Genomic DNA, 115,343 nt, shown 5'->3' with positions numbered 1-115,343 from the left:
TTTCCCAGCCGCCATGGACGATACCGCTGATCCGTATATCGTTGGCCGGATCTATCCCCTGCATAAACCCTTTTTCGCGTTCGATAGATGCTGAACTACCGGATAGGCCGGCCACAAGGCCTACCTGTCCTTTGCCCTGCAACAGCGCCTGAACATACTGGCCGGCGAGTTTGCCGATGGCAAGGTTGTCGGCGCCGACATAGGCGTTGTACTGGCCCGAAGAAGTCTTGCGGTCGGTCACGATAACCGGTATATTTCGCTGGAATACGGAATCGACAATAGGCGTTAAGGGTTCCGCCTCATTGGGTGAAACGATGAGAAGATCGATGTCCTCTTTGACCAGCTCCCGAATCTGATCGATCTGTACCGCATTATTGCCTTGGGCATCCCGATAGCGGAATTCAATATCGGGATTAAAGGACAGTTCCCGCTTCATCTCTTCGAGCATCGTCTGACGCCAGGCATCATTTCCAATGCACTGTGAAAAGGCTATGACCCGCTTGCGCTTTTGGCTGTCTGTCTGACAGCCCCACAATAGCAGTAAAATCAGTAAGCCATAGATGCCGTATTTTCCCATGATCGTTTCCCCTTGAGTAACCGAATATACATTATTTCGTTTTTTTTCGATAATCGGCTTTCACTTAGTGTTGTGTTTACACTAAATGCCGTAAGTCAAAATAGGTATCATTTTCTACATAATTTGTTCAAAAAATGATAGATGTTATTGTAGTGTTGTTGGTAATTAGTTGAATTTTAGGCATTTGTGTTATTTTAAAAAATGTTACATAAATAGATGTTTTTGCGCCGTCCGAATTTAAGTCAGCGTGAAGGTCATGTTAAATTTGGATTAATCAATTATAGGGAAAACATGAACAAAAACACCGTTTTAGCCTGGTCATTTGTGGTGGCGCTGGGCGGATTCTTATTTGGCTTTGATACAGCTGTCATTTCGGGTGCTGAAAAAGCAGTGCAGGCGCATTGGCATCTGAGCGAGTTTCAGCATGGACTCACCATGGCTATAGCTTTGATCGGTACCGTCGCAGGTGCAGCGCTCGGTGCCTGGCCTTCGGATCAGCTTGGCCGCAAAAACACACTATTTGTCGTGGCCGCACTTTATTTTATTTCCGCGCTGGGAAGCGCACTTGCCAACGACTGGACCATATTCATTCTATTCCGCTTTTTGGGCGGTATCGGTGTCGGTGTGTCATCGGTGACGGCGCCGATTTATATTTCCGAAATCTCCCCCGCGGGTTCGCGCGGAAAACTAGTCGGACTCTTTCAGTTCAACGTGGTATTGGGGATTTTGATCGCTTACTTATCCAACTATTTTATTGGTCAGACGGGAGAGGAATCCTGGCGCTGGATGCTGGGCGTGCAATGCTTTCCTTCCTTGTTGTTCTTTGTGTTGATTTTTTGCATCCCTGAGAGCCCACGATGGCTGCTATTGCATAAAAATAAGCTGTCCGAAGCAACGGCGATTATGCAGAAGATCAATTCGGAGGGCTATGAGGCCGAAATTGCCAAAATCCGCACCTCAGCCGAAAAGGTGAATGGCGAGGGCAAATTATTCGTCCGGCAAAATGCCAGACCAATCTTATTGGCCTTTTGTTTTGCTTTGTTCAATCAGCTTTCTGGGATCAATGCAATCATTTACTATGCACCCCGTGTGTTTGAGATGGCTGGACTGGGAGCACAGGGCTCCTTGCTTTCTACCGTCGGCATTGGCCTGATCAATTTTATTTTCACGCTAGTGGCCATCAATTTTATCGACAAGGTAGGTCGCAGAAAACTCATGCTGATCGGCTCAGTGGGACTGATCGCTTCGTTGGCCTTGGTGTCACAGGCGTTCTATACGGGACAGACAACAGGATTTGCGATTACCATATATCTGATGAGCTTTATCGCCTTTTTCGCTTTCTCTCAGGGAGCCGTGATCTGGGTGTTTATTTCCGAAATTTTTCCCAATGACGTACGTGCCAAAGGGCAGACCTTCGGTAGCCTGACGCACTGGGTAATGGCGGCCATTATTACGTTCTGCTTTCCGGCACTGACAGAACTGCTGGGCGGAGGGGGCACCTTTCTCGTTTTTGCGGTATTTATGCTGCTGCAGCTTATCTATGTGCTGCGGTTTATGCCGGAAACCAAGGGGCGCTCGCTGGAGGATATGGGGCAGACCATCAACTTGCATTAGTAAAATAAGCATGCCCAATTGTGGCATAAACAAAAAATGATGACAATGAAAGATCTTAATAAATCAATTCAGGGTATTTGTTTCGGGGAGGTACTTTGGGATAACCTTCCCACAGGTAAAAAACTGGGTGGAGCACCGCTCAACGTAGCTTATCATCTCAACAAGCTTGGGGTACGTACCCAGATGCTAACGCGCATCGGTCAGGATGAAAATGGTGTGGAGCTGCTGGCGCTCTGCCGGCAACTGGGAATACCGACAGCTTTTTTTCAGCAAGATGTGCATTTACCGACTTCAACAGTGGAGGTGTCGCTGGATGCTGATCGCAACGTGCAGTATGATATCGTTTATCCGGTGGCCTGGGATCATATTGTTGCAGGTGAAGCGGAGCTGGCGGCAGTGGCTGAGGCCGACTTTCTGGTGTATGGCAGCCTGGCCTGCCGGGACGAGGTCAGCTTTGGTAGCCTCCAGGTACTGTTGAAAAAAGCTGCTTTCCGCGTGATGGATGTCAACCTGCGTGCACCCTATTTCGGTCCGGAGCGGTTGCATCAACTGCTGCTTGAGGCTGATCTGGTGAAAATGAATGCCGAAGAACTGCATATTATTTCAGAATGGAACGGTGCTATGGGCGACTATACGGACCAGCAACGGGTCGATCTGTTGCTTGAGCGTTTTTCGATCCAGGAAGCCATCGTCACCTACGGCGCTTCCGGAGCAGTATACCATCACAAGGCGGCAAATATCAGTTACCATTTTCCGGCGTTGAAAGTGCAGGTCGAGGATACCATCGGAAGTGGGGATTCATTTTTGGCCGCTTTTCTCAGCAAGCGCTTTCAGATGGCTGCCGGGATTACGCTGGAGGAGGTGCTCGAGTTTGCGGCGACGCTAAGCGGCTTTGTTACCCAGAGCAGCGGAGCCTGTCCAGCTTATAGTGAAGCCGACATTCACCGCTTTCAGTGGCTCAACCCAATTTTCGGGGAAAACGAACCCAGCAGGCGCCATTGACCGGCGGAAAACACAAATAATCAAGAAATAGCTAATCTAAATTAATAACCCATTTATAAAAACCAATTATGTTTACAAGACAGCAATTGATGTTGCTCCCGTCTGTGGCACTCTTTTCGGCTGTTGCTTTTGCGCAGCAGACCGAAATTCGGGGCCGGATTGTGGACAGTGAAACAGCAGCTCCCATTGCGGGCGCCTCGGTGATCGTCAAAGGAACCAGCCAGGCAACAAAAACGAATGAGAAGGGCGAATTTATGCTTCAAGCAACGGGTAATGGGGGCACGCTCGAAATCAGCTACATAGGCTATGCCCCGCAAACCATGCTCCTCGGCGACAGAAAATTTTTCGACATCCGTCTGCAGAGCAGTGAAAAAGGGCTTGACGAAGTCGTCGTCACCGGCTACCAGACTGAACGTAAAAAGGATCTGACTGGTGCTGTAAGTGTCGTCAACGTAACTGAGATGATGAAGGCACCGGAAAACAACCCCATGAAGGCATTACAGGGGCGTGTGGCTGGGATGACGGTCACATCGGATGGCAGTCCGAGCGGTGCCGCTACGGTACGCATGCGTGGCATCAGCTCGATCAACAGCAATCAGGATCCGCTGTATATCATCGATGGCGTGCCAACGCAGGGCGGTATGCATGAACTGAACTCCAACGACATCGAGAGCATTCAGGTCCTCAAAGATGCTTCCTCGGCGAGCATTTATGGATCGCGTGCAGCCAACGGCGTGATCGTCATTACCACCAAGAAAGGTAAATCTGGCCCCCCAAAGCTCAACGTGGATGCTTATGTAACCAGCACCCACTTTAACAAGCGCATGCAGGTGCTCAATGCACAGGAGTATGGCCGTGCCCTATGGCAGGCGACAATCAACAGCGGCGGCAATCCCAACAGCAATAACATCGGTTATCAGTTTGCCTGGCAAAATGATGCCAACGGTGTGCCACAGCTGACCTCGGTAGTAGTGCCCGAATACATTGATCGTGAGCAGACGATGTATGCCGCAGACACCGACTGGTTTGACGAGGTTTCCAAACCGGGATTATTGCAGTCGTACAATGCAACATTGAGTTCGGCGACAGACAAGTCGAGTTCGTATTTCTCTTTGGGCTATTTACACAATAATGGCACCTTGCGCTACACCAACTTTCAGCGTATTTCGGCCCGCATAAATGCTGACTACAAGCTGTTTGATGGAAAGCTGGTGGTAGGCGAAAACTTTACCGTGAACAACACGGGTGAGGTACAGGTACCCGGCGACGTACTCGATCTATCCTTAAAAGCATTACCGATCATACCTGTCCATACCGTGGATGGATTAGGCTGGGGTGGTCCCGCCCTAGGTATGAATGATCGCCACAACCCCGTGCGTCTGCTACATGATAATCGGAACAATAAGTACAATTACTGGCGTTTGTTTGGAAATGTGTATGCCGACTTGCAGCTGGTAAAGGATCTGCATCTGCGCACAAGCTATGGCCTTGATTATAGCAATCTCTATAAACGTCACCTGGAAGTCTCTTACCGCTCGGGCTTTATGAACAGCAATCGTAGCGGTGTCAATATGGAGCAGGCTCATGGCATGAAGTGGACATGGTCTAATACAGCGACATATCGGAAAGAACTGGATAGGAATACCATTGATGTGCTTGCCGGCATTGAAATGAACCGCCAGAATGACATCAATTTCAACGCCTATACCGCGGGAGATGGCGCTTTTGTCATCGAAACTCCAGAGTACATGTGGCCGGGAGTGAGCACGGGGACGGCAGCGGTGGGAGGAGGGTCCACCGGTTTTTCGTTGCTTTCGTACTTTGGTAAAGCCAACTATTCATTTGACGACCGGTATCTGGCTTCTTTTACCATACGGCATGATGGATCTTCTCGTTTTGGAAAAAATAACCGCTTTGCAACATTTCCCGCTGTCACTGCGGGCTGGCGGGTTTCGTCTGAACGCTTCATGTCGGCCACTAAGGCGTATGTGACCGATCTGAAGCTACGTGTAGGCTGGGGACAAACCGGTAATCAGGGTATTGGTAATCTGGCCACGTATGCGCTCTTTGTCCCTGAATATGGTATCGCCGATCCGACATGGAATATTGTCGACGGAACGGCGTATGACCTCATCGGAGCTGGTACGGGGACGCTACCTTCGGGCTACCGAAAAATCCAGACCGAAAATAACAACCTGAAATGGGAAACCACCACACAGACCAATATTGGACTGGACTTCACACTGTTTGGCCAACACCTCTATGGATCAGTAGACTGGTATGTCAAAGCTACAAAGGATATGCTGATCAATCCTGCTTACATCGCTGTTGTGGGCGAGGGCGGTTACCGCTGGGCGAATGGTGCGTCCATGGAAAACAAGGGACTAGATATTACAACAGGCTACCGCAGTAAAACGACCGGCGGCCTGGACTATGATGTGACCGCTGTTTTTTCCACATACAAAAATAAGGTGACCCATTTGCCGGAGGCAGTGGAAAATTCGTATGGTGGCCGTCAGGGGGATAATATTATTGGCCGGCCGCTTGGTTCGTTTTATGGGTATGTAACGGATGGCATCTTTCAAAATCAGCAGGAAGTGGATGCCCATGTCAACCAGACGGGAAAGGGAGTCGGCAGACTGCGCTACGTGAATATATACGATGCGGACAACCAAATTAACGACATGGACCGGACCTGGATCGGTAATCCGCATCCCGATTTTACCTATAGCCTGAATATAGCCTTGAAATATAAGGACTTCGATCTGTCGGCTTACTTTCAGGGCGTACAGGGTATTGACGTTGAAAACTGGCTGAAAAAACAGACCGATTTTTGGAGCGTGGACGATGTCAACTCCAATAAGGGTGTGCGCCTGCTCCATGCCTGGACACCACAGAACCCAAGTGCTACTATTCCTGCCCTACAAACGACGAACAACAATGATGAAGGAAGGCTATCCAATTATTTTATTGAAAATGGCTCTTATATGAAGTTACGCAACCTGTCGCTGGGCTACACGTTCCCGACAGCTACGGTATCGCGACTACGGATGAATCGTCTACGTATATATGTGACGGCACAGAATCTGTTGACCGTTAAATCGAAGAATTTTACTGGTGTGGATCCTGAAAATGTAGGCTGGGGCTATCCAATTCCGACAACCTGGACCGCAGGCGTAAACATCGGTTTATAGTGGAGATAAGGAACATTAAAACATACCCGCTTGAAAGCGATGGATTTCATATCGGCATACAGGACGATTTTTATTTCCATGGCCTGCTCATCAAGGGATAAAAAAAATAATTAGATGAAAAAAATAACCAATAAAATTGCAATTACCGTGATGCTTGCCGGCCTACTGTCCGGATGCACCAAGTTTCTGGATCAGACACCAAATGCTGTACTGAGCTCCGACCAAGTCAAAGAGCCTGAAAGATTGCTGACCGCTACCTACGCGGCTCTGGGCAACGACCACTATGATGTCCCCTTCAGCCTATGGCCATATGGCACCGTGCGTTCTGATGATGCCTATAAAGGAGGTTCGGGACCACAGGACATACAGGCTTTTCACTTTCTGGAAGTCTCCAATAATATCACAACGAATCTTGCAGAGGTAGATAAGCTGTGGTTTCAGCTGTATGTGGCGATATCTCGGGCCAACACCACGATCAGGACGATTCAGCAAATGGACAATTTTAACGGAAAGGAGGAAAAGCTGGCAGAGGCAAAGTTCCTGCGGGGACATTTTTACTTCATGCTCAAAATTTTGTTTAAATATGTGCCTTACGTCGACGAAAATGTTCCGATAGATGCTTACGAAACGGTCTCTAACAGAGCGCTAAGCAATGATGCGTTATGGCAGAAAATCGTGGATGACTTTCAGTACGCTGTCGATCATCTCCCAGCAGTGCAGCCGGAAGCCGGGCGTGCCAATAAAATTGCTGCTGCAGCATATCTTGCGAAAACCTATTTATATAAGGCCTATCGTCAGGACAATGAAGAACGGCATACGGTCACGGACGTTGACGCTGGCGACCTCGAAAAAGTAGTGCAGCATACGGCTGTGGTGCTCTCTTCCAGCTATGGGCTCGAAGCGGATTTTGCATTCAACTTCTTGCCCGGAAAATATGAAAACGGCAAAGAGGCTCTTTTTTCCATTCAGTTTTCGAAGGACGACGGAACAAAATTTGGTCGTGTAAACTTTTCGGACTTGCTATCCGTACCTATGGGCTTAGGCTGCTGCGACTTCAACAAGCCGAGTCAGAGTCTAGTCAATGCATTCCGTACGACCGGAAAGGGACTTCCGCTCGATAATTATAACACCTTGGCTACGTTCAGTACCTCCGAAAAATATGATCCAAGGCTCTTCCATACGGTAGCCATCCCAGGTTTACCCTATAAACACAATAGCAAACGCACCTATGAACAAAGCTGGAACCGTAATCCAGCGGAATACTCAGTATATGCCTCGCTCAAAGAGAATGTGGACCCCGACTGTGATTGTTTTGTACCCATGCCGCCGTTCTTTGCCAATACGAAAAACCGTATTGTCCTGCGCCTAGCGGATGTCCTGCTGATGCGAGCTGAAGCGCTGATAGAACTGCACCGTCCTGCCGAAGCATTGCCCTTGATCAATCAGGTGCGTATCCGTGCCAAAAATAGTATAACCATGACGGGATATGCGGCAGATCGGATGCTGATAGATACCTATAAAAATGGGGAAAATATCGTCTGGAACGAAGAGAACGCACGCCAGGCAGTTCGTTGGGAACGCCGTCTGGAACTGGCTATGGAAAACGGCCGATTTTTCGATCTGGTGCGTTGGGGAATTGCTAGTCAGACGATGAATACGTACTACGGCACGGAGAAATCACGGCGCTCTTATTACGCTAACGCGCATTTTACTGCCGACAGGAATGAGTATCTGCCGATTCCGGAAGCTCAGATCCGGCTGAGTAAATATCTGTATAAGCAAAATCCAGGATATTGATCAGCGGAATAGTCATTATCGCAATGGGATAACAGGGATGCCCCATTGGGTGTCTCAGCCATAAATGCGGTAAAATCAAAAAAGAAAAAAAAATGAAATCGCTATTTTGCTGACAGGAATGCAGCTTTATAGTAATAAACCGAATGAATGATGAATAAACTGAAAAATTTTGCGGCCGTCCTGCTGATGACAGGTATCGCTGGAGCAGTATCAGCGCAGACCGTACTAAAGAAGACTGATGATCCCGAAGAGAAATACCGGCCACTTTATCATTTTACACCCAAGCAAGGCTGGATGAATGACCCCAATGGCATGGTGTATCTCAATGGAAATTATCATCTCTTCTTCCAGCATAACCCCGAAAAGCCTGTCTGGGGCCCTATGCACTGGGGCCATGCCATCAGCAAAGATCTAATCCATTGGGAGGAACAAAAAATAGCGCTTTATCCGGATAGTCTGGGCACCATCTTCTCGGGAAGCGCTGTCATCGATAAACACAATACTGCCGGCTTCGGAAAGAATGCAATGGTGGCGATATTTACGCACCATAATCATCAGGAAGAAGATCGAAAAACGGGCTTGCATCAAAACCAAAGTCTGGCCTATAGCTTGGATCAAGGCCGTACCTGGACCAAATACAAAGGCAATCCGGTGCTTCCGAATCCCGGTATCTGGGATTTTCGGGACCCCAAAGTCATGTGGTTTGAGGCTTCAAAAAGCTGGATCATGACCTTGGCAACCAAAGACTGCATTACGTTCTACTCCTCCAAAAATCTGAAGGAGTGGAAAAAAGAGAGCGAGTTTGGGAAACATGTGGGAGCGCATGGGGGTGTATGGGAATGCCCGGATTTGATCCCGATGCACTATCAGGGGCAAAGCAAATGGGTTTTGCTGGTAAGCATCAACCCGGGGGGACCTAATGGTGGATCGGTAACGCAGTATTTTGTCGGAGACTTTGATGGTCATCAATTTGTGCCTTCAGACAACGAGATGAAGTGGCTGGACTGGGGGCCTGATAATTATGCGGGTGTGACCTGGAGCAATCTCGGAAGCCGCCATCTGATGATCGGCTGGATGAGCAACTGGCAGTATGCTAATGTGGTGCCAACAACGCGCTGGCGTTCAGCATCGACCATACCGCGTAGCTTAACATTGGAAAAGGTGGGAAAGACCTATTATGTCAGCAGTGCCGCTGCAGCAGAGGTCGCTGCAGCATTTGGTCCCATAAAAACGTATAAAGTGGAAGAAGCCAAGGAGCTGGCGGTGCCGCAGCAGCTTCCCGAGGCATTTCGCCTGGACCTCAATAAGCTCAAAAGGCAAAGCGTTGAGCTTGTTTTATCAAACAGTCTTGGAGATAAACTTGTCGTGGGCTACTCCAAAGAAAAAAATGAATATTATATCGACCGTACACAATCTGGACTGACCGATTTTAGTAGCGAATTCCCTAAGCGTAGTGTAGCCAGCCGTATATCGGACAGTGATACGCTGTCGTTGAGTTTATATGTTGATGTCAGCTCTGTTGAACTTTTTGGGGACGGGGGACTGACCACCATGACCAGTCTATTCTTCCCACGGCAGCCGATGAGCAACCTTCGCTTGGTGGGACAGCACATGCTGGAATTGCAGGAGCTGTGTATTTCACCTTTTAAGGGGAAATGAAGAATTGCAAGGAATAACGCTTGGACTGTACCTTTTCTGAAATATCGAAAAGCACAGTAGGGCTGGGCCTGCTGGAAATTAAGGATAATGCAACTGTGAGCTTGCTGATTCATCGTAGCGATCTGCTTTCTTGGGAAATGCAGATCGCTATTTTTTGTAATGGTTTTAGGGTATCAGCTTCTGCTGGTAATCCAGGAGTATTGGCATCAACGTAGGAAAGGTCCAGGCAAAGTGGTGCTTGCTGTAGATAATGGGACGGTAGGCCGACAGATAATTTTCATACGATTGGCCGGGATAGATATTTCGCATGGCTTCGAGTAAGTTAGGTGGCCAAAAGCCAGTGGCGGTCCCCGGATTGGCTACATCCGGATTGTTGTACCAAGGCCATTCGGATGGATGTTGACTGTAATAGAATAAATAGCTGATGGCCTGTCGAATCGAAGTTCCTTGCCCTGCGTTGATGAACAAGTTCTCTCCTGTGGCTTGATAAATACACCACATCGAGGCTGTCAGTGGGGCCAGGGAAAAATAGGTATACCAGAGGCCTTTTGCCTGACGTTTGACTTCCTCGATCAGGTGGCCATCGGAGGCAATTTTCTCCGGTAGATCATGTTTGATCAGTTTGATGAGGTACGAGAGTTCGTCTTTGTTATCCAAAAAAGAAGCGGAAAGCAGATTGGCATATCGCGCCCAATCTGCGGTATTGTTGTGATTTGCACGTAAGCTGTGTGCGGCTTTCTGGTACACTTCGGTCGTCCAATGTTCAAACTGTATCCGGTCGTTTTCTTGCCACAACCGGTCGTGCTTGAGCAATTCTGCAGCAATCATAAGCCCCGGCCCAGCATAAGAAAGGACCAATGGTCCATCGAGCTGAGCATAGCTTTTGTTGGTGCCCGCCCAGGAATTTAGGAAATAAATCGCCTTTAAAGCGTATTTTTTGTTGCCACTTAGTGTGTAGGCTAATGCTGTCGTATAGGCGGAAAAAGCATCTGATTGCAGGTTTTTGGCCATGGCGCGGTGGGCTTCCTTATCATCGTAAAAGCCCGGGACATTAAATTCCGGTACCGCATGCTGTGGGCTTGCCATCAGCGAATCGGCGAGCCTTATCAGCTGCTGATAAGCACTGTATACGGGCTCAGACTTCTGGCTGATTGCCTTCCTTACAAAGCTGATCTGTGCTTCTGGATGCATGAGTGAAGACTGTGCAGCACTCTTATGGTAAACAGGTAACAGCGCTAGTGCACATAAGGTATTTTTAATTAATGAGGTTAATAATGTTTGTGCTGTCCGAATGCAGCCCATACCGATTTTTATCAATGACATGTTGTATTGGAATAGTTGATTTGTAAAACAATGATAGCAATGGGGGGGGATTTGCCACTGCAAAATAATAAAACTTTCCTGCTTTTACAAACCCCAATGGTGTCGAAAATTGACGGAATCTTGCCTTCGCCGAAGAAATTGGAAGGGCACACGCTCATTGCTCAATGGAAAATGATAACCCAAAAATAAAGAGATGCTATCCCCAAAAAAAGCTAGTCTATCTTTTTTTGGAAAAATTCGATTTGAATTATTGCTATGAAGTCACTAACTTCATGGCAGAATAATCAATTATGGACTCATATCAAAACCTGCCTGAGAAAGAACTCTTGCGTCTGCTCCATTGTGGGGACATGCAGGCCTTTGATCTATTGTACCACCGATATAGTCCAACCATATATGCGAACATCCTCAAATTTATGCGAGATGAGACGGTAGCCGAAGACCTGCTTCAAGATGTCTTTGTCCGCATCTGGGAGAATAGACTGAGGATAGATCCCGAACAGTCTTTTGCGGCTTTCTTATTTACGTGTTCACGCAATATTACCTTTAATTTTAAAAGACGGCTCAAGCTGGAAATGGAGTCTGCCGTTCGTCTGGCACAAGCGGCACCTGAAGGGGAAAATACCATTGATCGCGTTTTGGAATCAAAGGAGGCCCAGGCATGGGTCGAACAGCTGCTGGATAAGCTGCCACAGCAGCGGCAAAAAATATTCCGGCTCTCTAAACTCGAAGGAAAAAGTTATCAGGAGATTGCTGAGGAGCTGGGCATTTCGGTCGCGACGGTAAGGGACCATATTGTCAAAGCCAACAAATTCATGCGTAGTGCCGCTTTCCAGGACAGCAGTTTTTCGGCGCTTCTACTTGCCCTGCTATTTCTTTCAGGCAAATAAAAAAAAATTTTGTCGGAGCAGACCTTAAATGAATCCTGCGTGTATTTACTTAAAACTTACACGCGGTGGATACCAATAAATCTAAAATAAACCAATTACTGCAAAAGTATAAAGAGGGGAGCTGCTCGGCTGAAGAAATTGCCTGGCTGCAGAAAGCATTGACCGAAGAGGGCAATGAAGCGGTGGACCGGGCCCTCGCCGAAAGTCTGTTGCAGCCCGATACGAAGGTAATCGTAGGGGAATGGCGTCCCGAAAAAACATTGGAAAATATTAAAACGAAGCTTGTTGACCAAGAAAGCCAACGTGACATAAAGCTACCCTTAAGATGGCCTTACTGGGCGGCGGCTATCACACTTTTCCTAATGCTCTTTTCGTTGTTGATCTGGAGACAGCAACAAGATGGTCATTCACTGCAAGCTACGGGCAACAATCTACAGGGGCCGCCGGCCAGTGAGGTGCAGCCGGGGGGGAACCGGGCAACTCTACGTCTCGCAGATGGTAGTCTGATACAGCTCAATGAGCAGCAGACGGGAATTATCATAGGGGATGAGATCCGGTATGCAGATGGTCAACGGTTAGCTGATGGACGGATGGGGCAGCAGGCAGCCGGTGATCTCAGCAAGGTCATGCTGGAGTTGCGGACACCCATGGGTGGCATGTATCAGATCACGTTGCCCGACGGGACTAAGGTATGGCTCAACGCAGCTTCTTCCCTAAAATATCCCGTTAGGTTTGCGCAGCAGGAACGCAGGGTACTGCTGGAAGGAGAGGCGTTTTTTGAAGTGACCAAAGATGCAGCCCGCCCATTTAAGGTACTCAGCCGAGGACAAGAAATTCAGGTACTGGGTACCGCCTTTAATGTCAATGCCTATCCCACAAATAAACTGATCAAAACCACATTAGTCAGCGGAAAGGTAAAATTATTTAATGAGGGACAGTCGACCCAGGCGGTATACTTACAGCCGGGGCAGCAGTCGAGCAATGGTGGCCAGGGTACAATTCGCATCGCGCAGATTGATCCTGCTCCTTTTATTGCCTGGAAAGAGGGCTTGTTTTATTTTGAAGAGACACCGATGACGGAGGCGCTTCAGCAGATCGGGCATTGGTACAATGTGGAGGTCAAATACGGTGACGGACTACCGCAGTCCCACTTTTATGGCCGGATAAACCGGGACAAACCGCTGCAGGATGTGCTGGACGTATTAACTGAAGCCGGGTTGCATTTTGAAATCAAAAAGACAGGTGATAAGCGTGTATTGCTGGTCACAGCCCAGCCTTAATTAGAACGATCTATGAATTATAAATCCTAAATAACCATGAAAACAAAACCAGTGATGACACCGACTTAAGCGAAGCCAGGATACATGTTGGACAAAAAAGACAGTGCTGGGGGGCACTGTCTCGGATGGATGCATGTATTTACCTTGTTGCCTGAAGGCAAAATTTTGATAACCATTTATAAATAACATACAAACCATACAAACATATGATTTTTTATTCATTTGTTAGGCTACATCCGTGGAGTTTAACGTTACGTAGTATACTGATTATGAAATTGATCATACTCATTTCCTTGCTGACTATTATGCAGGCCTTTGCAGAGGGAAATGCGCAGACCATAAACCTTACCGCAAAGCATGTCACGCTAAACCAGGTGATGCGCAGTATCCAAAAACAGAGCGGGCTAAACTTTTTTTTGAATGGCAAGGCATTGGCCCAGGCCAGGTTATCGGTAAACATTCAGCATGCCAGGCTGGAGGATGCCATGAACGCCATTGCGGCACCGCTCAACCTGGATTGGGTAAAAAAAGATGAAGTCATTATCCTCAAACCTAAACGCAGAAGCAACATGGTGCCAGCGACAGATGTAATCCAGCGCATGGTACGGGGGCGTGTCGTCAACAGCAAGGGTGAAGCGCTCACAGGAACCACAATTAGCGTGAAAGGAACCACTGTCTCTACAAATACGGATCAGGAGGGCCGCTTTTCTTTACAGTTGCCTCCCGGCAGCCAGGTGCTGGTCTTCTCCAATGTGGGCTACCAACGGCAAGAAAAGACCGTGAACGGTAACGACGAGCTGCAGGTGGTATTGCAAGAGGAAGTCAGTGGTCTGGATGAAGTGGTCGTCGTGGGCTACGGCAGCCAAAAGCGCGCTAATGTGATAGGCGCTGTATCCACTGTCAGCGGTAGCTCGCTGGAGAACCGCTCCACATCCACGTTGTCCTCATCGCTTTCGGGTCTGGCCGCAGGCGTAAACGTGCAGACCTCAACCGGAAAACCTGGCGCTGACGGCGCAAATATCCTGATCCGTGGTAGGGGTACGTTGAATAATACCTCTCCACTGGTGGTGATCGACGGTATAGTCGGGTCCATGGATGCCGTCAACCCCAATGATGTGGAATCGATATCGATCTTAAAAGACGCCGCAACGGCAGCAATCTACGGTTCGTTGGGCTCCAATGGCGTTATCCTCATCACAACAAAAAAGGGTGCAAAAGGAAAGAATAATGTGTCCTATACGGGTATGGTATCCATGCTGCGTCCCAATAATGTGCCGGAATTCGTTACCGACTATGCCCGTCATATGCGTCTGGTGAATGAAGGTTTTGTCAATCTGGGCCAGGCTCCGGTGTATACGGATGCGACGATCGGCCAGTGGGAGGAAGCAAAGAAAAACCCGGCTGCTCTCACCGAGTTTGGCATCCCTAACGAAGTCGCTTATCCCAATACGGACTGGGGAGATGTACTTTTTGGTCAGCGTAAGCTGCTGCAAAATCACAACCTTTCGCTCAACGGAGGAACGGAAAATACGCAGTATCTGTTTTCGGTGGGATACTTCAACAATCCGGGCACCATGCCAAAAACCGGGGCTGATAAGATCCGCATGCGGGTCAATCTGCAATCCAAGGTCGCTAAATTCCTGACCGTGGGTACCCAAACTTTCGGTGACATGCAGAATTTAAGTGTGGCCGATGTAGGCACGGCTTATGCTTACCTTACCCAGACAGTACCCGGGGTGTATCCGTATTATAACGGGGTGTATGGCTTTCCGGCTGCCGCTGAGGAGTCTGCAACGGCCAATAACGCCCTGGCTTCTCTCAATGGAGTAGCTGGAAAAAATCAGGTGAACCGCTTCAATACAACCATCTTTGCCAAGCTCAGCCTGATGAAAGGCCTCGAGTTTGAGTCAAAGGTCAATTACAATCACAGTTATACCGAAACCAATTCACATCAGGTGCCGTATGAGAAATGGAATTTTGCGACCAACAAGCTAAGTACGGCAGCGCTATCTCCTGGGCAGATCACCACTCAGTATGGGTTGACTAAAAGCTACAACGTCATTGTCGATAATGTACTGCGTTACAACGGTAGCTTTGATCAACACGACGTAGGCGGGATCCTAGGCTATAATGAGCAATATTTCAATCAATATACGACCGGAGCTGCTAAGCTTGGTCTTGTACATCCGGATCTCACCACTTTTAACTCGGCGACGTCGATGAGTTCGATCACTGGAGATGAGGCCGATTATGGATTACGTTCGTTTTTCGGCAGGCTCAACTATGCCTATGCCAACAAGTATCTGGCCGAAGCAGTACTGCGTTATGATGGTTCGTCCCGCTTTGGATCCGCCAAACGCTGGGGGTTCTTCCCGGCATTCTCGGCCGGATGGCGGATTTCGGAAGAACCCTTTATGGCTCCGCTGAAATCATTTTTGGATGATCTCCGCATCCGGGCATCCTGGGGAAAAACCGGAAATAATGCGTCTGGCGATTATGACCACCTGCCTTCATACGGCACCGTTAATTATTCCTTTAATAATCAGGCCGTACGCGGGCTGGCACAAACCAAGCTGGGCAACGACATGTTGCATTGGGAAACGACGGCAACCACAAACCTGGGGTTCACCGCATCGGCTCTGCAGGGTAAACTGAATGTCGAATTTGATATTTACCGTGCTTTGACAGACGGGATTCTTTATGTGCCGAATATTCCCGCCATTGTGGGTACGGCCAATGCCGCGACGATGAACATAGCCGAAGTTAGCAAGCGTGGACTGGAGCTGACTATCGGCTACCAAGGCCGGGTAAATGACTTTAAGTATAGTGTATCCGGTAATTTTGCCTACAACAGCAACCGGGTAGAGAAATACAAAGGCGCACTGTCGGAAGGCTATGTGACTGATGCGGGTGGTAACCGGGTTTATCAATCCAATATCGGTATGGTATCTGCAGGAGGTAACCAGCGCATTCTTGAAGGTCACGAAATCAACGAGTTTTATCTATACAATGTATACAAAGGGTCGGGAAATCACTTTCTCGCAGATGGTACTGTCAATAAAGAGGGCGGCCCCCGTGATGGCATGATCCGCACCGAAGCGGATATGGAATGGCTGAAAGCCATGGTGGCCGCGGGATATTCCTTCCAGCCTGCTGACGGGATAGACCCCACAAAAATCTGGTACGGAGACCTGATCTATTCGGATCTGAACGGAGATGGCATCTACGGAAATGTCTATGACCAGAAGTTTATGGGCAAACGGGCGGTACCAGCATTCAATTATGGTCTGAGCGTCAATTTGGGGTACAAAAATTTTGATGCGTCCATGATCTGGTCGGCTTCATCGGGAGTATCGTATTACTGGAATGAACTGTATCTCAATTCTTCCATCGTCGCCCAGGGCAAGTCGGTGCCGGCGCTGGTGGCAGATGACCATTATTATTACAATGCGGCCAATCCCGCCGATCCTAACAACCGGATAAATGGTTATTATCCTCGCCTCAAAGGCGTGACGGATGCGCAAAATGGCCGTACGAGCGATTTCTATTTGTACAATGCAGCCTTCGTGAAGCTGCGCAATCTACAGATCGGATACACACTTCCCGAAAGCTTGGCTAGCCGTTTTTCAATTGCCAAACTACGCCTATATGTAGCTGGTGAAAACCTGTTGACCTGGACCAAGTTTCCGGGACTTGATCCCGAGATCGGGCCAACGGCTAACTATCCGACCATGCGTCAGTATTCACTGGGATTGAACCTCACTTTTTAACTCTAACGAACATGAAAAAGATTATAACCATTGCATTGATCATCAGCTTATTCGGATGTAAAAGAGATCTGCTCGATACCTCACCTTATTCGTCGGTATCTACAGCGACAATGTGGACGACGGACAACCTGACGGATCTGGGCGTTGCCGGGATTTACAATTCCTTCAGACTGCTGATGGGGCATAGCGGCTTGATATCTCCTTATGAGCTTTACCAGTTTGACCGGTTTTCCTATACAGGACAGGGACGTTTTGATGAACCCCTGCTTACGGGAACCATCACCGCGGGGGATCCGATGTTCCTCAAGGTATGGCAAATCCAATATGAAGGTATCCAACGCGCCAACGATGCTCTGAAAAATATACCGTTAAAATCACCTTCCGCACCTGAGAAAAAAGCCCGTTATATCGCTGAAGCAAAGTTTTTACGTGCATATTTCTATTTTAGGCTCAATCAGCTGTACAAAGGGGTGCCCATCTATCTCGAGCCATTTACGGCAGTAGAAGCGGTCAAAGGACGCAGCTCCGAGGCCGAAGTATGGGATCAGATCCTGAAAGATCTTGCGGACTGTATTGCCGAACCTAATCTTCCGGATCGCTATCCTGCAGGTAACGGTAGCTATGGTCACGCGACCAAAGCTGCAGCTTATGCCTTACGGGGCAAGGTATATCTGTATCGCAAGGAATGGGCGAAAGCCGCCGCAGACTTTCAGAAAGTGAAAGAAGCAGGGCATACTTTATTTGCAGATTACAAAGCACTGTTTAAAGAAGCCAATGAACAGTGTCCGGAGATGATTTTCTCTATTCAGCACCGCAGTGAGTCGGGATATGGCAACAATATGCAGCTGTTCTGCGGTTGGCCGTCCGTCTATTCCCGTGGTTGGAACTATTACATGCCTTCACCTCATCTGGTCGATCTATATGAGAATAAAGACGGTTCTAGGTTTGAGTGGGATAAGGTCATTCCCGGGTACTCCGGCTTGAGTGAAAATGAGCGGGAGGTATTTTTCCTGCGCAACAACCTGACGGAAGCCGAAAAGGCTGCGGCAGCAGCCCGAGGAGCAAAAATGGGCCTATACCTGCCACAGGGCAATGAAGAACGCATCAAAAAAGCGTATGAGAACCGCGACCCGCGCCTGCAGGCGAATATCGTGACACCCTATTCGACATTTAGGGGTGCCTACAATTTTACCAACGTCGAAAGCCTTCAATATATGCGCTGGCCATTCCGTGGGCAGGCACAGGTCGACGGTGATATTCAAAGCGATACTCAGATTAACTTTTTCTACTTCTACCGCAAGTTTGTCGCTGAAGGTGTCAACGAGATTGTAGACCGCAATTATGGCCCCATCGATTTTCCAATCTTCCGCTATGCGGATGTGCTGCTGATGTGGGCCGAAGCGTTGAATGAAGATGGAAAGCTTAACGAGGCTATCGCCAAGGTGAACGAGGTGCGCCAACGTGCGGGTGTGGCCCTCCTCAATTCAAATGCGGCAACCGCTGTGGGCGGAAAGGATGATCTACGGCTCCGCATCCAGAATGAACGTCGTGTGGAATTCCCTAACGAAGGAATCAACTATTTTGATGAGCTGCGCTGGGGCACCTGGAAAGAAAAGGTGTTTCAGCCGGGCAACGGCCGTAAACAGATTTGGGGAACCAATGCCAGCAATTATAACTATAAAGGCGATTTTCTGAATACCTGGCCTATTCCGACCTCCGAAATTCAGATGAACGTCAATCTGACACAAAATCCCGGATGGATTGATTAACTTTAGGATACTGACCGAGCTAGAGCACCGCCACCGAAGGGAGCATGCTCTGGCTCTTCCCTGATAAACCGAAAACAATATGAGACGAATACCTTTGCTGTTACTGCTTTTGTTCACTGCCTCGTTTGGCGTTGCGACCACGCGTCCAGATTCGAGCGAAATGGTGAAAAAGGCCTTTCATTTAGCTGAGCAACAATATAATCTGCTTTACGACAATCATAAGGATCTAAGCCGCTATCCACGGTCGGCCGACCCCAATGGGAAGACATCTTTCACGGCGATCAGTGACTGGACCGGAGGTTTTTGGCCGGGATGCCTGTGGTATGTTTTTGAATACACTGGGGACGACAAATGGCGGGATGCTGCATTGAAATGGACCAATTCATTGCGTGACAATCAATTCAATACCAACCACCATGATATTGGTTTTGTGATGAACTGTAGCTATGGCAATGCCTACCGGCTCACCGGAGATACCACATTCAAAGCTATCCTGATTCAGAGTGCCAAGTCCCTGCTGACACGGTTCAACCCGAAAGTGGGCGCCATCAAATCCTGGAATAGCTTCGCATCCTGGGACGGTAAACATACCTATACCTTTCCGGTGATCATCGATAATATGATGAACCTGGAGCTACTATTTCTTGCGTCCAAGCTGTCGGGAGATCCAGTGTACCGCGATGTGGCGGTACGACATGCCGAAACAACCTTAAAAAATCAGTACCGACCCGATTTTAGTTCCTATCATGTAGTCAACTACGACCCGGAAACAGGCAAGGTGCTAAGCCGCGAAACGGCGCAGGGCTTCGCGGATAACTCTGCATGGGCGCGCGGACAGGCCTGGGGTCTATACGGCTTTACCGTCATGTACCGGGAAACTAGAGATCCCCGTTACCTGGAGGCTGCGCTAAAGATGGCGGACTTCTATCGCCGACATCCGCGCTTGCCTGCCGATAACGTGCCGCTCTGGGATTTTGATGTCGATCAGCCGGGTTATCAGCCCAATTGGGATTATCGAAAGAGCGATTTCAGCGCAGTTCCCCGGGATGCCTCTGCGGCTGCTGTGATCGCCTCTGCCTTGCTTGAGCTTGTTGATTATGTACAGCCAGACCTGCAGAACACCTACCTGGATCTCGCTGGGGTAATCTTAGCGTCGCTAGGTTCTGACCGTTATTCCAGCAAAGTAGGCGATAATGGCTATTTCATACTAAAACATAGTGTAGGCAGCATCCCCCACAAAGGCGAAATCGACGTTCCGTTGGTGTACGCGGATTATTATTACCTCGAAGCGTTGCTCCGTTGGAATAAGCGTGTAAATGAATCCGAACAGCGGCTGATGCAGCAATGGAAACAAATGAATGCCAGAAAAGCGATGGCATTGGCAGACTTCAGACAACAAAAGTTTGGCATGTTTATCCATTGGGGGCTTTACGCCATTCCGGCAGGCATGTGGAACGGGCAAAAGATCGAGGAACTTGGAAGCCCTAGTGTTGCTGAGTGGATCCAATTGGTGGCAAAGATTCCGCGGGCTACTTATGCTCACCTTGCTGATCAATTTAATCCGCAGGACTTCGACGCGGATGAGATTGTCAAAATGGCCAAGAATGCGGGGATGAAGTACCTGGTGGTGACCAGTAAACATCACGACGGTTTCGCCATGTACGATTCAAAAGTGAGTACTTTCAATGTCGTGCAAGCTACACCCTTCAAAAGGGATGTTATTCAGGAGCTTTATGAGGCCTGTCTCCGTCATGGGCTGGATTTCGGTATCTATTATTCCCATAATATAGACTGGCGGGATGGTAGCGACGCGCAGTATGCTGTGACCAAAGCACACAACGATCTATTAGACAAAAAAACGGACGGCTTTGGTGCAAACCGCTGGGACCCCAGTCCAAATTCGTTTGCAGCCTATATCAATGACAAAGCGATCCCGCAAGTGCGCGAAATTATGCAGCGTTTTAAAAAGCTGAAATATATCTGGTTTGATATGCCAGGATTGATGACTGCCGAGCAAAGCTTTCGCTTTTACAAAACCGTGTACGAACTGAATCCGGATGTCATTGTTTCCGAACGCATCGGTAATGGTATGGGCGATTATGCCATACCCGGTGACAATCGGATTCCGACAGGCGACGAAAACTTCGGTAAACCTTGGGAGGCGATCGGGACATTCAATCACTCGTGGGGATATAAATCGTATGACCATGATTGGAAGTCGATCGACGAATTGCGTTACTGGTTACTAGAAATCTGCAGCAAAGGAGGCAATTATATGCTCAACATCGGTCCCGATGCAAAAGGACAGGTCGCAGAGCAGGTCAAGAAAAATCTTGGTATATTAGGGGAATGGCTGACGACCAGCGGCGAAGCAATTTATGGTAGTGTACCGTGGACGATACAGCACGAGGGGCCAACCTCCATACAGATTACGGATACCGAACAGCGTGAAAGGGAAGGGTTTACCGCAGACTTCACACCATCTGATTTTTGGTTTACGCAAAAACAAGGCTTTGTGTATGTGCTGGCAATGCGGTCATCTGCTGACGGCAGGGTCACCGTACGCAGCTTAAGCAGCAATAGGGCCCAAGTTGAGACAGTTGAGATCTTGGGAGCTGGTCATGTGAAGTTTAATCAGGACGAGAACGGCCTGCATCTGCGTCTGCCACAGAAACTGCGTAACAGTGCTTTGGGATACTCGTTAAAAATTAAGCTCGCCAAAGCTGCAGCCAGTCCGATGATAAAATGACCAAGCTGATGATATACCGAATAAAAGCAATTTTTTGCGCGTTGCTCTGCTACCTGGGTGTAAGCAGTACGGCTGTCAGAGCACAAGCCGAACCGGACCTTCCCATATGGAACGCTGCTGGCCCGGTGCTCTTCCTGGGCAATAGCATTACCTATGCTGGCCAATATGTCGCCATGTTAGAGAGTCTGATGCTGGTTACCCATCCGACAAGCAAGCCCATGTTTATCAATCTGGGACTGCCCAGTGAAACGTTGTCGGGATTGAGTGAACCGAACCACGCTGATGGAAAATTTCCGCGTCCCTGTCTCTTCGACCGGTTGGATAATGTGCTGAGCAAAATCAGTCCCGAGGTTGTGTTTGTCTGTTATGGGATGAATGACGGGATTTACCTACCATTTGACGAAGCGCGTTTTGAAGCGTATAAAGACGGAATTCTCCGCCTACAGCAGCGTCTGCTGCAAACTGGCGCAAAGCGTATCATCTGGATGACCCCACCGGTACATGACGATCCGCAGTTGCGTCTCGGAGGCTATAATCTTGTGCTGGACCGCTATGCATCCTGGCTGCTGGCCCATGCCAGCCAAGAGGGTTGGGAGGTCATCGATTTGCACTTTCCAATGAAAGATTATCTGGAGCAACAAATAAAGACCGATAGCACGTTTAGGCTGGCTACAGATGGTGTTCACCCCGGCACACAGGGGCATTGGCTGATGGCCAAGGCAATTGTTGCACATCTGCTGCCCGACATGCCCTTAGCTTCCACTTGGGAGGATCAGTGCAGGCGTTTTCCCCAACTGGAAAGGCAATATTCTTTGGTGCTAAAACGTGAGACCATCATGAAAGATGCCTGGCTGACCAGCACAGGCCACAAACGGCCGGGCATGGTCAAGGGAAAGCCGCTCTGGGAAGCGCGTAGGCTATATGACCAGCTTCAAAAGGAGATTGCGGGACATTGATGCCTGATTAAACTGAACTTTTATGTATAAACCAAACAATAATGAAAATTAACTTTTTAAGATGGAAATGTGCTGCCGTACTGGGAATGCTGCTGTGCGTGACCGAGGGTGCATTTTCCCAGACTGCAACTGAGCCGTATGAAGGTGTGCCGGGCTGGAAGGAAAGCCGGGAAAAACGTATGGCATGGTTTAAAGAGGCTCGTTTTGGGCTGTTTATCCACTGGGGGCTCTACAGCGCGGCTGGCGGCAGCTTCGAAGGTAAAAAATATCCACAACATTATGCGGAATGGATACAGACTTGGGGTAAAATACCCAGCAAACAATATGCTGCGGTGCTGAGACCCAAATTTACATTGCGTTCTTTCGAACCAAAAGCCTGGGCCCGCCTGGCCAAAAAAGCTGGCATGAAATATATGGTACTGACATCCCGGCATCATGAAGGTTTCAGCCTGTTCAATAGTCAGCAACCATATGCGCTAAAAAACGAGGTCACCGGCACGGCTAACCTTTCGCCAGCAGGCAGAGACCTGTATCGGGAGATTATGCAGGCTTTTCGTCAGGAGGGATTGAAAGTAGGCGCCTATTACTCCCTGTTGGACTGGCAGCACCCAGATTCTTATGAAGCTTTCCAGCTCAATCCGAATATGGATAATCATCAGCCCGACCATAATCGTTATAAGGACTATCTTTATGGACAGATCAAAGAGCTGGCACAAAATTACGGTACCTTGGATATCCTGTGGCCTGACTTTAGCAGCAAAAAATACCATGGAGAGTCCTGGGGCACAAAACGCATCTTGACTGACCTGATCAAGTGGCAGCCCGACATCATTATAAACAATCGCTTTTGGGAAGGGCTGGAAAACAAAAATGGAGATATCGGAACACCGGAAAAATACATTCCACCAACTGGTCTGCCAGGTATGTACTGGGAAGTCAGCCATACCATGAATGAAAGTTATGGCTATAGTGCCCATGATCAAAATTGGAAAAGCTTTCCTAAAATCATGCAGTTATTTGTCGAAACGGTCAGCAAGGGGGGCAACTTCCTATTAAATGTAGGCCCGGATGGAGATGGAGCGATTCCTGAGCCTGCAGTCCGGATACTGGAGCGCATCGGCGAGTGGATGCAAGTCAATAAGGAGGCTATCTATGGTACGAGCGCAAGTCCTTTTCAGTCACTGGATTGGGGGTATTGTACCCAGAAGCAGGGCAGACTGTACTTACATGTCTTCGACCGTCCTGCCAGCGGAAAAATCGAACTGCCGATCAAAAATAAGGTAACTGCCGCCTATGTATTGGCTCAGCCCAAAAACAAACTGAAGGTTACGCTTAATGGCGGGAGGCCGACCTTGCCTGTGGAAGCTTTTGATACTGAAAAGGGGCCTCAGGTGATTGTGGTCGAAATCCAGGGAAAACCACTTGTGGAAGAAAGCCTAACGCAGACCCAGGCCGACGGTCGCATCATCATGAATGCCAATAATGCTAAACTACAGGCGGGAAAGGGACTTAAAATTATCGGCGCGCATACGCATGATCCCAACCGGCCAAATGCTATCGGACAATGGAAAAATCCAGATGACCGAGTTTACTGGGATATCAAGATCCAGAAGCCGGGACAATACCGCGTTCTGATCAGCTACTTGCCTGATACCAGAAAACAAGGTAAGGTGACACTACAGCTACTCGGACAGCAGCTTCCTTTTGCTTTTGCCACTGAGGGTAATGGTTTTAAAGAAGTGGAACTGGGCAGGGTGGAGGTGTCTCAGCAGGTGATCGGTGAGCCCAGTACACGGGTGACACTTATCGCTAGTGCAATAGAGGGAGAATCTCTACCGGAGATTGCCACAATCTCCTTGGTACCTGTAAAAGACTAATTTATGGAAAAATGTAACAAACTAAAATATTGATCATCTGATGAAAAGAAGAGAATTTATCGCGAAAGGACTTGTCTCCTCGCTGGCTTTTACCATAGTCCCCAGGGCAGTTTTGGGGGGCAATGGGTTTCTGGCTCCCAGTGACCGTATTAACCTGGGCTTTATCGGTGTGGGTAAGCAATCCTATACCCTAATGAATGGGTTAAATAAGTGTAAGGAAATCAATACCCTGGCAGCTTGTGATGTCGACCGCAAAAAACTACAGGCATTTATCGGCAGCACCACAAAGAAGCTCGGTGAACTGGGAAAAGCGCAGGCACAGGTGGCTTCATACCATCATTATCGTGAACTTCTGCAGCGTAAGGATATCGATGCCGTAGTCATCGCGACGCCGGATCATTGGCACGCGCAGATTGCTGTGGATGCGGCCAAAGCTGGAAAAGATATCTATTGTGAAAAGCCACTCGCGCTGACCATTGCCGAGGGTAGGGCCATGGTCGACGCGACACGCAAATACAACCGCGTCTTCCAGACCGGAAGTATGCAACGTTCTTCGTATAACTTCAGGCAGGCGGCCGAACTAGTCTGCAATGGTTATATCGGAACAATCAAAGAAGTCAATGTTTCGGTGGGTGAGCCTGTCAAGCAATGTGATTTGCCATCGATGCCGGCCCCAGATTACTTAGATTGGGACATGTGGGTGGGACCATCGCCCTACCGGGGGTATAATCCAATCTTAAGCCCGCCAATTGAGGATGATAAATGGGCCTGGTGGCGTGGATACCGCGATTTCGGGGGCGGGTATATCACCGACTGGGGAGCGCATATGTTTGATATTGTCCAATGGGCGCTGGACATGGACAATTCGGGTCCCGTGCAGTTTATCCCACCCAAACAAGCGAATGCCAATAGTGGCCTTTCATTTATCTACGCCAACGGCGTGAAAGTCAATCACGTGGAATGGGGCGTGCACAACGCTATACAGTTTATCGGTGAGAAAGGTAAGATAGAAGTCAGCCGGGAGTTCATTCGTTCAAATCCCGAAACTCTGGCTAATCTGAAATTTGCCCCGTCGGACCGACGCTTATACTATAGTGACAATCATTATCAGGACTTTGTAGATGCCATCAAAAAACGGAGCAAGCCCATATGCGATGTGGAAATCGGTCACCGTACCAGCAGTGTCTGCAATGCCATCAATATAGCATATGAACTGCAGAAAGATTTGAAATGGAATCCGAAACTGGAGGAGTTCGACAATGAGTATGCCAACCTACTGCGTAGCCGGCCCTACCGCGGCGAGTGGGATTTCCGTCAATTCTAAAAAGTCGTCCAAATTCGGCGTCAGAAATAGGAAAACGTATGGTTTTCCTGTTTCTGATACGCCTTTATTCGAAGAAGTATTCCACGGGACTTTCCCAGCTAAGACCTAATGAGTTTACGTTTATTCCTGAAGGAGATCTTTTTGCCGTCGGCGTGCTGAATGACAAGTGCTGTGTTTGAGCGGATTGTGTATTCCTTCCAGCTATCAGTAGCGAGCCGACAAAAAGAAAATTTGTTATTCTGGAGAGATAATTGCTTTATTTGTATAAAACAATTATTACAAAACCAAGCTGAGGAAACCACAGTTATGTCTCAATTAACAATTGTCGATCTGGCCAAAAAATTGGGCTTGTCAAAATCAACCGTTTCCCGTGCATTTCGGGACAATGTGGATATCAATCCCGCTACAAAAGCGCGTATACTGGCTATGGCCGAAGAAATAGGTTTTTCTCCCAATGTATATGCTAGTAGCCTTAAAGCCAACAAAAGTCTGACAATCGCTATTATTATCCCCGAATTCGGGAACAAGTTTTTCTCGCAGGCTATTAAAGGAATCGAGGCCGTAGCTCGGTCGAAAGGTTATCATACCCTGATCTATGTCACCGACCACCAGGTGCAGAATGAAGCGTCTATTGTTCGGTCACTGGTCAATGGTCGTGTGGATGGAGTCATTATCTCAGCATCAGGCGAAGGCAAAGATCACTCACATATTCAGTTGCTGGAAGAACGCGGCATCCCTGTCATGTTTTTTGACCGGACCTATGAGGATTGGAAAGGAGGATATGTAACAGGTAACGATGCGGACTCGGCCTATATGGCGACAAAACATCTGATAGAGAACGATTGTAAACGGATAGCCTATCTCGCGATCAACCCTGCCATATCTATTGGTAAAGTGCGAAAAGATGGTTATGAAAGGGCATTGCTGGAGGCAGGACTACCGATTGATGTACGACTTGTATTGGATACCGTAAACGATGCCGAGCAGAATATGAAAGATATCGCAAAGCTCATTGAAAAGGAAAGACCAGATGCCATATTTGCGTCTGTCGAGCGATTAGCAATCTCCAGCATACGGGTCGCCAAAAACCGTGGGATCCGGATTCCCGAGCAGCTGAAAATAATCTGTTTCTCCTGTTTGGACATTGCCGACTTGATCGACCCCGCACTTAGTGTAGTCAAGCAGCCTGCTTACGAAATGGGAGAATTGGTGACAAAGCTTCTGTTGGAGAAGATGGATGATCCCCAAAATGAAAGATTTGCTAATTCGGTTTACCTTGATTCCCAGCTTATTTTTCAGAAATCTAGCCTCAAATAAGTGAAAAAATATTTGCTTTTTGTGTAAGCGTTCACTAGTTTTGACTAATGTTCGGGAACATTCCCGGATATAGTTAAATAATCAATTTGTATAATATTGGAAGGGCTAGAGAGTAAAATCGCGAAAAGCGATTTCTTTTTTCCTTGATTTCGGGAACGTTCCCATTATCAAAGCCAATTAAAACTAATTATCGATGGAGAAACATCTCGTTCGCTTACTGGGGTTCTTGGTGATCTCAGTTCTTCTCGCTTCCTGTGCCAACAAAAAGGACATTGTGGAAACCGAACAGCCTGCTGTGGTGGAGCAAGGGGCAGCGGGACTGATCAGTATGTCATCGCCATTTGTTTTTTGGGATCAGGAGGTCACATTGAGGTTTGATCTGTCGAAAGGAAATGCTGCCCTGAAGGGTAGTTCGTCCGATTTATATCTCCATGCGGGGCTGATTCCTGAGACAGGAGGAAGTTGGCAGAAGGTAGTGACAGATTGGAACAAAAATGACAATACCTATAAGCTCAGCTTTGTTTCCCCAGGACTATATACATTCACTTTTACCCCTTCCAAATTTTTTCAGGTAAGCGATGCTGCTTCGTTTGGCCAAATTGCTCTTTTGGTCCGAAATGGGGATGGATCCCTCGTCCAGCGCAACCGGGATGGTTCAGATCTATTTGTGCCGCTAGTGAATGGCAAGGAAGGAATCCGTTTTGTTTCTCCTATTACACAGCCCACTGATCCGATCCTAGCGGAACAGCAGTACATTGTCGGCGAGGCTGTTAAGCTAAAAGTGCAAGGCACCCATGTGGGCAAGATTAGCCTGTGGGATAATGGTGTCAAATTAGCGGAAAGCAATAGTGCACTGTCTGTTGAAAAGACGTTTGTTTTAGAGACTGATGGCTTACATCAAATGGAAGCCAAGTTGGAGATCAATGGTAAAAGCGTCGGTACCACCATGCAACTATTTGCTCAGAAAAAACCGGCTATCGCTGCTCTCCCTGTCGGAATAAACCGCAACGGAGTCACGATCGACCGAACAGAAGAACAGGTCAGTTTTGTGCTAACGGCACCACTTAAAAAGAGTGTTTATCTGCTGGGCGATTTTAATCAATATAAGGCCTCGCCAGCCTATGCCATGAGTCAGACGCCAGATGGCAAATCCTGGTGGATAACATTGTCTAGCCTAGATTTTTCCAAAAATTATACTTATCAGTTTCTGGTGGACGGGCAGCTGCTTGTGGCAGACCCATACGCGGGGCTCATCCTTGATCCGCAATATGATCCGGATATGGGATTCAAACCAGTAAATCTTCCGACTTATCCACAAGGCGCGCGTGGTATAGTGGCGGTACTTGATCTAACCTCTGCATCTTATCCATGGAAAGTAAATGTCTTTAATAAACCGAATCCGGGAGACTTGGTGATCTATGAGTTGCTGGTACGCGATTTTGTGAAGGGTCATCAGTATACTACACTTAGGGATTCGATCTCTTACTTGAAAAGGCTGGGTGTCAATGCGGTAGAACTGATGCCTATCCAGGAGTCAGAAGGGAATTCTACCTGGGGATACAATCCGTCTTTTCATCGTGCTCTGGATAAATATTATGGTTCGAAAAATGAACTGAAGGCTTACATCGATGCTTGCCATGAAAATGGTATTGCTGTCATTCTGGACGTGGTCTTCAACCATGCCTTTGGACAGTCGCCGATGGTACAGCTTTATTTTGAAAATGGCCAAGTGGCGGCCAATAGTCCCTGGTTTAATACGATCGCGAGACATCCATTTAATGTGGGCTACGATTTTAATCATGAAAGCCTTTTTACTCAAGCTTTTGTAAAGGATATGCTGGCTTATTGGTTACAAGAATATAGGGTGGACGGCTTTCGTTTTGATCTGTCTAAAGGTTTTACCCAGAAAAACTCCGGAATCGCAGAAAGTGATCTAAGCACCTGGAACGCGTATGATGCTTCCCGTATAGCGATATTGAAGCAATATCAGCAACATATCCATGCTATCGATCCTACCAGTTATGTGATTTTGGAGCATCTTGGCGGTGACCAGGAGGAAAAGGAGCTGGCTCAATCAGGCATGTTGCTCTGGAATAATATGAATACTGTTTTTAACGAAGCGGCGATGGGTTGGCACGCCAATAATGGGTCGGATCTGGGACGTCTGTTTGCTTCAGGTCATGGTATGACAAGTCCTGCTTTTGTCTCGTATATGGAGAGTCATGATGAACAGCGCCTGTTGTTCAAATGTTTGAATTATGGCAATGCGGCAGGAGTATATTCGATTAAAAATCTCGGTACTGGGCTGGAAAGGATGGCGCTATCCGCCCTGTTTTTACTGGCATCGCCCGGTCCTAAGATGATCTGGCAGTTTGGCGAGTATGGATATGATGTATCGATCGACGAAAACGGGCGAACGGGCGAGAAACCCATACGTTGGGATTACCTTCAGCAGGAAAAACGGCAGGCGCTGTTCGGCGTCTACGCTGATCTGATTCACTTTAAAACCAACAACCGTATTTTTCGGAATGGAAGCGTAGCAGAAGCGTCTGTTAAAGACGCGATGAAATATTACCTCGTGGAGGGCGACGGGCAGCAGGTTGCGGTATTAGGGAATTTTGGAGTCGAAGATCTTGATTTTATATTACCCAATGCGTTGCGGGCGATATGGAAAGACAATTTTACAGGGAATACATTGGACTGGTCGCAACAGACCAGAGTCCGATTTGGGGCAGGAGAATACCTGTTACTAAGCAAAACAAAACTAAATAAATAAACAGTTATTTTATGAACAAACAGATGTTACGTCCATTTTGGGCCTTGAACATGTTACTCGGGGTGAGTGCCACGGCATTTGCGCAGCAGGCTACGCTTCAGGGAAAGGTAATGGACCAGAAAGGAAGTTCCTTAGTGGGCGCCACATTGCGCTTTGAGGACATTCAAAAGTCACTGTCTACCAATGCAAACGGGGATTTTAGCTTGGATAGACTGAAGCCGGGTAAATTGCGATTGAAAGTAAGCATGGTGGGCTATGCCCCCTTGGATACCCTGATTGAGGTTCAGGATGGGCGTAACCCTTTGAACTTGTACCTCAAGTCCGATGCGAGCCAGTTGGAAGAAGTGGTCGTGATCGGATATGGTACGCAAAAGAAAGGTGAATTAACCGGTTCTATCAGCACCGTTACCTCAAAAGACTTTCAGAAAGGACAGATTTCTTCGCCCGAACAGCTGATCGTCGGTAAAGTTCCTGGAGTGCAGATTACCACCAGTGGTGGACAGCCGGGCGCGGGGAGTACGATCCGCATCCGCACAGGAGCATCGTTAAATGCAAGCAATGATCCATTGATTGTGGTGGACGGTGTTCCATTGGCAGGCGGATCGGTATCTGGTGTGGCCAACCCGTTGAGTCTGATCAACCCGAATGACATCGAAACGTTTACCATCCTCAAAGATGCCAATGCAACCGCTATCTATGGGTCACGGGCATCAAACGGGGTTATTTTGATCACGACAAAAAAAGGAAGCCGATCTGGAACTCAAATCAACTTTTCGACACAAAACTCGCTGGCTACGATAGCGAACAAAGTGGATCTGCTTAGTGCCGATCAGATTCGGGATTATGTCAATGCACACGGTAGCGATGCCATGAAGAAGCTGTTGGGTACGGCAAATACCGATTGGCAGGATGTCATTTATGCAAATGCATTTACCACTGATAATAACATTAATATTGCCTCAAAGGCCGGAAATATGCCTTACCGTGTGTCGGCTGGCTATATGAATCAGGATGGTGTATTAAAAAATGACAAGCTACAACGCACAACTGCCGCATTGGCCCTCACACCGAAGTTTTTAGATAATCATCTGTCCTTGGATGTGAATGTACGTGGCACCTGGTCAAAGTCGAAATTTGCCACACAAGATGCTATTGGTTCAGCAATTCAATTTGATCCGACCCAGCCGGTGTATGTGGATGACAAGAATAGTTTTGGAGGTTATTTTGAATGGGTACAAGGTGGAAAACCCAACCCCAATGCGCCCCGAAATCCGTTGGCGCTGCTCGAGCTTCGCAAGGATAAGGGAGATGTGTTCCGGAGTATAGGAAATGCCAAATTGGATTATAGTTTTCATTTTCTGCCTGAGCTACATGCTAACTTGAATGTGGGGTACGATCTGGCGCGTTCAAAAGGAAATACATTTACGCCCGCTATTGCTGCCCGTAACTACAATGAAGGTGGTGAGCGTACCGAATATAAAACAGACATCAACAACCGGATGCTCGAGTTTTACTTGAAATATGATAAGGAGCTGCCTTCAATCAAAAGTACGATCGATGCGACATTGGGTTATGGCTATTATAAAAATAGTACCAAATCTTACAATTTTGCGCGTACCAATGAAGCAGGCGATGTGCTTACCTCAGTCAACCTCCCTTTTGACAAACCAGAAAACCTGTTGATTTCGTACTATGGACGCTTGATCTACACTTATGATAATCGGTATGTGCTATCTGGAACTTTACGTACAGACGGTTCCTCTCGTTTTAGCGCCGACAACCGTTGGGGATATTTCCCTTCGGTGGGTTTCACCTGGCGTGCAAAGAATGAAGGCTTTCTGAAAGATCATTCGGCTGTGTCGGATTTAAAATTACGGTTGAGTTACGGAAAAACAGGACAACAGGATGGGATAGCAAACTATTCCTACCTGCCCAATTATACCATAGGTGGCGACCAGTCGATGTACCGCTTTGGAAATGAATACTATTACCTGTATTCGCCGGTCGTATATGACAGCGATATACGTTGGGAAAGTACCTCCACTTACAATGCGGGCATTGATTTTGGTTTTTATAACAATGTGCTATACGGTAGTATTGATTATTATTCAAAAAAGACAAAAGATCTGTTAAGCACGATTCCAATCGCGGTAGGATCAAACTTTAGCAACTTCCTACTAACAAATGTGGGCAACATGGAAAATCAGGGGCTCGAGGTTAACTTGCATGTGGTACCCGTGAAGTCCGAAAACTCCACGCTCGACCTGGGCATCAATTTTACCTACAACCGGAGTAAAGTGACGAATCTGACCTTGTCAGATGACCCGAATTTCATGATCGAAACAGGGGGCATCCGCGGCGGTACAGGCAATAATATTCAAGCTCATATGGTGGGATATACCCCTTACAGCTTTAGGGCATTCCAGCAGGTGTACGATGAGCAAGGCAAACCGGTTGAGGGTGTTTATGTCGATCGCAATGCCGATGGCGTCATTAGTGACAGCGACCGGTATATGTACAAATCGCCATTGCCCAAATATCTGTTAGGTTTTACAGCAGCCTACTCCTACAAAAAATGGTCCGCAGCAACGACATTAAGGGCGAATCTGGACAATTATGTGTATGACAACGTATCCTCAAACTTTGGCAGTAGTTTCAATGTGATCGATCAGGCATCCTTGGTCATCAATAATGCGCCAGTGGACTTCCTGAATAGCAATTTTGGGGAAAAACAACTGCAAAGCGACTATTACATCAAAAACGCTTCGTTTTTGAAGATGGACAACATCAACCTTTCTTATCAGTTCGGCCAGTTTATCCGCAACAGTAAAGCCAATCTATCCATTTCGGCAACCGTGCAAAATGTTTTTACAGTATCCAAATACAAAGGGGTTGATCCCGAAATTTCCAACGGAATTGACGACCGTTTTTATCCGCGGCCAAGGACCTACGTGTTGGGAATCAATGTGAATTTTTAAGGATTAGATAAGGACATAAAATGTGAATTTTTAAGTGAAACACAATGAAAAAATTAAATAAATATCTATCAGCTTGCTTATTGGCCCTGGCGCTGTCCAGTTGCCATAAGGACCTGGATCTCAAGCCTACCAATGATGTGACTGCTGATGTAGCGTATAAGGATTTCAAAGGGTATACGATGGCTTTTGCCCGTTTGTATGGTACGATGGCGATGCCCAGCACGTCTGGACCCAATAATTCTGACCTCGGGGGGCTGGATCCCGGAACGTCCGATTTTCTACGTCTTTATTGGAACGCACAGGAGCTGACGACCGATGAAGCTGCATGCGCCTGGCTGAATGACCCAGGAATCAGCGGTCTAGATTACCTGAATTTTGATGATAGCAATCCAATGTTGCGGGGTTTGTACACCCGTTGCATCTATAGCGCGACGCTGGTCAATGAATTTTTGCGCGAGAGTACTGAGGCAAAACTAAATGAACGTGGTATCGCAGATGCGGATCGGGCCGAAATCGCTTACTACCGAGCCGAAGCCCGATTTTTGCGTGCTTTTAATTATTGGGTATTGCTCGATCTGTACGGAAATCCACCTTTTGTAACTGAAGAAACGCCAGTTGGCAAAGTGCCTCCTCCCCAGATCAAGAGACCTGATCTGTTTGCCTACGTGGAAAAGGAACTCCTCGAAGTCGCTGAGCAACTCAAAGGTACAAGACAAAATGTGTATGGTCGTATCGATCAGGCCGCGGCCTGGGGTTTGTTGGCCAGGCTTTACCTCAATGCCGAAGTGTACCTGGGGGCTGGCAATAAAAAATATACCGAAGCGATTACCTATGCCGAAAAAGTGCTGAATTCGGGGTATAGTCTTGGGGCTAGCTATGGCGAATTATTTCGTGCGGACAACGATGTCAACAATCCCGAGTTTATCTTTTATTTACCTTACGATGGTACCAAAACACAGAGCAAAGGCGGTACAACGTATTTAATTAATGCAGCCATTGATGCAACCATGAATCCAACGTCGTTTGGTGTGCCAGGAGGCGGCTGGGCTGGCAACAGAACACGCGACAATATCGCTACGATCTTTGGCGATTATTCCGGGGCGACCGATAAGCGGGCTATGTTCCATCTCAACGCCAGCGTCAAGATCGAGGACATGGCGGTATATAAGCAGGGACTGGCAGTCACCAAATTCCGCAATGTAAATAAAGATGGTACGACTGCTCCTCCAGCAGCTGAAGGTTTTGTGGCATCGGTAGATTTTCCTTTGATCCGCCTGGCAGAGATGCACTTGATTTATGCCGAAGCTACCCTGCGTGGTGGTTCGGGCGGAACAGTGGCCAAAGCCATTGACTATATTAATAAACTGCGAGTAAGAGCTTATGGAAATACCAGTGGCAAGCTGTCGAGCCTTTCCTTGGATGACATTCTTAATGAACGGGTGAAAGAACTGTATTGGGAAGGATTCAGACGGACGGATCTGATCCGCTATGGCAAATTCACAGGCGATAGCTACCTCTGGCCGTTTAAAGGCGGCGTATTGGCGGGACAAGCAGTACCGAGCTACAGGAACTTATTTCCGATCCCCGCAGCGGATATCATCGCGAATTCGAACTTGGTTCAAAACCCTGGTTATAACTAAGCGGAAAGTAAATCAGCCATTAAAGACATAATGGATAATAAAAGGAAGTAGATAAGTATTTTACACATGAAAATAATACATTATATCGGAATAGCTCTCCTCCTGTTGGTAGCATTCCAGAGTTGTAAAAAAGATGAAACCCAGGCTAGATTAGGTACTGGAGATGATGTGAAGGCGGCTAGTTTGACCTTAGACAAAAATAGTGTCACGCTGTCTAAACAGCATGCTGATGATACAGTGCTACGGCTGAAGTTTGTACAGCCTGACTTTGGCTTTCAGGCTGCGGTAAACAATGTACTGCAGTTTGGACTGAAGGGAGATGGCTTTAAGTCAGTGAAAGAAGTAGTCATTCCGAATGGCCATAACGAGATGGCTTTTACAGGCTTCGAACTAAACAGCTATTTGCTTGCGTTGGGTGTACCTACTGGAGAGATGTCTGACTTCGATATCCGGATAAAATCGAGCATTAACAATAAAATAGCTGCCGTATTCTCTCCGCTAGCGGCCCTTAAGGCTACTCCATATGCGTCGACAAGCTATTTGTATGCCATCGGTGCTTATGAAGATTGGGTTGAGGCGAACGCAGAATCGCTGATTTCTCCAACGAGTAATGGGATCTACACAGGGATAATCTACTTTCCGGAAGGCAAATTGGCGTTTAAGGTTACGCCAGAACGGAACTGGAACAATTCGTATGGAGAAACAGAACCAGGGAAGATCGTTTATAATGGCGGTCAGGACATCAAGGCTCCGCGTGCAGGCAATCTAGAAGTTATCGTAAATACGACAGCCAACACGATCTCCTATAAAGATCATAGCTGGGGTATTATCGGCAGTGCTACACCGAAAGGCTGGGACGCGGATACGGACATGAAATATGATAACGCGAACCAGGTCTGGAAGTTAACCGTTGCTTTGGCAACAGGAGAAATAAAATTCCGTAAGAATCACGACTGGGGGACCAACTTCGGCGGCACCAATGGAGCATTGGTGGCCGGTGGTGACAATATTGCCGTCTCCACGGCAGGTACTTACGATATTGTCTTTGACCTCAACACCAATACATACACACTGACAAAAAAATAATCATGCTTATGCTAAAGAAAAATAGAATCCTTGCGACGATACTTATAGGACTGACAACGTTGGGATGGAGCCCCTTGATGGGGCAATCCATCCAGCGTGTTGAACCGCTCAACTGGTGGGTGGGTATGCAGAATCCTGAACTGCAGCTTGTCGTTTACGGGCCGCAGATCGGAAAAAGCGAGGTGAAGGTCGATGATGCGGCGATCGAACTGGTCCGGGTAAACCGGACCGGAAATCCCAATTACTTATTTTTGGATCTTCAGGTAAAGCCTAACGCAAAGCCGGGCTGGACAACCTTCACCTTCAGTCAGGGAAAGAAGCAATGGTCCTACCGCTACGAACTAAAATCACGGAATCACGAGGTCAAAGCTCAGGGAGTGACCAGCAAGGATCTCATCTATCTGATCATGCCTGACCGCTTCGCAAATGGAAATACAGCTAATGATCAAGTTAAGGGCATGCTCGACATGAGCCTCAACCGGGACTCGATGTATCTGCGCCATGGGGGAGACCTCGAAGGAGTGATTGGCAAACTGGACTACCTAAATGACTTAGGCGTAACCTCAGTCTGGCTGACACCTGTACTGACCAATGATATGCCGCTGGCTTCCTATCACGGTTATGCAAATACAGAGACCTATCACATTGATCCACGTTTCGGAACCAACGATACTTATGTACAGCTGGGGCAACAGCTGCATAAGCGAAAGATGAAGCTGATCTTTGATGTCGTCCCCAACCACGTTGGAAGCTATCATTGGACGGTAAGGGATAAGCCAATGGCTGACTGGCTGAATGAATGGCCAAGCTACACGCAGACCTCTTATAAAGATCAAACTGTCTTTGATCCCTATGCTTCGGCCGAAGATAAAAAGAAAATGGTTAAAGGCTGGTTTGTACCCACCATGCCTGATATGAATCAACAAAATCCTTATGTGCAGAATTATTTGACGCAAAGTCACATCTGGTGGATTGAGACCGCCGGTATAGATGGATTCCGGATCGATACCTATCCCTATAATGATCTCGATTTTATGGCCAAATGGACCGAACGTATCCAACAGGAATACCCAAGCTTCACCTTTTTTGGAGAAACTTGGGTGCATGGTGTAGCTAATCAGGCTTATTTTCTGGGCGGTAAACGAGTGGGCCAGGATATCGACTCGAAGTTGATGGGCGTGACGGATTTTCAGCTCAACTACGCCATCGGTGATGCCCTCAATCAGAAGACTGAATGGACGGCTGGCGCCAACAAACTTTATTCGACGCTAGCGTCGGATTATCAATATCCGCATCCGGACCGGAACGTACTCTTTTTGGATAACCACGATAAGGACCGCTTTTTTTCTGTAATCGGTGAAAATGTTCAGAAATACAAATCAGCCTTGGCCTGGTTACTAACTACGCGTGGTATTCCACAATTGTATTATGGTGCTGAGATCCTCATGAAAAATTTCTCCAATCCGGATGGTCTGCTGCGGGAAGATTTTCAGGGCGGTTTCCCCGGTGACAAGACGGATAAGTTTAATGCTGCTGGAAGAACAGCCGCCGAACAGGATGTGTGGAACTATGTCCGTACACTTGCCAATTACCGCAAAGCCCATCCAGTACTGCACACCGGAAAGACTATGCAATATGTACCTGAAGATGGTGTATATGTTTATTTCCGTTACGACGAGCAGCAGACTGTTATGGTCGTGATGAACTGCAACGATCAGGAAAAGGAAATCAAACTGGACCGTTTTGCTGAAAGGAACGGCGGTGCAACTGCATATATTGACATTGTCAGTCAAGCGGCCGTGCCCACGGCCAACCATAGCCTGAAGCTGGCAGCTTACGAGACGAAAGTACTGGATATTAAATTTTAACAACAACGAGCATCTAAAGTTCATTTTTGAAATGATTAATTATACGAACGTAAAAGCCGTGATATTTGATTTGGACGGTGTGCTGGTGGATACGGCAGTCTACCATTATCAAGCTTGGCGCAGGTTGGCGGATAGCTTGGGTTACTCTTTTTCTGTTGAAGATAATGAGCAACTGAAAGGCGTCAGCCGGGTGGGATCGCTCGAACTGATCCTTAAATGGGCAGGGCTAGAAAAATCCGAACAGGAAAAAGAACAGTTGCTAGCTCAAAAAAATCAATGGTATTTGAGTCTGATCGAGCAGCTACATCCCGGACATTTGCTACCGGGAAGCTTGGATTTATTGCAAAGGTTGAAGACAAAGGGCATGCGGATCGCGCTCGGATCGGCGAGCAAGAACGCATTGGGTATCCTTCAGAAGACGGAGATCTTGAATTATTTTGACGCATTGATCGATGGCAACGTGGTACAGGCCTCCAAGCCTGATCCTGAGGTGTTTCTGAAAGGTGCTGAAGCTCTGGGAATAGAGCCGGCCCATTGCCTGGTACTGGAAGATGCTCAGGCAGGTATTGATGCGGCAAAAGCGGCCCGTATGCAGGTTGTGGGTATTGGTAGCGTCGAAAATTTAAAAAGAGCGGATGATGTAGTGGGCGACTTGACAGCCCTTGTAGATAAATTTTAATGATAGCAGCAATAAGGAATGAAAACATATATTAAGCACGATCCATGGCAAATTATTGAAGATCAGTTTAGACCTGAGCACAATGAATTTTCAGAGAGCATCTTCGCGATTGGAAATGGGCGGATGGGGCAAAGAGCCAATTTTGAGGAATATTTCAGTGGGAAGACATTACAAGGATCTTATCTAGCGGGGATCTATTACCCCGACAAAACGCGGGTAGGCTGGTGGAAAAACGGTTATCCTGAATATTTTGCCAAAGTAATCAATTCTTTTAACTGGATAGGCCTGGATATCCGGATCAATGGTCAGCGTCTGGATCTGGCTCAGCTCAGCCTAAGCTCCTTCGAGCGTCGCCTGGACATGCAACGGGGGATTCTGTATCGGAGTTTTGTCGCTTCTATGCCTGACGGTAGCCAAGTGAAGGTGGAAGCCAGTCGTATGTATCATCTTTTCGCATCCGAAACGGCTTCACTACAGTACCGGTTGCAGGCGCTTACGGCAGATCTGCATGTGGAGGTCAGCTCTTTTTTAGACGCTGAGGTGATAAACAGAGATAGCAACTACGAAGAGAAATTTTGGGAACCTATCGCCCAAGGACAGCATGGAGCCAATCTCTTTGTATCTTCACGTACCAAAAAAACGGCATTTGAAGTCTGTGCTGAGCTGGAAACACGCGTTACCGTTGACGAAAAAGCCGTAGCGGTCAATACCGTTACCTCTGATACAGGGTACATGGCTGCGAACTATGTGACGGCATTAGGCAGTTTGCAGACACTCTGTATAGAAAAGAGGGTGGCCATTGTCACCTCGGAAAATCATCCCAAAGAGCATTTAAGGGAGGCTGCTTCGGCGCATTTAATTGCCTTGCAAAGCGACGTCTTTGAGCGACTGCAGGAGAAACAAACTGCTGCCTGGGCGACGATCTGGGCTGAAAGTGATATCGAGATCTTTGGTGATGTTGCTGCGCAACAGGCCATCCGTTATAATATCTTCCAGCTCAACCAAACGTACACCGGCGAAGACGCCCGATTAAATATCGGACCAAAAGGCTTTACCGGTGAGAAGTATGGTGGTGTGACCTATTGGGATACTGAAGCTTATTGCATCCCATTTTATCTGGCAACACAATCGCCACATATAGCCCGTAACTTGCTACTGTATCGGTATCAACAACTGGGCAAGGCCATAGAAAACGCGGAAAAACTAGGATTCAGTGGGGGTGCTGCGCTCTTTCCAATGGTGACCATAAACGGGGAGGAGTGCCATAATGAGTGGGAAATTACTTTCGAAGAAATCCATCGCAATGGGGCTATTGCGTTTGCCATCTACAATTATGTACGCTATACAGACGATCAGGAGTATATTTGGACGCATGGCCTAGATGTACTGGTCGCCATTAGCAGATTCTGGGCGCAACGTGTGAATTGGAGCGCCGAAAAACAGCGATATGTCATGCTGGGAGTCACGGGGCCAAATGAGTATGAAAATAATGTCAACAACAACTGGTATACCAACCGGATCGCATCCTGGTGTCTGGAATATACATTGAACTGCTTGCAACAATGCGAAAGCAAGGCGCCGGGGACTTATACAGCTTTGTTGGATAAACTCAAAATCGCTGTTGAAGAACGTGAAAACTGGAAGCATATTATCGATAATATCTACTATCCTTATGATGATAGGAGAAAAATATATTTGCAGCAGGATGGCTTTCTCGACAAAGAATTGATTCCAGTACAGCAACTGGACCCGGCACAGCGCCCCATCAATCAAAAGTGGAGTTGGGATAGGATCCTGCGCTCCTGTTATATCAAGCAAGCCGATGTACTGCAGGGTTTTTATTTCCTGGAGGATCAGTTTGACCAGGATACGCTGGCTCGTCATTTTGAATTTTATGAGCCTTTGACGGTACATGAAAGTTCGTTGTCGCCCTGTGTGCATGCGATATTGGCCGCCAAGCTTGGCAAAGCCGCCAAAGCGTACGAATTCTATTTGCGGACCTCACGGCTGGATCTCGATGATTATAATAACGATACGGAGGATGGTCTGCACATTACATCGATGGCAGGCACGTGGATGACGATAGTGGAGGGATTTGCAGGCATGCGCGTCAGCAATGGGCAGCTATATTTAAATCCGATGTTGCCGCCGGAGTGGAAAGGGTATAAGTTCCGCATCTTGTTTCGGGGAGCAACCTTGCTGATTACCGTGTCTGCTGATGCCTATACGATCGAAAATATCAGCGATAGCCCGGCAAATATCCGTACGGTATCGGATTCGTTTGTACTGGCTGCACATAGCCGAAGGGAGATTGCTCAAGTTCGGTAAAATACATGTCCACAACAGGTAAGGCTCTGCCTTGCCATGCTGTGGATGGTGGCTAAATGGGAATTAAATTGTATTTTGTGTTAAATTTTGATAACCTATCATGGGAAATAAACCCGAATTAAGTATACGCCAGGTCATGAATATGAGCTTTGGGTTTTTAGGCATACAAATGGGCTTTGCTTTGCAGAACGGCAATGCTTCCCGTATCCTGCAAACTTTTGGGGCTGATGTGGAACATTTGTCGTTATTCTGGCTGGCGGCACCGATCACAGGCATGATCGTTCAGCCCGTTATCGGCCATTATAGCGACCAGACTTGGACCCGTTTGGGACGTCGGCGACCTTATATTTTGATTGGTGCGCTCCTGACCACGTTGACCTTGTTCTTGATGCCTAATGCGGCATTGTTTACCGCATTGATAGCCCCCCTATGGATTGGAGCTGGCCTATTGATGTTTATGGATGCATCAATCAATGTGACCATGGAGCCATTTCGGGCGCTTATCGGCGATAATCTGTCCAGTAAGCAGCGTAGTCTTGGCTTTTCTGTCCAGACCTTCCTCATTGGCGTGGGCGCTGTCGTCGGCTCACTGCTGCCTTATATCTTTACTAAATACCTGGGCTTTGGAGGCACTGCTCCGGCCGGCCATGTGCCAGAAAATGTGATTTACTCATTTTATGCTGGCGGATTGGTGCTGCTGTGTACAGTGTTATGGTCAGTTATAAAAACAAGGGAATATAGTCCGCAGGAACTTCGGTCTTTTGACGAAAGCGCTGTGCAGACGGAAGAAAGTACAGCAGTCTTTGGGTTAGGGACTATCATGCGTGATATCAAAGCCATGCCAGTTGTCATGAAAAAGCTGGGTTGGGTACAGTTTTTCTCTTGGTTTGCTTTATTCATGATGTGGGTATATACGACGCCAGCGATCGCCGAATCGGTTTTTTATCTCCATGAGGGGAACAGACAGGACCTTTATATGGAAGCAGCAAACTGGGTAGGCGTACTTTTTGGGATCTACAATGGTGTTTCGGCAGTCTATGCGCTCTTTATCCCCAGGATTGCCAAGCGCTACGGCCGTGGCGCAACCCATGCCTTTGGTCTCGTGGTCGGCGGCCTCTCCTTAATTTCGCTGTTTCTGATCAAAGATGCTAATCTGCTCATACTGCCTATGATCGGCATTGGTATTGCCTGGGGAAGTATTTTGGCCATGCCTTATGCAATTTTGAGCGATCATCTGCCTGCTACCAAGATGGGGGTATATATGGGGCTCTTCAACTTTTTCATTACGCTGCCGCAGATTGTCTGTGGTTTTTTTGGCGGAATGATCATCAAATTAGTTTTTCAGGGCCAATCTATCTACGGGCTGCTGTTGGCGGGCGTATTTATGTTTCTGGCCGCCTTCTTTGTTCCGAAAAATAAACAGTGAGGCTAGATAGCTAAATTGAAAAAGAACCAAATTTCATGGATATTTGGTTCTTTTTCGGTATAATCTGCCACCTTATACCCAAAAGTTTCGATACAGGGTTTCTCAACTTTTTGTCAGATCAGCTATTTTCGGCCATATAAACACTAGGTGGCATACCATAATGTTTATGGAAATCTCTCGAAAAGTTGGACTGTACACTATATCCGACCATGGTGGAGATCTGCGTGATATTATATTCTCTCTGAACAAGCAGCTCAGCCGCTTTTTTTAACCTGGATATGTTGATTAGTTCATTGGGCGTGAGATCTGATAAGCCCTTGATCTTGCGGTATAAGGTTGGGCGGCTCATATTCATCAGCCGTGCCAGTTCATCGACATTGAGATCAATGTCAGAAATATGTTCATAAATAACGTTGTTGAGCTGGCTGATAAAGTCTTTGTCAGGCGCTGAGACATTGATGTCGGTCAGATTAGTGGCCGAAGAGTTGGTGAAATATTGTTTGATGATCTTTCGGTTGTTCAGGATATTACGGATCTGTACCGTCAGAAATTCTAAGGAAAAAGGTTTCTCGATATAGGCGTCGGCACCTATTTTCAGGCCCTGAATTTTGGCGTCCAGTGCATTTTTTGCGGTGAGAAATATCACGGGGATATGGCTATAAAGAATATCGTTTTTAATGCGTTTGCATAACGCGATACCATCCATAATTGGCATCATGATATCTGTCAGTACCAGCTGCACATTGTCACGATCCAGGATTTCCAATGCCTCGATGCCATTGCTGGCTCGCAATACCGTGTAATCGGTCTTTAGCTCCTTATTGAGATAGGCCAAAATTTCTTTATTGTCTTCAACAATGAGAACAATGGGTTTTTCAGTATTGCCATCTTCTGTTGGGTATAGTTTACGGTCTTCCTGTACTGTCGTTTCTTCGAGTAGGGGTTTGATATCGAGTGATTGCTCCTGTAGGATGGGGATCGAAAGCAGAAAAATATTGCGGTTTTCTTCGGTGAAGACCAAGGATAAAGAACCCTGATGCAGTTCGACGAGTGAACGGGAGAGGGGCAGGCCGATGCCGGTACCAGTGTCTTTATTGGATTCATTCAGACGGTAAAAAGGTTCGAAGATTTTTTCCCGTTTGTCAAAGGGAATGATGTCGCCGTCATTGCGGAACTCAATATTGAACATGATATCATCGCTGTTGAAAGGCAGCAGCTTGATATGGACCTGTTGGGCAGCATATTTGATCGCATTGTGGACCAAGTTGGTAAATATCTTGCGTAAGGCTTCTTCGTCGACCTGTGCGGTTAGCGTGATCCGTGGTAGGGAAAGATCGTATTGCAGCATCTTTTCTTTTGCCAGGCCATTAAGGTCATTGAATACGTCCAGTAGTAAGCTGTTGATGTCGGTTTTTGTAAAGATAAGGCTCATATTGTTTGTTTCTGCTTTTCTAAAATCCAGGAGCTGATTGGTCAGCCTGATCAGCCGGGTTGTGTTTTTGTCGATAAGGGCCAGATCATTCAGCATGTCCCCGTCTTGGAACTCACTTGTGCGAATCAGTTTTTCCAGCGGCATCTTGATCAAGGTCAATGGTGTACGGATCTCATGCGCCAGGTTGGTGAAAAACTCAAGTTTGAGGTTATATACTTCCTGTTCTTTTTTGCGCTCGTAATTATCCATTTTTTGTGCATTGTTTGCTTTGATCAATAGGAAATAGTACCGTAGGATCAGAGCAACAATGGTACTTAGTGTTAAAAAATATAAGATATAAGCCCAGGTCGATGACCACCAAGGGGGCGATACAATGATCCGCAGTTCCTTTCCGGCCGGATTCCAGATACCGTTGTTATTGGCTCCGTTAAACTTGAAGGTATACGTGCCTGGTGGCAGTTTATTGTAGTATATCTTTTGGCTGCCCTTGATATCAGTCCAACCCTTGTCATACCCTTCCATGATGTAGCGGTATGTATTGCTTTCGGGAGAAACGAAGCTGAGTGCAGCAATATTAAAACTGATGTTGGAATTGTCGTAGCTCAGCTTAATCTCTTTGGTCAGGGAGAGCGACTGGGGTAGTGGTCCGGCCTTATCTACGGCGATTTCGCTGTTGTTGATCTGAATACTACTGATAAATATGGGCGGCACAAAGCTATTTTTAATAGATTTCTTGGGGTTGAAGCTGACCATGCCTTTAATGGTTCCGAAATAGAGCGTTCCATCCTCGTCTTTAAAAGCTGAATTATAATTGAACTGATCTGCCGGAAGACCGTCTCTCGAGGTATAGATCACCCGTTTGGCTCTCCCTTCGTCTAGCCGTACCAGCCCCCGGCCGGTGGTGATCCAAATACTACGGTTATCATCTTCAAGCACTTTGAAAACCTGATTGGAAGGTAGACCAGATTCGGTGAGGTAGTTGGTAAAGGTACCATCACGACGGTATTTGGAAAGCCCGCTTTCTGTACTTAGCCAGATATTATTTTTACTGTCTTCAAATAAGCCGTTGACATAATTGTTGACCAGACTATGGCGTTTGCCCGGTGTAGAATAAAGTCTGTTTATAGCTCCGGTATGCCGATGGTAGCGGTATACGCCATCCCCATAAGTGTTTACCCAAAGGATACCGTCGCTATCTTCATAGATGCCCTGGATCCAGGCTGCGATGGGCATTAGATCAAAGCTATCCGTATGGATATTGTAGGCATAGAGGGCACGGTCCGTTCCCAATAGCATAGTATTATCTTTGGTTTTATAAATACAGACCACAAAATTGCTCTGTAAACCGCCTTGGCCGATCTGGTCATAATGTCGTTTGAGCTTTCCAGTTTTGACATCCAGCACATCGAGACCATGTGTGGTGGACCCGACCCACAGCTCGTTTTTATAGGTAGCCAGACCGTGGATGTTATTGTGTGTTATGCTGCCCGGCTTGCCATCAGCAGTAAATCGGCTGATTTGACCGGAAGCTGGATCAAGTTTATTTAACCCCCCATCTTCGGTGCCGATCCAGAAGTAGCCGTACGAATCCTTGTAGATTTCATGTACGATATTTCCTGAAAGCGCATTGCGGCCAAAGCCAGATAGATATTTTTTGAAGTTATCAAACTGCCTGCTATATTGGTTGAGACCGCCGAAGAATGTTCCGGCCCAAATATTGTCTTCCCGGTCTCTGTAGAAATCCAGTACTACGTTGTCCGATAGTGCAAATGGGTTGAAAAAGTCTTTTTTGATCCGCTGTACTTTACGAGTAGCGATTGCATAGCTATATATTCCGGATTCTGTGCCAAACCAAAAGAGCCCAGGCGACTGCTCTATAATGCAGTTTACCTGAATGACTTGCTGCGGAAAGCTGCCTGCAAATATATTCTGGAGCGAAGCCTTTTTCCTATCGTACAGGTAAGCCGCATTGGTTGTACCGACGAGCAGCAGAGAATCATTTATTGGATATATAGTTTTGATTGCTGACAATTGCTTTTCCGGATCTGCAAGCTGGACCTGTGTAAAGCCCCGCTGCTTGCTATATTGTCTAAGTACATTTTTGTCATCTACTGTCCACAGACCGTTTTCACCGGTACAGGAAATCGTCGTGATCTTGCTTTTGTCTTGATTAGCCGGCTGTAGGTCGGAGGTGAAGGGGTTGTAGCAATAAAGCTTTCCATTCGACAAAATCCAGATATAACCTGCAAATTCTTTAATGCTATTTACTTCACCAGCTGGTATCTTGTCAAAAAAAAGGAAATGTTCTCTTACTGGATCGTAACGGTACGTCCCCCGTGTGGTCCCGATCCACATCATACCCCGCTGGTCGGTCAGCAAACTCAATATCGAGGAGCTTCCGATACTCAGCGAATCCGCTACATTATGTCTGAAAATCTTGAACCTGTTGCCGTCAAAGCGGTTTAGCCCGTTCCGGCTTCCCAGCCAGAGAAAGCCCTGTACATCCTGAGTGATACACGTGACGGTATTGTTTGACAGTCCTTCGGTGGTCTGATAGCTTTTAAAATAGAGGGACTGTGCCTGCAGATTGGACCAGGCAAGCAGTAGGTATAGGATAGGTATAATGGTTATTCGTATCAAAGTGTATAATCTTCACCTAAAAATAGGCAATAAAAAAGAAAAAAAAGAGATTTGCTGATACGCTCTGATATAAAATTGAGACGCTGTGATTGGTATGAACGGATGGATTTGGCGATTTTTATAGGTAAGAAATAACCAAAATTAAACTTATGTCCTGCCCTAATTTAACGACAGCAAAAGGCTGTATTCGCATTTTTCAACGAGTTGCTTATATACTATCCGCGCTAAGAGTGGAGTCGCTGCCAGCATGGCTTTCGAAGAGGCCTCAGTATAGGTGCTTTTTGCAGAGGACTGAGCATCATATGGTTGCTGTTTTTGGATCACACTGATATTTAGCTATCGTTTTGACACAGTAAAATCACATCGTGTTGAGCAGTGGATTTGCTCAGACATATTAATCAATTAAACCAATAATTTAAAAGCGTATGAAAAACAAACTACTTGCGCAATGTGTAATGATGCCAGCCATGCTGCTGGTCACTTTTATTGCCGCAGCTCAGACGCGGGTATTGAAAGGTAAGGTTGTGGATGAGACCCAGAGCCCATTGACGGGGGCCACGGTCAAAGTCAAGGGAACGAGTACGGCCACCACAACGGATGCCGGAGGTACATTTTCGTTGAACATTCCGAATGAGGCCAAATTCCTTGAGGTATCCTACATTGGCTATGCGCTCAAAGAGGTTCCCATCGTCGGAAACGACATGTCTATTGCGCTCGAACCGAGTACAGATCAAGGGTTGGAAGAAGTGGTGGTCATCGGTTATGGGACCGCACGAAAGAAAGATCTAACGGGGTCCATGGTGACGATCGGCGCAAAAAACTTCAACAAAGGGATTATGACGAGTCCCGACCAGTTGATCCAAGGAAAAACACCAGGGGTCATGGTAATCAACAATACAGGACAACCTGGCGGATCGACAACTGTTCGTATCCGTGGAAATTCGTCCATTCGGGCAAGTAATAACCCGTTGTTTGTGCTCGACGGGGTGCCGATGTCGGGCAATTCTCCTCTACCTGAGGGTAGGGGCGGTTTCTCCTCCGACAGAGGTAATCCGTTAACTTATTTGAACCCTGGAGATATTGCGAGCATGGACATCCTCAAAGATGCATCGGCTACGGCGATCTATGGATCTCGTGGAGCAAATGGTGTGGTGATTATTACGACTAAAAAAGGAAAGGTGGGATCACCAGAAGTATCTGTTGGTGCCTCTGCTGGTGTATCTACGATGCGTGAATATCCTGACGTATTGAATGCTTCCCGATTTAGAGAAGCGTTGAAATACTACACACCAAACGAGGTTGATGACGCAGATTTTGGTGGTAATGAAGATGCTTTCAAGGCGATTACTAGAAAAGCGATCACACAAAATTATTATGCTGATGTAGCGGGCGGGACAGAACATGGTAAGTACCGTTTATCGGGCGGATATCTTAACCAAAATGGTATTATTCGGGGCTCACAGCTCAAAAAATATACGGCCAACTTCAGCGGTAACTTTCGCTTTTTGGAAAACAAGCGGTTAGGACTTGATTTCGGACTTTTCCTGACGCAAATGGATAATAAGTATGCGCCAATCAACGCAATGGTCGGTTCGGAAGGAAACGTTATATCACAGGCGCTGCAATGGAATCCGACACGCCCGTTACGGGATGCACAAGGTAACCTAACCTTTGTCAGCACAACTACCCGGAATCCGCTGACAAGCATAGATGCATTTAAAGACTTAGCAACGACCAACACCTTGGTTGTCAATCTTGCGCCATACTATAAAATTACCGATGATCTGGAGTATCGTTTTATCTATAGTGCGATGCGGCAAACCGGTAACCGCCAAGGAATGTATAGAGCTGGTCTTATTGATCCCTCAAAAAACAACGATGAGGAAGCCTTTATTTCCAATAATGGCGAGACAAATCTGCAGATGACCCACATGCTTTCTTACAACAAGCAGATTAATGATGATTGGAGCGTAAACGCTGTCGCTGGTTACGAATATCTGGATTACAATTTTAACAACAATATTTCCTTTGGCAAGGGATTCAGTTATATGGGACTAGATTATTTCGATTATATCCAATATTCTCCGGTTGCGACCCGGGAAATAGCTTCCTATCGGAGCCCGACCAACCAGCTGCAGTCGCTTTTCTTACGGGGTGGATTTAACTATCTCAACCGTTATCTAGTCACAGCGACGATAAGACGGGATGGTTCGACCAAATTCGGATCGAATAATAAGTATGCAATGTTTCCATCTCTTGCGGTTGCATGGAATGTTGCTGAAGAAGATTTCTTGAAATCGAACGGTATATTTGACCAGCTTAAAGTTAGATTGGGATGGGGTAAAACAGGTAATCAGGAGTTTCCATCTGGGGCATCGCTGAATAGATTGGTATTTGGTAATCAAAGCATCAGTCAGGCGAACTATGGTAACCCGGACCTGAAATGGGAGACGTCCACGACATTGAACGCGGGGATTGATTTTGGCATCTGGGGCAACCGCCTATATGGTTCTATTGATTATTTCAATAAGAAAACCACGGATGCCCTTTTTGAGCAAACACTCGCACAGCCAGCACCTGCAGGAAGAATTTGGGTGAATCTAGACGGCGAAATTGTCAATAAAGGAGTTGAAATAGCATTGACAGGTACAATCATCAAAAACGATAACTGGACCTGGGATCTGACCGGTAATGCCACCTTCCTGAAAAATAGTGTCAGTGGTTTAGTTGGCTATTACGAAACAGGGGCGCTACGGGGCCAGGGATTTTCTGGAGTACTTGGGCAGCGCATGGTGAACGGGCAGCCCTTGAATGTGTGGTATTTGGCAGATTATCAGGGTATTGATCCTCAAACAGGAATGAGCATGTATCGCGGACTGGATGGAAGTATAAGCAGCAAGAACGACCCGGCTGTCAACAAGTTCTATATGAACAGCCCAAATCCTAAAACTTTGTTGGGTATTTCGACAAATGTGAATTATAAAAAATTCTCCTTGGCTGCCAACATGAACGGTGCACTCGGGCATTACCTATTTAACAATACTGCTGCCACGGGGCTTGGGTTGACCAATTTATCGTCAAGGAATATCGGATCAGCGTTTTTTGATACCTCCGTTAAAGAGTCTACATCTAATTCTGCAGCGCCTTCTTCACGTTTCTTAGAGAAGGGAGACTATTTGAAACTGGCCAATTTGACACTAAGTTATCGTGTCGGTGATTTAGGTAAGACATTCAAGAATCTAAATGTGTCACTGACAGGACAGAACTTATTTATTATTACGAAGTACACTGGATTTGATCCGGAAGTTAACACAGATGGGTCGACCAATGGTATTCCTTCGTTGGGTATCGAGTATCTACCATACCCACCCGCGAGAAATATTCTATTGGGGGTTAACTTCTCACTTTAATAATCGTAATGTCATTGGATAACAAAATTATGAGACAGATGAAATTAAGAACGTTATTATATATCGGAATGATTGGTTCAGTTGCCACAAGTATTTTATCTTGTACCAAACTGAAGGAAGAATTTAAAGGTGAATTGGAAGAGGGTACTTCTAATGTTGAACCTGGGGGGCTGCTGACAACAGCCTATATTTCATTAAATACGCCCTATCAACAGGAGCAGCGCTGGGTTATGCAGGAAATATCGACGGACGCGGCGATGGCACCTACGCGCGGAGGGGACTGGGACGACAATGGCATGCACAGGGCCATCCATCTGCATACCTGGAATGCAGATAACGCCTACATGAACAATACTTTTGTCAGCCTGGGAACTGCTATATATAATGCCAGCAACGTGCTGCGCTATAAGCCCAACGCCCAACAAGCAGCGGAGGCTAAATTTATTCGTGCTTTGGCGATGTTTGATCTTCTTGACCTCTATGGAGTTGTTCCGATTCGAGAAGGTGAAGCCTTGGAGGATTTTAGGATTTCGCCCGAGGTATTACAACCTCAAGCGGCTATTGACTATATGGTCAAAGATCTCAATGAGATCTTGGCTAGCCTACCTGCAAGCGGTGCTGCATATGTCGCTAATAGAAATGCGGCGAGAACCTTGCTGATGAAAATTTACCTCAATAAGGGTGCATTTATAAATAGACAGTCGCCCAGTTTTGCAGCAGAAGATATGAATAAAGTAATCGCTCTGGCAAAGGAAATCACTGCTACAGGACAATATACTGTGTCGGCAAAAGGTAAATATTTTGATAACTTTGCCCCAGACAATGATGTGAAATCGACCGAGAACATTTTCACATTGTTCAATAAGAATGGTGAGAGAGGGGGTAATGTGGACCGTACCTGGAATACTATTGCTCATTATAACATGAATCCCGGCGGTTGGAACGGCTGGTGCACTTTATCGGATTATTACGACAAGTTCAGCGCTTCAGATGAGCGTAGAGGCATATATTACGAATATGCTGCTGATACGACCTCAAACAGGAAAAAAGCATTTAAGCGTCAGAATGTAGGATTTTTTGCCGGTCAACAATATAACTGGAGCACAAATAAACCCTTGATGGCGCGTAACCCCTCTAGTGCACCATTGTCTTTTACACGCGAAGTGACGATCCGCACCTCGGGTGCGACCTTGGAAACCGCAGGTATTCGCCCAATGAAATACGCATTTGATTACGCTGTCTCGGGCCAACGCAACAACGATTGGGTGGTTTTCCGTTACTCCGATGTATTGCTTATGCAGGCGGAAGCGATATTGCGTGGCGGTACGGGTACGGCGGTAGATGCTTTGGCTTTGGTGAATAGTATCCGGGTCAATCGTAATGTCTCAGCACTCGCAGCACTGACATTGGACAATTTACTGGATGAACGTGCACGGGAACTGTACTGGGAGGGCTGGCGTAGGCAGGATTTGATTCGCTTCGGCAAGTTTTTGCTGGCCTGGCAGGAAAAAGCTGCCGATCCGGATCCGCGAACACTCGTATATCCAATCCCTAGCCAACAAATAGCAGTTAATCCTAACCTGAAACAAAATCCGGGATATTAATAATCCGTGGAAAACAGCCTGTCTCCATAACAGCAAAGGCAGGCTCATCAAGGCATTTAAACTACACAGATATAGTTGTAGTTTAAATGCCTTTTTTTGTGAGCGAGCTCGTAAAGCAAGACTACATCGAAAGCTTGAAATAGCATGGAAAAATGGCTATGCATTTATCTTTTGAAAACGATAAGAAAAACGGTAACTTGATTTAAATATATTACTGATGAAATAATGAAGGCAATAATTTTCAGACAGGTCTTTTTGATGCTTTTGCTAGCGGTTTTTTCTCAATGTCATGGTGGTAGCGGTAGGTCTATGCGCAGCGGAACAGTCCATAAGCAAACGGATACGATAGAAAGAACTCAGACGGTTACGGGAAGGTTCAAATCGGACTATCGAGTTGTGCAGCTCAGTGCAGCCATGACAAGATTGCTATTTGTGCTCAACAAAGGGGATATTTACGTTCCTGAAAATGGATTCTTTCTTCATCTGAGCGAAACCGACGCTAAACGTCTCGGCACGGAAGATATTGTGTTAATTCCGCTTTTTGCAGACCGCGGAAATTTATTTTATAACTACGACCGAGACTTTACGTTTGAAATCGTTGCCGTGCCGGGTGTCAAAGACTGTTATTATACGAGAAATATCGCATTTTTCAATGCTCATAACAACGACAAAATCGAGACGGAAAATCGGCGTTACCCATCCAGTCTTTTTGAACGGTCTAGTCTGAAGGATACGGTAGAATGGACTGATTTTAGTGACTACCGTGATCTGACGGACATGCCGCGCTGGATCGACAATCTCAACAATCAGAGACGGGTGACTGTGCACGCTGTGGGCTGTGCCGAAACGCCAGATGGAGGCTATTCTATACATGATTATCGGTCAATGACAATAGCCGAACTTGCAAAAGAGCGCTTAAAGTATCTCAGCAATTCAATGGAACTGCTGTCGGTGCCCGCCGAAGACGCCACACGGGCACAATGGAAGACATGGCTGGACAGTGTCATTCATCTACACCCGAAACAACAATTACAGAGGGCGAAGGCGAAGATATGGTCCAAAACCTTTGCGGAACAGACAGCGGCCTTATTTGCACTGGATGAAACAAATCACAGACTGATCAGATTACATCCCCAACCGGAGTATCGTAATTTTAAAGATCAGCAGCTTCTTGTCATAGATCCGGCCGATAGCAGTTTGCTGACAGCAACGATTGCATCTGCACAGCAGCCCAATGCAAGGGCCTTTAAGGATTTCATGGTAAAAGCAGGGGATTTGTTTACGATTAACGGCCAATTTCAGTGGGGCCGTTATACGCCACAAATCGCTAAGGACGGGAGCCATTTTTACAAAGAGCTGGACGTAAAAAATCTCTTAGTGACAGCAAAAGATCTGATTATGGATCATTCTTATATGATGGATGAGTACGGCTATATTCTCTATCATAAGGACAAAACCGTCCATTATGAATTGTTGTGTTTCAAAAGCAACACAGGGGAACTAGTCGTGCAAAAAAGTCTGAATAAATTGTTGGCCGAAGCGGGGATGACCACTGAAAAAATAGAATATCTACCTTTTGCATCGATGACTCGAACTTCCGGAAGCTTTCCCATTCTTCTTAAGCTAAACGGAACCATTTATCACCTGACCGTGAACGATAAACTGGCGGTGGACCAAACAGCAAAGATCAGCGACCAGCTACCTTGGCATCCAGGGTATTTGCAGTCGTTAGATCAGGCCTTTTATTATGATAAAATCGATAATGAATTAGTGTTCTTTTCGTGTAACCACCAAAGTTCCATACCGCCGATAAAACTTTCGGATCAGGTTTATGATCGGTACATTCTTGTTCCGGACGGCGACGATTTTCGCTTTTTCTACGAATATGGTGATGCTTTCACCCATGGAATAAAAACAATTTTGATAGATGGCATGAATTTTAAGCAGATCGGAGACCCTGTATTGCTGCATGCCTATGTCCAGTTGGAAAATGAATCGAGCGAAAACACACCCCGTAATTTGGTGGCGTCTAAAATCGGCAAGCACTGGCTTATCAGTTTTATGCTTGAACAGGAGCTGTTTGTTGTGCAAAAAGCTTTAAATGAGCGGCAATAAAAACAAAAGACCACTTAATTACGACAAATTAAGTGGTCTTTGTAATTCCGTCGGGATGGCCGGATTTGAACCGACGACCTCCAGCACCCCATGCTGGCGCGATACCGGGCTACGCTACATCCCGAGTTATTCCTCCAATACCAGATAGGATAGATCCTGCGTATCGAGATGTTTGGAATAATTTTGGTAGCGCTAAAATAGTAATTATTGACAAAAAATAAAATCATTTTTTCCAAATATGGAGTGCAGCGCCATGCATGAGGGGACATGGCGCTGCAAATTAGCTAATTACGGTAGCCATTAAAATTTGTACCCCACCATGATTCCTACTGTTTTGTTCTTCGCGTCAAGCGTCTTGTCGATACTGGTAAATCCGTGGCTGTAGTATGCGTCGATGGTAAAGCGGCTGACATCTACCCCGATACCGGCCCTGCCATCAAATGAAAATTTCTTGTATTCGGTATTCGCACTGGATTTTACCGTTTTGATATCGTAGTTCACTTGCGGGCCGATCATACCGCGTAGGATAAAATCGTCCTTCTGCAGTACTGTGTATCCAACTTGTAGCGGAAGATTGATCTGGTAGAACTTAGGAGTCTTTAGAGTGCCTTCAAACGTGTATTCTTTTCGGAACAAACTCGCACCAATGCCCGGCTGAAAGAATAGACGGTCACCAATTCGAGCAAATCCGGCTATCGATACCCCTACCTTCCCGTTATTGTCCCTTACTGTTTTATTGCCGAAAGAAGTCATGTGGTAATTGCTCCCTACCTGAATGCCGTAAGTGATTTCTTGCGCCTGTGCAATACCTGCTGTCCCCAATAGTGTCAGTGCCACTAAAGTCGCATTTAATGTGTTTTTCATTGTCAATTGTGTTTTTTTGTTTTTTTAATGAGTAATGTCTTTTAGGTTATGACAATAGAAAATCAATATACCCTCAGAAAAAAAACATTTTCTATTTTCAGAACGACTACCTTTAATCCCGGGAGTACTTATGCACGTAAGAATTTGTATTTTCCAGGTAACCGCTATGGTCTGACAGTCTGTCGGTTGACTGAGATGTTAATGCAATCAAGCTGAATGCAGCAAAAAAAAATAAAAAATAAATAAGGGTAACTGTTGCTAAGGTTGTCTTACTCCTAAAGAAGATTGTGTAATCATATGGTAGATTTGGCAAATGTCGGATAATAAAGAGAAAAATTTCGAGCAGCTTTTTCGGGCGCATTACAAAGAATTGCACCGGTATGCTTTCAGGTACCTGGGGGATAGTGAGAGTGCAGAGGAGGTCGTCCAGCAGGTGTTTTTGAGACTTTGGGAAAAGGACTGGGAGCACCAGGTTCATACCTCACTAAAGTCCTATTTGTATCGTGCTATTTATAACGAAAGTATGAATGTGTTAAAAAAAGAACAGCGTAAGCTTAAATATCAGTCTTATGAAATCCATCGGCAGGAACTGGAGCCGGCTGTGGACGAAAGCACCAAAGATCTTGATAAAAAGCTACAGCTGGCACTGGCGGGACTCCCAGAAAAGAGCCGGACGGTTTTCGAGCTCAGCCGATTCCAGGAAATGAAATACAAGGACATCGCCGCTACTTTGGATCTTTCGATAAAAACAGTGGAAGGACATATGAGCAGGGCACTGCGTCATCTGCGTACCGAACTTATGGACTATCTGACATTGATTATTTTTTACCTCATCTATAAGCTATGAATAAGGAACTACTAGAAAGATATATCATTGGGCAGACCAATGAAACAGAGAACAGGTTCATCCAAAGCTGGCTGGAGGAGGATGCAGACAACAGGGCAGAGTACCTGAAAGTAAAAAACGTATTGCTATCTTATCTATATGCCATGAATAAGGAGTTATTGGAAAGATATCTCGTAGGTGAAACAAACGAAGCGGAACGCGCTATCGTACAGGAATGGTTAGAAAAGGACGCTAATAATAGAGAGGCATACTTACAAATGAAAAAGTTATGGGATAGCTTACCCAAACCCTTGGAGGTACCAGAAGTGGATGTGGATAAAGCATGGATGGATTTTAAGGTCGCTAGGGATAAGCGGGCAGCGGAGCGCGCTGGAGTGTCCGAAGGAAAGATCAAGGTAATGAAGTGGAACTGGTGGGCTGCGGCGAGTATTCTGTTGCTCTCTGTTCTGGGATTTTATGTGTTTGACCGTTCACACCGGGAGCAAATGCTGCTGGTCAGCCAGGCGACTGTGCGGCAGGATTCATTACCTGACGGCTCTGCTGTCACACTCAATCGAAATACGGAAATGACCTACTCGAGCTCGTGGACCAATAAAAACAGAAATGTAGAGCTGAAAAAAGGGGAAGTATTTTTTCAGGTGCGCAAGGACAAAAATCACCCTTTTGTGATTGCAACAGGCGCAACGAAGATTACCGTTTTGGGAACGAGTTTTAATGTACGTCGTCTAGCCCACGCCACCGAAGTGATCGTAGCGACAGGTCTGGTCAAAGTGGCCTATGCAGATAAGGAAGTTCTGCTGCGGCCCGAGCAGATGATCACGGTCAACGATACCGATACGATGCGCGTAGAAAAGAAAGCTGTACCGGATAAATTCTACAAATACTATGTGGATAGGGAGTTTGTCTTTCAAAATACACCCTTACAGAAGGCTGTTGAACTGCTAAGCCGTGCATATGACTACCAGATCATTATTGACCGACCGTCGGATAAAGAGCTTCTTCTGACAGCTACTTTTGAACAGAACAGCCTGACGGAGATACTTAAAGTGATACGGGAATCATTAGGACTAAAAGTCATTGTTAAAGATAAGGAAATTCACCTGACACGATAATCTAAAGTGATACCATGTTTTCGAAACGAAATTGTACAAACTGCATTATGATATTATTTGCTAATAGCGGAATCCGATTTTATATGATATTTTTACTGCTGAGCACCTCTTTAGGGGTGCTGGGACAGCAGAAACTCGCAGCAACAGTCAACATGCCCGCTTATCCAAAAACGACGGTAGGCGAAGTGTTTAAAGTCCTAAAGGAGCAACAGGATGTGCTGTTCTCCTTTAACGGAAATATCTTGCAGCTGGATAGCATCCTTTATCCTCAAGCTTACCGAGGTACATTGTATGGTTATCTCGATGGATTATTGGGCAAAGAATATAGCTTTAAGGAATTGGGTAGACATATTATCGTGCAGTATACGCCTCAGCGAATGTCGGTGGATGTTGAAGTGCACACCCCTGCAAAAAACAGGGCGGTCATTACCGGATACGTCAAGAATATACGCACCAATAATCCAGTTGCCAATGCCAGTATCTTTGACCGTAGTGCATTACTGTCGACCTTGAGTGACGACAATGGCTATTTCGAGCTCGATGTCAAGAAAAAAAGCAGCCTGATCGCTGTTAACGTCAGCAAGGAGACGTTCCGGGATACCAGCGTCATGGTGATTTTCCCTATTGAAGCGAGAGTAGGTCATAAGAAGAAGCGGGAATATGGCTATTTTGAAGGTTATGAGGAAGATCATGGCCTTTATCGCTCTTTCTTTGGCAGGGTTTTTCTATCGCCAGCCCAGCGGATACAAAGCATGAACCTGGGTGGGTTGTTCCTGTACAGTCCTTACCAGATCTCCATGACACCGGGGCTGAGTTCCCACGGTTTTATACGTTCACAGATTGTCAACAAGTTTTCCTTAAACATCATTGGCGGTGCTACGGCGGGAGTCAGCGGAGTCGAGTTGGGCGGGGTATTCAATATCAACCAGTATGATATGCGCGGGGTGCAGGTAGGGGGTGTGTTCAATGCTGTAGGCGGAAATGTCGGCGGTGCGCAGCTAGCGGGCATTGCCAATCGGGTTTTTGCCAGCGTGAACGGTGTACAAGTTGCAGGCGTAATCAACAAAGCTGATACAGTGCGTGGCGTACAGCTTGCGGGAATCGCAAATACGGCCAAAGAAGCTAAAGGAACCGTACAAATAGCTGGGTTATTAAATAACAGCGCAGCCGATGTCGGCATTCAGGTTGCCGGTATAATGAACAAGGCCAAACGAGTCAAAGGTGTTCAGTTAGGGGGGATAATCAATATCGCAGACAGCAGCGACTATCCAATCGGCTTGCTAAACCTGATCAAAAATGGCGAGCGGAACCTGTCCTTGGCAATAGATGAAGAAAGTTATCTGGGCCTGCAGTTCCGTTCGGGCGGTCGGGTCCTGTACAGCATCCTGTCGGTCCAAGCAGCGCTTGCAGATGATGGCCAATCGAAATATGCTTTTGAAGCGGGTTTGGGCGCAGTGCTGCTGCGCAGGAAGAAGTTTTCGGTACGCGGCGAAATAGTCTCACGCAACCATCTGACCGATAAATTTAAAATGCTGGATAATCACCGGTCTTCATTTCGGATTATTCCCACTTATCAGCTGAGCAACAGCCTGTCTTTATTTCTAGCACCGAGTTTTAACTATGCCGAAAAAGACGAAGATGCTCCATCTGCTGGGGGCACACAATGGAAAGCTTGGCGGCGGGACCGCACGAGAAACACCTTTTATGGGGGTGGAATGGCTGGTCTTATGTTAAAATTATAAATTTAAAAACTATTTCTCGGCGACAGCTGTTATACTTATAGCTTTTAAACATTTAACATTTATATAAGCGCTCTTTGTCCCTTCGGCAAAGGGCGCTTATCGTTTCTGAATGGTTTTCACATAAAGCCGTTCGACTTTTTCCCGAGCCCAAGGTGTCTTGCGCAGGAAAGTCAAGGAGGACTTCACGCTGGGATTTTCATTGAAGCACCGGATGTTTATCCGGCGTCCCAATTCATCCCAGCCGTAATAATCGACAAGATATTCGATGATGGTATCTAGCCGTTTTCCATGTAAAGGATTATTGACTTGTTCTTGCATAAGGCAAAGATAGGAAATTTGCAAAATCATCAAGTTTTAAATGGAGCTGCTCGTCCCAAATATTCCCCGCTGCATCTAATTTTCCTTTAACTCCCTGGATTAGGAGATTACCTCGCGGATCAAGCTTGGCACCGAGTCCTTCCATAATGCGCTGTAGCTCCAGATGTGCAGTCTCGCCCTGCGCTGATGCAGTGATGATGCTTACAGCTTTGTCGGCGAACACGGTCGTAGCGGCACACCATTCGAGCAGGTTTTTCAGTCCGCTGGGCACACTGAAAATATATTCCGGACTGCTGATTAAAATTAGGTCAGCGTCTTGAATGACCTGGCGTAAAGCAATAATTTCTATCGGCGGTCGCAGCCGGCTTTCCTCTGGATCAAATGGAGGCAGCTCTTTGAGGCGGTCAAACAATGTGAGTTGAACTTGGGGGTGCAGCTGCTGCTGCAAGTGGTGGACAACCTGATGATTGGAGGAGTTTGCGCTTGCACTGCCTATGATCGCAAAAATAGTTTTCATCAATATCTAATTAGCTTGTATCTATGTGCTGGATCCGTGAATGTCACTTATCAAAAGGACTTTCAGTACAGTCTATTCTTATTGATCATGACCACGGTGATTCCATCGTAACTTTTTCTGTTATTACAGAAAGAGCTAAATTACAATTCTGAATTTAAATGGCCTTATTGTTTTTGGAGATAAAAACTTTTTCCTTTTACGGATTAAGTTTATACTTTTGGAATCAAGGATGTATATTCACTAAAATACGGATTATAGGCTTTATGATGAGAAATAAATTGGGGTATCGCTTGTTGTGGGAACGGATTCGTACAGGAGATGAGGCGGCCTTTTTTGATCTGTATGCTGCCCTATATCAAGAACTTGTGAATTTCGGAATCCGGACCTGTGGAGATACGGATCTGGCGAGCGAAGCGACGGACCAGGTGTTTGTAAAGATCTGGGAAAAGAGAGCGCAGCTCGAGCGGGTCGACAATGTGCAGTCCTACCTCATTACCTTTCTTAAACGCCGTATGTTGAGGCTTCTGGAGAAACAGCATAAAATCAATACTGCCCTTCAGAATGTCAAGGCTGAAGATGAATGGATTGAGATGCCTTATGAGGAGTTTGTCATCAAAGTGCAGACCAATGAAATCATTCAGATACGCCTGAAGGAGGCCCTGGAAAAGTTGACGTTTCGTCAAAAACAGTTGGTCAATCTTAAATTTTTTGAAGGTTTTTCTTACGAAAAGATCGCCGAACTGACCCAAATGTCCGTTAAGACCGCCTACAATACCTTATATGACGCCCTCAAAATCCTGCGGGAAGAGCTAAAAGACCTATAATCGATTCGGATCGAAATTCGACCTCAGGCGGCTTCTGCCGAATCCATGGTCTCAGCATCATTTTTTTATCTACTGTAAAATAAGATTTGCTGTATTTCAGTGTTTTATAAAATATTTTGTTTTTTTCTTAGGAAAAGGAAAGCATTTTGGGCACTATAAGATAAATACTGCAAAGCATGAGCCAAAGAGATTATAAACAGTTAGAAGATTTTTTGATTGACGATACTTTCCAGAAGTATTGTTCGGGAGAAGACAAAAACTGTGTCCTGTATTGGCAGCAATATAGCTTAAACCATCCTGAGCAGGCAGAGATGATCCAAAAAGCCAAGCGCTTATACCAGATATTGGTCGGAAACCGTAGGTCTGTACATGAACAACTTGAGAGACTGAAAACCGATCTGCGAGCCAAGCCGGCCGCTCCTTTACACATTTTGGGGATGAATTGGCGCAAATGGGCAGCAGTAGCGGCAGTAATTACCGCGCTGACAGTTGGTGGCATTTGGTATTATTCACAGCCTACGATAAACACTACTGTACAGCCTATGACTTCAGTAGGACGAACTTATCAAACCAAAAAAGGAGAAAAGAAGAACTTTGAGCTGGCTGATGGCAGCACGGTCACCTTAAACTCAGCCAGCAGGCTGGAGTTGTCGGCCGATTTTAATCAGACAGAGCGCGTAGTGAGATTGGTAGGCGAAGGGTACTTTCAGGTGACGAAAGACAGGAAAAAACCGTTCGTGGTGCAAGCTTCGGATTTCGATATCAAAGTATTGGGTACTTCGTTCAATGTGAAAAGTTATCCTGACGAACCTACAGCAGAAGCTCTCTTGGTGGAAGGTGCTATTGAAATGACAAGTAAAGGCTCGCGGGAGAATTCAGTTATCATCAAGCCGAACCAAAAGATTACCGTTTTTAAACATCGGGATGCAGTCATAGCTGCGGACAAAGTAACAAAGTCAGCCGGAGATAAATTGCCGATTAAAGAGATTGCCATCGAGAATATTCCGGTAGTGCAATCAAATAGAGTTGAAATACCAGATATCGCATGGAAGGAAAACAGGCTCGAAATCGTGGACCAGGATTTCGAATCTTTGCGCCGAACACTCGAACGCTGGTACGATGTCGAAATACAGCTCCAAGGAGAGGGCTTGAAGCATTATCGTTTTACAGCAACCTTTAACAAGGAAAGTATCACACAGGTACTTGCCGCATTACAAAAAGTTGAACCATTTAACTATGAAATATATGGGAGAAAAATAACTATTTCAGAAAAGTAAAAAGGATGGTGGACCAACACCATCCTTCATTGAAAAAATGATTAACCAAAAGCAGCAACATTTGGGCTGTGCTGCTCAATTTTAATTTTAACCAACACTAAAATATGATTAAAAATTGCTTATTGCAAATGCGCAATGGATATATTGTGCGTTTTAGATTCATTATCCGGATGAAACTAGCCTTAATTATGACTACATGTGCTGTTATGAATGTTTCAGCAAATGTATTTTCTCAACAAAAGGTCTCTTTAGATGTCCAAAAAGCAAAATTGAGTAGGGTACTGAAGATGATCGAAGACCAGAGTGATTATTACTTTGTCTATAACTCGACCAATGAGAATTTAAATAAAGAAGTATCGGTCAATGTGACCAACGGGAAGGTGCTGGATGTGCTGGCCAGACTTTTCAAGAAAAGTGGATTGGTTTATTCGGTATCGAAAGAAGGTCTCGTGGTGATCAGCCAACAGCAGCAGGTTGCTGTCACCGGACAAGTGACGGACGACAAAGGCAACCCTCTGGCAGGCGCAAGCATCCGGGTGAAGGGTACCGCAGTAGGTAGGGCGACAGATATCAACGGGCGGTTTAATATTGACGCATCTACGGGAAGTACCCTTATTGTTTCTTTTGCAGGCTATACTTCACAAGAGGTTGCCGTTGCCAAAGACAACGATATCAAAATAGTACTGCTGGAAGACAACCGTATGCTCAACGAGGTCGTGGTGACAGCACTCGGGCAGAAGAAAGAAAAGCGGTCTCTGGGTTATTCGGTAACACAGGTGGCGGGCGAGTCCTTGACGACGGCGCGTGAAAATAACGTGATGAATTCACTGGTTGGAAAAGTTGCGGGCCTGGATGTCAGTTCAACCTCAGGCGGTGCCGGTGCAGCTTCGAATGTTACTATACGGGGTATTTCAAGTTTAAATCAAACCAATCAGCCATTATACGTTATAAATGGTATTCCTATGGAAAGCAAACCGGTAGGTATCGGAAATGCTAATCCTAAAGGAAACTCAGGAAGCCAATGGGATAATGCACCTGACTTAGGCGATGCAATAGGAAATATCAATCCGGATGATATCGAAAGTATTTCGGTACTCAAAGGAGCTGCAGCTTCTGCTCTTTATGGATCCAGGGCGAAGGCAGGTGTCATATTGATTACAACGAAGTCTGGAAAGGGTAATTCTATCGATTTTAACAGCAACCTGGTAGCGGAGCAGATCATCGACAATACCAACTGGCAAACAGTATATGGGCAAGGTGCCAACGGTGAGAAACCAAATTCGCAAGCCGGCGCTGCACAAGTCGGTGGTTCCAGCTGGGGAGCAAAACTGGATGGTACGCCGGTCATACAGTTTGACGGCGTGGAAAGACCGTATTCGCTCCAAAAAAGCAATTTAAAAAGGTTTTATAGAACGGGTTCGACCTGGACCAATACACTTGCACTTAATAAATCTTTTGAAGGAGGCTCAATTCGCTTGTCGGCGACAGATGTAAATAATAGATCTGTGGTGCCCAATTCTGGACTGAACAGACAATCTTTCAATCTTGTTGGACTGTTTGAGCCCCTTAAAGGCCTTACCGTTGACGCACGTTATAACATGATTTTAGAACAGGTTAAAAACAGACCAATGGTTTCGGATGGTGCTGGAAATGCGAATTATAATGTCATGTTCCTACCAACAAGCATTAATGTTCGGGATTTGAAGCCCTGGAAAGATGCAGACGGAAACGAGATTCTGTACAATGCTGGGAACGTATATGCAACGAACCCCTGGTTTGCTGCAAATGAGTTTATAAATAACACTGACCGTGACCGTTCTATCGGATCCGTAACGGCGAAATATACATTGGACAATGGCTTGTTTTTCCAAGGACGAGTGGGACGGGATAGTTATTCTGATCATTATAAGAATGTGGTGCCTTCTGGAACAGGATATTATCCAAACGGGAAGATCGCCGAACAGGAAACGAAATTTGCTGACGTCAATGCCGATATCCTGATTGGAAAGTCCTTTGTATTGGGGGATTATACACTGACTCCGAATCTTGGTGCCAGTTATCGCAACACTAAAATCAAGCAGACAACCAATCTAGGTACCGATTATGCAATTTTTGGTGTATATAACATCTTAAATGCGAAGAATAAATCCGTTAGCTATCTCGAAAGTGAGTCTGAAACACAGTCTGCTTACGGCACAATGGAATTAGCATTCAAAGATGTGGCTTATTTAACCGGTAGCTTACGGTCAGACTGGTTTTCTACGTTGGCTACACCGGGATTTGACAACAAGTTAAACTCGGTTTATCCAGCCGTGTCCGGCTCTTTTATCTTTTCGGAGTATCTTAAGCCCTCATGGTTGAGCTATGGAAAACTGAGAGCAGGTTTTGCCCAGGTAGGACAGGCGACAGATCCTTATCAAACGCTTTTGACTTATAATTTTAGGAGTGAAACCCTTAATGGACAACCATTAGGATCGATCTCCAATAACAACATACCCAATTCCTCATTAAAAGCGTCAACAGCTACCGAGCTGGAGATCGGTACGGAACTTCGCCTTTTCAATGATCGCCTAAATCTAGATTTTACCTGGTATAACAAAAAGTCAAGAGATGAAATCTCGTATATAACCACACCATCGTCAAGTGGCTATACAGGCGCGGTGCTGAATGCAGGTAAGATGCAAAATAAAGGCTTCGAAGCGCTTATTTCAGCAACAATACTTAAGTCGGAAAACTTCAAATGGGTGTCTTCACTAAACGGTTCGTACAACGACAATAAAGTACTTTCTTTGGCCGAGGGTATGGACGAACAGACAGTAGCGACCTCCCGTTCTGGTGTGGGTTATCTGATGAACAAGGTAGGAATGCCTGCTTTTCAGATTATGGCATTCGACTATAAATATGACAGTAATGGTGAAATCGTCAAATTATCGGACGGTTCGCCAGATCGAGGTGAGTTAAAAGCTTATGGATCGGCCATGAATAAATGGTTTGCGGGATGGAACAATGAATTTAATTATAAACGTTTCAATTTTTCATTCCTAATCGATGGAAAGTGGGGAGGAAAGCTATTCTCTGGAACAGATTATTATGGATATATAGCAGGCTTGCATCAAGAGACGGTAGCCGATAGGGAAACTTTAGGAAGGACAGCAGCAACCTACTACACGAACAAAGCGAATAATGTGTCGAAAATATTTGTAAATAATGCTGACTTCGTAAAATTGAGACAGGTGGTTATGGGCTATACTTTCCCCTCAAATTTATTTAATAACCGAATTAAAGCGATTACAGTAAGTGCAGTTGCGCGTAATCTCTGGATTATTATGAAAAAAACAAATAATATTGATCCAGAATCAAGTTACAATGCAACCTTCCCCGGTCTTGAACTTGGGGGTGTACCAGCTGTACGTACTTATGGACTGAACTTGAGTGTTAAATTCTAATTGCAAAAAAATCATGAAAAGATATATTAAACCTTTATTTGTTGCGTTCATCGTCGCATCTGCCGTTGGACAAAGCAGCTGTACAAAAGATTTTGAAAAAATAAATACTGATCCAATTTCTTACAGCAAAGACAATTGGGATCCAAATTATACTTTTAGCTCTGCCCAACTATTTTATACCGGAAGTTTTGACTTTGCTTACGATACCTGGAGAGGAAATCTTATTTACTCGGCCACAATGATGCAAGGTTTGTCAACTGTAGTGAGTTATTGGGCGGGAGACAAATATATGTTGAATGAAGCTTATACTGCTGCCTATTGGGGTAATGGGACGGTAGGCGCGTATATTGAACAGGTAAGAAATATTGTTGATGTTGTTGAATTCACGAAAGATAAACCAAAGTATGCGAACTTACACCATGTGGCCCGGATATGGAAAGCGTTGATATTCGCTCGTTTGACTGATTTGTATGGGGATGTTCCTTACTCCGAAGCGGGTGTTGGATTTTATAGTAAGATTTATAAGCCGAAGTATGACAAACAACAGGATATTTATAATGATCTGTTAAAGGAAATAGAATCGGCAACAACTTCCTTAAAGGACGATGGCGATAAGGTTAGCGGAGATATTATCTATAAAGGGGATATTGCGAAATGGCGTAAGTTCGGTTACTCATTGTTGCTAAGGACTGCCATGCGTCTGGTAAAGGTGGACGCACAAAAAGCCAAGGAATATGCACAGAAAGCAGTGGGAAAAACGATGGTAAGTAACGCCGACAATGCCTTTATTTTACATGATGTTTCGGGCTCAAGGGTTACCCAGAATAGAAATAGTCAAGTTCTTTTAGGCGATGGAGGGCAAGAAAACTATTATGTAAAATGGTCTAAAACGTTTATAGATTATTTGAAGGCAACAAATGATCCGCGTTTGGCACGAATAGCCGTGACACAGCTTTATCTGTCCGAAAAAAGTAAAGATCAAAATGCTGGATATATTAGCGATCCTAAAAAACAAAAGGGTATGCCCAATGGAAAAGACCTGAGTGCAAACCCTCAATATAATATTTCGAGTGACCCCAGCTTTACCTCATTTGCAGACTACTCATCACCCAATCCAAATATGATTAAACGGACGGGGGCCACCTTTATCTTGACTTTCGGCGAGTCCGAGCTCCTTTTGGCAGAGGCTGCACAACGATGGGGTATTGGTGGTAGTGCCGCCGACCACTACAAAAAAGGTGTAAAAGCTGGCATGACATTTTTAGACCAGTACGACGGTTCACTTGCCATTAGTGAAGCAGAAGCGGATTCCTATCTTAAAAATCATCCATTTGTTGAAGCCGAAGCATTGAAACAAATCAATACGCAATACTGGGCACATACCATTACGATGCTGGACTTTTATGAGACGTGGAGCAATTGGCGACGGACTGGTATTCCCGAATTGGTGCCCGTAAATTATCCCGGTAATGCGACTTCGGGTACTATCCCCCGCCGTTTTCCCTATCCATCCACGGAAGCTGCAATCAATGGCGAAAATTACAGAGCTGCTTCTGCGGCGGTGATAGGAGGTGACAAGCTATCTGGCCGTGTCTGGTGGGACAAAGAATAATTGAAAGCTTTTTTTTGCGGCCAAACTTTTGTAGTTTGGCCACTATAAACCACGAAATAGATTATGAATCTAAAAACTCAAATTTTACTAATTGCAGCGCTGCCTTTTATTGCTTTTTCCTGTGATCCAGTAGACAAAAAGATGAATGAAAGCGAATTGCCCAAGAAGCTCACACTGAACGGTACCTATAAGCTGATCGAAAGTATGACCATCAAAGGAAAAGATACCGTAACAGCTTTTACAGATAGCAGCAAGACCGAAATGTTCAAAATGTTCAACGATGACCATTTCTCCTTTTTCAACCATGACAAAGAAAAAGGGAAGGGCAAAGAGCCTCACTTTTTGGCAGGTGGTGGGACTTATTCATTCGACGGTAAAAAGTACCAGGAACGTCTGCAGTATTGCAGCCTGCGCGATTGGGAAAATAATGCATTTGATTTCGAACTCGAGTTTAAAGGAGACACACTGATTCAAAAAGGTGAAGAGAATTTGCCAGAATTGGGCGTTAAACACTTGATCATCGAAACCTATCTAAAAATAAAGTGATTATTATCGCCAAGGAAACTATAAAACCGCTGCACAATATTTTGTTTATGCAAGCACCCGGGAGTTATTCTGGGTGTTTTTTTTTAACAGAAATGCTTGTTAAGCAGTGACGCGGGTAGCCTATTTATTATATAAAAAAAATTAAAATTAAATTGCAACATTTTCAGCAGCTGTCCGACTATTGAATAGAACATAGGAAATAACAGTATTAATTAGCAAAACGTGCAGGATCAACTTAGCGATAAAGATTTATTAGCGATGTGCCAATCGGGCAATGAGTTGGGCTTTGCACAGCTTTATCATCGTTATGCGAAGAAGATTTTTAATTCGATCTATCGGGTTTTGTCTAATCAGGAAGAGAGCGAAGATGTATTGCAGGAGACTTTTGTAGAGTTTTTCTCAAGGCCAGACAAATGGGAGGCCGTGCTGAGTGTCGAAGCTTGGCTGCGCCGGATGGGCGTCAATAAAGCGATTTCTTTATTGCGCAAGAATAAGCAGTATTTTTCACCGATAGAAGATCTGGAGATCCGGGACGAAGGCGAAGATGAATTGCTGGAAAAAGAATGGCGGGAATGTCAGCTGACGGATCTCGAAGCCGTGATCGATCAATTGACAGGCGTGCCAAAAATGGTGGTCAACCTGTATCTTTTTGAAGATATGAGTCACGATGAGGTTGCCGACACCTTGGGAATGACAGCGGTGGCTGTGCGTAGCCAATATCATCGTGCGAAAAAGAAAATTTATGAACAACTGAAGGAGAGGTATAATTATGCGGGATAATTTGAAGGATTTTGTGAATGCCAATCGGGATGCGTTTGACCGCAGGGAACCATCTGCGGATCTATGGAATAAGATCAGACCACAGGTCGTACCCGAGGTACAGAAAAAGAAAATTAGACCTCTGTGGCGATGGGCAAGCATTGCGGCAGCTAGCATATTGATAGGAGCTGTGGCTTTCTTGATCTTTAGCCAACAAAAAGCGGATACAGCGCAGGTAGCTGATCTGAGCACAGTTCAGATCAAGCAGAAGGAGGGCGTGACGAAGCCTTTGCGGCAGCAGGTGGATGAAGTGACGGAGAAAAGAGAGCCGCGCTGGTCGATGCAGACCATGACAAGCAGAACGGAAGTACAGCTTGCGGCTAAGAGAAAAAGACAGCAGGCAGATAAGGAGCAGGTGCTGGACCTACATAAGGATGACTATGTGCAAATGCTTCAGGATTCCAGTTCGGCGAGTACACGTCTTGGAGCAGTACTCGCACTTCAGAAACAGGAGCACTTGAATGAAGATGCTGTACATGAGCTGGAGAAAACGGCAGTGTCCGATGCCAGTAGTAATGTCCGTATGGCTGCCATAGAAACCCTGTTAGGTAGCATAGCACCAGAAGAGAGGCAACAAAAGGTGCAGGACTTTTTCGTAGCACAAAACGATCCGACAATGCAGGTCGAATTGATGCAGATGATTGCAGAGGCAGATCCGGAAATAAAATCAAGTACCAAGGAGAAGTTAAATGCCATTGTGGAGGATCCTTTGGCTCTGAAATTCGTGAAGGAACAAGCATATGCTGTACTGCTCAGTCAGTAGCAGGAAGTAAAATAGGATGCTAACATGAAATGCCAGAGTTTTGGGGCCGCAAAGAATATGAAGGATGGGAATCTTACTGTAGTAAATAGGAAAGAATAATAATTATAGCAATGAAAAAGATAAGAATAATGATTATGGGAATGGCACTGCTTTTTGCGAACGCATTGCAGGCCCAAGTGAGTGAGCAAATGGAAGAAGCGGTTCCGCCAAAACCGCCCAAAGCGCCGAGGGGAATAAGAGGTTCTTTTGACCGCGACGCAAAAAAGGTCTGGAAAGAGATCAAGGTTCCCGGTTTAGGAAATAAATTATTGTTGAAATTCGATAACGTCGCGATTGAAGGCTATAATGGTAAAGATGTATTGATCACGGCGAAGGTGGAAGAGCGGGAAGCAAATGAGCGGGCCAAAGGTTTGCGTGTGGTTAATGGTTCGGGTCTGGCTGACAATTCAGGATTGGGTATGAATATCCAGAACAACGGTGGTGTTACCGAAATTAGCATGGTTGGTATGCCCTTGGAGGATTCGGTACATGTCCGCGTTCCTTTCGATCTGCCCGTGAGTGTAAAAGGAGGCCGTGGTGGATTTTTTAATGGTGGTGGAATTGAAATAAAGGACATCCGCGCTGAAGTGGAGGTCTCCAGTACCATGGGCGATGTCAAAGTCATCAATATTACGGGGCCACTCAGTGTAAAAGTAGCGCAAGGTGATGTGGTCGCCCAATTTGTCCAGCCTGTGAAAGGACCGATTTCGCTTATCTCGGCCATGGGGGCAGTGGATGTGGCTTTCCCTAAAAAATTCAGTGCTAATGTCGACGTGAAAACGTCTATGGGAAATATCTATGCAGCAGATGAATTTCAATTTGAGAAGCCTGCTGAAGAGCCTAAGGACAGCTTCCGGATATCGAATACTGTAAAAGGCAAAATGAACGGTGGCGGACAGGACGTGATTTTAAAGACATCCATGGGGGATATTTACATCCGAACCCAAAAGTAGTACTTTTGAAAATAAGCCCGCTGAGGGCTTATTTTTTTGGTTCCATACGAGCCAGGTATTGGTCATTTTCATCTTCGTACAAGATTTGAACGACCCAGCCCAGTTCATGGGAAATATTGATCAGCGTGTCCTGATCTAAATACAGCCATTTAAAAGGATTGCCTTTTTTGCCTTTATATTCATATTGGTATTGAATTTCTCCAAAATAATGATGGGGCTTTTTAATATTAAAGTCCCTATAGAGATAACTGATATCTGAGGAATCGAAAATAAGCTGCCCGCGGTCGGTCAATAGGGTCTGACTATGCTGAAGGAGCTTTTTGAACCCCGCAATATCGCCGGCGATACCAATGCCGTTCATCAGAAATAGAAGAGTATCATATTTTTGGCCACTGAATTCATAGAAGTCCGCGCAAATAATATTTTGGACGCCTCGCTGCTGCATGATATGACAGGCTGGTTGGCTCAATTCCAGAGCGTCAACACGAAAGCCTTTCTCCTGGAGATAAAGACTATGACTGCCTACGCCGGCACCGACATCCAGCACCTGGCCATCACATAGCGATAGCCCGATGAATTCGAGCTCCGGGAAATCCACTGCATCTCTAAAGAATACCTCGACAGGCATTTCGTCTTGATCCCCGTAGCTCGTATGAAGGACGAGGGGAAATTTTTCTTCCTGATGTACGAAATAGTCATCCAGTGCCTCACCATATACGTCTCTATACATTGTCATCGTCGATCATTAAAACTTTTTTTGCGATATAAATGGAGTCTTCATCTCCGGTGTGCTTCATCGGTTCATCCGATAATTTAATCACCGGTGTCCAGAGCTCATCTTCTGGAAGTGCATCCGTCATTTTGATGACAATGTTCATGGGCTTAAGACCAACGTCATTTGTGAAATTGGTTCCGACTCCAAAAGAGTGTAATATCTTCCCTTCGCAATAATTCGCGATCCGCTCAACTTTGTCATAATCTAGCCCGTCAGAAAATATAATTGTTTTGGATAACGGATCAATACCATTCTTTCTGTAATGAGCAACGACTTTGTCTGTAAATTCCAAAGGGTCGCCACTGTCATGACGTACTCCGTCGAATAGCTTGGCTAGTTTTTTATCAAATTGCTGGAAAAAGACTTCGGTGGTATAGGTATCCGACAGTGCTATTCCAAGGTCACCCCTGTACACATCGGACCAGTGCTCCAATCCCAGCAAGTTGGCCATTTTGTAGCCGTACTTTGCGGCATGAAACATAAACCATTCGTGGGCATGTGTGCCGATCGGTTTAGTTTCATACTTCATGGCGAGGTGAACGTTACTTGTACCGATAAAGGTCTTCTCTCCATACTGCTTTAAGGTGCGCACGACAAGGTCGTGAACCTCATAAGAATGCCGTCTGCGGGTACCAAAATCGGCAATGGTAATACGCAGCTTTTTATATTTCTCAATTTTCTCTTTTGCCGTGGCCATCACATCCTCATCGCGCGCCCGCACGAGCCCCTGGGATTCGTAAAAAAGCTCGCAGATCAGTGACATCAGCGGCACTTCCCATAAGATCGTTCGGTACCAGTAACCTTCAATGACGACTTCTAGATCGGGGCCGTCCTGCGTAATTTTGACCTCTTCTGGATCGTAACGATAGCCTTGTAAAAAGTCGAAATAAGTAGGATCAATATAGGGACAGTTGCGTGCAAAAAAAGCTTTTTCTGCTTTGGTAAGTCGCAGATCAGCCATTTCATGAACGGCTTCCCGTAAAAGGATGTCAAATCCCTCCGGAAATTTATGGTGACCTCGGTTGATGAAGTGATAGCGGGCTTTTGCCTTGGGAAATAGTTTGACCACCGCATGCTGCATCGTGAATTTATAAAAATCGTTGTCCAATATAGAGGTTATTGATGCCATCTTATTCCGTATGATTTTGTTTGAAGGGGTAAATTTACTAATTAACATGAAAAAGTACGGATTGTTCAGTACAAATACAACTTTCGTGTTGATGTGGCTGCAATTCGTTGGTTGGCCTGCGGACGACTAACGGCGATGTTGGGGAATACATTTCTTGTGATTTGAAAAAGATAGATTGGTGATGGGTCTTAAAAAAAGCGGGTACAGTAGATGTACTGTCCCGCCTTTGTTCTGTTTAGTTAAGTTATTCTCAACGTGTTCTGCCGCCAGAAGATCTTTCCGAACCGCCACCCCGGCCTGAACTTTCGGACGACCGGCTTCTTGAAGAGGATGCCCCCTGTTGGCTCGATCTTTCCACGGATGGGGCAGAAGATCTGCTTCTAGTATTCTCGTAGCCTCTATGCTGAACTCTAGTCTGAGCAGGTTGACTCGGCTGCGAAGCTGGTTGGCTCGAACGGGTTCTGCTAACGCCCTCGTAGCCTCGGTTTTGCATCGGCTGATTTACGGGCTGACTGGAGCGCGTCCTGCTGCCATTGTCATAGCCACGGTTCCGTGTCATCTGATCAGGTTGTGAGGCTGGCTGGCCCGAACGGGTTCTGCTGCTGACAACCCCGCTGTTGTCAGCAGTGCCGTCCTGTCTGTTTCTACTGGTAGAAGTAGGGTTGCTATTTGACGTACGCGTTCTAAAATCGTAATTCGTGTTATTGGGCTGTCTGCTCACATTGTTTCTGTCCACGGAACTGTTGTCTCTGGTTCTGCTGTTGCTAGTCGAACCGCGGCTTGCACCATTATTGTTACTTTCGCTACGTGATCTTATCGAAGCATTACCATTGTTATCAATATATAGTTCGCGATTTCCCGATCTCGAATTGATATTGTCCCGATTGGAGATGACGCGATTGTTACGGTCAGCGATGGAACTGTTGTTGCTGCGTGTTCGTGTAGAAACGTCAACCACCTTGGCCGGACGCGCCGACGAACGTGTGTTGCGGTCTACAGTTGGCCGGTACATGGCAATTTCGCCAGTTCTCGTGCGACTAGCACTCGTGCGAGCCGAGCCCGGTCTATTCGCATTTGTAATCCTGCTAACGGCGATGCTCCGTCCTGTTGAGCGCTCAATATCTGACCTTCTTGGACCACCCACATAATAATTGTTGTTAATGATGGTGGTATTGTTGATGACTGTCGTTCTATTATATATGCTGTTGTAATTGCGTCTGTTTACATAATAGCGATCCATATTCCGGTTCATGAAATGATTGACGGAGACGAAGGTCCAGAAATTCATTGGGATATTGACCGAAACATTGATGCTCATGCCCGGGCCAAGAGGAGCCCAGCCATAGTAATCACTGCTTTGACGCCAATTGACCCACGCTGGTCCCCATTCGTAGTCGGGAACCCAACCCCAACCATAGCGGTCGTTGTAATTCCAGCGGCCATAGTGAAAAGGAGCCCAGCCCCAATCGTAGTTGGATACCCAGGTATTGCCGTAGTCTGTCATGGTCCAGTAACCATTGGTGGCATAGGGCTGAAAATCAGGACCAGCGTCCGGAATCCAGACATAGCCATAGTTTGGATCGTTGATCCATTGTCCATAAGGCGAAAGTTCGTCGTAGAACATTTGGAAAGAGACACCCGAATTGTAGTTGTTATATCCTACATAGCTACCTCTCTGGGCCATTGAAGTTGCGCAGCTTGAAAAAGATGCGACACCGATCAACCCCAATACCCAATATTTAATGTTGCCTAAATTTTTCATCTCTGTAATTTTTTTAATGCGACAAAACTCTATGCTATTGTCTTTGTTATTATGACAGCATAACGTATAGAATGGTTTAATCGGTACACTATAATTCTGATTTTTATGATATAAAAGTCAATTTCATGATCTTTTTACATAAACGACAATTTTAGATACATATTTTTTATTTACCTTTACCGCTCGAATTGTTACGTGTTTGTTCAGCATAAGACGTGTTTATGACACATTAATTTGAAATAGACATCATTTTAAATGGCTAAAAAACTTCAGACTTTTTTTCTAGAATTCGCAAACATTCATCGTTTCTTGTTGCGGTTTTGGCGCGAATTGGTCACTCCACCATATGAATTCAAAGAGATTATCCGTCAGTGCTATGAAATAGGCTATAAATCACTGCCTTTGATTAGTCTGACCGGCTTTATTGTGGGATTTGTATTCACAAAACAATCGCGTCCTTCACTAGAGGAGTTTGGGGCGACTTCAATGTTGCCATCTTTGATTTCCATTGCCATTGTACGGGCACTTGCACCCTTGGTGACGGCGTTGATCGCCTCTGGTAAAGTGGGGTCTCAGATCGGTGCCGAACTCAGTTCAATGAATGTCACGGAGCAGATCGACGCGATGGAAGTCTCCGGGACTAACCCTTATAAATTTTTGATTGTTAGTAGAATTTTAGCTACAACGATTGGAATTCCGGTACTCTGTTTTTATGTAGCAGGGATCGGTCTATTAGGTGGTTATTTGAGTATGATGAGCAAGGACGATCTCAGTTTTTTGAGTTTTTTTACACAAGTCTTTGAAACCATTGCATTTAAGGATTTGGGAGCCATGGTGCTTCGTGCTGTAATCTTCGGTTTTACGATAGGGGCGGTAAGCTGCTATTGCGGTTATTTTTCGTCAAAAGGGACAGAAGGCGTAGGAAAGGCTGCCAATGCGGCGGTAGTAGCCTCAATGTTCTTTGTATTTATCGAGGAAATAATTATTGTACAGGTTTTATCGTTCTTTGGATAAAGGTATATGGAAAAGGCTAAATTGGATATAGATCGTTCTCAATCGGTTATAGAGATCCGCAATGTCAGCAAGTCATTCGGCGATAATCATGTGCTTAGAGGGGTAAACCTCGATTTATATAAAGAAGAGAACCTTGTCGTGCTTGGAAGATCCGGAACGGGTAAGTCGGTTCTGATCAAGCTGATTGCCGGCCTACTGCGACCTGACGAAGGAACCATCAATGTGCTAGGTGATTCAGTGACCAGCTTGAATGACCGTCAGCTGCGTGAATTGCGGCTCAAAATTGGCTTTTCCTTTCAGAACAGTGCCTTGTATGATAGTATGACGGTTCGTGAAAACCTGGAATTTCCGTTGGTGCGCAATAAGCGCAAGCTGACAAGATCGGAGATCAACTATGCTGTAGAGGAAGTGCTGGATGGTGTAGGACTGTCGCAGACCATTAATCAGATGCCTTCTGAATTATCCGGAGGACAGCGTAAACGGATTGGTATTGCACGCACATTGATCCTTAGACCTGAAATTATGATGTATGACGAGCCTACTGCTGGTCTGGATCCCATTACTTGTCTGGACATCAATGGGCTGATCAATGAAGTTCAGGAACGTTACAAGACCGCTTCCATTATCATCACCCATGATCTGGCCTGCGCAAAGGAAGTGGGCGATCGTATCGTGATGTTGCTGGATGGTAAATTTGAAAGACAGGGATCTTTTGAGGAGATTTTTGATACAGATGACGAACGCGTAAAAGCGTTTTATAATTATAATTTTATTCTATAATATACATGAGTAAGGCAGAAAATAAAAGAGCAATCATTGTTGGTATTTTTGTTTTTTTAGGCGTATTGATTCTTTTGGCCGGAATCTTTATTTTGGGCAGCCAGCAAAAGAAATTCACAAAAAATATCGAGATTACCACTTCCTTTCCTGATGTTGCAGGTTTGAAAGTCGGCAGTAACGTCTGGTTTTCGGGGGTTAAAGTGGGAATCATTAAAAATATCCATTTCAAAAGTGTGCAAGACGTGGAAGTGGTGCTGACCATTGAAGAGAAGTCTGCTGAGTATATCCGTAAAGACGCCGTGACCAAATTGGGATCTGACGGTCTGATCGGTAATAAAATTGTGGTTATCTCCGGTGGATCGCAAAATGCGCCTACTGTGGAGACCGGTGATTTTCTGCGCTCGGCCAAAACTGCTGATATGGAAGCGATGATGGAAACATTGCAGGTGAATAATGAGAACCTGGCCAAAATAACGACAGATTTTGTGGAAATCTCGCGTGGTCTGGCGGATGGTAAGGGTATGGTGGGGGCAATGCTGACAGATACCTCCATGGTCAATACCCTGCGTGCCACACTATTGTCTATCAGCGCTGCGATGAATAACGCAAATAAGGCTTCGGCAAATCTGGTGACATTGACCAATTCGTTGAACAGTAACAAAGGCTTAATTCATGATTTGACTACAGATACAGCCATTTTTTCTAATTTGCGTCAGTCGGCTGCGCAGCTGCAAGGTGTCGCGCAGACAGCCAACGCGCTGATCAATAATTTGAATAACGCATCGAGCCGTCTAAATGACAAAGATAATGCCGTTGGTGTTCTATTGAATGATCCGGCGTCCGCCGATCAGATCAAATCGGCAATCAATAATTTAAATTCAAGTACAGCAAGATTGGATGAAAATATGGAAGCCCTACAACATAATTTCCTGCTGCGCGGCTTTTTCAAAAAGAAATTGAAAGAAGAAGCTAAAAAAGCAGAGCAGCTGAAGGCAGACAGTGCGCAGTAAAGCCTGCGATATATATAGGTAAGAGGCTTTACGCTTGCGTAGAGCCTTTTTTATGCAGGAAGGCTTATGCTTTTGTTATTGAAGAACAATACAGGTGTTGGGAGCTTATTTCTAGGAGTCGACCGCACCGCCAAATAATTACATATGAATAAACCGGACATTACAGACAAGGATGTAATCTACGAAGATAATCACCTGATTGCCATCAATAAAAGAGCGGGGGATATTGTACAGGTGGATGAAACGGGCGATCTTTCATTGGAAGATATGGTAAGGGCCTATCTAAAGAATAAATATGATAAACCCAACGATGCCTATGTGGGCGTGATCCATCGTTTGGACAGGCCGGTCAGCGGCATGATCTTATTTGCCAAAACGAGCAAGGCTTTGGAAAGAATGAATAAGTTTTTTCAGGACCGGTCCGTGAAAAAGACTTATTTTGCGATCGTGCGGCAGCGTCCCCGCAAGACGGAGGGGAAATTGATCAACTGGCTGATCCGGAATCGACAGACCCGTGTGACGAAAGCTTTTCCACGTGAGGTAAAAGGCGGTACCTACGCCGAACTCGATTATATGCTTGTTGGTGAGCTCAATGGATTCTACTTACTCCGTATCGAGCCGCTGACAGGACGTACGCACCAGATCCGCGCGCAGTTGGCTGCCATGGGCTGCCCAATTGTTGGGGACAATAAGTATGGGTATCCCCGCGGCAGTTCACTGGGAAGCATCTGTCTTCATTCGCGTTCGCTTGTGTTTACACATCCCATCAAAAAAGAAAAGACGGAACTGGTTGCATCGCTGCCCAAGGATGGTTTTTGGGATAAATTTGAATCCCTGCTGCGCTAATCGTTAAATTTTCAGTAACTTTGTCCTATGAAATGGTTTAAATATCTAGTCATCATAGTGGCCCTAAGCTGCTCTACAGCATCTGTTTCGCAGGCCCAATGCGCTATGTGTACCTTGAATGCCGAAAACTCTACAAAAGAGGGGAATATGCAAGGAAAAGGCTTGAATGATGGTATCCTGTTTCTTCTGGCCATACCTTATCTAGCAGCAGCAGGTCTGGGTTTTCTGTGGTACAAAAAGTACCGCAAGCGAAACGTGCCTGCAAAGAAATTTTTTAACGAGATACAATAGACGAAATGCCGACATCTAAATTCCATGCGATGATCCATTCCAAATGTCCCAAATGCCATGTCGGGAACGTATTTGAAGGAAAGGTTTACAGTTTGCGTAAACAGCATATGAATGAGGTTTGCCCACATTGCGGCGTTAAATATGAAGTCGAGCCGGGATATTTTTATGCAGCCATGTATGTCAGTTATGCGTTGTCCGTGGCCGAAATTGTTTCGGTGTCTGTGGCTATAGCGGTGCTGAGCCGAAGCGAATCACCATGGGTGTATCTTGCAGGCTTGGCGGTGACGATCTTGCTCTTTGCACCTTTCAATTTCCGGTATGCCCGTCTGATTCTGCTTCATTTTCTGACACCTAAAATAAGCTACGACCCGCGATTCGAACTGGCTTTGGAAATTCAGGAAAACGATCGGCAACCCGAAAATGAAAGCAGGAAATAAAGCTGTGTTACATGATATAGAAAATAAAGAGCGTCTGAACGCTCTTTATTTTTTTAAATACTTCATGGTGCTGTCAAAAAGGAAGACCTTGTCCTGGTACGTTTCTGCAACAAGCTCCTGTAAGGGAAGCAGGTGAACCTGTTGAAAATCCGCGATATGTTCTTCTGACGGGAGTACCACTTGTATGCAATAAGTCATTCCTTCATGGGGTGACTGCAACATCTGCAGAAAATGAACCTCGAATTTTTGGGATTGTACAACGTTATCCAGAATCCAGGTGACAATTTCCTGATGGATTGTTTCTTCTGCTATGACTGAGACATTATATAAAAACATATGCAAAAATAAGGTTTTCTATTGTAAAAAAGATTCTAGACGTAAATAGCAGGTTCTCATGTCGCGGAAATGCGCCTGTAACTGAACCGAATACTCAGCGGGCGGAAAAATGGCTAACAGAAAAATGAATAGGTACGCAAAACAGGCTTATGGGCCAGTGCATCAAGTACGCCGCTTAATAAAACGTTTTTATATGATAGCTAATTTAACTAAGTTTGAATGTTATTTGAATTTACGATATCTGTAAAAATAAGGTTGCATTCACTGCAATTTGGTATTTAATTACAATATTTGAGTTAATTGATAAGGACGTATTCGGGATTATGAGGTTGCAATTTTGGACTGTTTTGTTTTTTTGTGTAGTTATGCTAGGATGTCGCCAACATCAAGTCGACCCTATACCGATCAACCATTTTTTTTCTACACCCGAAAAATCGAATTTTAAGATTTCTCCCGATGGTCGTTATATCGCTTATATCGGTATTGATAACCATTGTAAAAATATTTATCTCATTGACTTGCAACATCAAGATAGTTCGAAACAGTTGACCTATCAGAATGATATTAATGTTAAGTCATTTGTGTGGAATAGTAGTTCAAAGATTTCTTTTTTGACCGAGCAATCTTCGCAGGACAGCTTGCGACTGTATGCCGTAGACATCAAAACAGATAAAATCTGGCCGCTGATCAAACCGGTGCGTGCGCGTTTTAGATGGGTACACGCTACAGTCTCCGCGGATGAGAGTTTTATTGCAGGGATCAATGACCGGGATTCTTCGCTGTTTGACCTTTATCGTATTTATCTGGACGGACGGCCGCGTGAACTCGTGCTTCAAAATCCGGGCAATATGAGCTCATGGATCGTATCATCTGACGGGAAGGTGCGGTTGGCAATTGCAAATGATTCTGTACAACAATCTGTCCTTTACCGGGCGTCTGAAAAGGTCCCGTTTAAAGAGATTATTCGCTGTGACGTGGAGAGTAGTTTTACCCCTTTGGGGTACAAAGATAGTGCGCAGTCTGTTATTTACGCCTTGTCCAACATCAACCGTGACAAGCTCGCTTTGGTCAGTTACGATCTGTCACATGAAAGGGAATTGGGCGAGCTATTCAGCCATAAAGAGGTTGATATGAGTCCGGGAGGATATTTTTCCGAGCAGAACCGATTGTTGTTCGTTAACTACACCACCTCAAGACAAGGCCGGCATTTTTTTGATAAAGCAACGAAAAGGAAATACGACCAATTGGCGAAGCAAATCGAAGGCTTTGAATTTCAGGTATTGAATACAGATGTTTCAGGAGACAGAATCATTATCAAAACTTATACCGACGTCAACCCAGGGGGGATTTATTTCTATGATTTCCGGACTAAAAAACTGACGAAGCTGGCCGATAATAATCCCGATCTGAAGGATAAGGAGTTGTCTCCGAATGAATTTGTGACGTATAAAGCGCGGGACGGGCAACAGATAACCGGTTATTTGACCTATCCAGTACATTCAAAGCGAAAAAACTTACCGATGGTCGTGCTGCCTCATGATGGGCCCAATGGCCGTGAGGTTTGGGGGTTTGACAATGAAGCACAGTTTTTGGCCAATAGAGGATATCTGGTTTTCCAGATGAATTATAGGGGCTCGACGGGTTTCGGCAAGAAGTTCTGGACGGCGGGTTTTAAGGAATGGGGCGGTAAAATCCAGGATGATATTACCGACGGAGTGAAGTGGCTAGTCAAAGAAGGGATTGCTGACCGCAACCGGATTGCTATTGTAGGAAAAGGATTTGGCGGATATTCCGCCTTGCATGCCGCCTGCTTCAATTCGGATCTATATAAGTGTGCAGCGTCCTATTCTGGCTACACTAACCTATTCACTTATTTTAGAGATATTCCGCCTTATTTCAAGTCCTATGTACAGAAAATGTATCAGATTGTAGGTAACCCTATTCGTGAGGCCGAATTGTTTAAAAATATTTCTCCGGTATTCCATTCTGATAAGGTAAAAATTCCTGTATTGTTGGCGCAAGGAGGAAAAGACCGTTTCAGTTCGGTGACCGATGCTAACCAATTTGTTCAGAAGTTAAAAAACAACACTGTTCCCGTGCAGTATTTTTTAAAGGAAGATGAGGATAGAACCTTTAAAAAAGATGAGAATGTCTTCGGCTATTATAACGAGCTGGAGCGATTTTTGGCAAAATATCTCGTAGATTAGGGGCAAACTATGAAAGCAGCGAAATACAGCTACCGAAAAAATTATGGTCTACTATTGGTGTTTTTAATCGCGATCAGTGGTTTGTACATTTTTGCGCTCTTTCTGGCCAGAAATTATACGGAGTCTCATATCAAAAATGAATTTACAAACAAGAAATCAGAAATTTTTGATCAGACATTGGTGCCTTTTAACGATTTTTTCCAGAATAGAATCCCTGAAGTTTCGTTTTATCAGGGCTTTCTGGATTCCGTACAAGCGGGCAAGTATGCATACAGCATTTTGAGTTCCTATCCGTTTGTACGTGAAATTGGTTTTTTTGATCTTCAGCTAAACAACGATCATAATCTGAACTATGGTTTTATCGTTAATAATTTGCGGATACAGCCCAAAACCATTACTTTTTTTTCCATTTCTAGGTCGGGATTGTATAAAAATACGATCCGTGACCGTGCTCAGATGGGCCTGCATTCTGAAGATATCAACAATATAGGGGTCAAACTAGCCACTTATATTGATAAATTACAGCCTAATGCAAAGCTGTCGGATAAAGATATATTAAAGGTCTTTTATACGATCCGGCCCGGGCAGATTACATATATGAATATTCCGAGAGTCAATGACTTGATTGTATACAAATCCATTATGGAGGGTAATTTGGATCACACCGTAGGCTATGAACAAGATATGTTTAATTTTCAGATTGATCCAATGTATCTTGAAGTCAAAAATAGCTATCCCAATCTTTACGAGAAGATTGAAATTGTACCTTTAGTGGGGGCACCAATAACACCAGAAAATGATGAGATCTCCACAGAAATGCCTTTGCCGGGAGCTCTTGCTGATTATAAACTGCTTTTCAGATCGAGTAAAAACTTTATTTCCGATGAGATTAACCGTAGTTTTTGGCCTGTACTGGGCGGTATATCGCTGATTTATATTATTTTGATTGCGATTCTATATTTAATTTATAGAAATTTAGAAATTAACGGAAGACTTTTTAAATTGCAGTATGATTTCATCAACAACCTGACGCATGAGTTTAAAACACCTGTGAGCGTTATTAAAATTGCTGGAAACAATATTAAAAGTGCGCAGGTGCTTTCAGAAGATGAAAGGAGGATGTACGGGAATATATTGGATCAGGAGGCTGACCGGCTCAACAATTTGATGAACAAATTATTGTCCTTTAGCCAGATCGAAAATAAAACAATAAAATTAAATAAGGAAGAGGTCGATCTGAAGGAATTTACGGAAAATATTGTTGCTTCTTCTCGAATAAAATATCCTGATTTTAAAATTAGCACAAAAATTGATGTACGAACATCTATGCTTGCGGATCCAGTATTGTTGAGCAGTGTATTTCAGAATATGATAGACAATGCCTACAAATATTCGAAAGCAGGGCATAAAATCCTGGATATTGCCATACAACAAAACAAGAAGAATTTTGTTATCCTATTTAAGGACGAAGGCATTGGAATAGAGAAGGCAGAGTTTAACAATATCTTCAAAAAGTTTTATAGAATAAAGAGTCAATATAATCAGCAAGGAAGTATTGGTTTAGGTCTGGCATTCTGTAAAGAGATTACCGAATTTATCGGTGGTGATATTACAGTAAAAAGTCAACTGGGTCAGGGGACCACCTTTACATTGGTATTTCCGGTTTAAAAATAAATTTAAATATGAACAAAGACATCACTGTTGCTGTTATTGAAGATGATGAGAACTTGCGTTTCTTGGTAAAACATCGATTGGAATCTGAGGGCTATCAAGTCATTCAAAGCGGAAATGGGAATGAAGCAGAAAGTTTGATTCTGGAAAAAAGACCCGACGTGGTTTTATTGGACTGGATGCTTCCGGGAAAAGAAGGTAACGAGATCTGTGAAGATGTACGCAAAGCAGGATTTGAGAACATCATTATTATGATGACGGCAAAATCCCAAGATGTGGACAAAATTGAAGCGTATAGTTTTGGCGTGACGGACTATATCAGCAAGCCATTCAATATGGATGTATTGATCGCTATGATAGATAACAAGGTGAAATTTTTCTTGCCTAAAAATAGTCCCGAGATCTATAAGTTTGGACAGACGGAGCATCATCCGAATATTCACTCTCTGATCCGTGATGGTAAGAAGGTGGAACTGACAATTTTGGAAAACAGGATTCTGTTACATTTTCTACAGAACCTTGGGCGGGAGATCACACGGGAGGAACTGATGGAAGTGGTGTGGGGCTACAGTTCAAATGTAAATACACGCACGCTTGACATGCACGTTGTGCGTCTGCGTAAAAAGATAGAAACCAATCCGGACAAACCGCATTATCTGCAGACAGTACGGGGCTTGGGTTACAAATTTGTCGATGATGAGGAGTCCTGATAGGACCGATTACTGTCAATAGACAAATTTTATACGGATGAATTTGTTTTGTTGAAAACAATTATTATCTTCGTATAGATTGAAAGCAAGACCATGTTACCCGACGAGGGTAATATGGTCTTGTTTCTTTTTTAAAATGTAGAAAATAAGAAAAAGATAAAATTATGGCAGAAGTAACTTATTTTACGGAAGAAGGATTGCGTAAGCTTAAAGAAGAATTAGCTTATCTGAAGACGGAAGGAAGAGCTAAAATTGCCAATGCGATTGCAGAGGCGAGGGACAAAGGCGATTTATCGGAGAATGCGGAGTATGATGCCGCGAAAGAGGCACAGGGACTACATGAGGCTAAAATAGCCAATTTGGAAAATACCTTGGCTACAGCGCGTTTGATTGACGAATCGAAGCTCGATACGTCCAAAGTCTTGGCGCTTTCTATTGTCAAGATCAAAAATAAAAAGAACGGTGCTGTGATGACCTATCAATTGGTAGCGGAGTCTGAGGCAGATCTTAAGTCTGGTAAGATTTCGGTTAAGTCTCCTATTGCACAGGGGTTGTTGGGTAAATCAAAAGGCGATACCGCCGTCATTGAGGTGCCTGCAGGTAAAATTGAATTTGAGATTGTAGAGATTTCAAGATAACATTTGTCGGTTATGTGCGGTATGCCATAACCGCACATCCACAAATTAACTTTATATTAAGAAGGTCGGATTCTAGCAATCGCGACCTTTTTTGTTTATATTTGTTAAAACAATGAACGCTGAAAGGGCTGATGATTTAGAAAAAGGCAATGTTCCTGTATCTTGTCAGCTTTAGTGGATCGTATATAAATTAAGATTTATTCCAATATTGAATAATATGTCGACAATTTTTTCAAAAATCGTTGCTGGAGAGATTCCAGCTTATAAAGTGGCAGAAAGTAATGATTTTCTGGCTTTTCTGGACATTAGTCCCGTGGCCAAAGGGCATGTACTGGTGATTCCAAAAAAGGAGACGGATTACATTTTTGATATCGATGATGATGAATACATGGCACTTTGGGTGTTTGCGAAAATTGTTGCACAAGGGATAAAAAAAGTAATTCCATGTGTTAAAGTTGGTGTTGCTGTCGTCGGATTGGAGGTTGCGCATGCGCATATCCATCTGGTTCCGATCAATAAGATCAGCGATCTAAATTTTGCAGGGCCAAAGCTAACGTTGAGCAATGAGGAACTCAGTCAGATCGCCGAGACGATTAGGGAGTCCATTATCAGCATAACTACTCAAAATCAATAAGGACGAAAGATTATATTACACTTGATTTACTTTCGTTGTTTAGAAGAATACTATATTTGTACTTTGTTGTTTTAAATTATACAGGCGAGAAAGTAGATTTTGATTCTAAAAAAAGAGAAACAACATTGATTTTTACTAAAAGTTATGCATGAACTTTTGTTGTCATTTCAACAATTAATGAATCCCGAAGAGCTATTGAGTTCGGGGGGATTTTATTTAGTTATCTTAATCGTATTTGCCGAAACGGGTCTGTTTTTTGGTTTTTTTCTCCCAGGTGACTACCTCTTATTCCTAGCCGGATTATTCTGTGCCCTTCACAAGATAGATGTTAGTATTTATACACTTTGTATCGGCCTATTGGGAGCGGGTATACTGGGTAATTTTACGGGGTACTGGTTTGGATACCGGGCCGGCCCCATGTTGTTTAAGCGTAAGGATAGTCTCATCTTCAAGCGCAAATATGTAGTGATGGCCGAGGAATTTTATCATAAATATGGCGGCACGGCATTAATTATAGGTAGATTTGTTCCAATAGTTCGTACTTTTGCACCTATCTTTGCAGGTGTTGTAAAATTAGATTTCAAGAAATTCGTTTTATATAACATCAGTGGAGCTTTGATCTGGGTCTTGGTATTGACCCTTTCAGGATATTTTTTAGGGATTGAATTCCCTTGGATTATTCATTATGTAGAGTATGTAATCGTGGGGATGATCGTCATTGCATTCATGCCTATTGCTATTACCCTGCTTAAAAAGCGGATAAAAGACAAAAAAAACAAACAAAATATACAGTAAATAAAAAATGAGTAAACAAAACCCTTGGCACATGGTTTCTCCAGGTGAGAATGTGCCAAATGCCGTAAATGCTATCATTGAGATTACAAACGGATCCAAAGGAAAGTACGAATTAGACAAAGAAACAGGTTTGTTGCTTCTGGACAGAGTGATGAGTTCATCTGTCGTATATCCAGCCAATTATGGTTTTATTCCACAGACATATTGCGATGACAAGGATCCTCTGGATATCTTGGTGATCTGTTCGGTAGATATTTTGCCGTTGACTTTAGTCGAAGCTCAGGTTATTGGCGTTATGAACATGGTTGACGGTGGTGAGCAAGATGACAAGATCATTGCGGTCGCTAAAAATGATCCTGTATTCAATTATATCAAAGACATCGATCAATTGCCGCCGCATACGATGAAAGAAATTGTACAATTCTTTGAAAGCTACAAGGCTTTAGAGAAAAAACATGTTGTGGTAGAAGGGGTGAAGGGAAGAGACGAAGCACAGAGAATCTTAGTTGAGGCTATCGAATTGTACAAAAAAGAATTTGTTAACAAATAACCCCAAGCATGGCGCTCGATATTTTTTGGACATTGTTTTTGGTATTGGCCAACGGTTTTTTTGTTGCTGCCGAATTTGCTATTGTCAAAGTCCGGGTCTCCCAAATTGAAGTTCAGGCAAAAACAGGTAGCAAAGTAGCTACAATAGCCAAAAGTATAACAGAGCATTTGGATGGTTATTTGGCCGCTACACAATTGGGTATTACACTTTCTTCACTTGCCTTGGGGTGGGTCGGAGAGGCTGTAATGACCCAAATTGTGCAAGGGGCATTAGGTTTTTTTGGGGTTGAGCTGACAGGAGCAATAGCAAAAAATGCAGGTCATATATTAGCCTTTACGATCATTACCGTGTTGCATATCGTATTTGGTGAATTGGCCCCTAAGTCGATTGCGATTCAGAAGCCAGTTGCAACCACAATGAAAATTGCAGTACCTTTGCAATTTTTCTATTTTATTTTTAGACCCTTCATCTGGATATTGAATGGCTTTGCTAATTTCTTGCTGAAAATCTTGGGTTTTGAAGTAACGAAAGGCGAATCAGCACACTCTTCCGAAGAGCTGCAATATCTGCTGGACAAGGGAAAAGAGTCTGGTGCGCTGGATATTTCTGAGCACGAACTGATCAAAAATGTGTTTGATTTTAATGAGCGTATCGTCAAGAATATCATGGTACCACGAACTAAAATTGTCGCTGTTGAAGTCACTGCAGATGCTTCGGAACTGATCGAAACGATGACAGAAGAGGGATATTCCCGTATTCCAATTTATGAAGATAACATCGACCAGATCGTCGGGATTGTCCATACCAAAGATATTTTGCCCTTGCTGGCCAAAGGTAAAGAGGTGGTTATGAAAAATATCATGCGTAAGCCATACTTTATTCCGGAAACCAAAAAGATCAATGATCTGATGGCAGAATTTCAGCAACGGCGTCTGCAGCTGGCGATTGTACTGGATGAATTTGGTGGTACAGCGGGGATGGCTACATTGGAAGATATAGTCGAAGAGTTGGTAGGCGAGATTCAGGACGAATACGATGAAGAAACACCGGTAGTAGAGCGTATATCCGAAACGGAATATATGGTAGATGCAGGAGCGAGCATTCACGACGTCAATGAGTTTTTACCGATTGAGTTGCCTGAAAGTCAGGATTATGACACCATGGCTGGACTGGTAAGTGAAATTTTTGATAAGATTCCCGAAGTCGGCGAGCGGAAGGAAGAATATGGTTATATCTTTACCATCATCCGTAAAGCCCAGCAAAATATCGAGTTTGTTAAATTAGAATTGGTCGAATCGGCTGATGAGGATTTGGAAGAATAAGAGCATAAGTATCAGGTCATGCAACTATTTTTTACTCCCGATATCGATCCCTCACTCAAAAACTTTGTCCTCAGTGAAGAGGAAAGTAAGCATGCCATTCGTGTCCTGCGCATGAATAGCGGTGACCGCCTGCATCTTATTGACGGCCGAGGTGGATTATATGAAGCGGAAGTCATAGATCCACATCCCAAACGTACTGTATTGTCCATCTTAAAAGTTGAGGAGGACTTTCAGCAGCCGAGGTATCATTTACATCTCGCGGTTGGTCCCACAAAGAATATAGACCGTATAGAGTGGTTTTTAGAGAAAGCTACAGAAGTGGGCATCCAGGAAATTACGCCTATCATCTGTGAACATTCGGAACGTAAAGAGGTTAAGCTGGATAGGCTGAACAAAGTGATTGTAGCTGCTATGAAGCAATCCTTAAAGGCCTATTTGCCTAAACTGAATCCTGCTATATCTTTTAGACAATTTTTGAGTAGACTTCCTGTAGAAGACGTACAGAAGGCCATCGCTCATTGTGTGGAATCCGATAAGAAGTATTTAGATCAGATTTTTCAACCTGGGCAGCATTATATTGTACTGATTGGCCCAGAAGGAGATTTCTCTGCTGAAGAAATTGAGCTTGCCCTACAAGCTGGGTTTCAACCCATTTCTCTCGGTGAAGCACGTCTGCGTACCGAAACAGCAGCATTAGCCGCTTGCCTGGAGATCTCGCTGCTGAATAGATAGGCTATTCATCCTGCCTTTTGCCTACTTAACGACCTCTGCGTCAATAATCTGTATTTCCGAATTTCCTTTTAATGGATCTTTTGTAAAGATCATTTTTCCCTTAAGCTTTATCGGGTCTTCCGAAAATTTAATTGCGCCGCCCTTTAGGGTGACCTCAACCATCGGGGGGATACCGTTGGACCCACAAAACTGACACTGCATGACAGGTAATACAGACATCATAAAGTTTTTGTGATTGCGCCCACTGTGCAGCGGTACCATATAACCCGGTAGCTCAACGACTTTATTTTCGAGTGCTTTGAGCTCTTTGGGATAATAGGGTGTATAAACTTTCTTTGCACCGTTATAGCTGACTTTATAAGCCATTTTATCGATGGCGTCCCATGTTTTGTTCATCATGGGCGTATGGTCCGGCACATCTGGATTGCTCCCGATCTGTGCATGAGTATTAACTATACAAAATACAATAAATGCGAATGTTGTAATCAATTTTTTCATTTTCTTTTTTCCTCTATCACCTTTTATACACTATTTATTTGACAATGTTCCGGATATACTTGTTCTGTACGCTTTGATCGCCGGAATCAACGCTGCCAGTATGCCAATGATGCACGCAACAAGCAAAAATACCAATTCTTTTGGATGAAGCCTAAAAGCTTCAATAAAGTCGGCACTCTGGCTTGTCTGGTTGCTGATGTAATACAGGGCAAGATGAGCGAGTATTAAGCCTACTAGTCCACCGACAATAGTGATTACGAGTCCTTCCAGCAATACGATGGTGAATAGTTTTGCTTTAGAAGCGCCAAGTGTGCGCATGATTGCCAGGTCATACTTGCGTTGTTTCAAAGCGTTGTAGAGATTGATAAATACGCTCAGCCCTGCGATCAGCATGATGACATAGGCGAGGATTGCCAAAGAATCTATGCCTACGCCTAGCAGCGAAAATAAGCGGGTGCTTTCCATGGCAGGAGAAGCAGCCTGCATGTCTGTTTGCTGATCGATCATTTTGGGCAATATACCTATTGCTGCAGGGGATTGATACTTGACCAATATGGCGGTAATTTCGAGACCATTTTGGGTAATCATATCCGCCCCGATCGATTTAACAAAGGTGCCTTCATCTTCATCTTCATGATCGTGATCATGGTCATGATGGGCATGGTTGTGATCGTCATGACCTTGGGTGGCAGGTGAAGTGGTCGTTTCCGGTAAGTCTTCGCCATGGTGATGCAGATGTGCTTTCACGGTCTCTTCCCGGTCCTCCTGACGTTCACGCTGTTCCCGTTCCGCAGCAGTTTCGTGTTCGGCGTGGTCGTGGCCGATGCCATGCACGTCCCAGACGCTTTCCAGATTGGTCAGTATCAGGTTGTCGGTGACATTGTTGTTTTGTTGGAGGATCCCGACAATTGTAAAAGGGTGCTCGTCATGGCTATGACCATCTTTGCTGAGCCCATGGGAGCTGTTGATTTTATCACCGATTTTGAGCTGTTGTTTTTTGGCGACCTGGGCGCCGATAACTACCTCAAAATTCTTTTGCCAGAGTCGTCCCTCCTTTACTTTAGTTTCATAGATCATCAGAAAGCTGGAGTCGGTTCCCACAATGCGGTGTCCCTTAAAGTTGTCTCCTAAAGACAAAGGGACAGCGTGGCGTACAAGAGGGTTATCACGTAGCGGCTCCAGCTGGTCCAAGGGAATATTTCCCGTAGGATTGTCGATGTGGTACACGCTGGACAAAATCAGCTGTAGCGGACTACCTTTGGCGCCTATCACTAAATCTATATTTTTACTGTTGTTGTCAAGCTGCTTTTCAAACGTGTCGCCGGTAATGGACAGGACCGCAAGGATGGAAATGCCAAACGCTGTGAGTAAGATACTCAGGAAGACAGATCCAAACTGTCTACTTAGATTTTTCCAGACCAGTTGTATTGTGTTCATAACGAATTCTAAAAACTAAGAGGATAATGAATAAATAAAGTAAACCGGTTATGCCAGAAGGTACATTTTAGAGAACCTTTCTTTGATCCGTTTATCGTGTGTTGTGATTAACAGGGTCGATCCAGCTGTATCGGCGATATGTAGAAGTAGTTCCAGTACCCGGTTGGTATTGTTGTCATCGAGGGCGGCCGTCGGTTCGTCGGCGATCAGCAATGCAGGCTTGTTAATAACGCTACGCGCGATCGCAGCCCGTTGCAGCTGTCCACGGCTTAGTTCATTGGGGTAGGCCTCGGTTTTGTGCTCCAGCTGTAGCTGCTGCAGTACCAGATGAATTTGTTGCACATCAACTTTCTCCCCCGCCAGAGATTGCGCCAGTTTGATGTTCTCCACTAAGGTTAAGTTTTTGAGCAGATGAGCTTCCTGAAATATAAATCCGATATACTGCGATCGGAAGTGATCCAATTTACTATTAGAGAGCTCGGCAAGGTTCTGACTATTTATCTTTACTGTGCCGGTTTCAGGCCGGGACAAGCCACCTAATATATTGAGCAAGGTGGTTTTACCAGTTCCTGAATCCCCCAGCAATAGCGTATGTTCGCCTTTTTCGATATGAATGTCAGGAAATACAATGCTTTTGGCTTTGTTATACCGGAATGATAGCTGTTTAGTAGATACGATTGGATTGCTCATACACCTCAGAATTGAAAATATATTCAAACTTAGAGAAATTGCTTTGCATATGCAATAATATTGCAACAATAGATCAATCTTGTTACAGCGGAGAAAGCCGCTAAGAGGTAATATTCCGCCAAAATACAAAAAACGGAAACCACTTTTTGGCGGGATTTTATCCCATCTTATTATTGAAATATAATAAGTATTCTTTCAAAAACGGCTTTTGGTGTTCATAGGGACATATTTAAGGCGATCCAGCTACCGTGGTTGACTTTAAGGAAAAAGTGCATCGCATTCGAGTAAAAGTAAATTACATCAGGAAGTTTTTGCGAAGCCTGAAGGGAAAAGTGCATCGCATTGGAGTAAAGGTAAATTACATCAGGAAGTTTTTGCCAAGCCTCGAAGGAAAAGTGCGTCGCATTGGAGTAAGGATAAACTACCTCGTGAAGTTTTTGTCAAGTCTGAAGGGAAAAGTGCGCTGCATTGGAGTAAGGATAAATTACGTCGTGAAGTTTTTGCCAAGCCTGAAGGGAAAAGTGCGCCGCATTGGAGTAAGGGTAAATTACGTCGTGAAGTTTTTGCAAAGCCTGAAGGGAAAAGTGCACTGCATTGGAGTAAAGATAAATTACATCGGGAAGTTTTGTGAAGCCTAAATGGAAAAGCGCGCCTCATTGGAGTAAGGGTAAATTACATCGGGAAGTTTTTGTGAAGCCTTAAAGAAAAAGCTACTTCAGTACAGATAGAAAGTCATCATCAGAACACAACATGAGCACAATGTTAATAACTTTTGAGCTTAATAATTTTATTACACTGCTTTAATATGATGGAGTTAATAAGGCTGAAATATCGGTCTAATAGTGTTTAAAGTACGTTTTTTATTTGAATTGTGGTACTGTGGGTTGATTCGTAACATTAAGTTAACAAGTGGTTTACGTAATGGTAATTCGTTGTTAATGTTAATATAATATTCTGAGGATAGCTTTGCAGAAACAAAAAGCAAAATAAATTGGAACCACAATTACAACTCAAAAGAATCGCTGCTGTCATTACTCTAGCGGTAGCTGCGTCAACAACTGTTTATGCACAGAGTAGCGGGAAGTTAATGGGGACTATCACAAATAGTAAAACTGGAGAAACTCTTACCGGTGTGACTATTCGTGTTTTAGGCACTTCAAGAGGAGGGAGCTCGGACGTGTCTGGCAAATACAGTATTCCGGCGTTGCCTGTTGGTAAATACACTGTGGAATATGCATACTTAGGATATGCCACGAAACAGATTACAGAAGTCGAAATCAAGGCAAATGACATGACCAACTTGGATATTGTACTTGATAATTCTGAAGGTAAGGTATTGGATCAGGTTGTGGTAACCGGTTCTTTTAAGAAAGAATCCATTGGAGCATTATATGCTCAGCAAAAAAATAGCGCGTTAATTTCTGATGGAATTTCAAGTGAACAAATTAGAAGGTCACCTGATAAAAATACATCGGAGGCCTTGCGTCGGGTCAGTGGAACGACTATACAAGATAATAAGTTTGTAATTGTCAGGGGATTGAGTGACCGTTATAATGTAGCAATGATGGACGGTTCCGTGTTACCGAGCACTGAAGCCAATCGTCGGGCATTTTCATTTGATATCGTTCCATCCGCATTGATTGATAAGATTACAATTTCAAAGACTGCAACGCCAGATCTTCCGGCGGATTTTGCAGGCGGCGCCGTCCAAATTACAACAAAAGATATACCTGATAAGAATTTCGTTTCCTTCGGTGTGGGCTACGGTTATAACTCGGCATCTACATTTAAAGATTTTTTACAAACAAAGAAGAATTTTAGTAACTACTTTGGTTTTGATGACGGTTCAAGCCAACTTGCAAAAAACTTTCCATCGCGTACCAATGTTGACGCCGGACTTTCTCAAAAGTGGCAACGTTTAGCCCTTAAATCGCTGCCGAACGATTATTCTGTTCAAAATAAAAGTGCGTTACCATCCCAAACTTATCAATTTTCTTTGGGAAAGGTAAAGCAATATAAAGACGATAGTCGTTTTGGAGCATTATTCTCTGTTAATTACCGGAACTCTCAGACTATCTTGCCGAATATCGAGCGAAATTGGTTCACATATGACTATCAAGATCAACAATATAAATTTTCTACTAACTTAGGTGCACTTGCAAATTTTGGGTATACGTTTGGTAAAAGTAAAATTACCTGGAAGAACTTATATAACCGAACTTACGACAATACGTATACTGAACGTTATGGTACAGATGCGAGCTCGTCATCTATCAATAAGTTCTATGCATTTGACATAATGCAGAAATCTTTGTTTAAGTCAACATTAGAAGGTGAGCATGTATTGAGCGAAAAAAATGATAAATTAAAATGGACGGCATCATGGAGTAACATTGGTAATAATCAGCCTAACCAAACAAAAATCAACTATCAGAAGCATGAAGACTATATAAATGATCCTTCAGTGCCTTACTTAGCGAATCTAACTACCGTAGGAAAGGCCAACTCAAGATTGTTTGCAGACTTAAAAGAAAATATATTTTCGGGTGAACTTAGCTATTCTACACCGCTGAATTTTCTAAGTGTACCGAGTACTTTAAAAGCTGGTGGGGGAGCACAATATCGAAAACGTAACTTTGACGCACGTTTTGTCGGTTTCGAATTCAATTCGCTAGCAGTAAGTCCCGAAGATCAGACCCGAATACTTCAATTGGCACCTGATCAAATTTTTTCTGCTGATCTAATAAATCAAAATGTCTATAAGTTTGGAGAAGTGAAGGGGGATGGTGATATATATGATGCAAAATCTCTATCCACATTTGGTTATGCAATGTTAGATCAGAAATTTGCAGACAAACTACGGATAGTATATGGTTTACGGGTTGAAAACTACAATGTTCAAATAGATGCTTATCGAATTTTATCTGGCAATATAGAGAAAAGTGTAGACGACACTAAATTGGATTTTCTTCCTTCGATCAATATGACGTATAGCTTGACGCCGAAGACCAATTTGAGAGCCTCTTATTACCGGACTCTCGCTCGTCCGGAATTTAGGGAATTAGCGCCTTTTTCATTCTATGATTTTGAAAATATGGCGATGATTAACGGTAATGAGCGACTTAAACGAAGCTCAATTAATAATGTTGATTTCCGATTTGAGTTTTATCCGAAGGCTGGAGAAATATTATCAATTTCAGCCTTTTATAAAGGTTTTACAGATGCGATCGAACCTTTCCGCTATGATGTGAACTCTACACCCGACATCAGCTATTTTAATGCTCCTAAAGCAGATTTATACGGAGTGGAATTGGAGGCACGAAAAAATCTTGGATTTATCGATGAGGAGGAAGAGACCTTAAAGAATACGATTGCGTATTTAAATGTTTCACTAGTGCACTCTAAAGTTAAAAATCCGACGGATTTAGATTATATAGACAAAACGAGACCTATGGTTGGACAGTCCCCTTACGTGATTAATGCAGGGTTGCAACATACGGCGCTCGAGAACCGTTTAAGTGTAAATCTCTTGTATAATAGAATTGGAAAACGTATTACTCAAGCGAGTGGAGTACGATTCGCAAGTACTTGGGAAGCACCACGTAATGTATTGGACTTCCAAGTAGGATATAAGGTTTTCAATGGTAAAGGGGAACTGAAACTTAATGCAAGCGATATCTTAAACAATGCGATAAACGTGTATTATGACAATAAAGAGCTAAATCTGCCTAATGAAACCAGCTTTAAGTATAAACCGGGTTCAAACTATTCATTATCATTTAATTATACATTTTAGATATAACATAAAATTAATAGTGATTTAATCACAAAGTTAAAACAGTTGAATTTATTTGTTCAGTATATTAAAACTAAAAAAATGAAAAAAAGATTTTTATTCTTGTCTCTGTCCGCTTTATTGTTAGCAGGAGCTTGTAAGGAAACAACTATTACGGATGACGGTGATGGAACAGAAACGCCCACCAATCCTGGTAATGAGAATGTGGTAGAGATCTCTGGTGAAATTACAAGTAATACGACATGGACATCTGATAAGATTTACGTGTTGAAAGGATTTGTATTCGTTTCAAATGGAGCAACATTGACCATTGAGGCGGGAACCATAATAAAAGGGGACAAAGCCACTAAAGGTACGCTTACAATCACGCGGGGTTCAAAAATAAATGCTATTGGAACTGTTGAGAAGCCGATTGTATTTACTTCTGCCCTAGCTGCAGGAGCGAGAGCACATGGAGATTGGGGAGGCCTTATTATATTGGGGAAAGCTCCTGTCAATCAAGGTGCTGATGTAAAGATTGAAGGCGGCTTGGCAGGCCCATCCGGCAAAGACGAGAAAAATTATATCTATTACGGGGGAACAGACGCGGCTGACAATTCTGGTACGTTAAAGTATGTTCGCATTGAATTTGGAGGAATTCCGTTCTCTCCAGATAATGAAATCAACGGCCTCACCTTAGGCGGAGTGGGTAGCGGTACCACGCTGGATTATATTCAGGTTTACCGTTCTGGTGATGATGCTTTTGAATGGTTTGGTGGCACTGTAAATGCTAAGCATTTATTGGCAATTGGTACTTGGGATGATGATTTTGATACTGATTATGGATATTCCGGAAATGTACAATTTGCAGTAGCGCAGCGTGCAAATGCGGCAGCTGACGTCTCACAGTCGAACGCGTTCGAATCGGATAATAATGGGAGTGGAACCAACCAAACTCCAAAAACCTCAGCTGTATTCTCTAATGTGTCAGTAATTGGCCCAATCTCCAAAGATGGTTTTAATCCAAATGCAAACTTCCAACATGGAATTCAAATTCGTAGAAACTCGTCGATTAGCGTCTTAAATTCTGTGATTTCTGGATTTCCGATTGGTATTTATGTCGATGACACAAAAGTCAGTACTCCAGAATCCACATCAAAGAATGTTGTAGATGGAAATGCAGTATTTGCTAATAATTTGTTTTACGGTACGCCAGTAGGCATCAAAACTACTGCTACTACGAGTATTGCAAGCCAAGTGGAGAGTTTGCTAAAATCAAAAAATACATTTGAGACCAAATTATTTGCAAACAATCTATTCTCTGCGCCTTACAACTTTGGAAAAGATTTTTCATCTACACCAGCAAACCCGAACTTTACTTTGGTAACGGGCTCTGCGGCTGCAAGTGGTGCTGAGTTTACAAATGCGAAAGTTTCTGGTAGCTTTTTTGAAAAAGTAGCTTATCGCGGAGCATTTGGAACAGAAGATTGGACTGCCGGATGGGCACATTTTGATCCACAATCTTTAAATTATACGACGCCTGGAAAAGTGACGCAAAATTGATTTTTGTTTCACATTGTCAAGAAAAATCCTGCCTATGAGCAGGATTTTTTTGTAACGTTTGATTCGAATATTTCGTTCTACAGTCAAATTAAAATAAACTAACACGATGACAAAAACGATCTGTTTCTTTGTATTGAGTATTGTTCTGTGTTTCGCCTGTAAAAAATCCAACAATATAGAAGTTGGGCCGGAATCTTCAGGACTCAAAGTCAAAATTAAAGCGATTTCTGGTTGGGGTGAATTTGCAAATATCACTATTGATCAAGATAAGACTGAAATTAAATACGTGAATACTGCAGACAATTTGCCGCAAGTTCCGAAAGATAAAGCGTATAAAACAAGCGAAGCAACAATGAAACAATTGTTGAACTATATAGAAACCTACAAATTAATGGATACTAAAATTGATGAATGTGCTCGCTGTGCAGATGGAATGGATTATATAATTAGCATACAATACGAAAGTAGAAAAAACACTGTAACAATTGCTGCGCAACGATCGGATGGTAAATATTCGGATTTGTTAGATCTTATTAATAAATTATAATTATTGCACCGTCAGGGTGTAGCTGTTTTTGAACCTCTTATGAGCCATGGTTTATCTTGGCTCATAATGGTACACAATCTGGTAGGTTTGCGTTTTAAGCTTATCGGATAATTGACCGATAGCTAGGCTCTGCGTTTGGGGAGTAGGTTCACAAACAGAATAGTACCTACCATTGTATAAAATAGCGTCGGCACCAATCGGTTGTTCGAATTGTACAGCCATAGTGATATGGGTGGGGTAAAGAAGCGTAATCATAGGTAGATTGTAAATCTCTTTGACTAAATAAAAGAACAAAGCTGCCCGGTCATCGCAGTCACTATATGTATTCAATAAAGTTTGTTCGGGAGAAAGGCGTTTTTCCTTTCCAAAGTTCTCTTCGTCATTTTCATATAAAAATGCATAGCGTGTAAACCGCATCAAATAATCTACACCATCCTTCTCACTCTTTCCTTTCAAATTTTCCTTTAGTGCTGGGATTAAGGACTGATAGGTCTCCTTGCTTAGAGGGATATTAAAATACGTTTCAAAATCTACTCCGGGATAGTTTTTAAATAGATCACTGATATCATTATTCAGCTTAATGTTAAAATGATAGGCTTTATGTCCGTCATTAAAGGCGATCTGCTTCTCTATATAATTGGCAGGCACAAAATCGGGTAGCTTTGTGATTTTATAGCTGAAGTCGTTGGTGGCTTCCGGCACTTTAATCTTTACGGGTATATAGGCATCTGCTCTTTGAAATAGCTTTCCATAGTCATGGAAATTCAAGCAGGTATATTTTTTACCGTCAATTTCAAAAAAAGGAATGTCTGAAATGTCTTCATTATTCTGAATGAAAAATATAATCTGATTGTTTCCTACCGCCAGACGTGCGTCATATCCAGATTTACACATCAAAAACCATTTGTATAATGTGTAACGTGCGTAATTTTCCGCTTTTGGCGCTATCTGTTGCGCTGTTCGACGCACGAGCTGATAATATACCCAGTCGTTGAGATGCTGTTTATCTTTGTATTCTAGCAAACTATTGACCAGATCACGATAGTCTGCCTGTTCGGCTGTCTGATAAAAGTGTTGCACATGAGCTATGGTTAAGCTGTCATTAAAAGGAATATTGAACGTACTTGGAACATTAATGGACACTTTTCCGTCATAAAAATCGAACACATGTTGCTGCGCCTTAAGCAGCTGCGAACTGTAAGTCAACCACACTAGAAAGGTCAAAAACGCAATATGAATCCGATTGATAGTCAACTCTTAACAGTTTAATAATATTAGTGTAATATAAATTTAATAATTATATGCGAATTATTCAAGCGTTTGGTAGGAATGTTTGGAAACGATAAACGAATTCTGGTGAGATTGGAGGAGGCGAAATGAGTGCAGATTATAAATAGAAAAAGACGAACTAAAATTAGAAAGCCCAGTCCTCTGGACTGGGCTGACACGATCTATCTAGGAAATTAATACGTTACTTTGGGTTTACCGTTCTCACAAACTACTCCCTTGGCAGGTTTGTCATTATGTGATGGGCAGTCCGAGCCCTTGACTAATAATCCTTTTGCATGGTATAGCTTGTTATATTGCTCCACCATATTTCCAAACTCTGCAAAATTCTTTGTGTCGGTCATCAATATCGGAACGAACTCACAATCTTTGCGTATGGTAACAACGCCCCATTTACTGGCGTCGGTGCAAAGCACATCATCAAAAAATGTGGTGATCTGGCTAAATAGATCATGCAGACGCTGGTTAATTTCTTCAAGTTCCAGATCTGTGGCCCGGGCGACTTTGACATGACCGGCAATGCATCGCAAACCAAAATGAGGCGGAAGAGGTCCCGGATCGTTAAGTGTAGGAGGACCTTTGTAAACCTTCTGTGCCCTCACTTGTAACTCCCGTGCCTCGGCAAGCAATTGCTTGTACTTATTCTCAAAACTGGGATGTACGGCAACATAGGTATAGTATAAAGTGTCGATGTACCATTCTTTCAGGTCGCTGCACGGGTGGTTTGCAGCTAATTTTACGGCCTCCTGGATTTTGAGATCTGCGAGCCCCATGAGTTCGTTATAGTCGTCTTCTTTTTTGCAGCCAGAAAATAATAAAGTGCTCAATAAGATGGCGTAAAATAAAGCTATTCTTTCTTTCATAAATTAGTTTTATTCAAGGAACGTCTAATACTACACGTATGCTACAATCCAGCATCATAAGCAGGCTGCCTGTGCGAACACTCTATTCCCAGATTAAACAATCTTATGCCGTGATCATTGGTTACGTAGAAAAATAATTTTAAAATCCGTATCTTCGTGCAATGGATAATTTTATTGTTTCTGCACGTAAATACCGCCCGATTACCTTTGATTCGGTTGTAGGGCAGCAACATATTACTGGCACCCTCAAGAACGCGATTCACAACAATCAGTTGGCCCAGGCATTTTTGTTTTGTGGACCAAGGGGTGTTGGAAAAACTACCTGTGCCCGTATTTTGGCCAAAACAATAAACTGCGAAAACATAGCGCCGGGCACTGAACCCTGTGGTGAATGTGACAGCTGTAAATCATTCCAGAACGGAAACTCCTTTAGCATTCACGAACTGGATGCTGCATCCAATAACTCAGTGGATGATATCCGTAATCTGATCGATCAGGTACGGATACCGCCACAGGCCGGAAAATACAAGATCTATATTATCGATGAGGTGCACATGCTTTCGCAAGCTGCATTCAATGCTTTTTTAAAGACATTGGAAGAACCACCTTCTTATGCGATATTTATTCTGGCCACGACAGAGAAACACAAGATTTTGCCGACGATTTTGTCGCGCTGTCAGATCTTTGATTTTAATCGCATAAAGGTAGAAGATATGGCAGCCCATCTGGCGCGTATAGCCGACAGAGAGGCGATCGCATACGATCAGGACGGTTTGCATATCATCGCGCAGAAAGCCGATGGCGGTCTTCGCGATGCGCTGTCGATGTTTGACCAAATTGTCAGCTTTTCAAACAAGAATGTCACGTACCAGGCTGTAATCGACAATCTCAATATTCTGGATTACGATTACTATTTTAAACTGACAGACGCCATCTTGGCCGAAGATGCTGCTCTAGCGCTGCTGACCTTTAACGATATTTTGAATCACGGCTTCGATGGTAGCCATTTTATAGCTGGTTTATCTGCTCATTTCCGCAATTTGCTGGTGGCAAGAGAACCGTCGACACTCAAGCTACTGGAAGTCAGCGACAGCATTCGTCAAAAATACCTGCAACAGGCACAGAAAGCTTCCTCAGGCTTGCTTCTCTCGGCATTGAATATTTCAAATCAGTGTGAGATGAATTACAAAACAAGCAAAAACCAGCGTCTGCAGGTGGAATTGGCGCTATTGAAGATGTGTCATATCGCAAGTGCAATCAAGTTGAGCCAGCTTGGGGCTGTACAGACGCCTTCAGCTGCTGAAGGCCTAAAAAAAAAACTTCCTGAACCAGTAAGCGTTCAGTCTCATCAAACAGCATCAGCACAGGTATCTTCCGATAGCAGCGCACAAAATACGCCGATAAGCACGCCGGTAGCTCCTGTTGAGCTCCCGACCAATGGGCATCCTATCGTAGCTGATAAGCATTTGACAGAAAAAGCCGAACAAAAAAATGCAGCTCCAAATGTGCCTCCGAAAGTGAAGAAAGGAGGATGGGGAGCCGCAGCAAGTGCGATCATTCCTTCTTTGCCCGATCTAAATACCATTTATGAAAACAATTCAGTAGCTAAAGAAGGTGACGAGCCCGAACTGATCAGAGGCACAGAACAACGTGAAGTAACCTTTAGTCAATTTATCAGTTTATGGAATATGTATGCCGAACAGCTGAAAGCAGAAAACAAGATTAATCTCTACACATTGATGACCGCTACTCAACCGCGCTTGCAGGGAACACTCATAGAAGTGGATGTCGAGAATGCCGTGCAAATGGATGTGCTGCAAAGTGCCAAAATCGATGTGCTAAACTACCTGCGGGTTAAATTACAGAACTTTGCTCTGGATATCCAGGGAGTCATGATGGAACATACGGTGACACGCAAGCCCTACACTTCTCAGGAGAAGTATCAGGCTATGGTCAACAAGAATCCGCTTCTGGATCAATTACGTAAAGAATTTAACCTGGGACTGAGCTAAATAAACGACGATATTCCTATTAAATTTTTGTACCTTTGCATTCCATGTATGGGGCAGGCAATATTTTAATTTTATGATGCAAGGAAATTTTCAGAGACGTGAGCGTGATCACGGCGAAAGACGGGAAGTGAATCAGATGGTATTCGGTATTCGGGCCGTCATTGAAGCGATCGACAGTGGTAAAGAAATCGAGTCGCTGTTTATCCAGCGCGGATTAAGTGGCAGTTTGATTTTGGAATTGAAATCCTTGTTGAAAGAACACAATATTGCTTACCAGCAGGTGCCCATTGAAAAGCTCAACCGTATCACGCGCAAGAATCATCAGGGTGTTATCGCATTGATTTCACCGATTACATATCAGAATATCGAAGAGCTGTTACCACAGATCTATGAAAAAGGAGAGACCCCGTTACTTCTGATGCTGGATGGCGTGACCGATGTACGTAATCTGGGCGCTATTGCCCGTACCGCGGAGTGTTCGGGCGTACATGCCATTATAGTACCCAAAAAAGGTTCGGCAGAAGTAAATCCTGATGCGATCAAGACGTCTGCGGGTGCCCTATATAAAATACCTGTATGCCGTCACGACAGTCTGTCCAAAGTCGGCAAGTTTTTGATTGATTCGGGTGTGCAGCTGGTTGTAAGTACGGAAAAAACAACTTCAAGCATATACGACGTGGATTATACGGCACCGACTTGTGTGATCATGGGCGCAGAAGACGTCGGCGTATCAAACGACCTGATCCGTATTTCCGACAACCTTGCCAAAATACCGATGTACGGCGAAATCGGTTCTCTTAATGTTTCTGTGTCAGCAGCTGTTGTGATCTATGAGGCTATCCGCCAACGGATGATCAGCAAGACAAAATAATTTTTCTGGCGGGGGTAGCAGTCGCTCATATTTCATTCCTTAGGGGTAAAAACTGCCTTATACGTGCCAGGGCTGTATGCTTCTGTCTTCCGACAATGCAACAGCCCGAAGCCGGCATGCCGGACTGTCCGTGGATCGCTTCATCATGAGATCATATCGGAAGGATCGAATAAGCAGTATAAACAAATCGGGAAGAGAACTTTCAGTCCTCGTAAATTGCATCGACCTCTTTGGCGTATTTCTGAAGGATGACCTTGCGTTTCATTTTTAGGGTAGGTGTGAGTTCACCCGTTTCAATTGTCATTTCAGTGGGAACGACTGCAAATTTTTTAATCTGCTCCCAATTGCCGAAGTTGCGGTTGATGCGGTCGAGTTCGGCTTCAAGCTGCTGTCTCACGGCTGCACTCTTCAGAAATTCAGCCGCTGAATGGCTGTTCACTGATGGTGTCTTCTCTTTGGCCCATTCCACGAAATAGCTATAACTGGGGACGATCAGCGCAGCGGGAAACTTACGGCCTTCACCAATGACCATCGCCTGCTCAATGAATGGAGATTCCACGATTTTGGATTCTATCTGCTGCGGAACAATATACTTACCGCCAGAGGTCTTGAACATTTCTTTTTTGCGGTCAATAATTTTTAGATACTTTCCATCGGCCCATTGACCGATATCTCCTGTATATAACCAACCATCTTTGAGCACTTCGGCTGTACCTTCAGGATCCTTGTAGTAGCCTATCATATTATTTTTACCTCTGGTCAGGATCTCTCCATCGGCAGCAAGCTTAATGTCGATATGGATTAAGGGGAGCCCTACGGTGCCGATTTTCATCCCTCTTTTAAAGCAATTGACTGCAATGCATGGGCCCGCCTCTGTGAGTCCATAACCTTCATATATGGGGATGCCAGCAGCCATGTACAAGCGGATCAATTTTTCCTGCAATGCGGCGCTGCCCGATGCAATGCCTTTGATCTCACCTCCTAAGGCTTCGCGCCATTTCGAAAAGATCAGCTTACGGGCGATATAGAGCTGTAGATTGTACCACAAGGACCGCCCTTCTAGTTGGTAACCTTCTCCCAGACGTAAGGACCAGAAAAAGATCTTGCGCTTGACGCCCCGCAGGCCTTCACCTGTTGCGCGGATTTTTTCGTAAACCTTCTCGAGTACGCGCGGTACGGCCGAAAAGATATGGGGTTTTACCGACTTGAAATCCTCACCGATGCTGTCCATGGATTGGGCGAAAAAGATGGTCAACCCCTTGTACATATAAACGTATTGAAAGACACGCTCGTAAGCATGGCAGACGGGGAGAAAAGAAAGCGCGCGATCGCCGCGTTCTACGGGGAACGAATATTCGCTGCTCATGGTATCGGCCAGCAGATTACCATGCGAAAGCATCACGCCTTTAGGGTTTCCCGTGGTGCCTGATGTATAGATGATGGAGGCTAGGTGATCTGTGGTAGTGTCCTCGCGTAAGACCTGGAGCTGTTCGTCGGCAATACCAAAACCAGTTTCGATAAATTCTTGCCAGTGTGGTATCTCCGCCTCTTTGTCCAAAGTAAATACATGTTCCAGAAGCGGGCACGAAGCTTGGATTGAGATGATCTTGTCATAAAGTTTTTTTGAACTGACGATGCAGTGCCTGATTTCGGCATGATTGAAAATATAGGTATAATCAGAAGCCGATATGTTAGGATAAATCGCAACGACTACTGCTCCAATTTGCTGGATTGCAAAATCCAAAATATTCCACTCGATGCGGTTTTCGCTGATCAGTGCTACTTTTTCACCCGATCTGACACCAAGAGAAATTAAGCCTTTGGATACCTCGTTTACTTGTTCGATAAAAACTGTATTGCTCATAGTGACCCAGTCTCCATCTTTTTTGTATGAAAACATCGGGAAGCCGGGTGCAACCTCCTGTTGCAAATAAGCTAAATCAAATAATCTTGTTGCTGTGGGCATGCGGAATTCCAGTTCGTGTAATTAAGCTAATTTACGTTTTTTTATGGAGAATGAAGCATGACGCACGAGAATAGTCCGTTTACCGCTAGCGTATACGGTCAGGAAAGGAAGGCTGATACCTTATAAACGAAAAAGACTCTGATACAAAGTCAGCGCCTTGTAATCAGAGTCTTCTTACTCTATACTAAAGTCTAAATTTAGTACTTGCTTTTCGATTCTTTGCGTTTACCGGAGAAATCACGGAAACCTCCGCTATTACGGTCCCGTCTTTCGCTACGGTCTCCGCCACGGTATCCACCTTCGCGTCTTCCGCCGCGGTCACTACGATATCCTCCATCACGTCTTCCGCCACGGTCGCCACGGCCTCTGCCGCCACGGCCTTCGCTTCTTCCCTCACTGGATACTTCGATACGTACCTGACGGCCGTTGTACTCCACACTCTGGAATCCCTGAAATACCTTATCCACTTCAGCATCTTGAACTTCGAAGAATGTAAATACACCTTTGAGGTCAATTTTACCGATAGATTTTCCGGAAATATTCGCGTTGTTGCAGATAAAGCCTAGCATATCACCACGACTGAATTCATCCACAGATCCTAAGTTGATAAACAGGCGGGTATACCCTTTGGAGCGTCTGTCGCCACGGTCATCACGTGAACTTTCACGCGCTTCAATGTTTAAGTCAGGCGCATTTTTGTAGTAGTCCAGGAAGCGGTTGAACTCAAGTGAAGCAAATCTCTTAATGATGTCTTCCTTGGAAAGCGACTCCAGATTTTCCATAATTGCAGGCAAGAATGGCGTGATCTGCTCGTCGTTTACTTCTACATTTTCAATCTTCTTAACGATTGAGAATAGCTGTTTCTCACATACTTCAGCACCTTGAGGTACTTGTTTACGCTCGAAAGGCTTACCGATGATCTTTTCGATGTGGCGGATTTTGCTCATTTCCTTCACGTTAACCAAAGAAAGAGAAATGCCTGTTTTACCAGCACGGGCGGTACGGCCAGAACGGTGTGTATAGTTTTCTACTTCGTCCGGTAAAGAGAAGTTGATCACGTGTGTAACGTCGTTGACGTCAATACCACGAGCGGCAACATCTGTCGCGATCAGGAGCTGTAAACTACGCTCACGGTAACGCTTCATGACTTTATCCCGTTGTTGTTGTGATAAGTCACCATGCAGCGAATCGGCATTGTAGCCATCCTTGATCAATGCTTCGGCGATATCCTGTGTCTCTATCTTGGTCCGACAGAACACAATACCGAAGATATCGGGATTGGAATCCACAATACGTTTGAACGCCGCATATTTATCTTTTGCTTTGATCAGGTAATAGTGGTGCTCAATGTTAGCATTACCTGTATTCTTTGTTCCTACAGTGAGCTCAAAAGGATCCGTCATGTATTTTTGTGCAATACGACGAACTTCTTTTGGCATTGTCGCTGAGAACAACCAAGTTTTTTTCTCTTCCGGAGTTTCGGATAAGATATTGTTGATATCTTCCTGAAAGCCCATGTTCAGCATTTCATCAGCTTCGTCTAACACCACGTATTTGACGTTGGAGAAATCGATCGCATTACGTCCGATGATGTCCAGCATACGACCCGGGGTCGCTACGACGATTTGTACACCACGACGGATCTGACGCAACTGGTCAGAAATGTTTGCGCCGCCATATACGGCAACGATGTGTACGTTGTCAATATACTTAGCAAAGTTTTGTAAATCTTTCGCAATTTGCAAACACAGTTCTCGTGTTGGACATAATACCAACGCTTGAGGGTGTTTTTGAGAAAAGTCTAATTGTTCTAATAATGGAAGACCAAATGCCGCGGTCTTTCCTGTGCCAGTTTGGGCTAATCCGACAAAATCGTCGTTACCAGTCAGTAATACAGGAATGGCTTTTTCCTGAATAGGAGAAGGTTTTTCAAAACCTAACTCAGAGATGGCATTAACAACTTCATGACGGATTCCCAGTTCTAAAAATGGGTTCATGAAATATTTTATACAATAGGCACTATTGCCTAAGGCGTTGCAAAGATAAAAATAATATTTGAATAATCAAATAATTTAAGCAGTTGATTGTTAATTTACTGACAATCTCGTCAAGCGGTGCTTGCCGAATCTTTCAATTCGCTCGCTTGATTTGTTTTGAAAAGTATTATTTTGATGGTGAAAGAATTTTACTTTTTCGCCGTTGTTTATTCATTTATTAATAAAAACTTAATATCTCAGTTTTACTTTTGGTTCTAGTATGGACCAGATACCAATTGTATATCGGGAGTGGCTACAAGCTATTAAAGAAAGAAGCGACGCTTCGGCGTACGGGCAATTATATCGCTATTGTTGGAAAGATCTTTATGAGCACGCTTCCCGACGTATCCTTGATCCGCAGGATGTGGAAGATATCCTTCAGGAACTCTTTGTACAGTTTTGGGAAAAACGACATTCGATCGATATTCAAATGAATCTCCCCGCCTACTTAAAAGGTATGCTGAAATATAAAATCATTGATTTCTTCAATTCAAATAAAGCAAAAGATACACTTCTCGACCATTGGAGCAAGCATGTCTTTAATTATGTACAACACCATACGGAAGACCTCGAAACTTATCTCGCGCTAGAGAAAATGCTGGAAGAAGAGCTGGAAGTGATGCCACATAACATGCGGGAGGTACTTTTGCTCAAATGGGAGTATTTATCCATTCGAGAGATTGCCGTTCGTTTGGGACTTTCGGAACAGACTGTGAAGAATAATCTCACGGAAGCTTCAAAGAGGTTGAAAAAGGCGATCTTAGGGCGACGAGATCTACAAAACAGTAATTTCACATTCTTACTACTATTCGTTCTCGACCGACTGTCCAGTTAATATTATGATTAGGGATACGACTATGCTGTTAAAAGTATGCTTAACAATTCTTTCATAAAACATTAACTATTTTTTGAAGTACTTTTTGGGTTTTCTGAAGACTTGTATATAAAAAAGCAAGCAAAAAGTGAAACGAAGAGTATTTGAATCTTTAATCTATCGATATCATCAGAATAAGGCCAATAAGGCCGAACGGGACCTGGTCGACCGCTGGTATGATGCAATAGACCAGGAGGAGGTGCCGGATTCCTGTGTGGATCAGTTCCAATTATGGAATCGGATACATGCGCAGATAACAGCTACCTCTCCATCAAAAAAACCTATTTGGAAAATGGTCCGTCGGGCGGCTACACTCGCTGCCAGCTTGTTGCTCTGCTTTGGCTTTTTGTTTTGGAATAAGATGGTCCACGTTCATCAAGAACAAAAACAGGTCGTTCTACAACCTGGCTTTCGAATTTTTGAAACTGGTATAGCACAACGTAAGCGAGTGCAGCTAGCAGACGGTTCGACAGTAATTTTGAATGCACGTACTCAACTAAAAATAGACACAGTGTCTTTCGGCTTGAAAGATCGGGTCATAGAATTGCTGGCTGGCGAAGCCTTTTTTGAGGTCAAGAAAGATTCTACCAAGGCTTTTATTGTTAAAGCTCACGAGCTGCAGACGAAGGTCTTAGGTACTTCATTCACGGTGAAGAACTATGCTGAACTAGAAGAAATTTCCGTGTCTGTATTCACAGGTCGAGTGCAGGTTTCGGGCAACAACAATCTCTTGGGCGTACTGAACCGGGGTGACGAAATTCGTTATTCCAAAAGTAGCCATGAAAATAAACAGAATCGCTTCGATATTGATACGCGGAATAGCTGGATTGAGGGAAGAATATATCTCAAGCAGGCCGATTTCGCCGAACTTGCGCTGGCGGTTAAAAATATATACGGCATAAACCTCAAAGCGGCTAATCGCAGTGTCGCAAAACAACGCTACAGTATGCTTATAGTCCGACAGTTGTCTTGGCCAGCCACACTGGAAAGTATTAAGCAGATCCATCATAATAAGTCCAGAAAGGAGGGGAACAAAGTGATAATTTATTAGTAGGGTGCAAAAAGAGCTGACGACCGCCATCGTCAGCCCTAATCCAATAGGCATCCAAAGGACGCAAAAATGAATATATACAACAACTTATACAGCTATTATATACGTAAACAAATTTATGAAATTTAACCAATACGGTACGCAAAACGATATTAAATTTATGATAAAGACATCGTTGGTCGGACTACTTCTGTCGACTGTATCCATCGAAATGCTTTTTGCATCAGGTGCATTTGGCCAGTTGCTCCATAAAAAGATTTCTGTCTCCTTTGATGAATCCACTATACCTGCAGCTTTTGAACGTTTGGAATCGCAGCATGTGCATATTGCCTTTGATGCCAATAAATACAATCTGAGCCGGAAAAAGGTGAGTGCTAAAGCTTTTAAAGGGAGCAGTGTTGATGAAGTGATGCGTTATTTACTTCGTGAAACGAACCTGATAGCGCATGACAACGGAGCATATATAACATTGGCAGAAAAGTCAGTACAGCAGATCGGTCGTATTTCGGGAAAGGTGATTGATGATCGTGGTCAGCCCCTGGCAAATGCAAGTATCAAACTATCAGGAACCACCAAAAGTACACAGAGTGGTATTGATGGAAGCTATGTGCTCCTTGCTAATCCAGGGACCTACGTGCTTGAGGTCAGTTATCTGTCCTATCAAACTCAACGTATAGAAGGAGTGAAAGTACAATCAGGACAACGAACGGCATTAAATATTGCGATGAAAGCTCAAGTCAACGCGCTGGAAACCGCGGTTGTTACGATCTCATTCAAAAAGGCATCCGTAGCAGGCCTTTACGCTGCGCAAAAGAACGCGGCTTCGGTGACAGATGGTATCTCTGCTGAGCAGATCGCCCGTACACCTGACAATGATATGGGGCAGGTGCTAAAACGTGTGACAGGATTGACTACCGTGAACAATAGAAATGTAATTGTGCGGGGCATGTCCGACCGCTATAACCAGGCGATGTTAGATGGGGTAGTAATCCCAAGCACTTCCCAGAATAGACGTGATTTTTCTTTTGATATTATTCCAACAGAGATGGTCAGCTCAGTCGTCGTGAATAAGACTGCAACTCCCGACGTCTCCGCTGAATTTTCAGGCGGACAAGTGTCCGTAAATACGCTAGATATACCTGAGAAAGACTTTACCACAATCCAATACGGCGTCGGTGGCAATTCCAGAACGACTGGTAAGGATTTTTATCGTCTTGGAGAACGTAAATCATCGGAATTTTTTGGGTTCAATCCATCTTCATCCAAACAACCAGAAGGAATACTACCTTGGGAATGGAATGAAGAGGCTAGGCGTCTAGATGCTCCTCCTGGCTACATTCTGGATAATCCAAAGCTAAATCAGGAGATGCTGATGCCGGGATCAAATTTGAAGTACAATGACATCGATGCGTTGGCGCAATCAAAGAAAGTAGACCCTGACGCTATGATACGGTATCGTTATAAAGCAAATCCTAATCAAAATTTTCGGCTTGCGCTAGGACGGCGCTATAGTTTACCAAATGGCTTGCTTTTCGGTTTCTCCGCTTCGGCAAATGTTAGGAATGAACAAAATATCGTCGCTTTCAATAATGTTCGGGGATCAGCTATTAATGGCGCGCATTACATTGACAGCACTGGGGTAGGTTTGAATGGAGCCGGTACTTCCTATCGTTTTAATAGTAGTAGCGGTTTGGTCGCCAACCTTGGGCTGCAAGGACAGGATTTTAAGCTCGTATCCAAAAATATGTACGCCCGAACATATAATAATAGCTATAATGAAAATATTCGGGCAGCATTTGGGGACCTCAACAATCCGCCGACAAAAAACCAATATCAACTGCCGGAAATGATGTCTTTACAACAACATCAGATCAGCGGTGAATATAAATTACCGTGGAAGATCAAGGCGGAAGGCATGTTTGCGTATAATAGCATTAAGCAGCAGATTCTAGACGAGCGAAAGTTAAGATACAGGTTGACTACAATTCTGAATAATGAATATATATTCCAGACTCCGAATTTGCTGACTCTTTCAGGTTGGTCCAATTCTTCAATATTGGGCAAAGACTCACGCATGTGGACACATATCAAGGAGAACGATTATAACTGGGCAGCGGCATTTTCCCGGGTCTTTGGAGAGGGAAGTTCGCTAAGCACCTTGGTTAAAGTTGGTTATCAAGGTTGGTCGAAACAACGGGATTTATCCGTATTTCGTCTGCTGCCTTTTACCCGTTCGTACATGCCCAATGACCCTTCACAAGCGGCGCCTGCAATTGAAGCCCCCTATGATGTGCTGTTTTCGCCAGCGAATATTGGCAACGATGTTGGGCAAGCGTATTACTATCCTGAGCTTATTGGCGGAAATGTGTACGATGGCTCCATGCAGTCGCATGCAGGATATTTTATGTTAGATCAGAAGCTATGGCATAAATTACGCTTAGTTTATGGCGTCCGGGCCGAATATTATAATCTCAACAACCGTCAGGACGAGATGTTCCGAAAACAGAATGGCGATCCAGACGATGATAAAAACAAGTTTATTAAGTACAAGCTCCTTGTACGCGAAAATAATTGGAAGTTTTTACCATCTATCAATGCGACCTACAGTTTGACGAATACCCTCAATGTGAGGGGAAGTTACGCAAAGACTGCTATTCGTCCAGATTTTAGGGAGACAGGTTTTTTTGGTTTTTATGATTTTGAACTGGATGCCATCGTTTCTGGGGATAATGTGGAATCGACGTTCATCGACAATCTGGACATGCGATTGGAGTGGTATCCCAGCCCGGGAGAAATTATATCCCTAACAGGTTTCTATAAATATTTGGACAAACCTATCGAGCTGGTTGAGGATGAGTCGTTTACTGGTGGATCGTATTACGTTTTCAACAATATGGAGTCTGCCAAAAACAAGGGACTGGAATTTGAAATCCGGAAAAACCTAAGTTTTATAGGAGGTAAAGACTGGTTGGCGAACCTTTTTATCTCGGCCAACGCCACACTTTTAAGTTCCAAAGTGAACGTACTTAGTTCGTGGAAGTACAAAACGGTAGACGGCGAGCAGCTGCCAGAAAGGATTAAAGATAGATCTCCTAACCAGGACCGTCCACTAATAGGCCAGTCGCCTTGGTTGTTGAATCTGGGGATTGGATATTGGGGTAATTTATTTGGAGCAACAGCCAGTTACAACCATAGAGGATATAGAACCAATATTACTTCTGTGAATCCGAATAGAGTTGAATACGAATTGGCACCAAAGCAATTGGATTTTCAGGTGTATATGCGTTTTCTTCGAAGTAAGCTAGAAGTTAAGCTAAATATGGCTAACCTACTCGACGATTGGACACGATATTATCAAAATGTAGAGGGGTATAGTGTTGGAAATGAGGATGGTGTGTATACGATCAAGAAGTTGAAAGGTGATAATAGATACAATAAAGCGGATGGAGATGTAATAACCTACCGTAAAAAAGATGGAAGGCGGTTTAATCTCTCATTGACGTACAATTTTTAATACCAAAGAAAAACTGCGCGAGGCAGTCTCATATCATCCATATATCATGTATTGCAGTTCCAGGTTTGTCCAAAATAGCACAACAGGAAGATAGAAAATAAAAAAGAAAGTAATGGATGAAGCAACTATGCAGCCTTATGGAATGCCATCCCATAAGGATACATAGTCTAAAATGATCTTGTGATGGCAAAACTAGTAATTATTTAACAAAAGATGAAAAAAATCTTAACAGTAGCAAGCGTATGCGCAATCGCACTCGCTTCTTGTAACAAGGACAACATCGGATCTCATTCGGATTTAAATGCTGGTTTACCAAGCAAGCCACAGGCAGTTATTCCCACGGATGCTGCAGGGCTTATTACCAAAACGACTCTTTCTGCAGATACCGTTTGGAAAATCGACGGTGTTGCATTCGTAAAACCCGGTGCTACGCTGACTATTCAAGCCGGGACGTTCATCACTTCTGGCGCTACCAAAGCCTATACAGATAACACTACTGGCAAAACGCATAATATAAAAGGGGTGTTAGTGGTTCCAAAAACAGCTAAACTGATTGCGAACGGTACTGCTTCGGCACCGATAGTATTTACTTCTCCAAATGCAGCGGGATCTCGCAATCCTGGCGACTTTGGAGGTTTGATTATTTTGGGTTCGGCAACAACCAATCAGCCGGCAACAACAAAAATTGAAGGATTGCCACAACCCATCGGAACAGATGTCTCTTATGGTGGCAGCAATCCAGCAGATAATTCGGGTTCGTTAAAATATGTACGGATCGAGTTTGCAGGATATAATTTGAACGATAACAATGAAATCAATGGATTGACTTTAGGCGGGGTTGGTAGCGGAACGACTTTAGAGAATATTCAGGTATCTTGGGGTAAAGACGACGGCTTCGAATTCTTTGGTGGTACAGTAAATGCAAAGTACCTCGTTGCACTATCTAATGACGATGACGATTTCGACTTTGATCATGGTTATACTGGAACAATACAATACGCATTATCCCTCAAAGACCCTAACGCAACAAATAGCACATCTAGTGGTAGCACGGATGCCAACGGTCTGGAATCTGATAATGAAGGGACTGCACCTTATGCAGCCACACCTAAAACCCGCCCAGTGTTAAAGAATTTTACATTCTTGGGTATTAAAGATGCTACCGTAGCTGGTACGAAACTGAAATTTGGTAACCGCTGGAGAAGAGCATCGCAATATGATATTCAGAATTCCATTATCGCTGGTTATGCTACTGGCGCAGCCTTCCAGGATGGTGCGACCGGAACCTTCACGGGTAACGTAGTGCATGCTTATACTGTAGCTTTTAGCGGAGCGAGCCCAGCGGGCAACCAGACGAATGTATCGGCAGATGCAGCAGCTTACTTGAAATTATCAGGCGGTGCAAATATTTTTTATCCTACAGCATCACTATTTAATCCGGCGTTCTTAAGACCTTTATCGACTTCGCCGGCTTACGGAAACGGAACAACAACTTATAGTGGAGCGATGCATCCTACAGCGTTGCCTTGGACAGCGACTTGGACTCAATTTAATCCAAAGAACTATTAATACTTGCTTGAGGTGGGTCATTTGACCCACCTTCATTAATGAATTTACTATGCTTAAAAATTTATTTACTTTCTTGCTTACTGTTTTGATGGCTACTACATTATGTTCCTGTCAAAAAGGAGAACCGGTTCTGGAAGCAGCAGAGTTGGCGCGTATTTCTTTTAAATCCTACGGTTCTACATCCCCAGATATAAAAAGGATAACCGTAGATGGAAAGATCGCTAACTATGACAACAGCACCTTCGTCTTTATACGAAATAAAGACGCCGACTCGTCACTTGTTGTTGCCTATAATAGCAAAGACAAACCTGTTTTAAAACAACGTCTTCTTATTAAAACAGGCTTGAATACCTTTGGTTTACATGAAAAAAGCCCTATGGACCCGGCTTTAGTTGTAGGGGAAAATCCCCTAGGTGATGATGTGCAAATTATTCAGGATACTATTCAGATAAAAATACTGAATTACAACAAGACCATTGCACCGGCTTCACCGATTCGACTAGCTATTTACAAAGGTAAATTAGTGTTTGACGAAGCTTGGGGAATGGATCTGGTCAGCTACGATCAGAACCCCCTGTTGACTACAGGAATAGTGGGAGAGGACATTCCTGGGGAATTTATCAAATTACCAAAACAGACATCTTCAACTACTTTTTTTAAGGCACAGGTTCTGGATAAAGATCTTAAACCGGTACTTCTAAACGGCCAGAATGTCTTTTTGTTTTTCTATTTTACCGTTGATATCGGTATTGTCTATCTCCCTCAGAAAGATCCTGATGTATACTTTGACTTTGATGGCATGACCACAATAGAAGGGGTGGGATATAGCTTGGACAATGTCTGGTTGAAGAAATAAACCCTGTTGCTGATTAAGGGCACAAAATAGCCGGAATTTATAAGGCACAATCTTTAATGACAAACTAAAATCGTTATGAAAGGAATCAATGGGTTAAAACATCGTGAACTACTGACTGTCTCCCTGAAAATTCAGGGGGAAGTTAAACACGATATCGATCCATCCGTACTCGGTGTGCTGCAAGAGGAAGTTGCTGCACTAGATGATCTATATCGTCAATACCTGGAAACTTTAAACCTGCTAGAAGCGACGGTGCGCGACTATGAAATGAAAGAAAAAATGATCCGTTCGCGGATATTGGCACGTTCCATAAGGAAATTGGTCAAGTCCGGACAATCTATAGCGGACATGCGTATGGTCGTGAATTCATTAAATTCCTGCGCCCGTTGAATAACCTTATCTGAGACTTTTAGTCTACACTTATTTCAATAGGTGTTATCTGATAACTGCTGGCAAGATGTTTTGGGAGGAGCGTAGTTTTTTCTGGTATATCTATCGTACTTTTTGACTGGGGAGCCTTAAAACTCACTGTTTGCAAGACTTCCTGAATCAAAGGATCCTGTGTATCCCCTAAAGGAAGTAAAGGCAAATGAGCAAACTCATTGGTTACCTTCGGTGGCGCTATTCCATTATTGTAGTCGCCCTGGTCCGCTGTATTATAGATCTTATATACCATCGGCATCAAATGCCATGTCCGCTGTGTGCCATGAACCTGTTCGGGCGAGGAAATAGTGATGGAGGCCATATCTTTGCCATAGGTTTTATCGCCTATTTGAACGATGTCTATATATGGCCGAAGGCCGTTAATAAGCATCTCGGCAGCGGAAGCCGTATTAGGACCGGTCAGGACGTATAGCCGTTTGAGTTGTAGTCCTTGCTTAAGTAGTTCTTTGGCGACGAAGGAGTAGCCTTCTGGCTGCCTCTGTAAAGCAGTTGTAAAGCTATCTTCCCGATTTTTTAGATTTTTGTTACCACGATATTTTGCAAAGATAGCATCTTCACGAATGTCAGCAAAAAGCAGGGCACAGAATGAAGCGAAGGCAACTTGACCCCCGGGGTTATACCGTAGATCAACGATTAGCTCGTCGATATTCCTGGCTTTGAAATCTCGAATAGTTTCCAATAACGAGTAAGCGCCACTAAAATCCAATTGGCTTAAAAAGATATAGCCCACCTTTGGTGCAGCAGCTATAATTTTCGCGCTGTAGACTACCGGTTGTGAGATATAGGAAGAAGGTAAACTGAATGATTTACCATCCATTCGGGTCAGCTGTAGCTTCGGTAAATGCAAGGATTCTTTTAATAAAGCTCGCATGTTGCTGTTGTTCATCGGCCAACTGTTCAGGTGTGTTAGGCTGTCACCCCGCCTGAGGCCCATCAAATCTGCATCGCTGAATGGAACGACTTGAGTGACCAGTTGAATGGTTCCGGTTGCAGTTTGTAGTTGTACCATATCAAAACCGAAGGTATTCACAAGGGTGTTGCCGTATGTATCACTGTTGAGCGTTTGTAGTATGCTCGAAAAATGGTCCGCTTGAAATAAAATGCTGTTGAAAAAAATATAAGGTTCCTGCTGGTAATCAGGCTTCGGCTTAATTTTATCTTGCCAATAATAGTAATGACGCATTTGATCCATTGTCCATTGATTAATGGCTTCATTTGAACCGGGCTCTTTTAATGGAGGGTCTTCTTGACAAGAGCAGAGGGATAATACGAAAAAAGCAAAAAAGACCTTTGTTGAGCAATGCATTTTCCTTTGAATTTGACCTATATAAAAGTACAAATTATGTATTTATACCGCGTATTATCTTTTTGTTGTTCAAATGTGTTATTTTTTTAAACAATGTTACACTAGATTAAAACAGGATAGGGTAGGGCTAAGTAAATGAAAAGGCATCACCGTCAGGTAATGCCTTTTTCAGACTGTATATATCGAATAATATCGATTAATAAAGCGTAAACTCTACGCGACGGTTTTGTTGACGGCCAGCAGCATTCTTGTTCGATGCGATTGGCTGATCAGGACCGTATCCAGTAGCTTCGATGCGTGATGCGTTGGCACCTTGAGACACCAGATATGCTTTCACAGATTCGGCACGCTCTTTCGATAAACGCATGTTCAGTTCACGTGAACCCGTATTGTCTGTGTGACCTGCCAATTTTAAGCTAAAGTTTTTCTCGATCAGCAATTCAGCAACTTTATTCAATGTTGCGTAAGAAGTAGGGCGGATCGTTGCTTTACCTAAATCGAACTCTAAGTTTTTGATCGCATCAGCAACAACTTTCTTGTCGGCTTCAGTGACCACAACTTTTTCAACCACTTTAGTTTCGTTTTTCACGACGATCGGACAACCAGAACCGTCAACCTGTACGCCTGAAGGTGTGCCCGGACATTTGTCATATTTATTGGCAACACCATCGCCGTCATCGTCTTTCAACTCATTGTTAAGACCATCCAGTTGACTTTGCAATGCTTGGTTTTTTGCGTTTAAAGCATCGTTCTGCGCTTTTAGATCGTCATATTTCAGCGTGTAATCGTTGACAAGTGTTGCCACAGGGTTTGAATTATTCAATGCGGGCTTGCTTCCACTACCCAAGGCAAACTCTAAACCTGCGTGTGCATAAGTGAATAAGTCATTTTTGTCAATTTTAGGTCCGGCAGCTGGATTAGCCATATTGTCGAAGCGTTGGTTCACCCAGTTCAGCTGATAACCCAGTTCAAAGTTAATACCTTTGGCAACGGCAAATTTAAAACCGAAATCCGCTGGTACATAGATTTTTGAGTACGAATCACCATATTCGCCTCTGTTTCCACCAGTAATTCCAGCAGTTTCGGCATTCATTACACCGACACCAATAGATGCGTAGGGCTTAATGAAGCTATTGAAGAATCTCCAGTTGGTATTGGCCGCCAAAAATTCTCCAGAAAGAGCCACAGACCAAGGTGTTTTGGTTTCGAAGCCTGCTTGTTTGTCATCTGCAGTGTAACCGGATGTCTTTCCTCCAAAATAAGTTGCTTTCAAACCGAAGGAAGGGGAGATTTGTTTCTTGATATAAGCACTGTAGCCTAAGTTCCAGTCCAGCTTATCATAACCTCCATTATTTAACTTCGCAATATTTTGCAAGCTTGTTACTCCCGCGCCCACACCGATTGACCAGGTTCTATACTGCGTTGCCGATCCAAGAGGAGTCGTACCCTCGATAGAGCCCACTTTTGTACTTTGTGCAAAGGCTGCAGTAGAGATGATTCCTGCTGCTACAAGTAATCCTGATTTTTTAAGGCTAATTTTCATAATGTTGTTTTGTAAAATTTTCTACTATAAAACGCTTGTTAATTTAACTCATTGAATGCTCTTGCAATAAATTTGCCAAAAATTATTTGGTCAATCCACTCGACCAAAAAAGTTGGGTACCTCAATTTCAAAAGCCATGTGCTTAACAATGTTTTCAGTAAAAATGTTTTGGAAAAAAGATTTTCTACTTTTCGTAATCAGAATAACGTCTATATTTTCATCGCGTATGATCGTATGGATCCC

At 44.4% G+C, this 115,343-nt stretch carries 82 protein-coding genes and 1 tRNA gene (2 of these 83 cut by a window edge); 62 read left to right on the top strand and 21 right to left on the bottom strand.

All coding sequences use genetic code 11. The features are described 5' to 3' along the window. A protein-coding gene (locus K7A41_RS02555; protein ID WP_265712475.1) for a substrate-binding domain-containing protein crosses the window boundary here: on the bottom strand, window positions 1–577 show its start. It extends 2,177 nt beyond the left edge of the window; only the first 577 of its 2,754 coding nucleotides appear in the window; the start codon lies at window positions 575–577; its stop codon lies beyond the left edge, outside the window. A gap of 291 nt (window positions 578–868) precedes the next feature. Between K7A41_RS02555 and K7A41_RS02550 the strand changes: the two genes are divergently transcribed. From K7A41_RS02550 to K7A41_RS02530, 5 genes are all read left to right on the top strand, one after another. Then, entirely contained in the window at window positions 869–2,191 is a 1,323-nt protein-coding gene (locus K7A41_RS02550; RefSeq protein WP_265712474.1) for a sugar porter family MFS transporter, read from the top strand. Between the two features lie 45 nt (window positions 2,192–2,236). Then, complete coding sequence (locus K7A41_RS02545; protein ID WP_265712473.1) at window positions 2,237–3,193, top strand: carbohydrate kinase family protein; 957 nt, start codon at window positions 2,237–2,239, stop codon at window positions 3,191–3,193. Window positions 3,194–3,261: 68 nt separating this feature from the next. Beyond that, complete coding sequence (locus K7A41_RS02540) at window positions 3,262–6,387, top strand: SusC/RagA family TonB-linked outer membrane protein (protein WP_265712472.1); 3,126 nt, start codon at window positions 3,262–3,264, stop codon at window positions 6,385–6,387. Window positions 6,388–6,501: 114 nt separating this feature from the next. After that, complete coding sequence (locus K7A41_RS02535) at window positions 6,502–8,184, top strand: RagB/SusD family nutrient uptake outer membrane protein (protein ID WP_265712471.1); 1,683 nt, start codon at window positions 6,502–6,504, stop codon at window positions 8,182–8,184. A gap of 147 nt (window positions 8,185–8,331) precedes the next feature. Further along, window positions 8,332–9,843, top strand: a complete 1,512-nt coding sequence (locus K7A41_RS02530) for a glycoside hydrolase family 32 protein (RefSeq protein WP_265712470.1) — start codon at window positions 8,332–8,334, stop codon at window positions 9,841–9,843. A gap of 165 nt (window positions 9,844–10,008) precedes the next feature. Here the strand turns inward: K7A41_RS02530 and K7A41_RS02525 are convergent, their stop codons facing one another. Further along, window positions 10,009–11,166, bottom strand: coding sequence for an alginate lyase family protein (locus K7A41_RS02525; protein WP_265712469.1), 1,158 nt, complete (start codon window positions 11,164–11,166; stop codon window positions 10,009–10,011). A 290-nt stretch (window positions 11,167–11,456) separates the two neighbouring features. On the opposite strand from K7A41_RS02525, the gene K7A41_RS02520 reads away from it, so the two are divergent. The 17 genes from K7A41_RS02520 to K7A41_RS02440 all read left to right on the top strand — a co-directional run bounded on the left by K7A41_RS02520 (window position 11,457) and on the right by K7A41_RS02440 (window position 41,879). Then, a complete protein-coding gene (locus K7A41_RS02520) occupies window positions 11,457–12,056 on the top strand; it encodes an RNA polymerase sigma-70 factor (protein WP_265712468.1) in 600 nt (199 codons plus the stop codon). Between the two features lie 65 nt (window positions 12,057–12,121). After that, window positions 12,122–13,336 (top strand): FecR family protein, encoded by a 1,215-nt coding sequence (locus tag K7A41_RS02515; protein ID WP_265712467.1) that lies wholly within the window; start codon window positions 12,122–12,124, stop codon window positions 13,334–13,336. Window positions 13,337–13,605: 269 nt separating this feature from the next. Further along, complete coding sequence (locus K7A41_RS02510; protein WP_265712466.1) at window positions 13,606–17,106, top strand: SusC/RagA family TonB-linked outer membrane protein; 3,501 nt, start codon at window positions 13,606–13,608, stop codon at window positions 17,104–17,106. An 11-nt stretch (window positions 17,107–17,117) separates the two neighbouring features. Continuing rightward, on the top strand, window positions 17,118–18,875 hold the full coding sequence (locus K7A41_RS02505; protein ID WP_265712465.1) for a RagB/SusD family nutrient uptake outer membrane protein: 1,758 nt from the start codon (window positions 17,118–17,120) through the stop codon (window positions 18,873–18,875). 79 nt (window positions 18,876–18,954) lie between these two features. Then, entirely contained in the window at window positions 18,955–21,624 is a 2,670-nt protein-coding gene (locus tag K7A41_RS02500; RefSeq protein ID WP_265712464.1) for an alpha-L-fucosidase, read from the top strand. Window positions 21,625–21,632: 8 nt separating this feature from the next. Next, entirely contained in the window at window positions 21,633–22,580 is a 948-nt protein-coding gene (locus K7A41_RS02495) for an SGNH/GDSL hydrolase family protein (RefSeq protein WP_265712463.1), read from the top strand. Between the two features lie 41 nt (window positions 22,581–22,621). Then, on the top strand, window positions 22,622–24,457 hold the full coding sequence (locus tag K7A41_RS02490; protein WP_265712462.1) for an alpha-L-fucosidase: 1,836 nt from the start codon (window positions 22,622–22,624) through the stop codon (window positions 24,455–24,457). A gap of 40 nt (window positions 24,458–24,497) precedes the next feature. After that, complete coding sequence (locus K7A41_RS02485) at window positions 24,498–25,781, top strand: Gfo/Idh/MocA family protein (protein ID WP_265712461.1); 1,284 nt, start codon at window positions 24,498–24,500, stop codon at window positions 25,779–25,781. 306 nt (window positions 25,782–26,087) lie between these two features. Next, on the top strand, window positions 26,088–27,098 hold the full coding sequence (locus K7A41_RS02480; protein WP_265712460.1) for a LacI family DNA-binding transcriptional regulator: 1,011 nt from the start codon (window positions 26,088–26,090) through the stop codon (window positions 27,096–27,098). Window positions 27,099–27,291: 193 nt separating this feature from the next. Continuing rightward, on the top strand, window positions 27,292–29,874 hold the full coding sequence (locus K7A41_RS02475) for an alpha-amylase family glycosyl hydrolase (protein WP_265712459.1): 2,583 nt from the start codon (window positions 27,292–27,294) through the stop codon (window positions 29,872–29,874). 11 nt (window positions 29,875–29,885) lie between these two features. Next, window positions 29,886–32,852 carry a SusC/RagA family TonB-linked outer membrane protein gene (locus tag K7A41_RS02470; RefSeq protein ID WP_265712458.1) on the top strand — a complete coding sequence of 989 codons (2,967 nt, stop codon included), beginning with the start codon at window positions 29,886–29,888 and terminating at the stop codon, window positions 32,850–32,852. A 44-nt stretch (window positions 32,853–32,896) separates the two neighbouring features. Beyond that, window positions 32,897–34,492, top strand: coding sequence for a RagB/SusD family nutrient uptake outer membrane protein (locus tag K7A41_RS02465; protein ID WP_265712457.1), 1,596 nt, complete (start codon window positions 32,897–32,899; stop codon window positions 34,490–34,492). 66 nt (window positions 34,493–34,558) lie between these two features. After that, a complete protein-coding gene (locus tag K7A41_RS02460; RefSeq protein WP_265712456.1) occupies window positions 34,559–35,578 on the top strand; it encodes a SusE domain-containing protein in 1,020 nt (339 codons plus the stop codon). A gap of 8 nt (window positions 35,579–35,586) precedes the next feature. After that, a complete protein-coding gene (locus K7A41_RS02455) occupies window positions 35,587–37,446 on the top strand; it encodes a glycoside hydrolase family 13 protein (RefSeq protein ID WP_265712455.1) in 1,860 nt (619 codons plus the stop codon). Between the two features lie 31 nt (window positions 37,447–37,477). Next, entirely contained in the window at window positions 37,478–38,125 is a 648-nt protein-coding gene (gene pgmB, locus K7A41_RS02450; RefSeq protein WP_265712454.1) for a beta-phosphoglucomutase, read from the top strand. Window positions 38,126–38,143: 18 nt separating this feature from the next. Further along, window positions 38,144–40,453, top strand: a complete 2,310-nt coding sequence (locus K7A41_RS02445) for a family 65 glycosyl hydrolase domain-containing protein (RefSeq protein ID WP_265712453.1) — start codon at window positions 38,144–38,146, stop codon at window positions 40,451–40,453. 100 nt (window positions 40,454–40,553) lie between these two features. Next, a complete protein-coding gene (locus K7A41_RS02440) occupies window positions 40,554–41,879 on the top strand; it encodes an MFS transporter (protein WP_265712452.1) in 1,326 nt (441 codons plus the stop codon). A gap of 118 nt (window positions 41,880–41,997) precedes the next feature. Here K7A41_RS02440 and K7A41_RS02435 read toward each other — a convergent pair whose 3' ends face one another. Beyond that, window positions 41,998–45,951: a hybrid sensor histidine kinase/response regulator transcription factor gene (locus K7A41_RS02435; RefSeq protein WP_265712451.1), complete on the bottom strand. Its 3,954-nt coding sequence runs from the start codon at window positions 45,949–45,951 to the stop codon at window positions 41,998–42,000. A gap of 425 nt (window positions 45,952–46,376) precedes the next feature. On the opposite strand from K7A41_RS02435, the gene K7A41_RS02430 reads away from it, so the two are divergent. From K7A41_RS02430 to K7A41_RS02420, 3 genes are all read left to right on the top strand, one after another. Continuing rightward, window positions 46,377–49,361: a SusC/RagA family TonB-linked outer membrane protein gene (locus K7A41_RS02430; protein ID WP_265712450.1), complete on the top strand. Its 2,985-nt coding sequence runs from the start codon at window positions 46,377–46,379 to the stop codon at window positions 49,359–49,361. Between the two features lie 38 nt (window positions 49,362–49,399). After that, on the top strand, window positions 49,400–50,965 hold the full coding sequence (locus tag K7A41_RS02425; protein WP_028069796.1) for a RagB/SusD family nutrient uptake outer membrane protein: 1,566 nt from the start codon (window positions 49,400–49,402) through the stop codon (window positions 50,963–50,965). Window positions 50,966–51,190: 225 nt separating this feature from the next. Further along, window positions 51,191–53,080: a hypothetical protein gene (locus K7A41_RS02420; protein ID WP_265712449.1), complete on the top strand. Its 1,890-nt coding sequence runs from the start codon at window positions 51,191–51,193 to the stop codon at window positions 53,078–53,080. A 50-nt stretch (window positions 53,081–53,130) separates the two neighbouring features. Here the strand turns inward: K7A41_RS02420 and K7A41_RS02415 are convergent. Then, window positions 53,131–53,204: transfer RNA gene (locus tag K7A41_RS02415), tRNA-Pro, on the bottom strand. A 176-nt stretch (window positions 53,205–53,380) separates the two neighbouring features. Beyond that, window positions 53,381–53,944, bottom strand: coding sequence for a porin family protein (locus tag K7A41_RS02410; RefSeq protein WP_028069798.1), 564 nt, complete (start codon window positions 53,942–53,944; stop codon window positions 53,381–53,383). Between the two features lie 313 nt (window positions 53,945–54,257). On the opposite strand from K7A41_RS02410, the gene K7A41_RS02405 reads away from it, so the two are divergent. The 3 genes from K7A41_RS02405 (at window position 54,258) to K7A41_RS02395 (ending at window position 57,645) form a co-directional block, all read left to right on the top strand. After that, window positions 54,258–54,791, top strand: coding sequence for an RNA polymerase sigma-70 factor (locus tag K7A41_RS02405; protein ID WP_265712448.1), 534 nt, complete (start codon window positions 54,258–54,260; stop codon window positions 54,789–54,791). Next, the gene (locus tag K7A41_RS02400; protein WP_265712447.1) at window positions 54,788–55,903 is read left to right on the top strand and encodes a FecR family protein; all 1,116 of its coding nucleotides are present in this window, start codon (window positions 54,788–54,790) and stop codon (window positions 55,901–55,903) included. Before K7A41_RS02405 ends, K7A41_RS02400 begins: the two co-directional genes overlap by 4 nt. 83 nt (window positions 55,904–55,986) lie before the next feature. Then, window positions 55,987–57,645: a hypothetical protein gene (locus K7A41_RS02395; RefSeq protein ID WP_265712446.1), complete on the top strand. Its 1,659-nt coding sequence runs from the start codon at window positions 55,987–55,989 to the stop codon at window positions 57,643–57,645. 96 nt (window positions 57,646–57,741) lie between these two features. On the opposite strand, the gene K7A41_RS02390 is transcribed toward K7A41_RS02395, so the two are convergent. Both K7A41_RS02390 and K7A41_RS02385 read right to left on the bottom strand, forming a co-directional pair. Continuing rightward, complete coding sequence (locus tag K7A41_RS02390) at window positions 57,742–57,963, bottom strand: VF530 family DNA-binding protein (RefSeq protein ID WP_028069800.1); 222 nt, start codon at window positions 57,961–57,963, stop codon at window positions 57,742–57,744. Then, window positions 57,944–58,480, bottom strand: a complete 537-nt coding sequence (locus K7A41_RS02385) for an NADPH-dependent FMN reductase (RefSeq protein WP_265712445.1) — start codon at window positions 58,478–58,480, stop codon at window positions 57,944–57,946. The genes K7A41_RS02390 and K7A41_RS02385 overlap by 20 nt, the downstream gene beginning before the upstream one ends. A gap of 263 nt (window positions 58,481–58,743) precedes the next feature. Between K7A41_RS02385 and K7A41_RS02380 the strand changes: the two genes are divergently transcribed. The 8 genes from K7A41_RS02380 to K7A41_RS02345 all read left to right on the top strand — a co-directional run bounded on the left by K7A41_RS02380 (window position 58,744) and on the right by K7A41_RS02345 (window position 68,759). Continuing rightward, window positions 58,744–59,304 (top strand): RNA polymerase sigma factor, encoded by a 561-nt coding sequence (locus K7A41_RS02380; RefSeq protein ID WP_265712444.1) that lies wholly within the window; start codon window positions 58,744–58,746, stop codon window positions 59,302–59,304. A gap of 176 nt (window positions 59,305–59,480) precedes the next feature. After that, on the top strand, window positions 59,481–60,581 hold the full coding sequence (locus K7A41_RS02375) for a FecR family protein (protein WP_265712443.1): 1,101 nt from the start codon (window positions 59,481–59,483) through the stop codon (window positions 60,579–60,581). Window positions 60,582–60,787: 206 nt separating this feature from the next. Next, entirely contained in the window at window positions 60,788–64,027 is a 3,240-nt protein-coding gene (locus K7A41_RS02370) for a SusC/RagA family TonB-linked outer membrane protein (protein WP_265712442.1), read from the top strand. A 13-nt stretch (window positions 64,028–64,040) separates the two neighbouring features. Continuing rightward, a complete protein-coding gene (locus K7A41_RS02365; protein WP_265712441.1) occupies window positions 64,041–65,639 on the top strand; it encodes a SusD/RagB family nutrient-binding outer membrane lipoprotein in 1,599 nt (532 codons plus the stop codon). Window positions 65,640–65,702: 63 nt separating this feature from the next. Beyond that, window positions 65,703–66,185 (top strand): hypothetical protein, encoded by a 483-nt coding sequence (locus K7A41_RS02360; RefSeq protein WP_265712440.1) that lies wholly within the window; start codon window positions 65,703–65,705, stop codon window positions 66,183–66,185. A 222-nt stretch (window positions 66,186–66,407) separates the two neighbouring features. Then, the gene (locus tag K7A41_RS02355; protein ID WP_265712439.1) at window positions 66,408–66,965 is read left to right on the top strand and encodes an RNA polymerase sigma factor; all 558 of its coding nucleotides are present in this window, start codon (window positions 66,408–66,410) and stop codon (window positions 66,963–66,965) included. Next, the gene (locus tag K7A41_RS02350) at window positions 66,955–67,767 is read left to right on the top strand and encodes a hypothetical protein (protein ID WP_265712438.1); all 813 of its coding nucleotides are present in this window, start codon (window positions 66,955–66,957) and stop codon (window positions 67,765–67,767) included. Before K7A41_RS02355 ends, K7A41_RS02350 begins: the two co-directional genes overlap by 11 nt. 110 nt (window positions 67,768–67,877) lie before the next feature. Beyond that, a complete protein-coding gene (locus K7A41_RS02345) occupies window positions 67,878–68,759 on the top strand; it encodes a DUF4097 family beta strand repeat-containing protein (protein ID WP_265712437.1) in 882 nt (293 codons plus the stop codon). A gap of 28 nt (window positions 68,760–68,787) precedes the next feature. Here the strand turns inward: K7A41_RS02345 and K7A41_RS02340 are convergent, their stop codons facing one another. The 3 genes from K7A41_RS02340 to K7A41_RS02330 all read right to left on the bottom strand — a co-directional run bounded on the left by K7A41_RS02340 (window position 68,788) and on the right by K7A41_RS02330 (window position 72,425). Next, on the bottom strand, window positions 68,788–69,495 hold the full coding sequence (locus tag K7A41_RS02340; protein WP_265712436.1) for a class I SAM-dependent methyltransferase: 708 nt from the start codon (window positions 69,493–69,495) through the stop codon (window positions 68,788–68,790). Further along, on the bottom strand, window positions 69,482–70,663 hold the full coding sequence (gene pncB / locus K7A41_RS02335) for a nicotinate phosphoribosyltransferase (RefSeq protein WP_265712435.1): 1,182 nt from the start codon (window positions 70,661–70,663) through the stop codon (window positions 69,482–69,484). The genes K7A41_RS02340 and pncB overlap by 14 nt, the downstream gene beginning before the upstream one ends. A gap of 250 nt (window positions 70,664–70,913) precedes the next feature. Continuing rightward, window positions 70,914–72,425, bottom strand: coding sequence for a DUF6600 domain-containing protein (locus K7A41_RS02330; RefSeq protein ID WP_265712434.1), 1,512 nt, complete (start codon window positions 72,423–72,425; stop codon window positions 70,914–70,916). A 255-nt stretch (window positions 72,426–72,680) separates the two neighbouring features. On the opposite strand from K7A41_RS02330, the gene K7A41_RS02325 reads away from it, so the two are divergent. The 6 genes from K7A41_RS02325 (at window position 72,681) to K7A41_RS02300 (ending at window position 76,803) form a co-directional block, all read left to right on the top strand. Next, window positions 72,681–73,439 (top strand): MlaE family ABC transporter permease, encoded by a 759-nt coding sequence (locus K7A41_RS02325; protein WP_028069812.1) that lies wholly within the window; start codon window positions 72,681–72,683, stop codon window positions 73,437–73,439. Window positions 73,440–73,445: 6 nt separating this feature from the next. Beyond that, the gene (locus tag K7A41_RS02320) at window positions 73,446–74,219 is read left to right on the top strand and encodes an ABC transporter ATP-binding protein (protein WP_265712433.1); all 774 of its coding nucleotides are present in this window, start codon (window positions 73,446–73,448) and stop codon (window positions 74,217–74,219) included. A gap of 5 nt (window positions 74,220–74,224) precedes the next feature. Continuing rightward, window positions 74,225–75,229 (top strand): MlaD family protein, encoded by a 1,005-nt coding sequence (locus tag K7A41_RS02315; protein ID WP_265712432.1) that lies wholly within the window; start codon window positions 74,225–74,227, stop codon window positions 75,227–75,229. 144 nt (window positions 75,230–75,373) lie between these two features. After that, on the top strand, window positions 75,374–76,075 hold the full coding sequence (locus K7A41_RS02310; protein WP_265712431.1) for an RluA family pseudouridine synthase: 702 nt from the start codon (window positions 75,374–75,376) through the stop codon (window positions 76,073–76,075). Window positions 76,076–76,102: 27 nt separating this feature from the next. Further along, window positions 76,103–76,366, top strand: a complete 264-nt coding sequence (locus tag K7A41_RS02305) for a hypothetical protein (RefSeq protein WP_028069816.1) — start codon at window positions 76,103–76,105, stop codon at window positions 76,364–76,366. Window positions 76,367–76,371: 5 nt separating this feature from the next. After that, the gene (locus K7A41_RS02300) at window positions 76,372–76,803 is read left to right on the top strand and encodes a DUF983 domain-containing protein (protein WP_265712430.1); all 432 of its coding nucleotides are present in this window, start codon (window positions 76,372–76,374) and stop codon (window positions 76,801–76,803) included. Between the two features lie 45 nt (window positions 76,804–76,848). Here the strand turns inward: K7A41_RS02300 and K7A41_RS02295 are convergent, their stop codons facing one another. Then, the gene (locus tag K7A41_RS02295; RefSeq protein WP_265712429.1) at window positions 76,849–77,139 is read right to left on the bottom strand and encodes a DUF4286 family protein; all 291 of its coding nucleotides are present in this window, start codon (window positions 77,137–77,139) and stop codon (window positions 76,849–76,851) included. Between the two features lie 365 nt (window positions 77,140–77,504). Between K7A41_RS02295 and K7A41_RS02290 the strand changes: the two genes are divergently transcribed. From K7A41_RS02290 to K7A41_RS02250, 9 genes are all read left to right on the top strand, one after another. After that, on the top strand, window positions 77,505–79,346 hold the full coding sequence (locus tag K7A41_RS02290; RefSeq protein ID WP_265712428.1) for a S9 family peptidase: 1,842 nt from the start codon (window positions 77,505–77,507) through the stop codon (window positions 79,344–79,346). A gap of 9 nt (window positions 79,347–79,355) precedes the next feature. Then, window positions 79,356–81,014 (top strand): sensor histidine kinase, encoded by a 1,659-nt coding sequence (locus K7A41_RS02285; protein ID WP_265712427.1) that lies wholly within the window; start codon window positions 79,356–79,358, stop codon window positions 81,012–81,014. Window positions 81,015–81,028: 14 nt separating this feature from the next. Then, window positions 81,029–81,727: a response regulator transcription factor gene (locus tag K7A41_RS02280; RefSeq protein WP_028069820.1), complete on the top strand. Its 699-nt coding sequence runs from the start codon at window positions 81,029–81,031 to the stop codon at window positions 81,725–81,727. 164 nt (window positions 81,728–81,891) lie between these two features. Then, window positions 81,892–82,365 carry a transcription elongation factor GreA gene (greA, locus tag K7A41_RS02275; RefSeq protein WP_028069821.1) on the top strand — a complete coding sequence of 158 codons (474 nt, stop codon included), beginning with the start codon at window positions 81,892–81,894 and terminating at the stop codon, window positions 82,363–82,365. Between the two features lie 217 nt (window positions 82,366–82,582). After that, window positions 82,583–82,999: an HIT family protein gene (locus K7A41_RS02270; RefSeq protein ID WP_028069822.1), complete on the top strand. Its 417-nt coding sequence runs from the start codon at window positions 82,583–82,585 to the stop codon at window positions 82,997–82,999. A 144-nt stretch (window positions 83,000–83,143) separates the two neighbouring features. After that, the gene (locus K7A41_RS02265; RefSeq protein WP_028069823.1) at window positions 83,144–83,794 is read left to right on the top strand and encodes a DedA family protein; all 651 of its coding nucleotides are present in this window, start codon (window positions 83,144–83,146) and stop codon (window positions 83,792–83,794) included. A 7-nt stretch (window positions 83,795–83,801) separates the two neighbouring features. Then, on the top strand, window positions 83,802–84,344 hold the full coding sequence (locus K7A41_RS02260; protein WP_265712425.1) for an inorganic diphosphatase: 543 nt from the start codon (window positions 83,802–83,804) through the stop codon (window positions 84,342–84,344). An 8-nt stretch (window positions 84,345–84,352) separates the two neighbouring features. After that, window positions 84,353–85,666 carry a hemolysin family protein gene (locus K7A41_RS02255; RefSeq protein ID WP_037533168.1) on the top strand — a complete coding sequence of 438 codons (1,314 nt, stop codon included), beginning with the start codon at window positions 84,353–84,355 and terminating at the stop codon, window positions 85,664–85,666. 18 nt (window positions 85,667–85,684) lie between these two features. Beyond that, entirely contained in the window at window positions 85,685–86,398 is a 714-nt protein-coding gene (locus tag K7A41_RS02250) for a 16S rRNA (uracil(1498)-N(3))-methyltransferase (RefSeq protein ID WP_265712424.1), read from the top strand. A gap of 21 nt (window positions 86,399–86,419) precedes the next feature. Here the strand turns inward: K7A41_RS02250 and K7A41_RS02245 are convergent, their stop codons facing one another. The 3 genes from K7A41_RS02245 to K7A41_RS02235 are packed head-to-tail and all read right to left on the bottom strand — an operon-like array spanning window position 86,420 to window position 89,023. After that, complete coding sequence (locus K7A41_RS02245) at window positions 86,420–86,896, bottom strand: hypothetical protein (RefSeq protein ID WP_265712423.1); 477 nt, start codon at window positions 86,894–86,896, stop codon at window positions 86,420–86,422. Window positions 86,897–86,926: 30 nt separating this feature from the next. Continuing rightward, window positions 86,927–88,333, bottom strand: a complete 1,407-nt coding sequence (locus K7A41_RS02240) for an ABC transporter permease (RefSeq protein ID WP_265712422.1) — start codon at window positions 88,331–88,333, stop codon at window positions 86,927–86,929. Between the two features lie 48 nt (window positions 88,334–88,381). Further along, complete coding sequence (locus tag K7A41_RS02235) at window positions 88,382–89,023, bottom strand: ABC transporter ATP-binding protein (protein ID WP_265712421.1); 642 nt, start codon at window positions 89,021–89,023, stop codon at window positions 88,382–88,384. A gap of 991 nt (window positions 89,024–90,014) precedes the next feature. Between K7A41_RS02235 and K7A41_RS02230 the strand changes: the two genes are divergently transcribed. The 3 genes from K7A41_RS02230 (at window position 90,015) to K7A41_RS02220 (ending at window position 94,908) form a co-directional block, all read left to right on the top strand. Beyond that, on the top strand, window positions 90,015–92,819 hold the full coding sequence (locus tag K7A41_RS02230; protein WP_265712420.1) for a TonB-dependent receptor: 2,805 nt from the start codon (window positions 90,015–90,017) through the stop codon (window positions 92,817–92,819). 81 nt (window positions 92,820–92,900) lie between these two features. Continuing rightward, a complete protein-coding gene (locus K7A41_RS02225) occupies window positions 92,901–94,361 on the top strand; it encodes a hypothetical protein (protein ID WP_265712419.1) in 1,461 nt (486 codons plus the stop codon). A 106-nt stretch (window positions 94,362–94,467) separates the two neighbouring features. Further along, complete coding sequence (locus K7A41_RS02220; protein ID WP_265712418.1) at window positions 94,468–94,908, top strand: hypothetical protein; 441 nt, start codon at window positions 94,468–94,470, stop codon at window positions 94,906–94,908. Between the two features lie 51 nt (window positions 94,909–94,959). Here the strand turns inward: K7A41_RS02220 and K7A41_RS02215 are convergent, their stop codons facing one another. Together K7A41_RS02215 and K7A41_RS02210 are read right to left on the bottom strand one after the other, a co-directional pair. Further along, a complete protein-coding gene (locus K7A41_RS02215) occupies window positions 94,960–96,162 on the bottom strand; it encodes a hypothetical protein (protein WP_265712417.1) in 1,203 nt (400 codons plus the stop codon). A 209-nt stretch (window positions 96,163–96,371) separates the two neighbouring features. After that, entirely contained in the window at window positions 96,372–97,058 is a 687-nt protein-coding gene (locus K7A41_RS02210) for a hypothetical protein (protein ID WP_265712416.1), read from the bottom strand. 161 nt (window positions 97,059–97,219) lie between these two features. On the opposite strand from K7A41_RS02210, the gene K7A41_RS02205 reads away from it, so the two are divergent. Beyond that, entirely contained in the window at window positions 97,220–99,070 is a 1,851-nt protein-coding gene (locus K7A41_RS02205; protein ID WP_265712415.1) for a DNA polymerase III subunit gamma/tau, read from the top strand. A 73-nt stretch (window positions 99,071–99,143) separates the two neighbouring features. After that, on the top strand, window positions 99,144–99,941 hold the full coding sequence (gene rlmB, locus K7A41_RS02200) for a 23S rRNA (guanosine(2251)-2'-O)-methyltransferase RlmB (protein ID WP_416221942.1): 798 nt from the start codon (window positions 99,144–99,146) through the stop codon (window positions 99,939–99,941). A 202-nt stretch (window positions 99,942–100,143) separates the two neighbouring features. On the opposite strand, the gene K7A41_RS02195 is transcribed toward rlmB, so the two are convergent. Both K7A41_RS02195 and K7A41_RS02190 read right to left on the bottom strand, forming a co-directional pair. Further along, entirely contained in the window at window positions 100,144–101,907 is a 1,764-nt protein-coding gene (locus K7A41_RS02195) for an AMP-dependent synthetase/ligase (RefSeq protein ID WP_265712414.1), read from the bottom strand. A 197-nt stretch (window positions 101,908–102,104) separates the two neighbouring features. Next, window positions 102,105–103,904 carry a DEAD/DEAH box helicase gene (locus tag K7A41_RS02190; RefSeq protein WP_265712413.1) on the bottom strand — a complete coding sequence of 600 codons (1,800 nt, stop codon included), beginning with the start codon at window positions 103,902–103,904 and terminating at the stop codon, window positions 102,105–102,107. A 259-nt stretch (window positions 103,905–104,163) separates the two neighbouring features. On the opposite strand from K7A41_RS02190, the gene K7A41_RS02185 reads away from it, so the two are divergent. The 6 genes from K7A41_RS02185 (at window position 104,164) to K7A41_RS02160 (ending at window position 112,197) form a co-directional block, all read left to right on the top strand. Then, complete coding sequence (locus tag K7A41_RS02185; protein ID WP_265712412.1) at window positions 104,164–104,778, top strand: RNA polymerase sigma factor; 615 nt, start codon at window positions 104,164–104,166, stop codon at window positions 104,776–104,778. 127 nt (window positions 104,779–104,905) lie between these two features. Continuing rightward, on the top strand, window positions 104,906–105,868 hold the full coding sequence (locus tag K7A41_RS02180; protein ID WP_265712411.1) for a FecR family protein: 963 nt from the start codon (window positions 104,906–104,908) through the stop codon (window positions 105,866–105,868). Between the two features lie 160 nt (window positions 105,869–106,028). Then, window positions 106,029–109,382, top strand: a complete 3,354-nt coding sequence (locus tag K7A41_RS02175; RefSeq protein WP_265712410.1) for a TonB-dependent receptor — start codon at window positions 106,029–106,031, stop codon at window positions 109,380–109,382. Between the two features lie 213 nt (window positions 109,383–109,595). Further along, window positions 109,596–110,951 (top strand): hypothetical protein, encoded by a 1,356-nt coding sequence (locus tag K7A41_RS02170; RefSeq protein WP_265712408.1) that lies wholly within the window; start codon window positions 109,596–109,598, stop codon window positions 110,949–110,951. 49 nt (window positions 110,952–111,000) lie between these two features. Next, a complete protein-coding gene (locus K7A41_RS02165) occupies window positions 111,001–111,807 on the top strand; it encodes a hypothetical protein (protein WP_265712407.1) in 807 nt (268 codons plus the stop codon). A gap of 75 nt (window positions 111,808–111,882) precedes the next feature. After that, on the top strand, window positions 111,883–112,197 hold the full coding sequence (locus K7A41_RS02160) for a hypothetical protein (protein WP_265712406.1): 315 nt from the start codon (window positions 111,883–111,885) through the stop codon (window positions 112,195–112,197). Between the two features lie 19 nt (window positions 112,198–112,216). On the opposite strand, the gene K7A41_RS02155 is transcribed toward K7A41_RS02160, so the two are convergent. The 3 genes from K7A41_RS02155 to K7A41_RS02145 all read right to left on the bottom strand — a co-directional run. After that, the gene (locus tag K7A41_RS02155) at window positions 112,217–113,557 is read right to left on the bottom strand and encodes a S41 family peptidase (RefSeq protein WP_265712405.1); all 1,341 of its coding nucleotides are present in this window, start codon (window positions 113,555–113,557) and stop codon (window positions 112,217–112,219) included. 196 nt (window positions 113,558–113,753) lie between these two features. Next, window positions 113,754–115,100: an OmpA family protein gene (locus K7A41_RS02150; protein WP_265712404.1), complete on the bottom strand. Its 1,347-nt coding sequence runs from the start codon at window positions 115,098–115,100 to the stop codon at window positions 113,754–113,756. A gap of 90 nt (window positions 115,101–115,190) precedes the next feature. After that, a protein-coding gene (locus K7A41_RS02145) for a universal stress protein (protein WP_265712403.1) crosses the window boundary here: on the bottom strand, window positions 115,191–115,343 show its final stretch. Its footprint extends 690 nt past the window's final position; only the last 153 of its 843 coding nucleotides appear in the window; the start codon falls outside the window, past its right edge; the stop codon is at window positions 115,191–115,193.

This window comes from Sphingobacterium sp. InxBP1 (assembly GCF_026191775.1).
Lineage (GTDB): Bacteria > Bacteroidota > Bacteroidia > Sphingobacteriales > Sphingobacteriaceae > Sphingobacterium > Sphingobacterium thalpophilum.
The sequence above is the reverse complement of the archived record's forward strand: the minus strand, read 5'-3'. Positions and strand labels throughout refer to the sequence as shown.

Coding starts and splice junctions, on each gene's coding strand:
- K7A41_RS02465 (WP_265712457.1), top strand. CDS start 32,897: ATGAAAAAATTAAATAAATATCTATCAGCTTGCTTATTGGCCCTGGCG.
- K7A41_RS02160 (WP_265712406.1), top strand. CDS start 111,883: ATGAAAGGAATCAATGGGTTAAAACATCGTGAACTACTGACTGTCTCC.
- rlmB (WP_416221942.1), top strand. CDS start 99,144: ATGATGCAAGGAAATTTTCAGAGACGTGAGCGTGATCACGGCGAAAGA.
- K7A41_RS02545 (WP_265712473.1), top strand. CDS start 2,237: ATGAAAGATCTTAATAAATCAATTCAGGGTATTTGTTTCGGGGAGGTA.
- K7A41_RS02510 (WP_265712466.1), top strand. CDS start 13,606: ATGAAATTGATCATACTCATTTCCTTGCTGACTATTATGCAGGCCTTT.
- K7A41_RS02310 (WP_265712431.1), top strand. CDS start 75,374: ATGAATAAACCGGACATTACAGACAAGGATGTAATCTACGAAGATAAT.
- K7A41_RS02265 (WP_028069823.1), top strand. CDS start 83,144: ATGCATGAACTTTTGTTGTCATTTCAACAATTAATGAATCCCGAAGAG.
- K7A41_RS02445 (WP_265712453.1), top strand. CDS start 38,144: ATGAAAACATATATTAAGCACGATCCATGGCAAATTATTGAAGATCAG.
- greA (WP_028069821.1), top strand. CDS start 81,892: ATGGCAGAAGTAACTTATTTTACGGAAGAAGGATTGCGTAAGCTTAAA.
- K7A41_RS02195 (WP_265712414.1), bottom strand. CDS start 101,907: ATGCCCACAGCAACAAGATTATTTGATTTAGCTTATTTGCAACAGGAG.
- K7A41_RS02455 (WP_265712455.1), top strand. CDS start 35,587: ATGCTAAAGAAAAATAGAATCCTTGCGACGATACTTATAGGACTGACA.
- K7A41_RS02350 (WP_265712438.1), top strand. CDS start 66,955: ATGCGGGATAATTTGAAGGATTTTGTGAATGCCAATCGGGATGCGTTT.
- K7A41_RS02225 (WP_265712419.1), top strand. CDS start 92,901: ATGAAAAAAAGATTTTTATTCTTGTCTCTGTCCGCTTTATTGTTAGCA.
- K7A41_RS02395 (WP_265712446.1), top strand. CDS start 55,987: ATGATATTTTTACTGCTGAGCACCTCTTTAGGGGTGCTGGGACAGCAG.
- K7A41_RS02470 (WP_265712458.1), top strand. CDS start 29,886: ATGAACAAACAGATGTTACGTCCATTTTGGGCCTTGAACATGTTACTC.
- K7A41_RS02245 (WP_265712423.1), bottom strand. CDS start 86,896: ATGAAAAAATTGATTACAACATTCGCATTTATTGTATTTTGTATAGTT.
- K7A41_RS02235 (WP_265712421.1), bottom strand. CDS start 89,023: ATGAGCAATCCAATCGTATCTACTAAACAGCTATCATTCCGGTATAAC.
- K7A41_RS02380 (WP_265712444.1), top strand. CDS start 58,744: ATGATGAGAAATAAATTGGGGTATCGCTTGTTGTGGGAACGGATTCGT.
- K7A41_RS02280 (WP_028069820.1), top strand. CDS start 81,029: ATGAACAAAGACATCACTGTTGCTGTTATTGAAGATGATGAGAACTTG.
- K7A41_RS02305 (WP_028069816.1), top strand. CDS start 76,103: ATGAAATGGTTTAAATATCTAGTCATCATAGTGGCCCTAAGCTGCTCT.
- K7A41_RS02295 (WP_265712429.1), bottom strand. CDS start 77,139: ATGTTTTTATATAATGTCTCAGTCATAGCAGAAGAAACAATCCATCAG.
- K7A41_RS02530 (WP_265712470.1), top strand. CDS start 8,332: ATGATGAATAAACTGAAAAATTTTGCGGCCGTCCTGCTGATGACAGGT.
- K7A41_RS02325 (WP_028069812.1), top strand. CDS start 72,681: ATGGCTAAAAAACTTCAGACTTTTTTTCTAGAATTCGCAAACATTCAT.
- K7A41_RS02315 (WP_265712432.1), top strand. CDS start 74,225: ATGAGTAAGGCAGAAAATAAAAGAGCAATCATTGTTGGTATTTTTGTT.
- K7A41_RS02260 (WP_265712425.1), top strand. CDS start 83,802: ATGAGTAAACAAAACCCTTGGCACATGGTTTCTCCAGGTGAGAATGTG.
- K7A41_RS02390 (WP_028069800.1), bottom strand. CDS start 57,963: ATGCAAGAACAAGTCAATAATCCTTTACATGGAAAACGGCTAGATACC.
- K7A41_RS02150 (WP_265712404.1), bottom strand. CDS start 115,100: ATGAAAATTAGCCTTAAAAAATCAGGATTACTTGTAGCAGCAGGAATC.
- K7A41_RS02430 (WP_265712450.1), top strand. CDS start 46,377: ATGAAAAACAAACTACTTGCGCAATGTGTAATGATGCCAGCCATGCTG.
- K7A41_RS02345 (WP_265712437.1), top strand. CDS start 67,878: ATGAAAAAGATAAGAATAATGATTATGGGAATGGCACTGCTTTTTGCG.
- K7A41_RS02385 (WP_265712445.1), bottom strand. CDS start 58,480: ATGAAAACTATTTTTGCGATCATAGGCAGTGCAAGCGCAAACTCCTCC.
- K7A41_RS02405 (WP_265712448.1), top strand. CDS start 54,258: ATGTCGGATAATAAAGAGAAAAATTTCGAGCAGCTTTTTCGGGCGCAT.
- K7A41_RS02495 (WP_265712463.1), top strand. CDS start 21,633: ATGATATACCGAATAAAAGCAATTTTTTGCGCGTTGCTCTGCTACCTG.
- K7A41_RS02210 (WP_265712416.1), bottom strand. CDS start 97,058: ATGAAAGAAAGAATAGCTTTATTTTACGCCATCTTATTGAGCACTTTA.
- K7A41_RS02290 (WP_265712428.1), top strand. CDS start 77,505: ATGCTAGGATGTCGCCAACATCAAGTCGACCCTATACCGATCAACCAT.
- K7A41_RS02240 (WP_265712422.1), bottom strand. CDS start 88,333: ATGAACACAATACAACTGGTCTGGAAAAATCTAAGTAGACAGTTTGGA.
- K7A41_RS02460 (WP_265712456.1), top strand. CDS start 34,559: ATGAAAATAATACATTATATCGGAATAGCTCTCCTCCTGTTGGTAGCA.
- K7A41_RS02255 (WP_037533168.1), top strand. CDS start 84,353: ATGGCGCTCGATATTTTTTGGACATTGTTTTTGGTATTGGCCAACGGT.
- K7A41_RS02410 (WP_028069798.1), bottom strand. CDS start 53,944: ATGAAAAACACATTAAATGCGACTTTAGTGGCACTGACACTATTGGGG.
- K7A41_RS02165 (WP_265712407.1), top strand. CDS start 111,001: ATGCTTAAAAATTTATTTACTTTCTTGCTTACTGTTTTGATGGCTACT.
- K7A41_RS02155 (WP_265712405.1), bottom strand. CDS start 113,557: ATGCATTGCTCAACAAAGGTCTTTTTTGCTTTTTTCGTATTATCCCTC.
- K7A41_RS02220 (WP_265712418.1), top strand. CDS start 94,468: ATGACAAAAACGATCTGTTTCTTTGTATTGAGTATTGTTCTGTGTTTC.
- K7A41_RS02360 (WP_265712440.1), top strand. CDS start 65,703: ATGAATCTAAAAACTCAAATTTTACTAATTGCAGCGCTGCCTTTTATT.
- K7A41_RS02300 (WP_265712430.1), top strand. CDS start 76,372: ATGCCGACATCTAAATTCCATGCGATGATCCATTCCAAATGTCCCAAA.
- K7A41_RS02170 (WP_265712408.1), top strand. CDS start 109,596: ATGAAAAAAATCTTAACAGTAGCAAGCGTATGCGCAATCGCACTCGCT.
- K7A41_RS02500 (WP_265712464.1), top strand. CDS start 18,955: ATGAGACGAATACCTTTGCTGTTACTGCTTTTGTTCACTGCCTCGTTT.
- K7A41_RS02285 (WP_265712427.1), top strand. CDS start 79,356: ATGAAAGCAGCGAAATACAGCTACCGAAAAAATTATGGTCTACTATTG.
- K7A41_RS02365 (WP_265712441.1), top strand. CDS start 64,041: ATGAAAAGATATATTAAACCTTTATTTGTTGCGTTCATCGTCGCATCT.
- K7A41_RS02490 (WP_265712462.1), top strand. CDS start 22,622: ATGAAAATTAACTTTTTAAGATGGAAATGTGCTGCCGTACTGGGAATG.
- pncB (WP_265712435.1), bottom strand. CDS start 70,663: ATGGCATCAATAACCTCTATATTGGACAACGATTTTTATAAATTCACG.
- K7A41_RS02425 (WP_028069796.1), top strand. CDS start 49,400: ATGAAATTAAGAACGTTATTATATATCGGAATGATTGGTTCAGTTGCC.
- K7A41_RS02540 (WP_265712472.1), top strand. CDS start 3,262: ATGTTTACAAGACAGCAATTGATGTTGCTCCCGTCTGTGGCACTCTTT.
- K7A41_RS02205 (WP_265712415.1), top strand. CDS start 97,220: ATGGATAATTTTATTGTTTCTGCACGTAAATACCGCCCGATTACCTTT.
- K7A41_RS02190 (WP_265712413.1), bottom strand. CDS start 103,904: ATGAACCCATTTTTAGAACTGGGAATCCGTCATGAAGTTGTTAATGCC.
- K7A41_RS02185 (WP_265712412.1), top strand. CDS start 104,164: ATGGACCAGATACCAATTGTATATCGGGAGTGGCTACAAGCTATTAAA.
- K7A41_RS02505 (WP_265712465.1), top strand. CDS start 17,118: ATGAAAAAGATTATAACCATTGCATTGATCATCAGCTTATTCGGATGT.
- K7A41_RS02340 (WP_265712436.1), bottom strand. CDS start 69,495: ATGACAATGTATAGAGACGTATATGGTGAGGCACTGGATGACTATTTC.
- pgmB (WP_265712454.1), top strand. CDS start 37,478: ATGATTAATTATACGAACGTAAAAGCCGTGATATTTGATTTGGACGGT.
- K7A41_RS02475 (WP_265712459.1), top strand. CDS start 27,292: ATGGAGAAACATCTCGTTCGCTTACTGGGGTTCTTGGTGATCTCAGTT.
- K7A41_RS02375 (WP_265712443.1), top strand. CDS start 59,481: ATGAGCCAAAGAGATTATAAACAGTTAGAAGATTTTTTGATTGACGAT.
- K7A41_RS02330 (WP_265712434.1), bottom strand. CDS start 72,425: ATGAAAAATTTAGGCAACATTAAATATTGGGTATTGGGGTTGATCGGT.
- K7A41_RS02250 (WP_265712424.1), top strand. CDS start 85,685: ATGCAACTATTTTTTACTCCCGATATCGATCCCTCACTCAAAAACTTT.
- K7A41_RS02320 (WP_265712433.1), top strand. CDS start 73,446: ATGGAAAAGGCTAAATTGGATATAGATCGTTCTCAATCGGTTATAGAG.
- K7A41_RS02175 (WP_265712410.1), top strand. CDS start 106,029: ATGATAAAGACATCGTTGGTCGGACTACTTCTGTCGACTGTATCCATC.
- K7A41_RS02370 (WP_265712442.1), top strand. CDS start 60,788: ATGAATGTTTCAGCAAATGTATTTTCTCAACAAAAGGTCTCTTTAGAT.
- K7A41_RS02270 (WP_028069822.1), top strand. CDS start 82,583: ATGTCGACAATTTTTTCAAAAATCGTTGCTGGAGAGATTCCAGCTTAT.
- K7A41_RS02480 (WP_265712460.1), top strand. CDS start 26,088: ATGTCTCAATTAACAATTGTCGATCTGGCCAAAAAATTGGGCTTGTCA.
- K7A41_RS02525 (WP_265712469.1), bottom strand. CDS start 11,166: ATGTCATTGATAAAAATCGGTATGGGCTGCATTCGGACAGCACAAACA.
- K7A41_RS02440 (WP_265712452.1), top strand. CDS start 40,554: ATGGGAAATAAACCCGAATTAAGTATACGCCAGGTCATGAATATGAGC.
- K7A41_RS02485 (WP_265712461.1), top strand. CDS start 24,498: ATGAAAAGAAGAGAATTTATCGCGAAAGGACTTGTCTCCTCGCTGGCT.
- K7A41_RS02420 (WP_265712449.1), top strand. CDS start 51,191: ATGAAGGCAATAATTTTCAGACAGGTCTTTTTGATGCTTTTGCTAGCG.
- K7A41_RS02535 (WP_265712471.1), top strand. CDS start 6,502: ATGAAAAAAATAACCAATAAAATTGCAATTACCGTGATGCTTGCCGGC.
- K7A41_RS02520 (WP_265712468.1), top strand. CDS start 11,457: ATGGACTCATATCAAAACCTGCCTGAGAAAGAACTCTTGCGTCTGCTC.
- K7A41_RS02550 (WP_265712474.1), top strand. CDS start 869: ATGAACAAAAACACCGTTTTAGCCTGGTCATTTGTGGTGGCGCTGGGC.
- K7A41_RS02400 (WP_265712447.1), top strand. CDS start 54,788: ATGAATAAGGAACTACTAGAAAGATATATCATTGGGCAGACCAATGAA.